Consider the following 115,343-nt stretch of genomic DNA (forward strand, 5'->3'; position numbering starts at 1 on the left):
GCAACCAGGCTTTCAATCGACTCATCGTGCAACTCCTTCTTGTTGTAGTGCGGCCAACGTCGGCCGGCGCACACGTCGTCTGCGCAGCGGACGTGCGACTGCGCACTATGCGAAGGGAAGCTGATAGAGTTTGGAGCTTTCACGCCATTCTTTTGATGATCCGCGCCACGGTGCGACCCGGGATCGCCGCCGGGCTCTGCTCTAGCGGCGCGGCTTGCAGGTCAGCGCGGTGCCGTACCAGTCCACCCGCGCTTCGCCCTGGTGCTCCCAGAACTGCATGCCGTCGCTGGCGTACTTGCTACCGCTGGCGGCCGGCTGGGCGATGCCGATGCTCTGGTCGTTGCCGTAGGTGATCACCACCGCGCGCGGCTCGAGCTGGTTGTAGAACGCGGCGCTGAACGGCTTGCTGTTGTCACCGCAGACGAACTCGACCGCTGTCGGCGCCTGCACCGAGCCAGACTGAATCTGCAACTCGATCAGGCGGACCTGATAGCTGTAGCGGATGCACTGGGCGACATCGGCTGCCTTCCAGCAGTCGTCGCGGCCTTTGATCCAGCCCCGCTGCGTGGCCTTGAGCGACTTCAGCCCGGCGGCATCGACCTGCTGGCCAGCCTTCGCGTAGAGCGCCGCCATCTGCCGATCCAGCGCACTCAATTCAGGGCTGCTGCAGACCTGTTGTTCGACCTGCCCTTGCGCCTTGGCGCAATCGAACGAGGGGCCGCTGGCCGCCTGTGCGGCGGCCGCACAAAAGGTCAACGTCAGGAGCATGGCGGGAGTGCGTAACGACATGGTGATCCTCAAAGGTGGACGTGAGATTGGCTTCCACAGCTTAGGTGCTGTTTCGGCTGCGCTGGGGCCGAACACGCGAAAGCCCGCATCAGCGGGCTTTCGGCAATGCGCGTCAGTCGCTAGTTGTTGCGACCGCCACTGGGGTGCTGACCACCCTTACGACCGGCCTCGGAGGCCCGTTCCCGATCGTTGGCGAAATTGCCGCCGCTGTTCTGGCCACCTTTACGGCCGGCTTCCGATGCACGTTCACGATCGTTGCTGAAGTTGCCTTTATTGGTGTTTGGCATGTTCTTTCTCCGGTTGGATTAAGAATTAGCAGAACACGTAATTGCCCTGCACTGATTCTGATGAATCTTCAGCGCGAGAGTTCTAACTTTATTTAAGTGGCAATCAATAGTTTCAATATCGCCAGCAGAACAATATCAACTCAAGATTACCGCGCCATCTTGATAGCGCTGCAATTGCACTTTGCTAGTGCTTGTGCTCGGTACGCCGACGTTCGACCAAAGTTTGCATGGCGCGCAGATAGATGGCCTGTCCGGTATAAGTTGGCAACTCGCTATCAATGGATGCGCTCTCCAGCGCATGCGCTTGCCAGTCGCCATTTTGCAGCTGCATTTCGCGACGCAGTTGTTTGATGAACTTGTCCGCTTCGCTTAGACACTCCAGCGTGCGCTTCTCGATGACCCGCAATGGACCGATCTCCGAGCCGCACAGTTCCAGCAGCGCTGAGCCGTCCGGGCGCGGACGCAGGATGGGTTGCTGATCGGCAAGTGAATCGAGAATGAATTGGGTGCTGTTGCTCATCGATATGCTCCTTTGCATAGAAGTCCCCGCCTTCTATCAAGCAGATTGCATACCGAACTGTGGAACTTAATAGTTCATTCGAGAATCAATGACTTACCGGCATATGCCAATAAAGTGCCAGCAGCAGATTGCATGACGGAGCTAAGCGCCATCATGCAATCTGCATGAAACAAGCATAGTTACCAGCGAGAATACAAGAAAGTGCGCGCCGCTCTGGCGCGCACTCTAGGCGCTTAACGGTTGGCGTTGGCGCTTTGTTGCATGAGCGGTGCTTCTTGCAACTTCGCATCATCCCAGCCGCCCCCCAAAGCAGCGATCAATTGCACGCTGGCGGTCAGACGACTGCCGCGCAGACCGAGCAGGGTCCGTTCGTTGGACAGCGCGCTGGTCTGCACATTGACCACGCTGTTGTAGTCGATGGTGCCGGCCTTGTACTGGTTTTCGATCAGGCGCAGCGACTCGCGCGCGGCGTCCAGCGCTTCCTGCTGAATGGCGCTTTCACGCTCGAACACGTCGAGCTGCACCAGGTAGTCCTCCACCTCGCGGAAGCCGTCGAGCACCGTCTGACGGTAATCGGCGACGGTCTGGTCGTAGCTGGCCTCGGCCTGCTCGACCCGCGAGCGGATGATGCCGCCGTCGAACAGGGTCATGGCGAACGACGGGCCGATCGACCAGAAGCGGTTCGGCGCGCTGATCCAGTCGTTGAGGCTGCCGCTGCGGTAGCCACCGGTGGCCGACAGGGTCAGGTCGGGGTAGTAGGCGGCCTTCTCGACACCGATATCCGCGTTGGCGGCGATGATCCGCCGTTCGGCGGCGGCGATGTCCGGGCGCCGTTCGAGCAGCGCCGACGGCACGCTGACCGGCACCTGCGGCAGCGCCGGCACCTGGTCGACTTCAGCCAGCTCGAAGTTGGCCGGCGGCACGCCCACCAGCACGGCAATCGCGTGCTCCAGCTGGGCGCGCTGGTACTCGAGGTCGACGGCCTGCGCCTGGGTGCTCTTCAGCTGGGTGCGCGCCTGAGTCACGTCGGACTTCGGCACGATGCCGGCGTTGTACTGGTTGTCCGTCAGTTTCAGGGCGCGCTGGTAGGCCACCACCGTGGCATCGAGCAGGCGCTTCTGCTCGTCGAGCACGCGCAACTGCAGGTAGTTCTGCACCAGTTCCGACTGCAGGCTCAGGCGCACACCGGCGAGATCGGCGGCGCTGGCATCCATGCTCGCGCTGTCAGCTTCCAGCTGGCGGCGCAGCTTGCCCCACAGGTCCAGCTCCCAGCTCACGCCGATGCTGGCGTCATAGCTCTTCGACACACTCGCCTGATTCGAGCCACTGACGCTGATGCCGTCGCCGGTGCTGATGGTGTTGCTACCACCACCCTGCCCCGCACGGGTGACGCCGACGTCGGCGCCGATGGTCGGGAAGAACGAGGCGCGTGCGCCACGAACCAGGGCGCGGGCCTGGCGGTACTGCGCCTCGGCGCTGGCCAGACTCTGGTTGTTGGCGTTGAGCCGCTCGATCAGCTGGTTCAGCTGCGCGTCGCCATACAGCTCCCACCAGGCGCCGCGCTGCAGCGCGTCGACCGGCGTGGCGGCCTTCCAGCCGGCGGCCTGCTTAAACGCCGCCGGGCTGTCCAGCTGCGGACGCTGGTAATCGGGGCCCACGGCGCAGGCGCTCAGGGTCAGCACGGCAAGGGCCAGGCACAGCGGGCGAATCGGCAATGCATTCATAGCGGCGTTTCCAGGGCGGCATCCGTTTTCACGCCGCGCCAGCGGTTGAAGCGATGGCGCAGGCGGTCGAGGTACAGGTAGACCACCGGGGTGGTGTAGAGGGTGAGAATCTGGCTGAGGATCAGGCCACCGACGATGGTGATACCCAGCGGCTGGCGCATCTCCGAACCTTCGGCGCCACCGATCAGCAGCGGCACGGCGCCGAGTATGGCGGCCAGGGTGGTCATCAGGATCGGCCGCAGGCGCAGCAGGCAGGCGCGGCGGATCGACTCGGCGGGCGGCAGGCCTTCCTCGCGCTCCAGCTGCAAGGCAAGGTCGATCATCAGAATGGCGTTCTTCTTCACCACGCCGATCAGCAGGAACAGGCCGAGCAGCGAGATCAGGCTGAACTGGCCACGCAGCAGGAGGATGGTCAGCAGCGCGCCGACCCCGGCCGACGGCAGCGTCGAGAGGATGGTCAGCGGGTGGATGTAGCTCTCGTAGAGGATGCCGAGCACCAGATAGACCACCACCAGCGCGGCGAGGATCATCCACGGCTGGTTCTTCTGGGTGCTCTGGAACGCATCGCCGGCGCCGCTCATGCGGCCGATCACGTCGGTCGGCAGGCCGATGGCGGCCACCGCGCGCTCAACCGCGCGGGTCGCCTGATCGAGGCTGACACCCTCGGCGAGGTCGAAGGAAATACTCTCCGCGGCGAACTGGCCCTCGTGGTTCACCCGGTCGTCTTCCAGGCTGTAGACGTACTTGGCGAAGGTCGACAGCGGCACGCGCTGCCCGTCTGCGGTGATCAGCTGCACCTGCTCGAGGGTACTGGGGTCCTGGGCGTACTTCGGATTGACCTCCATCACCACCTGGTACTGGTTGAGGGTGTCGTAGATCGTGGAAATCTGCCGCTGGCTGTAGGCGTTGTTCAGCACCGTGCTGACCATCTCCATGTCGACGCCGAGGCGCTTGGCTTGCGCGCGGTCGATCTGCAGGGTGACTTGCTGCGCGCCACGCCCCTCGCGGGCATCGATGGCGGTCAGCTCAGGCAGCGATTTCAGCGCGGTGGCGACCTTGGGCAGCCACTCACGCAGCTTGGCCAGCTCGTCGGTCTGCAGCAGGTACTGGTACTGCGAGGTGTCCTGCTCGCGCGAACCGCCGAACATCAGGTCCTGGTCGGCCATCAGCATCAAGCGGCCGCCGGGTACTTTCGGGGTGTTCTTGCGCAGCCGCTCGATGACCTTCTGCGCGTCGATGCCGCGCTCTTTCAGCGGCTTCAGGCGGACGATCATGAAGGCGTTGTTGATCCCGCCGTTGCCGCCGATGAAGCCGGCCACGCTTTCCACCGCCGGGTCCTTGAGCACCGCGCGGCGGAAGATTTCCATCTTCGGCTGCATGACACTGAACGACAGCCCGTCGTCGCCGCGGATGAAGCCGATCAACTGACCGGTGTCCTGGGTCGGCAGGAAGGTCTTCGGCACCACGATGTAGAGGAACACGTTGAGGCCGATGGTGGCGAACAGGCTGAGCAGGGTCAGCCGCGGATGGCGCAGCACCCAGCCGAGCGTGCGGTCGTAGAAGTCCACCAGGCGTTCGTGCACCCGCTGGCTCCAGCGCTGCAGGCCGGTTTCCTGCTCCGGCCGGTGCGGTTTGAGCCAGCGCGAGCAGAGCATCGGCGTCAGGGTCAGCGAGACCAGCAGCGACACCAGGATCGCCGCCGCCAGGGTGATGGCGAACTCCTTGAACAGCTGGCCGACGATGCCGCCCATGAACAGGATCGAGACGAACACCGCGACCAGCGAGAGGTTCATCGACAGCAGGGTGAAGCCGACTTCCTTGGTACCGAGCAGCGCCGCCTTGAACGGCTTCTCGCCGTTGTCGATGTGCCGGGCGATGTTCTCCAGCACCACGATGGCGTCGTCGACCACCAGGCCGGCGGCGAGGATCAGCGCCATCAGCGACAGCACGTTGAGCGAGAAGCCCGACAGGTACATCACCGCGAAGGTGCCGATCAGCGAAACCGGCACTGCCAGCGCGGGAATCAGCGAGGCGCGCAGGCTGCCGAGGGACAGGAAGACCACACCGATCACCAGTACCACGGCGATCAGCAGGGTGCGTTCGGCCTCGTGCAAGGTGGCGGTGATTACTGGTGAACGGTCCATGGCCAGGTCGAGCTTGACGCTGGCCGGCAGCACCGCCTGCAAGGCCGGCAGCTGCGCCTTGATGCTATTGATGGTCTCGATGATGTTGGCGCCGGACTGGCGGTTGATCACCAGCAGCACCGCACTGTGGTCGTTGAAGAAACCGCTGTTGTAGCGATCCTCGACCGCGTCGCGGACCCGCGCCACATCGGACAGGCGCAGCGCGGCGCCGTCCTGGTAATGGATGATCAGCGGCTGGTAGTCCTTGGCCCGCTCCAGCTGGTCATTGGCCTGAACCTGCCAGTGCCGCTCGCCATCTTCCACCGCGCCCTTGGGCCGTCGCACGTTGGCGTTGGCGATGGTCTGGCGCACCTGATCGAGGCTGATGCCGTACTGGTTGAGCAGCTGCGGTTCGAGCTCGACGCGCACCGCCGGCAGCGAACTGCCGCCGACCTGCACCTCGCCGACGCCGGTGACCTGCGACAGGCTCTGCGCCAGGATGGTCGACGCCAGGTCGTAGAGCTGGCCCTTCTCCAGCACGTCGGAAGTCAGCGACAGCACCATGATCGGCGCCTGCGACGGGTTGACCTTCTTGTAGGTCGGCATGCTGCGCATGCCACTGGGCAACAGGTTGCGCGAGGCGTTGATCGCCGCCTGCACGTCGCGCGCCGCCCCGTTGATGTCGCGGTTGGTCTCGAACTGCAGAATGATCCGCGTCGAACCCTGGCCAGTGCGGCTGCTCATCTGGGTGATGCCGGAGATGGTGCCGAGCGAGCGTTCCAGCGGCGTGGTCACGCTGGAAGCCATGATCTCCGGGCTGGCGCCGGCCAGGTTGGCCTGCACGGTGATCACCGGGAAATCCATCTGTGGCAGCGGCGATACCGGCAGCAGGCCGAAACTCAGTCCGCCGAGCAGCAGGATCGCCAGGCTCAGCAGCATGGTCGCCACCGGCCGGCGGATGAAGGGCGCTGAAAGATTCATGCAGACGCCCAGACCGTAGGAGCGAATTCATTCGCGATCGGAGTCTCAGCTATCGCGAATGAATTCGCTCCCACAGAGACCAGGCCGCGCGCGTCGCTGCTCATACCGGCACCTCTTCACCCTCTTCGTCCTGGCGCCCGAAGCGGCGCGCCAGGCGGTCGAAGTAGAGGTAGATCACTGGCGTGGTGAACAGCGTCAGCACCTGACTGACCAGCAGCCCGCCGACCATCACCAGACCCAGCGGCTGGCGCAGCTCGGCGCCGGAGCCGCTGGCGAGCATCAGCGGGATGGCGCCGAACAGCGCCGCCAGGGTGGTCATCAGGATCGGCCGGAAGCGCAGCAGCGCCGCCTGATAGATCGCATCGCGCGGGTTCAAGCCCTGATTGCGTTCGGCCTCGAGGGCGAAGTCGATCATCATGATGGCGTTCTTCTTGACGATGCCGATCAGCAGGATGATGCCGATGATGGCGATCAGGCCCAGGTCGTTGCCGGTCAAGAGCAGCGCGAGCAAGGCGCCCACGCCGGCCGAGGGCAGCGTGGAGAGGATGGTCACCGGGTGGATGTAGCTCTCGTAGAGCACGCCGAGCACGATGTACATGGTCACCACCGCGGCGAGGATCAGCAGCAAGGTGCTCGACAGCGACGCGCGGAACGCTTCGGCGGCGCCCTGGAAGCGGCTCTGCACGCCTTCCGGCATGCCGATGTCGCGCTGCGCCTGTTCGATGATCGCCACCGCCTCGCCGAGCGAAACGCCGTCGGCCAGGTTGAACGACAGGTTGACCGCCGGGAACTGGCCGATGTGGTTGATCACCAGGTCGGCATTGCGCTCCTCGATGCGCGCCAGGCTGGACAGCGGTACCTGGGTGCCGGCGCTGGTGGCGACGTGCAGCTGGCCGAGCGCCTGCGGGCCGCTCTGCTCGCCGCTCTGCGACTGCAGGACCACGCGGTACTGGCTGGCCTGGGTGAAGATGGTCGAGATCTGCCGCTGGCCGAACGCGTCATACAGCGCGTCGGTGATGCTCGACACGCTGACGCCGAGACGTCCGGCGAGGTCGCGGTCGATGTTCAGGTAGACCTGCAGGCCCTTGTCCTGCAGGTCGCTGGCCACGTCACGCAGCTCCGGGTGCTGGTGCAGCTCATCGACCAGCTTGTGGGTCCATTCGCGCAGCAGCTCGGCATCCGGCGACTCCAGGCTGAACTGGAACTGCGTACGACTGACCCGGTCCTCGATGGTCAGGTCCTGCACCGGCTGGAGGAACAGGCGGATGTCGCTAAGCTTGTCGACCTGCGGCTGCAGGCGGGCGATCACCTCGCTGGCGGTCAGGTCGCGCTCGGCGTGCGGCTTGAGGTTGATCAGCAGGCGGCCGCTGTTCAGCGTGGTGTTGTCGCCGTCGATGCCGATGTACGAGGTCAGGCTGGCCACCGCCGGGTCCTTGAGGATGGTGTCGGCCAGTTCCTGCTGACGACGGCTCATGGCGGCGAACGACACCGATTGCGGCGCCTCGGAAATGCCCTGGATCAGCCCGGTGTCCTGCACCGGAAAAAAGCCCTTGGGCACCGCAAGGTACAGCACCACGGTAAGCCCCAGGGTGGCGATGGCAACCAGCAGGGTCAGCGGCTGATGGCGCAGCACCCACTCCAGCCAGCGCCCGTAGGTGGCGATCATGCGGTCGATGACCGCGCCGCTGGCACGGTAGAAGCGGCCCTGTTCGTGCTCCTCGGGTTCGCGCTTGAGCAGCCGCGCGCACATCATCGGCGTCAGGGTCAGCGACACCACCAGCGAGATCAGGATCGCCACCGCCAGGGTGATGGCGAACTCGCGGAACAGCCGGCCGACCACGTCGGCCATGAACAGCAGCGGGATCAATACGGCGATCAGCGAGAAGGTCAGCGAGATCAGCGTGAAGCCGATCTGCCGCGCGCCCTTGAGCGCCGCCTGCAGCGGCGAGTCGCCCTCCTCGATGTGCCGGGCGATGTTCTCCAGCATGACGATCGCGTCATCGACCACGAAGCCGGTGGCGATGGTCAGCGCCATCAGGGTCAGGTTGTTGACCGAGAAGCCGGCCAGGTACATCACCGCAAAGGTGCCGACCAGCGACAGCGGTACGGCGATCGACGGGATGATGGTGGCCGACAGCCGGCGCAGGAACAGGAAGGTCACCATCACCACCAGGGCGACGGCGAGCAGCAGTTCGTACTGCACGTCGCGCACCGAGGCGCGGATGGTCTGGGTACGGTCGGTGAGTACCTTGACGTCGATGCCCGATGGCATGGTCGAGGTAATCGCCGGCAGCAGCTTCTGGATGCGATCCACCACCTCGATGACGTTGGCTCCCGGCTGGCGCTGGATGTTGATCAGCACCGCCTGGTTCTGGTCAGCCCAGGCGGCCAGCCGCTCGTCCTCGGCGCCGTAGACGATGTCGGCGACGTCCTTGAGGCGCAGCGCCGCACCGTTCTTGTAGGCGAGGATCAGCTCGGCGTATTCCTCCGGCGAGCGCAGCTGGTCGTTAGCGTCGAGCATCGACACACGGGTCGGGCCGTCGAAATTGCCCTTCGGCTGGTTGACGTTGGAGGCGCCGACCAGGCTGCGCACATCGGAAAGGTTGAGACCGTTGGCGGCCAGTGCTTCCGGATTGACGCGAATGCGCACGGCCTGGCGTTGCCCGCCGGCCAGGCTGACCATGCCGACCCCGCTGATCTGCGCGAGCTTCTGCGCCATGCGCGTATCGACCAGGTCATGCAGCTTGGGCAGCGGCAGGGTCTGCGAACTGATCGCCACGGTCAGCACCGGGGTGTCCGCCGGGTTGACCTTGTTGTACACCGGCGGTGCCGGCAGGTCCTTGGGCAGCAGGTTGGTGGCCGCGTTGATCGCCGCCTGGACTTCCTGTTCGGCGACGTCGAGGCCCATTTCCAGGCTGAAACGCAGGGTGATCACCGAGGCGCCGCCGGAGCTGGTCGACGACATCTGCGCCAGGCCCGGCATCTGGCCGAACTGGCGTTCCAACGGCGCGGTCACCGCGCTGTTCATCACTTCAGGGCTGGCGCCCGGGTACAGGGTCATCACCCGGATGGTCGGGTAATCCACCTGCGGCAGCGCCGACACCGGCAGCAACCGATAGGCAATCAGGCCGGCGAGTAGGATCGCCAGCATGCTCAGCGTGGTGGCGACCGGGCGGAGGATGAACAGCCGGGAGAGGTTCATACGCCAGTCTTGGTGCGGCTGGCGGGGGTCGACGCGGCGTTGCTCTGGTCACCGCCGCCTTTCAGCTGCTCGCTGGGCGAGGCCGGCACGGCGTCGCTGTCGTGCACGACTTCCACTTCGCTGCCATCGCGCAGGCGGTCGGTGCCTTCCAGCACCACTCTTTCGCCGGCCTTGAGGCCGCTGGTGATCACCGTCTCGTTGGCGTCGCTGGGGCCGAGCTTGAGCGCGCGGATGCGCACCTTCTTGTCGCCATCCAGCACATAGACGAAGGCGCCATCGGTGCCCTGCTGCACCGCCGCACTGGGCAGCAGCACCGCATCCTTCAGGGTCTGCGCGCGCAGGCGCACGTTGACGAACTGGTTGGGGAACAGGGTTTCCTTCTCGTTGGCGAAGCGTGCCTTGAGTTTCAGGGTGCCGGTGGTGGTGTCGATCTGGTTGTCGAGGCTCTGCAGCACGCCGCTAGCCAGCGGCTTGGTATCGCCGCGGTCCCAGGCCTCGACTTCCAGGGCTTGGCCGTCGCGGTAACGCTCGACCACCGCTGGCAGGTCGCGCTCGGGCAAGGTGAAGGCGACGCTGATCGGCTGGGTCTGGGTGATCACCACCAGCGGCGTGGCGTCGCTCGAGGTGATCAGGTTGCCAATGTCCACCTGGCGCAGGCCGAGACGCCCGGAAATCGGCGCCTTGACCTGGGTGAAGTCGAGATTCAGGCGCGCCTCGGCGACCGAGGCCTCGTTGCTCTTCAGCGTGCCGCGGTACTGGCTGACCAGCGCCGCCTGGGTGTCGAGGGTCTGCTTGGCGATGCTGTCCTCGGCGTACAGCCCTTGGTAGCGCTTGAGGTCCAGCTCGGCGTTGCGCAGTTGCGCCTGGTTCTGCGCCAGGGTGCCTTCGGCCTGCAGCAGCGCGACCTGATAGGGACGCGGATCGATCACCGCCAGCACGGCGCCGGCCTTGACGGTCTGGCCTTCCTCGAACGGCAGCTTGATCAGTTGGCCGTTGACCCGGCCGCGCACGTTCACGGTGTTGGTCGCGGTGACCGTGCCAAGCGCCTTGTAGTAGACCGAGAATTCACCTTGCCGCGCCGCGGCGACGCGCACCGGGGTCGGCCCGCCCATGAAGCCGCCACCGAAACCGCCGCCGCCACCCGGGCCGGGCGCCAGGCCCGGCGCACCGCCGCCGCGACGCCTGCCCGGCTGCGGCTGGGCACCCTGCTCCGCTGTGGCGCCAGGGCCTTCGGCGCTCTTCGACGCAGGCCACTGCCACCAGGCCAGTAGAGCGACTGCGAGGGCGCCCGCACCGAGGAGCAACCAGAAACGGGGGGAACGGGAACCAGCGGAATTCAGGGAGCGATCGGCCATGATGCACATCGATGTCTTCGGGAGACTGCACGATAAGCACCCGCACTCGACAAGCAAAGCCTCTTTACCGGCTTTTTACCTTCGCTTACACAGCTAAACCCATGACGCACAAATAAAAACGGCCTGCGAGGCAGGCCGTTCTCAATATTGCCGGGTATTACTTGGCGAGCGCTGCGGCGACGGCTGCGTAGTTCGGCTCGTCGGCGATCTCGCCAACCAGCTCGCTGTGCAGCACTTTGTCGTTCTCGTCGAGCACCACCACGGCACGCGCGGAAACACCGGTCAGCGGACCGCTGGCGATGGCCACGCCGTAGTTCTTGAGGAACTCGGCACCGCGCATGGTCGACAGGGTCATCACGTTGTTCAGGCCTTCCGCACCGCAGAAGCGCGCCTGGGCGAACGGCAGGTCGGCGGAGATGCACAGCACCACGGTGTTGGCCAGTTTGCTGGTCTCGGCGTTGAAGGTCCGCACGGAGGTGGCGCAGGTCGGGGTGTCGATGCTCGGGAAGATGTTCAGCACCTTGCGCTTGCCGGCGAGGCTGGCCAGGGTCACGTCAGCCAGGTCCTTGCTGACCAGGCTGAACGCCGGCGCTTGCTGGCCGGCTTGCGGCAGTTGACCAGCGACTTCGACCGGGTTGCCTTTGAGGGTCACTTGAGCCATGGGGAGGTTCCTTCTTGTGGGTGGATGAAGCAGGCGGAAAAGTTAACCACGCGGCGCCGCAAATGTCCTGACTTAATAGTCAGTTGTATACAATTTTCTGCTTACACGGGACCACGCAGCTTAGAAATCACGTTTGTAGAACAGGTCGAGCGAACTGGCCAGACCGCTGGCCGCCTCGAGATACAGGCGACGGCTCAGCTCGTAGCGCAACGCGATCGTGTTCGCCGGCTCGAACACGCCGACGCCATAGCGCAGGCTCAAGCGCTCGGACAGCTTGCCGCTGGCGACCACGCTGGTGCTCTGCCCGGAGCCGCTGGTATCCAGCTCGAAATCACGAATGCCGAGGCGCTGGGCGATGTCGCCGGTCATCGACGAGCTGCCGGCCAGGCCGAGGCCCAGCGCCGCCTCGGCGAGCACATTGTTGTCCTCGCCGGAACTGGCCAGCGGCCGGCCGAGGACCAGGTAGGACAGCGCCTGTTCCTCGCTCATCGCCGGCTCGGCGAACACCTGGGTGCGCGGCTGCGCGGCGCTGCCACTGACGCGCAGACCGGCGACCACCTCATCGACACGGCGGATCGCCTCGACATCCAGGTAAGGCTGATCGATCGGCCCGGTGAACAGCAGGCGCGCACGGCGAATGGTCAGGCGCTGGCCATAGGCACGGTAGCGGCCGTTGTTCAGCTGCAGTTCGCCACGGGTATCGAGGTTGTCGCCGATGTGCAGGCGCCCGGCCAGCTCGGCGTTGAGGCCGAAACCGGCGAAGGTCAGCTTGTCGCGGCCGACCTCGACGTCGACGTCCATGGCGATGCCCAGTGCCTGCCGCGCCCGCTGTTCGCGACCGACCACCCGGGCGTCCTCAGAAACGCGCACGGTCGACGGCGGCAACTCGCGAATCTCGATGGCGCCGCGCGGCACCAGCACTTGACCGGCCACGGCGAGCTGGTTGTCGGCCAGGCGCGCCACCAGGTTCGGCTCGACCTCCAGCTGCGCGTAAGGCTCGACGGTCACCGGCAGGCGTTCGCCACGTATCTGCAGGTCGCCCTCCAGAGTCGGCGCCCAACTCAACTGACCGTTCAGACTGCCCTGCCCTTGCGGTCCGCTGCGCCATTCACCGCGCAACTGCAGACGCTCGCCGGCGATCTGCGCCTGCAGCTGCAGTTGCTCGACCTGCAGCGGCAACTGCGGCCCACTGACCTCGCCACCGGTCAGGCGCAAGTTGCCGTCGACCCGCGGCGCCAACAGGCCTCCGCTCAGTTGGCCGCTGCCGTCGAGGCGCCCGGCCAGGTGTTCGACCATTGGCAGGAACGGCCGCGCCACCGAAACATCCACGCCGCTGAGCCGGAAATCACCGCTCAACGGCTTGCTCGCCGGACGCGGGTCGAGGCGCGCCTGCAAGGCGAACTCGCCGAGCGGGCCGCCCTGGAACTGCAGCTGGCTGTCGACCCGCTGCGGGCGCAGCGTGCTGTCCAGCGCCAGACGGCTGTAGGGGAAACTCAGCCAATGGCCGTCTTCGCGAATGCGCAGGGTGCCACCATCGGCGTTCAGGCGAATGACACCGTTCGGTCCGCTGCTCGGCAGGTCGAGCTGAATGTCGCCCGACAGCGCGCCGTCCCAGGCGAAGTCCTCAGGCAGCCAAGGCTGCAGGCTGGCCAGCGGAAAGCCGCGCAACCGAAAACGCAGGCGCGGTTCCGGCAACAGCCGGGCATCTTCGCCGCACAGGCTGGCGGCACCAGACAGCCAGCACTGCGCACCCAGCTCTACGCGCCCATCGGCCAGGCGCTGCAGCCGTGCCGGCTGCTGCAGCTGCCAATCCTGGCCGCCCGCCTTGACCTCGCCGCGCGCCAGGCGGCCGCGCCAGTTCCAACCGGCAGCGCCCTGCTCCAGTGTGCCGTCGAAACCGAGCTGACTGGCCAGCTGCGGCCCCTGCAGCTGCAGATCCAGGCGCTGGCGGCGGCGATCCCCGGCGGCCGTGGCGGTGAAGTTGCCGAGCTCGCTGTCGCCGAGACGAATCCCCGTGCCGCTTAGCGACAGGCGACCCTGCTGCGCGGCATCCAGTGTTCCGTCAACCTGCAGCTGCTGCACGCGGCGCTCCGTCAGCGCGAGGTCCTGGCCCTGCAGGCGCAGCTGGCCCTGTGGCGCCTGCAGGCTGCCCGCAAGGTTGAGGCGACCGTCCAGGCGGCCCTGCAGCCCTGGCCACAACTGGCCCAGGCGCGGCATGGCCAGTTGCAGTTCACCACGCAGGCGCTGATCGAGCGCGCCGCTGCCGTGCACGCGGTTGTCACCGAGGCGTAGGTCGAGATTGGCCAGGTTCCAGCGCTGCGTTTCGCCACTGCCCTGCAGCTGGAAGCGCGCCGGCTGGCCGCGCAGGCGTCCGTTCAAATCCAGGTCCGCCTGGCCGCGCCATTGCCCGGCGCTCCACTCGCCTTCGCTGCGCAAGCTGCCGGCCAGTGCGCCGGGCAGCTGTTCCAGCCAGTACGCCGGGTCGAGCTGGTTCAGGCTGAGATTGGCGTCCCACGCCAGCCCCTCGGCGAAGCGCAGGCCAAGACTGCCTTCCGCACGCCCTTGCCCGGCCTGCAGCTGCAGCGATGGCAGGTGCACCTGGCGCAGGTCACCGCTGACCGGGCTGGCCAGGCTGAAGGCGCCGGCCGGACCGTCGAGCTGGGCGGCAAAATTGCCCAGGTAGTTGCCGTCGCGGTAATGCGCTTCCGCCTGCAGTTCGCGCAGCGTGACCGGCGGCGGTTGATCCAGCGGGTACAAGCGCTGCCAGGGGAAATCCCGCCAGTGCAGCCGGGCGTCGACCGCCAGACCGTCCTGCCAGTCGATACGCCCATCGAGCAGCGCGTCCTGTTGATTGCCGGCATCCAGGCGCAGCGCGGCGATGTCGGCACCCTGTGCATCGACTCGGCCCTGTAGCTGCAGCGCCACCGCGCCGCCCTCGCCCGGCAGGCTGGCGTTGCCCTGCAGCTGATAACCGCTGGCCAGATCGCCCGTGGCGTTGAGCTGGATGTTCTGCAGACGCAGGGTCTCCGGCAGCGCGCTGCTGGCCTTGAAGGCCTCGGCGCTGAGCTGTGCGCTGGCCGGCAGGTGCTCGGCCAGCGGCTGCAGTTCGCCGCTGAGCTTGCCGAGCAGATAGCCGCTGCTGTCTGCCGTGACCTGCAGACGACGCTGCAGATCGCCCTGCACCTGCAGCTCGAGGCGCCAGGGTTGTTGCTCTGGCGCCGGCAGATCGAGCGTGCCCTGCACCTGCAACGGCCAGTCGCCGTCCGGGCGCAGCGTGCCGCTCAGCGACAAGGCCAGGTCCCCCTGGCGCAGGCTCAAGCGTTCGATTCGCAGGCCGTCGGCCGTCCAATGTGCAACCAGGCTCAGGTCACGGCTCATTCCGCTGTCGCCGACCAGCAGGCTGCCGAGCTGCACCTCGCGGAGCTCGATGGCCAGCGGCAAACGCAGGCTCGGCAGCTGCAATGGCGTATCGTCCGGCGCGTCGCTCGCCGGCAGCACGACCTGCACGCGTTCGGCGACAACCCGCTGCAGGCACAGGGTCAGCCGTAGCAGGCAGCTCGGCGCCCAATCGAAGCGTGGCGCCAGCACCTCGACGCGCTGCTCACCCTGCTGCCAGACCAGCCGCTCGGCCTGCCAGGCACCGCCGAGACGCCCCTGGAAACCCTCGACCTGCACGCCCGGCAGCCAGCCGAGCAGCGCGCGGCTGCCGGCCTGGCTGCCGAGCAACCCGGCGACGAGCAGCAACAGGCCGAGCACAACGCCCAGCGCAACCAGCGCCACCTTGCGCAGCGTCACAGCTCCGGCCCCATCGAGAAATGCAGGCGGAAGCCGCCGTCGCCATCCAACGCATGGGCCAGGTCGAGACGCAGCGGTCCGACCGGCGAGACCCAGCGGACGCCGAAGCCAACCCCGGTCTTCAGGGTCGGGATTTCCAGCGAGTCGAAGGCATTGCCCTGGTCGACGAAGCTCGCCAGGCGCCAGCGCTCGGCGACCGCGTATTGATACTCGAGGCTGCCCGCGACCAGGTAGCGCCCGCCGACGCGCTCGCCCTTGGCATTCTCCGGCGACAGACTCTGGTAGTCGTAGCCGCGCACGCTCTGGTCGCCACCGGCGTAGTAGCGCAGCGATGGCGGAATCGACGAGTAGTCGTTGGTTTCCGTGCCGCCGACCTGCACGCGACCGAGAAAGCGATGGCGCTCCCACAGCGTGGTCAGGCCCTTGAGCATGACGTTGCCGTGCACCACGTCGGCGTCCGACAGCAGCCCCTTCTTCGCCGCGGCCAAATCGAACTGCACGCGGTAGCCGTTATGCGGGTCGAGGCGGTTGTCGCTCTGCAGAAACGAATAGCTGGCGCCGGGCATCAGCAGGGTACTCAGTCCGGAATCGTCGCCCAGGCGGTACTCCTCGCGCTGCCACTTCAGCGACAGCACCTGCTGCCAGCCGCTGTCCAGGCGGTGGTGCCACTCAGGGCCGAGCTTGAGCAGCTTGCTCAGGCTGTCGGTGTCGGAAATCTCTTCCTTCTGGTAACCGCCGGCGAAGCGCAGCTTGTCGGTCTGCGGCGGATCGAGCGGCACGTCGTACCACAGCCCGACGTTCTGCCGCGGTTTCGACAGCTCGCTCTCGAAGCCGTAGCTGTGGCCCTGTGGATTGGCCCAGTGGCGCGTCCAGTTGAAGCGCCCACGCGGGCCGACGTCGGTGGAGAACCCGATGCCGACCCCGAAGGTGCGCGGTTTGCGCGTGGTGAGCTGGACCTCGACCGGAATCTGCTCGCCGCTCGCCTGCGCCGGCACCGCATCGACCCGCACGCCATCGAAGAAACCGCTGCCCTGCAGCGAGTCGTAGAGGTCGGCGATCAGCTCGGAGTCGTAGGGTGTGTCCGCGCGGAACGGCACCATGCGCTGCAGCAGCTCATCATCGAACGGCGCGTCGCCGGAGAACTTCACCGCGCCGAGGCGGTAGCGCGGGCCGCTGGCGTAGACCAGTTCGATGTCGGCGACCCCGGCGGGCGGATCGATGTCCAGGCGCTGGCTGGTGAACTGCCCGCGGAAGAAGCCATAGCGGGTGGCCTGGTTCTGGATCAGCCGCTTGGCGTCCTCGTAATGGCCATGATTGAGCTGGGCGCCGGGCTTGAGGTGGGAACTGCTGGGCAGGCGGAAGCCCTTGAGTTCGGTCATCGGCCCGTCGATTCGCACCGTCACCTGGCGCAGGCGGATCGGCTCACCCGGCTCGATGTTCAGCACCAGCCGTGCCGGCTGCTCTTCGCTGATCTGGCTGTCGATGTGCGCCTGGTAGTAGCCCAGCGCCTCCGCCGCTTGCCGCGCCTGCAACTCGGCACTGCGCCGCAGGCGTTGCAAAGCCGCCGCGTCGGACGCCTCGAGCTTGCCGACGTAGCCCTGCACGTTCTTTTTCAACGCGGCATTGGCCGGCTTGATGCGCACATCCAACTGGCTGGCGGCCCATGCCGTCGACGCCATCAGAAGCAGCATCAACGCCGTCGCGAACTTAACCGGGGAACTCATGACGGCGGATGCTAACACGGCAAAAGGTGCTGGCTAGACTGCTCCGCGCTGCCGCGACGGACGCCCTGCGCGCCCGTCGGCAACGATGCGGCGCTTGGCCGATCAGGCAGAGGCCAGGACCACCGGGCGTGGATTGGGATGGAAGAACACGTGCTCGCGGATCGGCCCGACCGCCACTTCGCCGATCTCCTCGTAACCTTGGCGGGCATAGAACTCCAGGTAGCGCGGGTTGCCGGTGTCGAGCACCACGCCCTGCGAACCGGTGTCCTCGGCGCACCAGTCATGCAGTGCAGTGAGCAGTCGCTCGCCGAGGTGGTGGCCCTGGAACTGCGGGTGCACGCCGAGCAGCGGCAACACGTGATAAGGCCCCGGCGGCAGGCAAGCGAGCACGGCGTCGTGGTACTCGAGGTAGCGCTTGGTGCAGCGAAAACCGGTGGTCAGCAGCATGCGCAGCCGCCAGGCCCAGCTCTCGGTGATATCCAGACGCCGCTGCGGCGGGGCGATCAGGGCGACACCGACCAGGCGATCGTCGAGCAACAGGCCAATGGCCGGCAGCTCCTCGGCAAAGTGCTGCTGCACCAGTTCGCGCACCGTGGCGCGCACGCGCTGGTCATAGCCGGGCCGCTCGGCTTCGAACAGGTAGGCGAAGGTGGGTTCGTGGCGATAGGCGTGGTACAGCAACGAGCGCGCCTCGCGTGCATAGCCGCCATCGAGCATGCGGATATCGAGCGCAGCGAGGGAAACCTGGGAGTTAGGCATTCACGGTGACCTCTTCATTATTGTTATGGGTATTTCCTGGCCCACAGCCAACTTAGCACTGCCCCCCAGGTGCCGCCAGACGGCTGGCCGCGCGCCCCGGCGATGGGCTAGCATCGGCCTTTTCCCAGGATGGCCTGCCATGAAGATCGTTTCTTTCAATATCAATGGTCTGCGCGCCCGCCCTCATCAGCTCGCGGCGCTGATCGAGAAGCATCAGCCGGACGTCATCGGTCTGCAGGAGACCAAGGTCAGCGACGACCAGTTCCCCGAAGCGGAAATCCGCCAGCTCGGCTATCACGTGCACTATCACGGCCAGAAAGGCCACTACGGCGTCGCGCTGCTCTCGCGCAACGAACCGCTGGTGCTCAACAAGGGCTTTCCGGGTGACGACGAGGAAGCGCAGCGGCGCTTCATCTGGGGCACCTACGCCGATGCGCACGGCAACCCGATCACCATCATGAACGGCTACTTCCCGCAGGGTGAAAGCCGCGACCACCCCACCAAGTTCCCCGCCAAGCAGCGCTTCTACGCCGACCTGCAGCAGTTGCTGATCAACCAGTTCCTGCCCAACCAGCCGCTGGTGGTGATGGGCGACATCAACATCTCGCCGGAAGACACTGACATCGGCATCGGCGAGGTGAATCGCCTGCGCTGGCTGAAGACCGGCAAGTGCAGCTTCCTGCCGGAAGAGCGCGAATGGCTGGCGACCCTGAAGAGCTGGGGCCTGGTCGACAGCTTCCGTCACCTCAACCCGACTGTCAGCGACCGCTTCAGCTGGTTCGACTACCGTAGCCGCGGCTTCGAGGACGAGCCCAAGCGCGGCCTGCGCATCGATGTGATCCTCGCCTCCGACCCGCTGCTCGGGCGCTTCAAGGACGCCGGCGTCGACTACGACCTGCGCAGCATGGAAAAGCCGTCCGACCATGCGCCGATCTGGCTCGAGCTGAGCTGAGCCGCTCTCGGTCACGTACCAAGCCCGGCGCCCATGCCGGGCTTTTTATTGCGCGCCTGCTAGTCGACAGCCCGTCCTAGAGCCGGCGCCGTCATCTGCCTGTCATCTTCGCTGCTTAGCCTGCCGGCCTCCGGATCACTCCAAGGACGCCTTCATGCTGCACCCCTCCTCGCGCCTGCCCGACTCCTGGCCTGCAACCATCTGCTGGCTGGTGCTCGGCTTCATCTGCTACGCCCTCCCCTGGTCGGTATTCGCCGCAACGCCGGCACCAAGCTCGGCGGTGCTGCGCATCCAGGGCTCCAACACCATCGGCGCGAAGCTCGGCCCGGCGCTGGTCAAAGGCCTGATGGAGCAGCAAGGCCTGCACGACATCCGCCTGCAGCAAGGCAGTGCCGAGAACGAGCAGCGGGTCGTCGGCTTGACCGCCGAGGGCCAGGAAGTGCGCATCGAGGTCGCAGCGCACGGTTCGGGCACCGGCTTTACCGCCCTGAAGGATGGCAGCGCCGAACTGGCCGCCTCGTCGCGGCCGATCAAGCCTGCCGAGCTCCAGCTGCTGGCCGGGCTCGGCGATCTCAAGGGTCACGATGCCGAGCAGATCATCGCCCTCGATGGACTGGCGATTATCCTCAATCCCAACAACCCACTGGCCAGCCTGACCACCGAGCAACTGGCGCGCATCTTCGCCGGCGAGGTGCGCACCTGGGAGGAACTGGGCGGCCGCGGTGGCGACATTCGCCTGTATGCGCGGGATGACAACTCCGGCACCTACGACACCTTCAAGGAGCTGGTGCTGGCTGCGCACGGCAAGGCGCTGGCGGCCAACGCCAAGCGTTTCGAGTCCAGCGAGCAACTGTCCGACGCGGTCAGCCAGGACGCCCACGGCATCGGCTTCATCGGCCTGCCCTACATCCGCCAGGCCAAGGCGGTGGCCATCGCCGATGGCAACTCGCAGGCGATGCCGCCGAGCACCACGCTGATCGCCACCGAGGACTACCCGCTGTCGCGCCGGCTGTTCTTCTACCTGCCGCCCACCGAGCAGAACCCCTGGGCCAAGGCCCTGGTGCAGTTCGCCCACAGCCCGCGCGGGCAGACGATCGTCGAGCAGACCGGGTTCATCGCCCAGACCGTGCGCGCCGTACAGGTCGCTCCGGGTGCCGGGATGCCCGATGACTACCGCGAGTTGGCCAGCGAAGCGCAGCGCCTGTCGGTGAACTTCCGCTTCCAGGAAGGCAGCGCGACGCTGGACAACAAGGCGCAACGCGACCTCGAGCGGGTGCTCGATTACCTGCAGCGCAACGACAAGCTGCATGGCGCAGTGGTGCTGGTCGGCTTCGGCGATCCCAAGGCCGATCCGGCGCGCGCCGCGCTGCTGTCCAAGCTGCGCGCCATGGCCGTGCGCCGCGAACTGGCGCGCCAGGGCGTGGGCTTCCGCGAAGTCGCCGGGCTCGGCGCTCAGCTGCCGGTCGCCGCCAACGACGGCGAGGACGGCCGCCTGAAGAATCGTCGCGTCGAAGTCTGGGTGTACTAGGCGCAGGCCGCGCCGCCGTGGCTGTGCAGCCGCGTTACGCACGGCCAGCGGCACATTTTCTCGCAATTCTTTCTTGCCACGTCCGCGTCCGGCCTCCTAGCCTGTTCAGTAGTGGCGCCGGGCCCCTCTGGCGGTGAGCTGTCTCACCGTGATGTCGGAGTCACTGTTGATTCGTCAACTTGTGACACTCACAGGAGGGGCTAATGGAAGCTCTGCTCACGTTCTTCATGTCCGACTTTCTCGGCAAGGCGACCTGGCTGTGGCTGGTGTTCCTGGCCATCATCATCGCCCTGCTGGTCCTCGACCTCGGCGTCCTGCACCGCGACCAGCACGAAATCGAAATGCGCGAAAGCCTGCTGCTGTACAGCGGCTACTTTGCCGTGGGCGTCGCCTTCGGCGGCTGGGTCTGGTACGAGCTTGGCGCGCACAGCGCGATGGAGTTCTACACCGGCTTCCTGATCGAACAGTCGCTGTCGATGGACAACGTGTTCGTCATGGCGATGATCCTCGGCTTCTTCGGCATTCCCCGCCGCTATCAGCACCGCGTGCTGTTCTGGGGCATCCTCGGGGTGATCATCCTGCGCGCGATCATGATCGGCCTGGGCACCGCGCTGGTGAAGGAGTTCGACTGGATTCTCTACGTGTTCGGCGCCTTCCTGCTGTTCACTGGGGTGAAGATGCTATTCGCCAAGGAGGAAGCGCATCCGGACCTGGCACAGAACCCGGTGCTGCGTTTCCTGCGCAAGCACCTGCGCATCACCGACGAGCTGCACGGCGCGCACTTCTTCGTCCGCCGCGCCGACGCCAGCGGCAAGCTGCTGCTGTATGGCACTCCGTTGTTCCTCGCCCTGGTGCTGATCGAACTGGCCGACCTGGTGTTCGCCGTGGACAGTGTGCCGGCGGTGTTCGCCATCACCCAGGACCCATACATCGTCTACACCTCGAACATCTTCGCGATTCTCGGCCTGCGCGCGCTGTACTTCGCCCTGGCCGCGCTGATCCACCGCTTCGTCTACCTCAAGTACGCGCTGGCGCTGGTGCTGATCTTCATCGGCGGGAAGATTTTCCTGCACGGCATCATCGGCAAGATTCCCCCGCTGCTGTCGCTTGGCGTAACCTTCGGCCTGCTGGCTGGTGGCGTTTTGCTTTCACTGCTCAAAACCCGAGATCCAGCCGAGCAGAAGTCCTAGCGGAGCGCGGTATGGAAGTACGCATCGAGACCCTCGAGCGGCGCGGCAAGCGCCTCTGGCAAGTGCGCCTGGGGCGGCGCGCGGTGACCTTTGAACACGAACAAGCCGCCCGCGCCTTTGCCGCCCAGCTGCACCTGCGGGTCAGTTGGCTGCGCGAGCAGGCGGAGAGTCTCGACAGCTGTCCCACCTGAGGGGGATTAGGTGCGCAGGCGGCTTCGACGCCCCGCGCCGTGCCGCCAAGTCCAATCCCTGAAAACGACAAGGCCCGCATCTGCGGGCCTTGTGCATTGCGAGCTGGGATCAGCGGCTGGCTTTCATTGCTTCACGCGGTACGTACTTGCCGATCTCGTACTTGCCGATCGCCGCGCGGTGCACTTCGTCCGGGCCGTCGGCCAGGCGCAGGGTGCGCTGCATGGCGTAGAAGTACGCCAGCGGCGTGTCGTTGGAGACACCGGCACCGCCGTGGATCTGGATGGCACGATCGATCACGCTGAGCGCGACGTTCGGGGCGACCACCTTGATCTGGGCGATCTCGCTCTGCGCGATCTTGTTGCCCACGGTGTCCATCATGTACGCGGCATTCAGGGTCAGCAGGCGCGCCTGGTTGATCTCGATGCGCGAGTTGGCGATGTGGTCGATGTTGCCACCCAGGCGAGCCAGCGGCTTGCCGAACGCCGTACGGCTGGCAGCGCGCTTGCACATCAGTTCCAGGGCGCGTTCGGCCATGCCGATGGAGCGCATGCAGTGGTGGATACGGCCTGGGCCAAGGCGACCCTGGGCGATCTCGAAGCCACGGCCCTCGCCGAGCAGCACGTTTTCATACGGCACGCGGACGTTCTCGAACACCACTTCGGCGTGGCCGTGCGGCGCGTCGTCGTAGCCGAACACCGGCAGCGGACGGAGGATTTTCACCCCGGGGGTGTCGGTCGGCACCAGGATCATCGAGTGCTGCTGGTGACGCGGGCCGTCCGGATTGGTCAGGCCCATGAAGATCATGATCTTGCAGCGCGGATCGCAGGCGCCGGAAGTCCACCATTTGCGGCCATTGATCACCCACTCGTCACCCTCGCGTACCGCGCGGGCTTCCATGTTGGTGGCGTCGGACGAGGCCACGCCCGGCTCGGTCATGGCGAAGGCGGAGCGGATTTCGCCACTCAGCAGCGGCTCCAGCCATTGCTTCTTCTGCGCTTCGGTGGCGTAGCGCACCAGGGTTTCCATGTTGCCGGTGTCTGGCGCCGAGCAGTTGAATGGCTCGGAGCCCATCAGCGAACGACCCATGATCTCGGCCAGCGGCGCGTATTCCATGTTGGTCAGGCCGGCACCGTAGTCGGACTCCGGCAGGAACAGGTTCCACAGGCCTTCGGCTTTAGCCTTGGCCTTGAGTTCTTCCATGATCGCGGTCGGCTGCCAGCGGTCGCCCTCGGCGACTTGCCGCTCGAACACTGCTTCGGCGGGATAGACGTAGGTGTCCATGAATGCAGTGACGCGTTCACGCAACTCTTGAACCTTTGGGGAATAGGCAAAATCCATCGGGCGCTACCTTTTGACGGGCTGTTGATGAGGTTGACGTTGATGCTAGAACAGCGGTTACGATTTATCTAACCTATTCTCGGCGTGTATAAACATTCATAACCGATATATGATCGGCCATCAGGGACCAGCTCAGGAGCGTGTACGGAATGAACCTCAACAAGGTCGACCTCAACCTCTTCATCGTTTTCGATGCCATCTATACCGAGGCCAACCTGACCCGTGCCGGGCAGATCGTCGGCATTACCCAGCCGGCTGTTTCCAACGCCCTCGCCCGCCTGCGCGAGACCTTCAACGACCCGTTGTTCGTGCGCACCGCGCAGGGCATGGTGCCGACGCCGATGGCGCAGAACATCATCGGCCCGGTGCGTAACGCCCTGCAGCAACTGCGCGTGTCGGTGCAGGAAAGCCGCATCTTCAACCCGGCGCAGGCGAACAAGACCTTCCGCATCAGCATGACCGACCTCAGCGAGGAGATCCTCCTGCCGTCGCTGTTCCAACGCCTGCGCCGTCAGGCCCCGGCGGTGCAGATCGAAAGCTTCCAGGCCAAGCGCCGCGAGACCACCAAGGAGCTCGCCGCCGGCCGCCTCGACTTCGCCGTCGATGCCCCGCTCAATACCGATCCGCAGGTGCGCCACGTCAAGCTGCTGCATGACCGCTACGTCTGCGCCATGCGCAAGGGACATCCGCTGGCCAAGGACAAGCTGACCCTCGAGGAATACCTGTCGCTGACCCACATCCAGATTTCCAGCCGGCGCAGTGGCCTCGGCTATGTCGACCTGGCCCTGGGCAAGATGGGCATCCAGCGCAAGATCGCTCTGCGCTCGCAGCACTACCTGATGTCGACGATGATCCTCCGCGAAACCGACATGGCCATGACCGTGCCGGAACGCTTCGCGCGCAGCCACGGCCTGCACTTCGTCAGCCTGCCGGTGGCCGACGTGCCGGCGCTGGAGACCCACCTGTACTGGCACGAAAGCACCGACCAGGACCCAGCCAACCGCTGGATGCGCGAGCAGATCATCGAGCTGTCGCAGCAGGTGCAGCAGTCCGAACCGAAGCCGGCGTGACGGTTGCCGGAAATCCACATGCGGACTAATATTCAAATTAAGTCCGCATATGGAGGCCCGCCATGGCTATCTCCGCTAGCAAGACCGAACTGGTCGTCGACCTCGATTCACCCAAGGCTGGGCAAGTCGCGCTGAAGTTCTTCTTCAACCTGATGGAGAAGTGGCACTGCTCGGTCGAGGAACAGATGGTCCTGCTCGGCTCGATCGGCCGCAGCACCCTGTACAAGTACCGCCAGCAGCCGGAAATCCGCCTGCCGCGCGACACCCTCGAGCGGGTCTCCTACCTGATGGGCATCCACAAGTCGCTGCGCATCCTGTTCGGCGACAAGCCCTCGACCTACGACTGGGTGCGCAAACCGAACAGCGAGGCTCCGTTCAACGGCAGCAGCGCGATGGGACTGATGCTCGCCGGCAGCGTGGTCGACCTCGCCGCCGTGCGCCGCTACCTCGATGGAGTGCGCGGTTGAGCCAGACCACCCTGCCGGACTGGGCCAAGGCGTACCGCATCGTCTCCAGCGCCTTTCCGCCGATTTCGGTGTTCGAGGACGTGCTCGACCCCGCCGACCTGGAACAGGCCTACCTGATCGAAGGGCTGACCAACGACCGCCTGCGCGAGGAAGCCGGCCTGCTCTCGCTGGTCGCCCCGGAAGACCGAGTCAGCGGCCCTGGCGCCTCGCCGCTGATGGCGGCCTTCACCCACATCGGCTGCGCCAGTCGCTTCACCGATGGACAGTACGGCGTCTATTACTGCGCCAGCAGCCTGAAGACGGCGATCGCCGAGACCCGCTACCACAAGGAGCGCTTCCTGCGCGCCACCCAGGAGCCGAGCCTGGAGCTGACCCTGCGCGTCTACGTGTGCAAGGTGGTCAAGCCGCTGCTGGACATCCGCCAGGGCCACGAGGAACTGCATGACCCGGACCCGGCCAGCTACCCGATCGCCCAGCGCTTCGCCGCCGAACAGCGCAAGCTGCACGTCTGGGGTCTGCTGTACCGCAGCGTGCGGCACGCCGAGGGCGAATGCGCCGCGCTGTTCCGCCCGCCGGCTGCCAGTCTGCCGACCCAGGGCGTGCACCTGCGCTACGTGTGGGATGAGAAGCTGCAGCAGATCGTCAACGTATTCGAGATCAAGCAGGTCGCCTGAGGCGACTGACAGGAGTCAGCGATGCTGAAGAAGAGTTTCCAATCCATCCTGACCACCTGGTTCGCCGGCCTGCTGGTGCTGCTGCCGCTGACCTTGACGCTGATCCTGCTCGGCTGGCTGCTCAGCCTGCTGAACAGCATGGTCGGCCCGGCGACGCTCACCGGCCGCCTGTTCGCCACGCTCGGCCAACCCTTCGCCAGCAACCCGTACCTGGCCTACCTGTTCGGCACCCTGCTGCTGGTGGCGGCGATCTACGCCCTCGGCCTGGCAGTCCAGCTGGGGCTTAAGCGCCCACTGGCGCGGCTGATGGATCTCACCCTTGGACGCATTCCTGTATTCAACAAGTTGTACAATCTGGCCGAGCGATTTGTCGCCTTGATCGATACGAAAGAAGGCGCCGATATCGAAGCCATGAGTCCAGTTTGGTGCTTCTTTGGCGGAAATGGTGCAGCCGTGCTGGCCTTGATGCCCAATCCGGAGCCATTGGAGATCGAGGGCCGCCGGTATTACGCGATCCTCGTGCCGACCGCGCCAATCCCGGTCGGCGGCGGCCTACTCTATGTACCCGTGGACTGGGTGCGCCCAGCGAACATGGGCGTCGACGCCTTCACCAGCGTCTATGTCTCGATGGGGATCACCCCACCCAGCGTGCCGGCAGTCCGTCCGGAGTAGTTGGGCACAATCGTTGCTTCCTCGCTGCGACAGTGAGTCGCATTGAAATTCCGGACACGCGGACAACTTTTTGTATACACGCTAGTAGTCAAAGTGCATTTTCTTTGTCTACAGTGTGCGCACAACGACAAAAAGCGAGCGCAACACCCATGAAAAATCCTTCAGTAGCAGCGTCATCGCATCAACGGCCCGAAGACGAAAACCTCGGCATCGGCGCCAACCTGGCCTACGGGCTGCAGCACGTACTCACCATGTACGGCGGCATTGTCGCGGTCCCCCTCATCCTCGGCCAAGCGGCCGGCCTATCTCCCGCCGAAATCGGCCTGCTGATCGCCGCCTCGCTGTTCGCCGGCGGTCTGGCCACGCTCCTGCAGACCCTTGGCCTGCCGTTCTTCGGTTGCCAACTGCCACTGGTGCAGGGCGTGTCGTTCGCCGGCGTGGCAACCATGATCGCGATTCTCGGCACCCAGGGCGGCGGTGGCTTGCCGGCGGTGCTCGGCGCAGTGATGGCGGCCTCCTTGATAGGGCTACTGATAACCCCGGTGTTCTCGCGAATTACCAAGTTCTTCCCGCCCATGGTCACCGGGGTGGTCATCACCACCATCGGCCTGACCCTGATGCCCGTCGCCGCGCGCTGGGCCATGGGCGGCAACAGCAACGCCCCGGACTTCGGCAGCATGGCCAACATCGGCCTCGCCGCGGTGACCCTGGTGATCGTGCTGGTGCTCAGCAAGCTCGGCAGCGCGACCATCTCCCGCCTGTCGATTCTCCTGGCCATGGTCATCGGTACCCTGATCGCCGTGTCCCTGGGCATGGCGGACTTCTCCAAGGTCAGCGAAGGTCCGATGGTCGCCCTGCCGTCGATCTTCCACTTCGGCATGCCGACCTTCCATGTCGCCGCGATCATCTCGATGTGCATCGTGATCATGGTGACCCTGGTGGAAACCTCGGCGGACATCCTCGCCGTCGGTGAAATCATCGAAACCAAGGTCGACTCCAAGCGCCTCGGCAACGGCCTGCGCGCCGACATGCTGTCCAGCGTGCTGGCGCCGATCTTCGGCTCCTTCACCCAGAGCGCCTTCGCCCAGAACGTCGGCCTGGTCGCCGTCACTGGAGTCAAGAGCCGCTACGTGGTGGCCACCGGCGGCCTGATCCTGGTGACCCTCGGCCTGCTGCCGGTGATGGGCCGCATCGTCGCCGCAGTACCGACCTCGGTGCTTGGCGGCGCCGGCATCGTGCTGTTCGGCACCGTCGCCGCCAGCGGTATCCGCACCCTGGCCAAGGTCGACTACCGCAACAACATGAACCTGATCATCGTCGCCACCTCGATCGGCTTCGGCATGCTGCCGATCGCCGCGCCGAGCTTCTACCACGCCTTCCCGAGCTGGTTCGCGACCATCTTCCACTCCGGCATCAGCTCGGCGGCGATCATGGCCATCGGCCTGAACCTGCTGTTCAACCACTTCAAGACCGGCAACTCCGATCAGCAGTCGGTGTTCGCCGCCGCCACCGAGCGCACCCTGCGTTATCAGGACATCGCCGCATTGAACGAAGGCGACTACTTCCAGGACGGCAAGCTGTTCGATGCCGAGGGCAACGAAGTGCCGGTGCTCGGCGATGACGACCACGGCCACGCCGCACCGTCGGCCAAGCCAGCGCGCAACGCCGCGAGCGAAGCCAGCACCCACCCCTCCAGCGCCTAAACGCCCCCGCGCTTGCGTTGCCCAGCCCCAGTGCCGGGCAACGTCCGTCCTACCCCTCCGTACCGCCCCGCCCGCCGCTCGTCCCTCCCGCTCCGCTGCCACGAATTCGTAATTGACAGTCCCTCGACGCAGGTTTACGTTAACGTAAAGGTAAACAAACTCGAGCCCCGTCATGCCGACCACCTACAGCATTTCCGATCTGGCCCGCGAACTGGACGTCACCACCCGCGCCATTCGTTTCTACGAAGAGCACGGCATGCTCAGCCCCGAGCGGCGTGGCCAGGAACGCATCTACAGCCCCAAGGACCTGGTCGCCCTGAAGCTGATCCTGCGCGGCAAGCGCATCGGCTTCTCGCTCGCCGAGTGCAAGGAGCTGATCGACCTCTACGATCCGAGCAGCGGCAACCGCAAGCAGCTGGAGACCTTCATGGCGAAGATCACCGACCGCCGCGCCCAGCTTGCCCAGCAAGTCCTCGACATCGAGCAGATGCAGCTGGAGCTGGATACCGCCGAAGAGCGCTGCCTGGCTGCCATGGCCGAAACCGTCGACTAACCCGAATTCCCGTTGCGCACGGCGCAGCCCACAAAAACAACAGGTGATCCCATGAGCTATCCGTCTCTCAACTTCGGTCTCGGCGAGACCATCGACATGCTGCGCGACTCGGTCTACCAGTTTGCCCAGGCCGAGCTGGCGCCCCGCGCGGCACAGATCGACCGCGACAACGAATTCCCCATGGACATGTGGCGCAAGTTCGGCGACATGGGCCTGCTCGGCATGACCGTGGAAGAGGAATACGGCGGCACCAACATGGGTTACCTCGCCCACGTGGTGGCCATGGAAGAAATCAGCCGCGCCTCGGCCTCGGTCGGCCTCTCCTACGGCGCGCATTCCAACCTGTGCCTCAACCAGATCCGCAAGAACGGCACCCACGAGCAGAAGGCCAAGTACCTGCCCAAGCTGTGCTCCGGCGAGCACGTGGGCGCCCTGGCCATGAGCGAGCCGAATGCCGGCTCCGACGTGGTGTCGATGAAGCTGCGCGCCGACAAGCGCGGCGACCGCTACGTGCTGAACGGAAACAAGATGTGGATCACCAACGGTCCGGACGCCAACACCTACGTGATCTACGCCAAGACCGACGTCAATGCCGGCTCCAAGGGCATGACCGCATTCATCGTGGAACGCGACTTCAAGGGTTTCTCCCGCCACCAGAAGCTCGACAAGTTCGGCATGCGCGGTTCGAACACCTGTGAGCTGGTGTTCGAGGACGTCGAAGTGCCGGAAGAAAACATCCTCGGCCAGGAAGGGCGCGGCGTGTCCGTGCTGATGAGCGGCCTGGACTACGAGCGCACCGTACTGTCCGGCGGCCCGACCGGGATCATGACCGCCTGCATGGATGTGGTCGTGCCCTACGTCCACGAACGCCGCCAGTTCGGTCAGTCGATCGGCGAGTTCCAGCTGATCCAGGGCAAGTTGGCCGATATGTATGCCGGCATGAACGCCTCCAAGTCCTACCTGTACAACGTCGCCAAGGCCTGCGACCGCGGCGAGGAATCGCGCAAGGACGCCGCCGCAGTGATCCTCTACACCGCGGAAATGGCCACCAAGATGGCCCTCGACACCATCCAGCTGCTCGGCGGCAACGGGTACACCAACGAGTACCCGGCCGGCCGCCTGCTGCGCGACGCCAAGCTCTACGAGATCGGCGCCGGCACCAGCGAAATCCGCCGCATGCTGATCGGCCGCGAGCTGTTCAACGAGACCAAATGACTGATCCTTCTCCCTCCGGGAGAAGGTGCCCGAAGGGCGGATGAGGGACGGCACCACGCCCCTCACCCCGGCCCTCTCCCAACGGGAGAGGGAGAACAGAACAAAGCCCGGAGCCAACTCGATGGCCATCCTGCACACCCAGATCAACCCGCGTTCGGCGGACTTCACCAGCAACTCCGCGGCCATGCTCGGGCAGGTCGACGACCTGCGCGCCCTGCTCGCCCGCGTCCACGAGGGCGGCGGCGCCAAGGCCCAGGAGCGCCACACCTCGCGCGGCAAGCTGCTGCCGCGTGAGCGCATCAACCGCCTGCTCGATCCCGGCTCGCCGTTCCTCGAAGTCGGCCAGCTCGCCGCCCACGAGGTGTACGGCGAAGACGTGCCGGCCGCCGGCGTGATCGCCGGCATCGGCCGCGTCGAAGGCGTCGAGTGCATGATCCTCGCCAACGACGCCACGGTGAAAGGCGGTAGCTACTACCCGCTGACCGTGAAGAAGCACATACGCGCGCAGACCATTGCCCAGCAGAACCGCCTGCCGTGCATCTACCTGGTCGACTCCGGCGGCGCCAATCTGCCGCGCCAGGACGAGGTGTTCCCCGACCGCGAGCACTTCGGCCGCATCTTCTTCAACCAGGCCAACATGAGCGCCCAGGGCATCCCGCAGATCGCCGTGGTGATGGGCTCCTGCACCGCCGGCGGCGCCTACGTGCCGGCGATGAGCGACGAGACCATCATGGTGCGCAACCAAGCAACCATCTTCCTCGCCGGCCCGCCGCTGGTGAAGGCCGCCACCGGTGAAGTGGTCAGCGCCGAGGACCTCGGCGGTGCCGACGTGCACTGCAAGACCTCCGGGGTCGCCGACTACTATGCCGAGGACGACGAGCACGCCCTCGCCCTGGCCCGCCGCTGCGTGAGCAACCTCAACTGGCGCAAGCTCGGCGAGCTGCAACGCCGCCAGCCGATCGCCCCGCGCTACGCCGCCGACGAGCTGTACGGAATCATCCCGGCCGACGCCAAGCAGCCGTTCGACGTGCGCGAAGTGATCGCGCGGATCGTCGACGACTCGTCCTTTGACGAGTTCAAAGCGCTGTTCGGCCCGACCCTGGTGTGCGGCTTCGCCCACCTGCACGGCTACCCCATCGCCATCCTCGCCAACAACGGGATTCTGTTCGCCGAATCGGCGCAGAAAGGCGCGCACTTCATCGAGCTGGCCTGCCAGCGCGGCATTCCGCTGCTGTTCCTGCAGAACATCACCGGCTTCATGGTCGGCCAGAAGTACGAGGCCGGCGGCATCGCCAAGCACGGCGCCAAACTGGTCACCGCGGTGGCCTGCGCCAAGGTGCCGAAGTTCACCGTGATCATCGGCGGCAGCTTTGGCGCCGGTAACTACGGCATGTGCGGCCGCGCCTACGACCCACGCTTCCTGTGGATGTGGCCGAACGCGCGGATCGGCGTGATGGGCGGCGAACAGGCCGCCGGCGTGCTCGCCCAGGTCAAGCGCGAGCAGGCCGAACGCTCGGGCCAGACGTTCTCCGCCGAGGAAGAGCGGCAGATCAAGCAGCCGATCCTCGACCAGTACGAACACCAGGGCCACCCCTATTACTCCAGCGCGCGACTGTGGGACGACGGCGTGATCGACCCGGCGCAGACCCGCGACGTGCTGGCCCTGGCGCTCTCGGCGACGCTCAATGCGCCGATCGAGCCGACCACCTTTGGCGTGTTCCGGATGTGATGCCATGACCAACTACAACACCATCGAACTGCACACCGACGCGCGCGGCATCGCCACCCTGTGGCTGAACCGTCCGGAAAAGAACAACGCCTTCAACGCCGAGACCATCCGCGAGCTGATCCTCGCCCTCGACGAAGTCGGCGCCGACAAGAACGTGCGCCTGCTGGTCCTGCGCGGTCGCGGCAAGCACTTCTGCGCCGGCGGTGACCTGAGCTGGATGCAGCAGGCCGCCGAGTTGGACTACAACGGCAACCTGGCTGATGCCCAGCAACTCGCCGAGCTGATGTACAACCTCTACCACCTGAAGAAGCCGACCCTGGCCGTGGTGCAAGGCGCAGCCTTCGCCGGCGGCCTGGGCCTGGTCAGCTGCTGCGACCTGGCCATCGGTGCCGACAACGCGCAGTTCAGCCTCTCCGAAGTGCGCATCGGCCTGATCCCGGCGACCATCGCCCCGTTCGTGGTCAAGGCCATCGGCCAGCGCGCGGCGACTCGCTTCTCGCTGACCGCCGAGCGCTTCGACGGCCAGCGCGCCGTGGCCCTCGGCCTGCTCGCCGAGAGCTTCCCGGCCGAAGAACTGGACGCCCAGGCCGACGCCTGGATCGCCAACCTGAGCCTCAACAGCCCGGCAGCGATGACCGCCTGCAAGGCGCTGTTCCATGAAGTGGCCGGCGGCGAACTGACCCCCGCGCTGCGCCGCTACACCGAAAGCGCCATCGCCCGTGTGCGCATGAGCGCCGAAGGTCAGGAAGGCCTGCGCGCCTTCCTCGACAAACGCAAACCCGCCTGGCAGGAGTCCCAAGCATGAGTGGCCCAACCATTACCACCCTGCTGGTGGCCAACCGCGGCGAGATCGCCTGCCGGGTGATGCGCACCGCCAAGGCCCTCGGCCTCAACACCGTGGCCGTGCATAGCGCCATCGACGCCAACGCCCGCCACGTGCGCGAGGCCGACCTGGCCGTCAACCTCGGCGGCGCCAAGCCGGCCGACAGCTACCTGCTGGTCGACAAGCTGATCGCTGCGGCCAAGGCCAGTGGCGCCCAGGCCATTCACCCCGGCTATGGCTTCCTCTCCGAGAACGCCGGCTTTGCCCGCGCCATCGAAGCCGCCGGGCTGATCTTCCTCGGCCCGCCCGCCTCGGCCATTGACGCCATGGGCAGCAAATCCGCCGCCAAGGCGCTGATGGAAGACGCCGGCGTGCCACTGGTGCCCGGCTACCACGGCGAAGCGCAGGACGTGGAAACCTTCCGCGCCGCATCCGAACGGATCGGCTACCCGGTGCTGCTCAAGGCCGCCGCCGGTGGTGGTGGCAAGGGCATGAAGGTGGTCGAGCGCGAAGCCGACCTCGCCGAAACCCTGGCCTCAGCCCAGCGCGAGGCGCAATCGGCGTTCGGCGACTCGCGCATGCTGGTCGAAAAGTACGTGCTCAAGCCGCGCCACGTGGAGATCCAGGTGTTCGCCGACCAGCACGGCAACTGCCTGTACCTCAACGAGCGCGACTGCTCGATCCAGCGCCGCCACCAGAAGGTGGTCGAAGAAGCGCCGGCACCGGGCCTCAGCGCCGAACTGCGCCAGGCCATGGGCGAAGCGGCGGTGAAGGCCGCGCAAGCCATCGGCTACGTCGGCGCCGGCACCGTGGAATTCCTCCTCGATGCGCGCGGCGACTTCTTCTTTATGGAGATGAATACGCGCCTCCAAGTAGAGCACCCGGTCACCGAAGCCATCACCGGACTCGACCTGGTCGCCTGGCAGATTCGCGTCGCGCGTGGCGAGGCGCTGCCGATCAGCCAGGCGCAGGTGCCGCTGATCGGCCATGCCATCGAAGTGCGTCTGTACGCCGAAGACCCGGACAACGATTTCCTGCCAGCCACCGGCACCCTCGCCCTGTACCGCGAGGCGGCCGCCGGCCCGGGCCGCCGCGTCGACAGCGGCGTGGCGCAAGGCGACGTGGTCTCGCCGTTCTACGACCCGATGCTCGGCAAGCTGATCGCCTGGGGCGAGAACCGCGAGGAAGCCCGCCAGCGCCTGCTGGCCATGCTCGACGAGACTCTGGTCGGCGGTGTGAAGACCAACCTGGCGTTCCTGCGTCGTGTGCTGGCCCATCCGGCCTTCGCCGCCGCCGAGCTGGACACCGGCTTCATCCCGCGCCACCAGGACGTGCTGCTGCCGCCACAGGGCGAGCTGCCGGAAGCCTTCTGGCAGGCTGCCGCCGATGCGTTCATCCAGAGCGAGGCGGCGCTGGTGCGCGACGACGATCCGCATTCGCCGTGGAGCGCACGCAGCGGCTGGCGCGCCGGGGTGGCGACGGAGACCGAGCTGCATCTGGTCAGCAATGGCTTCGGCCACAAGGTGCGCCCGCCACGCACTGCGCGCCTCGACGGCGCGCGCCTGGTGGTGCCCGGTGAGGTGCAACGCCGCCTGCACGCCATCCGCCAGGACGGTACGCTGTACCTGGAATGGGCCGGCGAACTGCACGCGCTCACCCGCTTCGACCCGATCGCCGAAGCCGAAGCCAGCCACGCCCACCACGGCGGCCTGACCGCGCCCATGAACGGCAGCATCGTCCGCGTGCTAGTCGAAGCCGGCCAGCCGGTGGAAGCCGGCACCGCCTTAGTGGTGCTGGAGGCGATGAAGATGGAGCACAGCATCCGTGCGCCGCACGCCGGCACGGTCAAAGCGCTGTACTGCGCCGAGGGCGACATGGTTAGCGAAGGCGCGGCGTTGGTGGAGCTAGAGGAAGCATCCGCCTAAGCGCGGACTGATCCCCTCTCCCTCCGGGAGAGGGCTAGGGTGAGGGGCTCTAGTTCGGGCGATACACTGCTCCCTCACCCAAACCCTGGCTACGCGCCCCGCTCCAAAGGGAGAGGGAGTCATCCCCACCGGCCGGAATCGATCAACTGGTGGAAAATGCTGAGGCGTTTTCCACCCTACGGAGACCCACGATGAACCTGCCCCAACTCGTCCGCCTGGTCGAAGTCGGCCCGCGTGACGGTCTGCAGAACGAGAAACAACCGATCAGCGTCGCCGACAAGGTGCGCCTGGTCGACGACCTGAGCGCCGCCGGCCTGAGCTATGTCGAAGTCGGCAGCTTTGTCTCGCCGAAGTGGGTGCCGCAGATGGCCGGCAGCGCCGAAGTCTTCGCGCAGATCCAGCGTAAACCGGGCGTCACCTACGCGGCGCTGGCGCCCAACCTGCGCGGCTTCGAGGCGGCGCTGGAGTCCCAGGTCGAGGAAGTCGCGGTGTTCGCCGCGGCCTCCGAAGCCTTCTCGCAGAAGAACATCAACTGCTCGATTGCCGAAAGCCTGGAGCGTTTCGTGCCGATCATGGACGCCGCCAAGCAGCATGGCGTGCGCGTGCGCGGCTACGTGTCCTGCGTGCTCGGCTGCCCCTACGACGGTGACATCGCCCCCGAGCAGGTCGCCTACGTAGCGCGCGAGCTTTATGCCATGGGCTGCTACGAGGTGTCGCTGGGTGACACCATCGGCGCCGGCAGCGCCGGAGCAACGCGACGGATGTTCGAAGTGGTCGGCCGTGACGTGCCACGCGAGCGTCTGGCCGGTCACTTCCATGACACCTACGGGCAGGCCGTGGCTAACATCTACGCCAGCCTGCTGGAAGGCATCAGCGTGTTCGACAGCTCGGTCGCCGGCCTCGGCGGCTGCCCCTACGCCAAGGGTGCGACCGGCAACGTCGCCAGCGAGGATGTGGTCTACCTGCTCAACGGCCTGGGCATCACCAGCGGCATCGACCTCGACAAGCTGATCGCTGCCGGCCAGCGCATCTGCCAGGTGCTCGACCGCGCCAACGGCTCGCGAGTGGCACGCGCGCAGCTGGCCAAGCAGGCATAAACTCCCCAGCGCTTGTAGGACTGGCCCACAGCCGCGAAGCTCCTGATCGCAGCCAAGAGCCGCTCCTACACTCTGTACGACGGGCCACGTCCCCAAGGAACGCAGCGGCAAGGAGATTGGCATGAACCTGCACGGCAAGACCGCCCTGGTCACTGGCTCCACCAGCGGCATCGGCCTGGGCATCGCTGAACGCCTCGCCGCCGCGGGCGCCCGGGTGCTGCTCAACGGTTTCGGTGATCCGGCCGCCGCGCTCGCTGCCGTCGGCCAGCATGGCGGCAAGGTCGCGCATCATCCGGCCGACCTGGCCAACCCCGACGAAATCGCCAAGCTGTTCACCTACGCCGAGCGCGAGTTCGCGGGCGTCGACATCCTGGTCAACAACGCCGGCATCCAGCATGTCGCGCCGACAGAGTCCTTCCCAGTCGAACGCTGGGACGCAATCATCGCCACCAACCTCTCCGCGGTGTTCCACACCACCCGCCTGGCCTTGCCGGGCATGCGCCAGCGCGGCTGGGGGCGAATCATCAACATTGCCTCGGTGCACGGCCTGGTCGGCTCGGCGCAGAAGGCCGCCTACGTCGCCGCCAAGCACGGCGTGCTCGGCCTGACCAAGGTGGTCGCCCTGGAGACCGCGCGCGAGCCGATCACCTGCAATGCCATCTGCCCCGGCTGGGTGCTCACGCCGCTGGTGCAGCAGCAGATCGACGCCCGCGCCGCGGCCGCCGGCAGCAGCGAGCAGGCCCGCCACGACCTGCTGGCCGAGAAGCAACCTTCGCTGGAATTCGTCACCCCGGAGCAACTAGGCGAGCTGACCCTGTTCCTCTGCAGCGACGCCGCCGTTCAAGTGCGCGGCGCCGCCTGGAACGTCGACGGCGGCTGGCTGGCGCAATAACCAGACTGGCGGGCACTGTGCCTTTTGCGGATGATCCTCGGCCCCGGCGCTCCTACAATCAGTCCAGCGCCCCGTCATTCAGGATTTCGTCATGCTCCAACCGCTCTGGACGCCATCCCCCGCACGTATCGCCGCCACCCGGATGGACGCCTTCCGCCGCTTCATCAACCAACGCCACAGCCTGACGCTGGCTGACTACCCCGCCCTGCACGCCTGGAGCGTGGCCGAGCGCGCCGCGTTCTGGCAGGCCATCGTCGACTTCTTCGAGATTGGTTTCCGCAACGCCCCCAGTGCCGTGCTCACCGAAGGTCCGGCAATGCCCAGCGCCCACTGGTTCCCCGGCGCCACGCTGAACTTCGCCGAACATCTGCTGCGCCGCCGCGACGACCACCCCGCGCTGGTTGCTGTCGGCGAGGACGGCAGCCGCGAGCAGCTGAGCTACGCCGAACTGGCCGCGCATGTCGCCGGCCTGCAGACTCGCCTGCAAACCGCCGGGGTCGGCGTGGGCGACCGCGTCGCCGCCTTCATGCCCAACACCTGGCAGACCGTGGTCGGCATGCTCGCCACCGCCAGCCTCGGCGCTACCTGGTCGAGCTGCTCGCCGGACTTTGGCACCCAGGGCGTGATTGACCGCTTCGGCCAGATCGAACCCAAGGTGCTGATCGCCGCCGCCGGTTACCGCTACGCCGGCAAGAATCTCGACCTGACCGACAAGCTCAACGAAATCCTCCAACGCCTGCCGTCACTGCAGCACCTGGTGGTAGTCCCCTATTCCCGGCCAGACGCCCAGCCCACCGACTACCGGTCAGTGGCACCCATCAGCCTGTGGAACGACTTCTACCAGCCCAACGGCGAACCACAGTTCGTCCCGGTGGCCTTTGAACAGCCGCTGTACATCCTCTACTCCAGCGGCACCACCGGCGTGCCCAAGTGCATCGTCCACGGCGTCGGCGGCACGCTGCTGCAGCACGTCAAGGAACACGGCCTGCACACCGACCTGCACGCCAGCGACACGCTGTTCTACTACACCACTTGCGGCTGGATGATGTGGAACTGGCTGGTCTCCGGCCTCGCCCTTGGCGCCACCCTGGTGCTGTTCGATGGCTCGCCGTTCCACCCCGGAGCGGAGCGGCTGATCGACCTGATCGACGCCGAGCGCATCAGCATCTTCGGCACCAGCGCCAAGTACCTCGCCGCCCTGGAGAAGGCCGGCGTGCAACCCAACCAGAGCCATCGCCTGGAGCAGCTGAAGGCTGTGCTTTCCACCGGCTCGCCGCTGGCCCACGAGAGCTTCGATTACGTCTATCGGACGTTCAAGGACGACCTGTGCCTGTCGTCGATCTCCGGCGGCACCGACATCGTTTCCTGCTTCGCGCTCGGCAACCCGGTGCTGCCAGTGTGGCGCGGTGAGCTGCAGTGCAGTGGCCTGGGCATGGACGTGCAGGTGTGGAACGACACCGGCCAGCCGGTCACCGGCGAGAAAGGCGAACTGGTCTGCGCTCAACATTTCCCGTCGATGCCGGTGGGCTTCTGGAACGACGCCGATGGCGAGAAGTTCCGCGCCGCCTACTTCGACAGTTTCCCCGGCGTCTGGGCTCACGGCGACTACGCGGAGCTCACCACCCACGGCGGTCTGGTCATCCACGGCCGCTCCGACGCCGTGCTCAATCCCGGCGGAGTACGCATCGGCACCGCGGAAATCTATCGCCAGGTGGAAAAGGTCGAGGAGGTGCTGGAGTCCATCGCCATCGGCCAGGACTGGCACGGCGACGTGCGCGTGGTGCTGTTCGTCCGTCTGCGCGACGGCGTGACGCTCAGCGACGCACTGCAGAAGCAGATCGGCGACGTGATCCGCGCCAACACCACACCGCGCCACGTGCCGGCGAAGATCATCGCTGTCGCCGACATCCCCCGCACCATCAGCGGCAAGATCGTCGAACTGGCGGTTCGCAACGTGGTGCATGGCAAGCCGGTGAAGAACACCGACGCCCTGGCCAACCCGCAGGCGCTGGAGTTGTATCGGGACTTACCGGAGCTGAGCCAGTAGAAGCACGTTCATTCGCGAAGGAAACCCACCGCGGCGCGAGTGATCGCGAATGAATTCGCTCCTGCAGGAGCGATGGTACGGAGCGCGCGGCGTTCTTACCCCAGGTAAGGCCGCACCACGCCCAGGGCGCGTTCGACGAAGGCCTCCTTCTCGCCCACCGGCGCCACATAGTGCAGTGCCTCGGCGCAGGCGCCCTCGCCGGCCAGCTTGGCAATCGCCCAGGCCGCCAGATACGGCGCTGCCAGGCAGCCGCCGGCGGTGGCTAGGTTGCCGCTGGCGTAGAACGGCTGATCGAGCACGCGCACACCGGCTTCGATGACCCACGGTTTGGTGGTCAGGTCCGTGCAGGCCGGTAGCTCGCCGAGCAGGCCGAGCTTGGCCATCAGCAGCGCGCCAGAGCACTGCGAGCCGATCAGCTGGCGCTGCGGATCGAGTTGCAGGCGCTCGAGAATGGCCGGCGACTGGGCGATTTCGCGGGTCTTGATGCCGCTGCCGAACAGCACCACATCGGCCTGGTTGGCGAACTCCAGCGCTTGCTGGGCCTGCACCACCACGCCATTCATCGACGTCACCTGCACCGTCGGGCAGGTGATTTCCGCGCGCCAACCCTGGCCGCGCAGGCGGTTGAGCAGGCCGGCGGCGACGAAGGAGTCGAGTTCGTTGAAACCATCGAAGGTCAGTACGGCGATACGCATGGCACGCTCCGGTTGGCTACCCAGTGCCTGCGACTGTAGACCGGAGCGTGGCTGCGCACCCGATACAGTGCGCAGCTGAGTCAGCGGTACAGCAGTCAGATGCCGCGGCGTCCCGGGTCTTCCGGTGGCTGCTCTTCCTCGATGTCCTCGAGCTTGAGCTCCATGCTCCAGTCGCCCGACTCGACTGCCTTGGCGGTGGCTGCGACCGGCGCGGTCGGCGCGACGGGCTGGGCGGCCGGCGCGGCGGGCGTTTCGCGATACAGCTTGAGCTTGAGGCGCACATTGTTCGCCGAGTCGGCGTTCTTCACCGCTTCGTCTTCTTCGATCGCGCCCTCGTTGACCAGGTCGATCAGCGCCTGGTCAAAGGTCTGCATGCCGAGGTTCTTCGACTTCTCCATGATCTCCTTGATCTCGGAAAACTCGTTTCGCTTGATCAGGTCGCGGATCGTCGGCGTACCGAGCAGCACCTCCACTGCCGCGCGGCGTTTGCCGTCGGTGGTCTTGACCAGACGTTGCGAGACGAACGCCTTGAGGTTGTTGCCGAGGTCGTTGAGCAGCTGCGGGCGGCGCTCCTCGGGGAAGAAGTTGATGATCCGGTCGAGCGCCTGGTTGGCGTTGTTGGCGTGCAGGGTGGAGATCGCCAGGTGCCCGGTATCGGCGAAGGCCAGCGCGTGCTCCATGGTCTCGCGGTCGCGAATTTCGCCGATCAGGATGACATCCGGCGCCTGGCGCAGGGTGTTCTTCAGCGCCGCGTGGAAGCTGCGGGTGTCCACGCCGACTTCGCGCTGGTTGATGATCGATTTCTTGTGTCGGTGCACGTACTCCACCGGGTCTTCGATGGTGATGATGTGCCCGCCGCTGTTGCGGTTGCGGTAATCGATCAGCGCCGCCAGCGAGGTCGACTTGCCCGAGCCGGTGCCGCCGACGAACAGCACCAGGCCGCGTTTCTCCATCACGGTCTTGAGCAGCACTTCGGGGAGCTTGAGGTCCTCGAACTTGGGGATGTCCAGCTTGATGTTGCGCGCGACGATGGACACTTCGTTGCGCTGCTTGAAGATGTTGATGCGGAAGCGCCCGACACCCGGCACCGAGGTGGCCAGGTTCATCTCCAGCTCACGCTCGAACTCGAGCTTCTGCTCGGCATCCATCACGCTCGCCGCAATCGCCGCCACCTCACCCGGCTTGAGCGGCTCGGCCGCCAGCGCACGCAGCACGCCGTTGAACTTCGCGCAGGGCGGCGCACCGGTGGACAGGTAGAGATCGGAGCCATCCTGACTGGACAGGATTTTGAGCATTGCAGAGAGGTCCATGACGGTGCGTCCGTAGCTATTTTTGTGGGATGCAGCGGTATCGGCGGCCAAGCAGCCTGGAATATGGCGTCATTCTGATGGCGCGATAAAAGCTGGCACAATACCGTCCGGAAAAATTTGAGGATAGCGTCATGGCAAAGGCAATGGCCCGCCACATCCTGGTCAAGACCGAGGCCGAAGCCGCGGCGCTGAAGAAGCGCATTGCCGCCGGCGAGGCGTTCGATGTTTTGGCCCGCAAGTACTCGACGTGCCCATCCGGTAAGAAAGGCGGCGACCTGGGTGAAGTGCGCCCGGGGCAGATGGTGCGCTCGATCGATCAGGTGATTTTCAAGAAGGCGCTGCGCGAAGTGCACGGTCCGGTGAAGAGCCAGTTCGGCTATCACCTGGTGCAGGTGTTCTACCGCGAGTGACGCCCGACTACCGGGTTTAGACCATCGGCAATCGACGGCCCAATCGCGAATGAATTCGCGCCTACCCTGCTGCCATGGCGCGCCGCCGCGTCAGCCAGCGCGCGACCAGCCAGAACAGCAGCACCAACAGAGCCAGGTTGAGTAGCGGCCATTCGATCTGCCGATAGCTGGCGCCCATCTGGTGCAGGCGCAGGAAACCCTCCACCCCCGGCGTGCTCGGCAATAGCCGCGACAGCCAAACCAAGGGCTCCGGCAGCATTTCCTTCGGCCAACTGAAGCCGGACAGGAACACCCCCGGCAGCGAGGTGAATAGCAGCACCTGGCCGACGGTGATCGAGCTGCGGAACAGGTTGCCCACTACCACGCCCAGCAGCGTGGTCGCCAGCAGGAACAGCGCCATGAACGGCACCAACTGCCAGCCGTCACCCTGGCTGGGCAGGTTGTACAGGCGGAAGATCACGCCGAAGAAGAACAGCGAGTTGATCGCGTAGATCAGCAGGTAAGGCACGCAGCGCCCCAGCACCCACATCCCCGGCGAACGCGCCGCCTGCGGTGGCATGGGCAGATGACGGGTGTCTGCCGAGAGCATGCCGATACCGATCAGCAGGGTCTGGTGGAGGATGATCACCAGCACCGCCGGCACCACGTAGCTGGCGTAGCCACCGGCCGGGTCGAAGAGGTTCTTGATGGTTACAGGCATCACCGCGCGGGCGACGCGGGCGTGTTCGGGCGGCACGCCCTTGGCCAGCAGCTGCTCGATCTGCACCTCGGCGCCGAGGGTCATCGCCACTTCGGTGAACGCGCCCGCCACCCGGCTGTAGGCCAGCAGATAGCCGGCATTGGCGTAGACGCCGATCACCGCCGGCTCGCCGCGCAGCACGCGGCGCTCGAACTCATGGGGAATCTCCACCACACCGAGCACCTCGGAGCGGTACAGCTGCTCGCGGGCCTGGCGCATGTCGCGCGCCAGTCCCTTCACCGCGACCATCTCACTGGCGTCGGCCATGCGCAGCAGCTGCCGGCTGAGCTCGCTGTTGTCGTGGTCTACCACCACCACCGGCACGTCGCGAAACACCTGGGCGCTGTAGGGTGTCGGGTAGAGCAGCCCGTAGAGCAGGATCGCGCCGATCAGGATGCCGAGCACGCCCTGGTTGCGGCGCACTGCGGCGAACTCTGAGCGCATGGCCAACAGGAAGGTCTCGATCATTCGCGCCCCCAGTAGCTCGGCGTGCGCAGCACCAAGCGCGCACGCCACAGGCCGATGGCCCAGAACGCCAGGGCCATGGCGGCCAGCGTCAGCAGGCGCGGGGCGGAGGCCGCCGCGGGGATCGAGCCGACCGCCTGTTCTACCTGCAGATGCAGGAAGTGCGTCAGCGGCAAGACTTCGGCCCAGATGCGCGGCCCGAGCGGCAGCGCTTCGAGTGGAAAGGTGATCCCGGAAAACGCCACCGCCGGCGAAGCGATCAGGCTGGCAATCGACACCGCTACCCGGTAGTTCGCCGTGGTCATCACCAACAGCAGGGCCAGGCCCTGATAGACCACCACCAACAGCAGCAGGCCAGCGAGCATCAGCGCGAAATGCTCGGGCAGCCCCATGCCCAGCCAACGGTAACTGCCAAACAGCAGCAAACCCCCGAACAGCAGCCACCAGGCGGTATAGGGCAGAGTCTTCTTCAGCACTGCGGCCAGCCAGCTGCCGCTCAAGGCGGTCCACTGCGGCACGCTTTGCTCGAGCAACTCGGTGCCGAGAAACTGCGCCGTGCTGATGAAGACGAACACGTGCAGCGTCGCGGTGATCAGCAGCAGCGCCAGGAACGGGGCGAAATCGAGGCCCGGGTTGAACAGCGGATGCAGCTCGGCCCGCAGCGGCTGGATGCTCACCACGCCGACGCCGCTCTGCACCTGACGGATCAACGACTGACGCGCCGACAGCGTGCCGACCACGGTCTGCACATCGACCGCGATCTTGCCCGCCGCGGTCATCAGCTGCTGGTTGAGGAACACCTGAATGGCTGCCGGGTCGCCACGCTGCAGGCGTTTGAACAGCTCGCGCGGCAGCACCACGGCGGCATAGATTTCGCCGCGCAGCATCAGGTCATGGGCCTCGGCCTCGCTGCTTGGCCGGAACGCCACGCGGATCGACGCGGAGGCATCCAGCAGGCGGCTGATCTCGCGACTCAGCGCGCTGTTGTCGGCGTCGACCACCGCCACCGGCAGGTCGTGCGGGGTGCGCGCGGAGAAGATCCACAGCAACAGCAGCGTGCCGATCAGCGGCAACAGGAACAGCAGCCAGATCGCCGAACGCTGCGCGCGGATGCGCTGCAGCTCGCGGCGCAGCAAGGCGTTCATGGCGATTCAGCCGGCATGCAGGTCGGATTCGGGAAGCACCACGCGCATGCCGGGGCGCAAGCCCTCCACCGTCTCGACCGGCCGCGCCCGCACCTCGAAAGTACGCAGGTCGAAGCTGCCGAGGTCGCGGGTCGAGCGCCAGGTGGCGAAATCGCCCAGCGGGGCGATCAGGCTGACCTTGAAGCGCACCTCGCGGTTGTCCAGCGCCGGCACTCGCGCGGTGAATTCCTGGCCGACCTGCAGGCCGTGGAGGAAGTCCTCGCGCAGGTTGAAGGTCACCCAGGACAGCTCGGTGCGGGTGATCACCAGCAGCGGGAAGCCGGCGCCGACCACCTCGCCCTCCTCGCCGATCCGTGTGCTGACCTCACCGGCGACCGGGGTTGTCAGCCGGGTTTCCGCGAGCACCGCCTCGACCTCGGCCTGCGCGCCCTGCGCCTGACCAAGCTGGGCGCTGGCCGCAGCCTTGTCTTCCTTGCGCGCGCCTTCCAACGCTTCGTCGTATTGCGCGCGGCTGGCCACCACCTTCTGCGCCATCGCTGCGGCGATGGTCTGCGCCTCGTCACGCCGCTGACGCGGGATCACGCCGTCCTGATGCAGGCGCTGCATGCGTTCGTAGGTGACCTGCGCCAGGCGCGCCTCCTCCACGGCCGCCTGCCAGCCGGCCTTGGCACGGGCGATGTCCTGGGTGCGCGCCCCGGCCTCGGCCTTGTCGCGCAGCGCCGTGGCGCCGCTGACCATGGCCTGCACCTGAGCCATCTTGGCGTCGGCTTCCGGGCTGTCGATCTCCACCAGCAACTGCCCCTGGGTCACCGTATCGCCTTCGCGGACGTGGAGTTGCTTGATCCGCCCGGGGTACTTGGAGGCGATGCTGACGCGATCGGCTTCGATCTGCCCTTCCAGATAGCGCGTCTGTGGCCAGAACACCCACACGGCCAGCGTCACCAGCACGCCGAGCACCGCGACGCCGGCCAGCAGCGGCGCAGCAGAAGAGCGCGCCTGGGTTGCTTCACTCATGGGCGACTCTCCTGTGTCTTGCGCAACCAATCCTCCAGCGCCGGTCCCTGGCCGGAGACCAGCATCAGTGCGGCGTAGTTGGTCAGTGCGGTGTAGCGCGCGCCGAGGTCGGCGAGCAGCACCTTGGAACGCATGTTCTGTGCGTCGACCACATCGAGCGACCGCGCCATGCCCTCGCTGAAGGCTTTCTGCTGCGCGCGCAGGCTCTCGTCGCTGAGTTCGCGGGTGCGCCGCAGGGTGCGAATCTGCTCCTGGGCGTTCTCCAGCTCGTGGTAGCGCTGCTCGACCAGCAGGTCCATGTCGCGCCGCGCCTGCTCGTAGGTCTGGCCGACCTGCTCCAGCCGAGCGTTGGCCTGGTGCAGCTTGCCGCGCCGCTCGCCGCCGTCGAACAGCGGCAGGCTGATGGTCGCGGCGACCGTCCATTCCGGCCAGACATCCACCAGGTTGTAGTTGGCCATGCTACGCACAGCGAGCAGATTGACTGCCGGCAGGTAGGCGCCCTTGACCGCGCCGACCGCCGACTCGGCCTGCTTGCGGGTCGCGGCGAGCTGCTTGAGCTGCGCGTTGTTGCCCTGCGTACCGCTGATGAAGCGGCGCAGCGGCGGCAGGCTGGCGATGTTGGGAATCTCGACCTGCGGCGGCGGCATGTCCTGGCCATCCAGCAGCGAGGCCAGGGCCTGCCGCGCCATGATCAGGTTGCGCTCGGCCACGCTGGCTTCTCGATCGGCCTCGGCCGCCGCGACTTCCGCGCTCAGCCGTTCGACGTTGGCGATCTGCCCTTCCTGCTCGAGCTTGCCGGCATTGCTCTGGTGCTGGCGCAACCCGGACGCCGCAGCTTGCTGCACGGCCAGCGCTTCCTCGGCCAGGCGCACGCCGTAGTAGCGCTGCACCAGCTCCAGCAGCAGTTCCTCGTAGGTGTGCTCACGCGCCTGGCGCGATGCCTCGATGGCCGAATCCGCCACCTCGACGCCGGCGCTGATGCGCCCGCCGGTGTACAGCGGGTACTTGAGCACCGCATCGAGGCTGCCGAAGTTGCGATCCTGCAGGGTTACGTCCTTGATGCGCGCCGCCGCAGCCGGGTCGATTCGCCCGACCGCATCGCGCACGCCGCTCAGGTCGACATCGATGTCCTTGTCGATCATGAAGTTGTTGCTGGCCACGGCGAGCTGCGGGTAGTGCTTGGCTTCGGCGGCTTCGCGCTTGCCCTCCGCGGCGTTGATCGCCGCCTCGCTGGCCTTGAGCTTGGGCGCGCTGCGCAGACGTTCCATGGCTTCGCCGATGCCGATCTCCTGCGCAGGAGATGCCGCCGCCGACGCCAGCCAGGATATGCCGCCCAGTAATGCCAATACGGCCCAGTGATATCTCCGCATCGGAATATCCACGTCCCTGGTAAATGCTCGAGAGGTCATCCGTCCATCGTCTGGCGCGACGGATCAGCCCTGAGGATAGCAGCGGCTCGCGCGGCCGAGCCGTTACTTCAGGCAGCGTGGAGATTATTCATCGGGCCAGGGACCTCAGGCGCAGCCGGGGCCGGCCTTGTTGTCGCGCCGCGTGTCCATCCAGCGGATCACCTGTTCGTGGAACTCCGCCGGCGCCTTGCGCGCAACGCGGCGCACCAGGTCCAGCACGGTCTGCTGGGCGAGCGCTTCTTCCATGCGTTTCTGCGCGGTGAGCATCACCGCGTGCACCGAGCAGGTGCCGCTCAGCGCCCAGTCCGGCGGCGAACCGTCGAACACCGCGCAACGACCGCGAATCTGCCGGCATTCGAATATCTCCTTGTTGCCGTCGATCGCTCGCACGATGTCCAGCACGCTGATCTCGTCGGCCGGCCGCGCCAGCTTGAAGCCGCCGCGCACGCCTTCGGTGGCGACTACCAGGTTGGCCTTGGCCAACTTGGTGAACACCTTGGCTAGCAGCTCCTGCGGCACGCCTTGCAGCTCGGCGAGCGCGCGCACGCTGGAGTCGCGGCTGTCGCCCTTCTCGTCGGCCAGCAAGAGCAGGCAGTGGATTCCATACTCCACGCCAGCGCTGTAAAGAGACATAGATAACTCCGACAGAATTAGTCGTATTAGTTTGCGGGCGAATCCGCGCAATCGCAAGGAATCGGTGCCCGGACCGACCAACGCTGCATGCCGCACATCTATAGACAGCCGTCGAGCTGGCCATTTCCAAATGCGCACCGACTGCCTCGACCACAGCATGGCGATGAACGGTGGCGTTCAAAAGCAGAAACGCCTTGCTCGAATTAACTGCGACTCTTATAGTCGTAGTTACGAGATGAGGCATGCAGACAACCACCCACTGTCATGCCCTGCCCCACAGCGGCGTCGATGTACTCGTTCAAGCCCTATTTTTCCTATAGAGAGACAAGAACATGAAACAACGCATTCTGATCGTCGGTGCCGGTTTTGCTGGTATGTGGAGCGCCCTGAGCGCGGCTCGCCTGCTCGACCTGCACGGCCACACCGCGACCGAGGTGGTGGTTCTCGCGCCGCAGGCCGAGCTGCGTATCCGTCCGCGCTTCTATGAGCCGAATGTGCACAAGATGACTGCCCCGCTGGACGACCTGTTCGCCGCGGTCGGCGTGACCTTCGTCAAAGGCATCGCCGAGCGTATCGACGTCGATGGCAAGCGCGTCGAGTACCGTGACGAACAGGGCCACAGCGCCGCGCTGGACTACGACCGCCTGATCCTCGCCAGCGGCAGCAGCGTGGTGCGCCCGAACCTGGCGGGCATCGAGCACGCCTTCGATGTCGACCACATCGACCAGGCCGTGCGTCTGGAACAGCACATTCAGAGTCTCGGCCAATTGCCGGCATCGCCTGCCCGCAACACCGTGGTGGTCGCCGGCGGCGGCTTCACCGGCATCGAGACCGCCACCGAAATGCCGGCCCGCCTGCGCGCCGCGCTGGGCGCCGACGCCGATGTACGGGTGATCGTGGTCGATCGCGGCAGCAAGATCGGCAAAGCGCTGGGCGATGGTCCGCACACCTTGATCGCCGAAGCGTCCGAGGAGCTGGGTGTCGAATGGCGCCTGAACAGCTCGGTGGCCGCAGTGGATGCCGATGGCGTGACGCTCGCCGACGGCCAACGGATCGAGGCGAAAACCGTGGTGTGGACGGTGGGTGTGCGCGCCAGCTCGCTGACCGAGCAGGTGCCGGCCGAACGCGATGCGCAGGGCCGCCTGCACGTCGACCGCAACCTCAAGGTACTCGGCCAGCCCGACATCTTCGCCACCGGCGATGTCGCCTACGCGGTGGTCGACGATGCCGGCAACTACGCACTGATGACCTGCCAGCACGCCATCGCCCTCGGCCGCTCGGCGGGCAACAACGCCGCCGCCAGCCTGCTCGACGTCGCGCCGATCGCCTACAGCCAACCCAAGTACGTGACCTGCCTGGACCTCGGCGCCTGGGGTGCGGTGTTTACCGAAGGCTGGCAGCGCGAGGTCAAGTTCGTCCGCGACGAAGGCAAGCGGATCAAGACCGAGATCAACGGCGTGTGGATCTACCCGCCGGCCGCCAACCGCGCCGAAGCGCTGGCCGCTGCCGACCCGCTGATCCCTGTGGTTGCTTGACCCAAGCGCACCACCCGGTGCGCTACCTCAATGCCCCGAGCGTCGTCTGACGCTCGGGGCATTTTTCTGTCCACCCGGCGGAGTTACAGGTTGCGGGCGATCACCAGGCGCTGCACATCGCTGGTGCCTTCGTAGATCTGGCAGACCCGCACGTCGCGGTAGATGCGCTCCACCGGGAAGTCCTTCAGATAGCCGTAGCCGCCGAGGGTCTGGATCGCCGCCGAGCAGACCCGCTCGGCCATTTCCGAGGCGAACAGCTTGGCCATCGAGGCTTCGGTCAGGCACGGCAGGCCGGCTTCGCGCAGCGCGGCGGCGTGGTGGACCATCTGCCGCGCCACGGCAATCTGCGTGGCCATGTCCGCCAGGCGGAACGCCACCGCCTGGTGTTCGATGATCGGCTTGCCGAAGGTCTGCCGTTCGTGGGCGTAGTCGCGCGCCGCCTCGAACGCTGCACGGGCCATGCCCACCGACTGCGCGGCGATGCCGATGCGCCCGCCTTCCAGGTTGCTCAGGGCGATACGGTAACCGGCGCCCTCTTCATCCAGGCGCAGCGCGGCCGGAATACGCACCTCGTCGAGCTGGATCTGACAGGTGTCCGAGGCGTGCTGACCGAGCTTGTCCTCGACCCGCACCACCTGATAACCGGGCGTGTCGGTGGGCACGATGAAGGCGCTGATACCCTTCTTGCCGGCCTGCGGATCGGTGACGGCGAAGACGATCACCATCCCGGCGTGGCTGCCGGAGGTGATGAACTGTTTGCTGCCGTTCAGCACGTAGTGGTCGCCGTCGCGGCGCGCACGGGTACGCAGGTCGCTGGCGTCGGAGCCGGCCTGCGGTTCGGTGAGGGCGAAGGCGCCGATCATCTCGCCGGCGGCCAGCGGACGCAGGAAGCGTTCCTTCTGCTCGTCGGTGCCGTACTTGTAGATCGGCATGCAGCCGACCGAGTTGTGCACGCTCATGATGGTCGAGCACGCGCCATCTCCAGCGGCGATCTCCTCCAGGGCCATGGCGTAGGCCAGGTGGCCGGTCTGCGCGCCGCCCCACTCCTCCGGCACCAGCATGCCGAGGAAGCCCAACTGGGCCATCTCGCGCAACGCGTCGGCGGGGAAACGATGCTCGCGGTCCCAGTCGGCGGCGAAGGGTTTCAGCCGCTCCTGGGCGAACTGGCGGGCGACGTCGCGGATCTGGATGTCCTGCTCGGACGGAATCATCGGTGCTTCTCCTTCAGTTCAGGCGTTCGATGGCCACGGCCGTAGCCTCGCCACCGCCAATGCACACCGACGCCACGCCACGGCGCAGGCCGTACTGGCCGAGCGCGTTGAGCAGCGTCACCAGCACCCGCGCGCCGGACGCGCCGATCGGGTGGCCGAGGGCACAGGCGCCGCCGTGCACGTTGAGTTTGTCGTGGCCGATGTCCAGTTCGCGCATGGCCACCATCGGCACCACCGCGAACGCCTCGTTGATCTCGAACAGGTCCACCTCGTTGAGCGCCCAGCCGGTGCGCGCCAGCAGGCGCTGGATCGAACCGACCGGTGCGGTGGTGAAGAGGTTCGGCGCCTGCGCGAACGACGCATGCCCGGCGATGCGCGCCAGCGGCGTCAGCCCACGCTTCTCAGCTTCGGACAGGCGCGTCAGCAGTAGTGCGGCGGCACCATCGGAAATCGAACTGGCGTTCGCCGCGGTGACGGTGCCGCCCTCGCGGAACGCCGGCTTCAGGGTCGGAATCTTCTCCGGACGCGCCTTAGGCGGCTGCTCGTCGCTGGCGATGCTGACCAGTTCGCGCCCGGCCTTGGCCTCCACCGCGACGATCTCATCGGTGAAACGCCCCTCGGCCATGGCCCGCTGCGCGCGGGTCAGCGAGGCGATGGCGAAGGCATCCTGCTGCTCGCGGGTGAAACCATAGGCCTGCGCGCAGTCTTCGGCGAAGGTGCCCATCAGGCGGCCCTTGTCGTAGGCGTCTTCCAGGCCGTCGAGGAACATGTGGTCGAGCACCTTGCCGTGGCCCATGCGGTAGCCGGAACGCGCACGCTCCAGCAGATAGGGGGCGTTGGACATACTTTCCATGCCGCCCGCCAGTACCACCTCGGCGCTGCCGGCGCTCAGCAGATCATGGGCGAGCATCACCGCCTTCATGCCCGAGCCGCACATCTTGTTCACCGTGGAGCACACCACGCCGGGGTCCAGGCCGGCGCCGAGCGCCGCCTGGCGCGCGGGCGCCTGGCCCTGGCCGGCCTGCAGCACGCAGCCCATGATCACTTCATCGACCGCATCGACCGCATCGACCTGCAGCTTGGCGCGCTGCAGCGCGGCGCGGTTGGCGGCGGCGCCCAGTTGCGCGGCGCTGACGTCTTTGAAGTCTCCAAGAAAGCCGCCCATCGGCGTGCGCACGGCACTGACGATGACGATCGGATCGGATTGGCTGTTCATCTCTACTCCTCCTATCGCCAGGGCGGCCGCACTGGCGATGCAATGCATAGAGCAAGCTGGGCTTGCCGATGTAACTGGTGCGGGTCGCACCCTCTGGATCCCCGCCTACGCGGGGATGACGGAGCCAGCGGACAGCTGCGCCTTTTTCCCGTCATTCCCGCGCAGGCGGGAATCCAATCAACCAACTCAAGGCCAAGTGGCCCCTACTTCGCCGCCATGCGGATGGCGCCGTCGAGGCGGATCACTTCGCCGTTGAGCATGCTGTTCTCGACGATGTGGCGCACCAGCGCGGCATATTCGGCGGGACGGCCGAGGCGCGGCGGGAACGGCACGGCCGCGCCCAGCGAATCGCGGACCTCCTGCGGCATGCCGGCCATCATCGGCGTCTCGAAGATGCCAGGGGCAATGCACATCACGCGGATGCCGTGGCGTGCCAGCTCGCGGGCGATTGGCAGGGTCATGCCGACCACCCCGCTCTTCGAAGCAGAATAGGCCGCCTGGCCGATCTGCCCGTCGAACGCCGCCACCGAGGCGGTGTTGATGATCACCCCTCGTTCGCCTTCGTCGTTCGGTGCGCCCTGGGCCATCGCTTCGGCGGCCAGGCGCAGCATGTTGAAGCTGCCGACCAGGTTGATGCTGATGGTCCGCGCGAAACTGTCCAGGCCATGCGCGCCATTGCGCCCCAGCACCTTCTCGGCCGGCGCCACGCCGGCGCAATTGACCAGACCGTGCAGGCCACCGAAGGCCTCCAGCGCGGCGGCCACGGCGGCGCGGCCATCCTCTTCGCGACTGATGTCGGCTTTGACGAAGCGCGCATTGGCGCCCAGCTCCGCGGCGCGGGCGGCGCCCGCTTCGGCATTGATATCCACCAGCACCACCTTGCCGCCCTGCCCCAGCAGCTCGCGGGCGGTGGCGAGGCCGAGACCGGAGCTGCCGCCGGTCACCAGGAATACGGAATTCTCGATACGCATGACGACTCCTTGGGATCAGTGAGCGGCGGCCGCCTGGGCCTTGGCGATTTCCTGGTTGCGCAGCAGGAAACGCTGAATCTTGCCGCTCGGGGTCTTGGGCAGTTCCGCGACGAACTCGATTTCGCGCGGATAGGCGTGGGCGGACAGGCGTCGGCGCACATGCTGCTGCAGCGCCTCGGCCAGACGGGCATCGGCACTGTAGCCGGCATGCAGGACGACGAAGGCTTTGACCAACTCGGTGCGCTCCGGATCGGGCTTGCCGATCACCGCCGCCTCGATCACCGCCGGGTGCTCGATCAGCGCGCTCTCCACGTCGAACGGGCCGATCCGGTAGCCGGAGGTGGTGATCACGTCATCGGCGCGGCCGACAAAGCTTATGCTGCCGTCGTCGTTCAGCTCGACGGTATCGCCGCTCAGGTAGTAGTCGCCGACGAACGCCTTGGTCGGCATACCCAGGTAGCCGGGGAACCAGAACATTGGCGAACGCGGCATGTCGAGGGCGAGGATGCCGGGCACGCCGGGTGGCAGCTCGCGCTGCTGCTCATCGAGCACCACCACGCGGTGGCCGGGCATGGCGAAGCCGGCGGCGCCGATGCGCACCGGATGCGCGAGGGCGTGGTGATTGCACAGCACCATGCCGGTTTCGGTCTGCCCGTAGTGGTCGTGGATGGTGCAGTCCAGTCCCTCGGCGAACCAGCGGATCACCTCCGGGGTCAGCGGTTCGCCGGCGCTGCTGACGGCGCGCAGCTGGCCACGTAATGCCGCCTGCACTTCGTCGCGGGCAGCTAGCAGCAGGCGATACGCGGTGGGCGAGCCGGCCAGGTTGGTGATGCCATAGTCGCGGATGATCCGACAGGTGCTTTCCACGCTGAACGCGCCTTCGTAGAAGGTCGTGGCGTGGCCCATGGCGAGCGGGCCGGTGACCGCGTAGTAGAGGCCGTAGGCCCAGCCCGGATCGGCGAGGTTCCAGAAGTTGTCTTCGGGGCGCAGGTCGATGGCGTCGCGCATGTAGCTGACGAACGCGACGATGGCCTTGAGCGGCACCGGCAGTGGCTTGGCCAGCCCGGTGGTGCCGGAGGTGAACATCATCAGGAACGGATCGTCGGCGCTGCGCAGCACCGGTTCGAAGGTGACCGGCTGGCGTTCCAGTTCGCGCCAGAAGTCGTCGCCAACGGTGAGCACCGCGGGCGCGCCCTCCACTTCTTCAAGCTTGGGTCGATTGGCGAGGTCGGTGACCACCAGCTTGGAGCCGGCGCCCGTGACCCGATGCTCGATGGCCTTGGGGCCGAACGCGGTGAACAGCGGCTGGTAGACCGCCCCGATGCGCCAGGTACCGAGGATGCTGATCAGCAGTTCCGGGGTACGCGGCAGCATGCCGGAAACACAGTCGCCGGGCCGCACGCCCTGGGCCTGCAGGTAGTTGGCGAAACGCGCCGCTGCGTCACGCAACTGGGCGAAGGTCCAGATCGCGCGCTCGCCGTCGCGGCCCTCCCAGTACAGGGCGATTCGCTCGCCGTCGGCATGCCGGTCGCAGCATTCGACGCAGGCGTTGAGCGCATCCAGTCCGCCGGCCAGGGTGGCGGCCGCGTTGCTGGCGTAATCGAACTCGCGGGCAGTGCTGAAGTAGTCACGCATCGGGTGGCCTCCGGGTTGTTCTTGTTGGAGTCCCCGGATGGTCGCGCCGCCGGGCGGGAGCGGCAATGTCGAAAGGTATCAACCTGTGTGAGCGGAATGGACAAGGGCGGGTGCGGACCTGCATTCGCGAATGAATTCGCTCCTACAGGGGGCCGGAAAGCTGGGAGGTGTCGGTGCACATCACCCCTCTCCCGCTTGCGGGAGAGGGGCTGGGGAGAGAGATCAGACGCGGAACTGCTGCATCAGCCCCTGCTGATGGTTGGCCAGCTTGTTCAGCGCCTGGCTGACCTGCGCCGACTCCTCGGCCTGGCCGGACAATGACTCGGTGACGTCGCGGATCGCCGCCACGTTGCGGTTGATCTCCTCGGCCACCGCGCTCTGCTCCTCGGCGGCGCTGGCGATCTGCAGGTTCATGTCGGTGATCACCGTCACCGCCTCGCCGATGCGCTGCAGGGCCACCACGGCCTGCTCGACCTGCTCGACGCTGCCCTGCGCCTGGCGGTGGCTGCTGTGCATCGAGCCGACCACTTCGCGAGTGCCATGCTGCAGGCCTTCGATCACCTGGCGAATCTCTTCCACCGAATCCTGGGTGCGCTTGGCCAGGTTGCGCACCTCGTCGGCGACCACCGCGAAGCCACGCCCGGCCTCGCCGGCACGCGCTGCCTCGATGGCGGCGTTGAGCGCCAGCAAGTTGGTCTGTTCGGCGATGGCACGGATCACCTCGAGCACCGAGCCGATCTGCTCGCTGCTGTTGGCCAGGCCCTGCACCTCCTCCATCGCCGCGCTCATCTCGCTGGCCAGCTGCTCGATGGCGCTGGTGGTACGGCCGATCACGCCCAGGCCCTCGCGGGTCGCATGATCGGCGCCGCGTGCGGCATCGGCGGCCTGGGCGGCGCTGCGCGCGACGTCCTGGGCGGTGGCACTCATCTCGTTGGAGGCAGTGGCGACCTGATCGACCTCGCGGTACTGCTGCTGCATGCCGGAACTGGTCTGGCTGGCGATCGCCGCGGACTGGTCGGCGGTGCTCCGCGCGTCCTGTACCGAGCGCTTCACGTCAGCGATCACCGGCTGCAGCTTGTCGAGGAAGCGGTTGAACCAGCCGGCCAGCTCGCCGAGTTCGTCGTGGCGCGCATAGTCGAGGCGCCGGGTCAGGTCGCCCTCGCCGCTGGCGATGTTCTTCAGCATGGCGGCCACGCCGAGGATCGGCCGGGTCACCCCGCGGGCGGTCAGCCACACCAGCAGCAGCCCGGCCACCGCGGCGGCGACGCCGAACAGCAGCTCCAGCCAGGTACCTTGGGCGTTGCGCGCATCCAGATCGGCCTGCAGTTCGAGCGCCGGTTTGAGCAGGGTCTGCATCGGCACATCGAGCAGCACCGCCCAGGATTTGCTGTCGGGAATCGGCTGCAGCGGCGCAAGCACCTGCAGGCGCTCGTTGGCCTGTTGCTCGTGAGCCTGGCCCTGGCGCTGCAAGCTCAGGAGCGCGGCCGCTTCGTCCGGGTAGACCTTAGCGAGAGTCTGGCCGAGCTGGCCGGCATCCTCGCTGTAGCCGGCGAGCAGGCCAGCCGGGCTGAGGATGCTGATCGCGCCCTGGTCCTGGTACAGGCTCTGGCTGCCGCTGGCCGCCAGTTGCTGCAGGTTGCTCAGGCTGATGTCCATGCCGACCACGGCGAGCAGACGACCGTCCTCGATCACCGGGAAGGTCAGCGTGGTGATCAGGGTCTTCTGCCCGGACGCGTCGTCGAAGTACGGGTCGAGCAGGCAGGGCTTGAGAGTCTGTTTCGGACAATTGAACCAAGTGTTGAACGGGCTGCCGTCGAGCATCGGCGTGGCGTCGCTGATCATCACCTCGGTCGGCGCCAGGCTGCTCAGGTTGCCGCCGCGCTGCGCCCAGTAGGTGGAAAAGCGCCCCACTTCGTTGCTGCCCAGTTCGGCGCGGTTGACGTACAGCGCATCGTTGCCATCCAGGGCGTTCGGTTCGAACACCAGGTACAGGCTGAGCAGCTGCGAGTTGGCCTGAAGCGCCTCCTTGACCTGCTCGTGCAGCTCCGCGCGCAACGCCTGGCCGTCGAGCTGCAGCTGCTGCGCCTGGCGGCGCTGCTGGAGCACCTGGCGGGAGAAGTTCAGGCCGTCCTGATAGGCCGCCATGAAGTAGCCCTGGATGGTCAGCGCCTGCACCTTGCCCTCGCCCTGCATGCGCTCACGGGCCGAGGCCTCAAGCATCTCCGCGCTGGTCGCCTTGACCAGCGCGGTGCCAGCGCCCATCCGGTATAGCGACATACCGATGAGCACGGCGACGATAGCCAGCAGGCAAAGGCCGGTCAGCAGGGTGATCTTCCACTGGATGGAAAGTCGGTTGAGGAGCATGGGCAAGGGTCCTGTACTTCGAATCGGCAATGGCGCGCGAATGTCTCGCGCGTGTGTATATAGCGGCCAGAAGCGCCTTCAACTTGAGTCGGGATGAAACAGCGCGCGGTACTGTCCCGGCGTTGCACCGGTCCACTTCTTGAACGCCTTGTAGAAAGCGCTGGTATCGGCAAAGCCCAGCTCGAAGGCCAGCTCGCTGAAATTGCCCTCGCCGGCGTCCAGGCGCGCCAGGGCCAGGTCGCGGCGCACCTGGTCCTTGAGGCCCTGGTAGGACTGGCCTTCCTGGGCCAGCTTGCGGCGCAGGGTCGACGACGCCATGTAGAAATGCCCGGACAACGCCTCGACATCCGGCCAGCGTTCCGGCTTGAGGCTGCGCAGGTAGGCCTTGATCCGCGCCGCCAGGCTCTGCGGGTCGCGGTAGCGCACCAGGATGTTCGCCGGCAGGCCGCCGAGGAAGCGCTTGAGGTCGCGCTCGCTGCGCCGCAGCGGCAGGTCCAGGCAATCGGCGTTGAACAGCAGGCGGCTCTGCGGCCGGGCGAAGCGCAGGTTGGTGGTGAACATCACCCGGTAATCCTCGGCGTACTCCGGTGCCGTGCAGCGCAGATCGACGGCGAGAATCGGAATACGCCGCCCGGCCAGCCAGCACAGCAGGCCGTGGACCATCAGCCACAGGGTGAAGTAGGCAAACGCGCGACACTGGCTGCCGGCCGGCTCGTCGAGGCTGATCTCGGCCAGCCCGCCGCGCCGCTGCAGGCGCGGCGCGAGGCCGTCGAAGATCAGCGCGAGGAAGCGCAGGCTGGCGTTCAACGCCGCGCCCACGGTGGCTTCCTTGACTGCCGCGCGGGCCATGAAGGCGTAGCTGCCGGACTTCATGCGCCGCACGTTCATGCCGAAGAATTCGTCGTCCATGGTCTCGGCGATCAGCAGCCAGAGTCGCGCATAGTGCTGCGAGGAAACCCGCGCAGCGGGCCGACTGAGCAGCTCGCTGGCGATGCCGGCCCGGCGCAACAAGGCGTCGGCGTCACGCCCACGCCGACGCAGCTCGACCAGGGCCTCGTTGACCAACTGGACGGAGATGGTGCCTTTCTCGCTACTGGGCTCGGTCATGCCAACGCACGGCTTCCTGGATCGTGATGGGCTGTCCCTCACCCTACGCGGGCCGCCCTAGCCCTCTCCCAAAGGGAGAGGGAACTGGTCGGCGTGCCCCCGATAGGCGTGCCCCCGATACATCGCAGCAGTCTCGGGCAACGCCCCCCTCTCCCTCCGGGAGAGGGCCGGGGTGAGGGAACGCGTTCAGCGTATCGCGGTGACATTGCCCGGGGGGGGAGTGAGTTCCTCGATGCTGATTTCGCGCATGCGGAATTTCTGGATCTTGCCGGTGACGGTCATCGGGAAGGCATCGACGAAGCGGAAGTAGCGCGGCACCTTGAAGTGCGCGATACGCTCCTTGGCCCAGGCGCGCAGTTCATCCTCGCTGGCGCTGTGGCCGGGGTGGAACTTGATCCAGGCCACCAGTTCCTCGCCGTACTTGCTGCACGGGATGCCGATCACCTGCACGTCGGCCACCGCCGGATGGGTGAAGAAGAACTCCTCCAGCTCGCGCGGATAGATGTTCTCGCCGCCGCGAATGATCATGTCCTTGCTGCGCCCGACGATGCACACGTAGCCGTTGTCATCCATCGAGGCGAGGTCGCCGGTGTGCATCCAGCGCCCGGCGTCGATGGCGTCGGCGGTCGCCTGTGGGTTGTTCCAGTAGCCGAGCATCACGCTGTAGCCACGGGTGCACAGCTCGCCGATCTGCCCGCGCGGCACCAGCTTGCCGTCGGCATCGACAATCTTGCTCTCCAGGTGCGGCTGGGTACGCCCGACGGTGGTCACGCGCAGCTCCAGCTCGTCGTCCGGCCCGGTCTGCAGCGACACCGGACTGGTCTCGGTCATGCCGTAGGCGATCTGCACCTCGCTCATGTGCATTTCGCTGATCACCCGGCGCATCACCTCGATCGGGCAGGTCGCGCCGGCCATGATCCCGGTACGCAGGCTCGACAGGTCGAAGCTGGCGCGCTGCGGATGGTCCAGTTCGGCGATGAACATGGTCGGCACGCCATACAGCGCGGTGGCCTTTTCCTCGGCCACGGCGGTCAGGGTGGCCAGCGGATCGAAGGCGTCGCCCGGGTAGATCATCGTCGCGCCGTGGGTCAGGCAGCCGAGGTTGCCCATCACCATGCCGAAGCAGTGGTACAGCGGCACCGGGATCACCACGCGATCGACCTCGGTCAGGCCGAGACTCTCGCCGACCATGTAGCCGTTGTTGAGGATGTTGTAGTGGCTGAGCGTGGCGCCCTTGGGGAAGCCGGTGGTGCCGGAGGTGTACTGGATGTTGATCGGGTCGTCGAACTGCAGGCTGGCCTGACGCTCGGCCAGGGCCTCATGGCTCACCGTGGCGGCGCGTTGCTGCAGGGCCGGCCAGGTCAGAAAGCCGGCCGGCGCGTTGGCCGCCAGGCTGACCACACCGCGCAGCTCCGGCAGGCGCTCGCAGCTCAGTTCGCCGGGCACGGTACTGGCGAGTTCCGGCAGCAGGCCGAGGAACATCGCGTGGTAGTCGGACGTCTTGAAGGCGTCGGCGCAGATCACCCAGCGGCAGCCGGATTGCTTCAGCGCGTACTCCAGTTCGCTGCTGCGGTAGGCCGGGTTGATGTTGACCAGGATGGCGCCGATCTTGGCGCTGGCGAACTGGGTGATGCACCACTCGGCACAGTTCGGCGCCCAGATGCCCAGGCGGTCGCCGCTGGCCAGCCCCAGGGCGAGCAAGGCGCGGGCATGCTGTTCGACCGCGTCGCCCAGCTCGGCCCAGCTGTAGCGCAGGTCCTGATGGCGTACCACCAGCGCCTCGCGCTCGGGGAACTGGGCGACCGTGGCGTCGAACGCCGCGCCAATGGTCATGGCGAGCAGGCTCTTGTCCTGCCGCCCCCGGGTGTAGCTCTGGTGATTCATGGCTGTCCCTTTTTGTCTTTGTACTGGGATCGACTCAGCACCGCGCACCCTCGCCATGGGGCGGGAGTCGGGTCACGTACTCGGTTTACTTACCTTTACGTTAACGTAAAGGTAAGTAAACCCTGCTGCTCTGTCTAATGACCAATTGGTCGTAGTGGCGGATTGCTTATTGCCGCCGTCCGCGGCGTGCCAGACGGCAAAAAAAGGGGCGAACGGGTCGCCCCTAAAGCATGGAGACGTCGGTTGCGCGGCCCTAGCGGATGAACACCTGGGTGGTGGTGATCGCCATGTCGCCGCCTGGCAGCTTGATGTTCTTCACCTTCTCCAGGCTGTCCGGATCGAACACCGCGATGTCGTTGAAAGTACCGGCCAGGTACAGCTTGCTGCCCTCGGTGTTGAAGGCGATGCAGTAGTAGGAGTGATCCAGATTGGCCGCCTTGAGCAGCTTCTGTTCCTTGATGTCGTACTTGGCTAGGCGGTTGAGCACGCCGAACATCTGGTTGGGGTCCTTCGGCGAGCGCAGGCCGGTGAAGTACAGCTCGGTCAGCGGGGCGAAATCCTGCACCGTGCTCTTGCCGGTCTTCAGGTCGATGCTCACGTAGCCGTAGATGTAATCGGCAGTGGCCAGGTCCTGCTTCTCATCCTTGAACTTGGCCGTGGTGTAGAGCATCGAGAACTCGTGGAACGGCGTCTGGTGCGGCCAGAAATACAGCACGTCCGGCGCGCTGTAGAGCGGCCGCTTCCAGTTGCGGCCCTGCACCGCGACCTCGTACTTGCCGGTCTTCACATCCATCTTGTAGATGTCCGGGCCAGCGATATACAGGGTGCCGTCGTCGCCGGTGCGCATCAGGTACAGCTGGCGCGGCACCGGGTAGCTGCGCACCGGTTTGGCGTCGAGTCCGGCGCTGGTGTCGTAGACCACCAGGCGCGGCTGTTGCACCACGTAGTGGTCGTTGAGCATCTGCGTGGGATTGACCGTGGTGTACAGCTCCTTGCCGTCCGGGCTGAGGGCGAAGGAGAACATCGAGCGCGCCTTCTCGCCTGGATTGACCGACAACTTGGCGTGGAACACCGTCTTGCAGTCGTCCAGGTCGACGCCGTACAGGTCGCCGAAGTGGTTGTTGAGCAGGAACGCGGTCTTGCGGTCCGGCGCCATCATCGCGGTGCCGGGACCGAAGGCGTCGGGCAGCTTGCAGGTCTTGTACAGGCTGTCGGTGGCCAGATCGACCACGTGCAGGTTGTTCGGATAGTTGGTGGCGATCAGGTACTCGTGACCGCTCTTGAGCGCCGGGCCGGCTTCCGCGGCGACCGCGCTCGGCGCGCCCAGCGCCAGGCCGATCGCGGTGGCGGCGCCAAGGATGGCCAGACCGATGCTGGTGGCAGCGAGACTGCCGGTGAACTGAAGCTTCATAGCGATACCCCTTTTATTCTCGTCGCCGGGTTATTTGTCTTTCGGGAACACGGTGCCGAGGTTGCGCCAGTCGTCCTGGGAGTTCTGCGCCTGGGCGTTCCAGTCGGGGTAGGTGCTCATCATGTCGGGCACCTGGGCGGGCCACCAGCATGGGTCGGAGCAGCCGTACAGGTCGGCCTCCATCGGCTGGCACAGCGAGGCGATGCCACCGAAGGCATCCACTTCCCAACCCGGGTCGGTGGTCGCGGTGCAACCGGCCACGGCACTCATGGCCAGAACTTCTTCGACGCGATCTTCGGCTGCGGCTTTATCGAGCATTTGTGCTTTGTTGTTGAGCGGCTTCAGATGTTTCATATCAGTGCGCCTTCCGCGGAGTGATGTAGCTGCTGATGAAGGCCGGATTGGCCGACAAGATCCGGCTGTAGACCTCGATGCCGAAGTCCACCCAGTCGCGCATCAGCTCGCAGTAGTGATAGGTCGGGTGAGTGGGATCGCCGTAGCGGGCGTAGCTCTCGTGGTAGCAGCCGCCAGAGCACAGGTTGCGAATCCGGCAGCTCTCGCAGCCGGTGTTGCTGCGATCCAGACGCTGCGAGAGGAAGTCGTTGAGCTCGACCTGCTTCACCCCGCTGTGCACGTTGCCGAAGGTCGGCAACGACGAGCCGGTGAAGCGGTGGCAGAGGTTCAATTCACCCTCGTGATCGACCGCCAGCATCTTCAGCCCGGCGCCGCACGGCAGGGCTTTCTTGTGCCCCTCGTGGATGTCGGTGATCAGCTGATGCAGGTTGGAGAAGCCTATATTGCGGTGCTCCAGCGCCGCTTCCAGGTACCGCCGGCCGAGCGCCTTCATGTTGGCGAACACCTGCACCAGCTCCTCGCCGGTCAGGTTGAAGCTGCTGATGTCACCCGAGGTGACCGGGGCGAAGCCGACTTCGGCGAAGCCCAGCTCGTTGAACAGGTGATCCCAGATCGTCTCGACGTCGGTGATCCCAGTGGTCAGGGTGACCCGCGCGCCGACCGGACGGCTGTTGTAGCGCTCCAGCAGCATCATCGCCTTGCGCCGGACCACGTCGTAGGTGCCCTGCCCGCCCACGGTGATGCGATTGCGATCGTGCACGGTCTTCGGTCCGTCGATGCTCACCGACAGACCGAAGCGATGCGCGTTGAGGTAATCGACGATTTCCTCGGTGAGCAGCGTGGCGTTGGTGGTCATCACGAACTCGACGAACTTGCCGGCCTCGGCGAAGCGCCGCTCGCAGTAGTCGACCATGTGCTCGATCAGCGGACGGTTGGAGAGCGGCTCGCCACCGAAGAACACCACGGTGTAGCGCTCCTCGTCCGGCGACTCCTTGAGCAGCATTTCCACCGAAGCCTCGGCGGTTTCCGCGCCCATCTTCTTGCCGGCCGAGGGTTTGGCCAGGTCTTCCTTGTAGCAGTAGGTGCAGCTCAGGTTGCAGCCGGTGTTGACGTTCAACACCACGGTGTTCAGCGCCGTGCGCTCGACGCGCTTGACGGCGATCTCCGGAGTCAGCGGCGAACCGTCGCTGACCAGCTCCAGCGCGATCAGCTCGCGCAGGGTTTCATTCACTTCATTGCCGGCGAACCGCCCGGCCAGCCGCTGCACCAGATCCTCCGAGGAGCAACCCTGCTGGCGCAGGGCGTCGATGATGCCGCCGGTGAGTTCATCGGAGGCGAACAGCGAACTGCTCGGGATGTGGAACAGCAGACGGTCGGCGTCGACCTGCACTTCATGCAGGTTGCGTTCGACCAGATTCAAGATAGCGCCCATGGCGTCCTCCCGGAATTGTGCCCAATCGTCGTTGCCCATCTGGGCGGCGCAGCGCCGCCCGTGCCCATGCGGCTATGGCAGCGGCGGGTTGTTCCAGCGTTGCACGGTGACGATCAGGTGACCTTCACCGGTCTGACCGCCCTCTTCGAGCTGGGCGATGACCTTGAGGTTGCCGGCGTTGTTGGTGCCCATCTTGCGTTCCGGATTCGGCCCGGCGCCGGCCGGTACGAAGATGCCGTCAGCCTGCATCTGCCCGGCGAACTTGACGTCCTCGTCCTCCTTGGCGCGCTCGTCGAACGGCTCGACCGACCACTTCGCCGGCAGGTAGCCGATCCGGTAGGCCTGGCCATCGGCACCCTTGCCCCAGGCCTCGGCCTCGAAGCGGCCCTGCACCTTGGGCGTGGAGCCGCCGTTCTCGCCGATGCGGGCGATGGAGAATTCCGGCACCACTTTGACTTCACTGACGGTTCGGTAGACCGCCAGTTCGACGCCTTTCAGGTCGCCCAGGCTCACCGCACGCGGACCGTTGGCGGCATCGGCGGCGGCCTTGACCTTGACCCGCACGCGCTCCGGAGTCTGCTCCAGCACCTGCAGCACCTCGACGCCGGCACCGAACGCCGGCTTGCCGGCCAGGCCACTGCCGACCAGGGTCAGCTCGGCTTCGCTGCCGGCCTTCAGGTGGCTCGGCTGCACGGCCAGCAATTTGGCGGTGCCGGCCTTGGCGGCGCTGAAGTCCAGGCCGCGCTCGTCGTGCTCGGCCTCGAACATGCGCCCTTGCATCTCGCCATTCAGCACGCTGAACACCTGACGCAGGTTCAGTTCACCGACCTTGACGTTGCCGCGCCATTCGTAGCCGTTGTAGAGGATCGCCGAGCCGCTGCCGTCGAACGGCGTGCCGTCGGCGTACTGGCCTTTGACGCTGACCTTGAAGGTATCGCCCGGCTCGGCGCTGACCGTCATCACCCCGCGCACGTCGCCCTTGGTGAGCATGTGGCCGCTGAAGCTCCACTGGCCTGGCAGCGCGGCGGCGTTCGGCTTGGCCTTCTGCCAGTCGGTCCAGGCCGCGTTGTCCAGCGGGAAGCGCTTGGCGAGGTCGGGGACCATTTCCTTGAGGGCGAGATCCAGCCAGTCGCGGTCGCGCGACTGCGCCTGGTACTCGAGGGACGGCCACTGGCCGAGGTGGAAGTTGACCAGGTGTTCCCATTCTTTGGCCGGGCGGCGCTGCAACGCGACCCGCGCACCGGAGTGGCAACGCCCGCACATCTGGCTGAGCTTGTCGTCGAACTTCTCCACCGTGTTCAGGCGGCGCTCCATGGCGTAGCGCACGCCTTCGGTCTCGCTCGGCGCCAGGCCCTGCTTGTCGGCCAGGTACTTGACCAGCGTGCGACGGTCGTCGTCGCTGATCTGCAGGCCGTGCATCACTTGCATGCGCGCAATGCTCATCAGCCAGCCTTCCGGCGTCTTGCGCTGGTGGCTGATGCGGCTGAACGAGTTGTTGCCTTCGGGGATGTGGCAACCCATGCATTTGGAGTTGAGGATGGCGGGCCCATCCTGGGCGGCGTGCGCCTGGGGCTGCAACAGCATGCCCATGGCCAGGGCCACGGTGCTGGTGCCCAGGAAATGCCGGAGTCGAGTCGTCTTCAAGGTCAGACCTCCACGGTGTTGTTCTTATGGTTTTGCAAGGTGCAGCTGCGACGGCAAATACACTTTGTGTGCCATGCGCTGAAAATCCCTTTCGCCACAACGTCTTAGGGCGAAAATCGGGGGATTTCGGGGGGCCCGGCAGGCGGCCCCGGCGTCTAATTTCGCGACAGACTGTTCCAGCCTGAGACAAGGCCCGTCTGCCACCAGATAAAGGTAGACCCTGCGACTGTTCCAGGGCCGTCTCAGCAAGTCTCAAACTGCAACAGCGCGGCTGATGGGCGAAGCCTCAGCGTCGATAAAAAACACTGTTCTTTCAGTCGTTTACCGCTGAAAAAGCGCCTTGGCATGGGGGTTGCGACAGCGCCGAACAACTCCAATGAACAGAGGCTCGACGTCCATGCTTGCTGACCTGCCCATCCTCCCGCAAACCCGCGCCTTCCTCAGCCGCAAACGGCAGATGCTGATTGGCGAGCAATGGCAGGATGCCGCGAGTGGCAACACCATGAGTTTCCGCAACCCCGCCACCGGCGAGGTGCTCGGTGACGTACCGTCGGCCGGTGCCGAAGATGTCGACCGCGCCGTGCAGGCCGCGCGCCAGGCGTTCGACGATTCGCCGTGGAGCCGCCTGCGCCCGCGCGAACGGCAGAACCTGCTGTGGAAACTCGCCGACCTGATGGAACGCGACGCCCAGGAACTCGCCGAGCTGGAATGCCTGAACAACGGCAAGAGCGCCGCCGTGGCCCAGGTCATGGACGTGCAGCTGGCCATCGACTTCTTCCGCTACATGGCCGGCTGGGCAACCAAGATCGAAGGCTGCACGGTGTCGCCGTCGTTGCCGCTGATGCCCGACGAGCAGTTCCACGGTTTCATCCGCCGCGAGGCGGTCGGTGTGGTCGGTGCCATCGTCGCCTGGAACTTCCCGCTGCTGCTGGCCTGCTGGAAGCTCGGCCCGGCGCTGGCGACCGGCTGCACCGTGGTGCTCAAGCCCGCCGACGAGACCCCGCTGACCGCCCTCAAGCTCGCCGAACTGGTCCTCGAGGCCGGCTACCCGGCTGGGGTGTTCAACGTCATCACCGGCACCGGCCTGAATGCCGGCGTCGCCCTGACCCGCCACCCGGGCGTCGACAAGCTGACCTTCACCGGCTCCACCGAAGTCGGCAAGCAGATCGGCAAGGCGGCGATGGACAACATGACCCGCGTGACCCTCGAGCTGGGCGGCAAGTCGCCGACCTTGGTGCTCGCCGACGCCGACCTGCAGCAGGCCGCCGCCGGCGCCGCCAACGCGATCTTCTTCAACCAGGGCCAGGTGTGCTGCGCCGGCTCGCGCCTGTACGTGCAGCGCAAGCATTTCGACAACGTGATCGCCGACATCGCCGGCATCGCCAACGGCATGAAGCTCGGCAACGGCCTTGACCCCAGCGTGGCGATGGGCCCGCTGATTTCCGCGCGCCAGCAGGAGCGCGTCAGCGGCTACATCGAACTCGGCCGCGAACTTGGCGCGACCATCGCCTGCGGCGGCGAGAGCTTCGGCCCCGGTTACTTCGTCAAGCCGACGGTAATCGTCGACGTCGACCAGAAGCACCGTCTGGTGCAGGAGGAAATCTTCGGCCCGGTGCTGGTCGCCATGCCGTTCGACGACCTCGACGAGGCGGTGCGCCTGGCCAACGACAACCCCTACGGCCTCGGCGCGAGCATCTGGTCCAACGACCTCGGCGCCGTGCACAAGATGATTCCGCGCATCAAGTCCGGCTCGGTATGGGTCAACTGCCACAGCGCACTGGACCCGGCGCTGCCGTTCGGTGGTTACAAGCTGTCCGGGGTCGGCCGTGAAATGGGCGCGGCCGCCATCGAGCATTACACCGAGCTGAAATCCGTGCTTATTCGCCTGTGACCTTGCCGGCGGGCGCGCCTGCGCCCGCCCCGCTGCACCCTCCAGAACAATAATGACAGGAGCAACGCAATGCCCACGACCCACCGCACCCCCGCGCCGCTGCGCACACCCCTCGCCCTGGCGCTGGCCACCGGCTGCGCCCTCGCCAGCCTGAGCAGCTCCGCCTATGAGCTGTACAACCAGGACGGCAGCGTGCTCAACGCCGACCTCGAGGCGGTATTCGGCATCATGCACAGCGACGAGAGCTACGCCATCGCCGGCACCCGCAGCCCCGGCAGCGTCGCTTGGCGCGAGGGCTACATCAAATACGGCCTGAGCGGCAGCCAGGCGCTGGCCGGCGCCGGCAGCCTGTACGGCGCCTTCAACCTGGTCAGCTCCGGTACCTGGGGCGACGGAGACGCCGCCGGCTTCACCCTCGGCAGCGAACGCCGCACCGCGGTGGAAGGCGCCTACCTCGGCTGGCGCTCCGGCGACCTGTTCCCGGCGCTTGGCGAGGACGGCGTGGACATCTCGGGCGGCCGCCAGGTGCTGAAGATCGGCGACGGTTTCCTGCTCAACGGTGACTCGGTGAACTTCGGCGATGCCGATCTCGGCGACGACTTCGACCGCGGCGGCGCCTACTACCTGGCCGCCCGCAAGGCCTTCGACCAGACTGGGGTGCTGCGCCTCGGCGGCGCCAAGGGCTGGCGCGGCGACCTGCTGTGGCTGCAGTCGGACAACCGCGCGCAAGCGGAAACCGAGCTGGCGGCACTCACCGTCGAGCACGTGGCGGACATCGGCACCCTCGGCGTCGACTGGATTCGCACCCTCGACGTCAACGAACGCTTCGCCAGCGAAGCGCAACTCGAGCGCAAGGACATGGACACGGTCAGCGTACGCGGCACCGGCGGCCTGGGCGTCGAGAACCTCAACCTGGCCTTCGAGTACGCCACCCAGGACCGCGACAGCGGGCGCGAGGACGCCTGGTTCCTGGAAGGCTCGTGGACCTTCGCCGACGTGGCCTGGAGCCCCACCGCGACCTACCGCTACAGCCGCTTCTCGGAGGCCTTCGACCCGCTGTTCTACGGCTTCAGCCGTGGCTATGGCACCTGGTACCAGGGCGAAGTGGCGGCCAACTATGCCGGCCCGTTCAACAGCAACACCGCGGTACAGCACGTCGGCCTGAAGGCCACTCCGCGCGAGAACGTCACCATAGGCGCGCTGTTCTTCGACTTCGACACCCTCGACCGCGACCTCGGCGATCTCAGCGGCCGCGAGCTGGACCTGTATGTCGAATGGGCGGTCAACGACCATCTGGTGGTCAGCCCGCTGGTGGGCTTCTACAAGCCGGAAAGCAGCGCCGACGAGGGCGGTGTGCAACTCGGCGGCGACGACCTCAACAGCTACCTACAGCTGACGGTGGCGACCTTCTTCTAGGGCCAAGCGGCGTCACGCAGCGGGAGCCTTCGGGCTCCCGCGCGCGTTTTAGGCACTGCCGTGGCGGTTGCGACTGGCCTGCACGATGCGCTGCGCCGGCACGCTCAGCTGCTGCAACAGGTACGCGGCGAACGCCGGGGCATAGCCCTGCAGCGCGATGGCCTGCGCCATGCAGTCCAGCCAGGCGGTGCTGTGGGTCTCGTCGATCGGCCATTGCGCGTGGAAGGACGGAATGGCGATCGAGCCGTACTTCTCGCTGAACAGCCGCGGCCCGCCGAGCCAGCCGCTGAGAAAGCAGGCCAGTTTGTCGCGCGACTGTTCCAGGCTCTCCGGGTGCAGGCGACGAACGCTGGCCGCCGCGCTGCTGCTGTCCATGATCCGGTAGAAGTCATCGACCAGCCGGCGGATGCCGTCGATGCCACCCGCCGCCTGGTAGGACGCGTCACCAACACCGAATGTCATAGGGGGCCTCTCAAGCTAAAGCGCGATTGTAGCGTCGCGGCGCGGCGTGCCTGTAGGAGCGAATTCATTCGCGATCCTGAGCGTGGCCGATCGCGAATGAATTCGCGCCTACTCGCGGTAGCCCTGGCTAACCAGCCAGGCGCGCAGCATGGCCTGCTGCGCGGGCGGCAGGTCGCGCAGTGCGCGGTCCAGCCCGGCCCCACCCTGCAGGGCGCGCACCAGCGGCGCCACCGCGACGCCCTGCACATGCCAGATGCCCAGCGGCTGATCGGCGGTGACCACCACCTCGGCCTCGTCGATCGCATCGCCACAGATCACCGGCGCGCGTACCACGTGCACCTGACTGAAGTCGGCAGCGGCGTGCATCGGCGCGCTGTCCGGCCAGTGCCGGCGCTCGCGCCAGAACGGCTGCTCGTTCCAGCGCTGTTCGAGGGCGTAGAAATCCCGACCGGTGCGGGCGAAGCGCAGGAACAGCTGCTCCACCCGCTGCTGATGAAAGTGGCGGGCCAACTCGCCGCGCTCGGGATGGCGCAGCAAGGTGTTGATCACCGCCGGCGCCTGCAGCGCTGAAGACAACGACTGGAAAATCCCGTTACCGGACAACGGGTCGACCGCCATCGCCGCGTCACCGACGCGCAGCCAGTTCGTCCCGCTGGCCTCATGAAAGAGAATCGCCGTGCTGCTGCGTGCATGCAGTTCGCTCGCTTGCAGCGCCGCCGCGCCGAAAAGCTCCTGCACCAGCGCCGACTGGCTACGCCGCTGCGCGCAATAGGCGGCCAACTGCTCCTTGCCCGGCAACTCGGCGTTGGCCGCATCCAGGGTCAGCTGCCAGTAGCAGCGGCCGTCGGCCAGGCGCGCCATCCACGCCCAGCCATCGACCAGGCTCTCCACCGCCGATGCCGCGGGCCCCGGCGCCTGCTGCCAGCGATTGAGCAGGCTCAGGGTTTCCGGGCCACGGCGCCGACCGCCGGCCAGCGGCGCCTGCCGGCCGCGCGCCTCGACCAGGAAATCCGCGGTCAGCGTCGCCCCCGATTCGAGGGCAACCCGATGGCCGTCGGCGCCGGAGTCGATCTGCCGCACCCGCGCCTCGATCAGCTCGACGCCCGCCGCGCGCAGGTCGTCGCGCAGCGCCGCGTCGAAGCGCGGGCGATCGAGGAGGAATTCCTGATTGAGCACCTGGCTTGCGCCGTTCCAGTCGACGCGGCGCGGCGATGGCGCGGCGGCACTCGCCAGCGCGCGCGTCAGCCCGGCATGGCGCAAGCCATCAAGGACTCGCTGCGAAACGCCCTCCAGCGCCGCGAAACGCCGCCACTCGCTGACCACGCAAACTTCGTAGCCCAGGCGGCGCAGCCCGAGGGCCACCGCCGCGCCGGCCGGTCCGGCGCCCAGCACGAGGATGCGCGGTTTAGGCATGTGCCGGCCCTCGCCGTTCCGGTCCGACAAAGGCCGCACCGGCGCGCAGCCAGGCCTGCACCACGGCGAGGTCGGCGCCGGGCTCGCGCTGCAGGAAGTCGACAATCAGCGCGCTGAGCGCTGCACAGGCGATGCTCGCACCGACCACGCCCTGCACCGCGGCGACCGGCGCGCCGAAGTCGGCCTGCGCGCTGTTCAGCCACGACCATTGCCCGGGCGCGCAGCGCGCATCGCCGGTGATGCGCAGCACCTCGGGGTAGCTGGCGGGAAACACCGGCTCGCCCTGGGCTGGGCTCGACGCGCAGAGCAGGATGCCGGCGTCGCGCGCCGCCGCACAGGCATCGCGCAGCACCGGCCGGTCGCTGCGCACGCCAAGGCTGAGGTTGATCAACGCCACACGCTGCTCGATCAGCCAATGCACCGCCGCAGCGATCTGCAACGGGCTGGTCTGCCAGCGTTCGGCGAATACCTGGGCGACGCAGAACGGCGCACGCGGCGCCGCGCCGGCCAGGGTATCGAGCACCGCCGTGCCGTGGCCGAGCGCATCGGCCTGCGCCTCTTCTTCGACCAACGCCTCGCCGTCCAGGCGGAAGCGCCGTGCGCTGTGCACCCAGGCGGCCTGCCGTGGCGCGTAGCCGCTGTCGACGATGCCGACGCGCAACTCAGTGGCCATGGTTCATCGCTTCACTGTCCAACTGGCGCAGCTGCCCCGCCTCGAGGCGGAAACTCAGCTCGGCTTGCGCCAGCGTCGAGGGTCGGTGGCTGATCAGGATGCGCGTGCGTTCGGCGAACAGCTGGTCGATGGCAAGGATCATCTCGCGCTCGGTGGCCTCGTCGACCTGCGACGTGGCCTCGTCGAGCACCAGAATCAGCGGGTCCTGCAGCAGCGCGCGGGCAATCGCGATGCGCTGCTTCTGGCCGCCGGACAACTGCTGACCGCGCTCGCCAAGCTGGCTGTCGAGCCCCTGTGGCAGCGACTCGATCAGACCATCCAGGCGCGCCAGCTGCGCCACACGCAGCAGCGCCTCGCGACTGGCCTCGGGGGCGCTGTAGGCCAGGTTGTCGGCCAGGCTGCCACGAAACAGCACGATGTCCTGACTGACCACGGCGATGCGCCGGCGCAGGGCGAACAGGTCCAGCTCGCGCAGATCGACGCCATCGAGCAGCACGCGGCCCTGTTCGGGGTCGTAGAAGCGTTGCAGCAGATCGATCAACGTCGATTTGCCGACTCCGGAAGCGCCACTGATGGCGACCTTGCGCCCGGCCGGAATCAGCGCGGAGACGCCGCGCAGGACCGCCTCGGCGCGCTGCTCATGGGCGAAATGCACGTCCTCGAAACGCAACTCGCCGCGTCCTTCCGGCAGCGCGCGCGGAGCCGCCGGCTGGCTGACCTGCACCGGTTCCTGCTGCAGCTCCATGACCCGGCCGAGGCTGACGGTCATGCGCTGCAGCGCGACATACAGGCCGAGTAGGCTCTGCACCGGGCCGACCGCCATGCCCAGGTAGGTGGAAAAAGCGATCAGCGCACCGAGCTGCCAAGTGCCCTGTACCACCCAGTAGCCGCCGATGAGGAAGGCGCAGGCGCGCGACAGCGAAGTCAGCGTGCCGGGCACCGCATGGGTGAAGAATTCGGTGACCTGCAGCTTCAGCAACTGGCTCATGTAACCCTGGCCGAGGTTTTCCAGGCGCCGTGCCTCACGCTGCTGCTGCCCGGCGGCCTGGATGAACTTCATCGCCGGCAGCGTCTCGACGAGAAACGACGACACGTCCGCCGAGCGCTCGCGCAGTTGTCGCACATCGCGCTCGACCTTGCGGCGCATCCAGCGCAGCCACACCACTTCGATGGGGATCAGCAGCGCCAGCAGCAGCGACAATTGCCAGGACAGCATCAGCATCAGGCCGATCGCCCCGAGCAGACCGATCACGCTGGATACCGCGGAGAACAGGGAGTCGACGGCGAAACGCTGGATCTCGGCGACGTCGCCGTCCAGCCGCGAGAGCAGATCGCCGATGCGCCGGCGGCCGAAGAAGGTCGGCGACAGCTGCTGCAGGTGGCGGTACAGGTCGTCGCGCAAGGCGAACAGGATGCGCCCGGACAGGCGCGTGTGCAGATAGCGGTTGAGGCCGGCGAGCAATGTGCCGAGGATGCCGACCAGGATCATCGCTACCGCGACCTTGACCAGCATCGGGAAGTCCTTGGCGAGCAGGCCGTCGTCGATCAGCGTCTTGGTCAGCCAGGGCTGCGCCAGCACCAGCAGCGAGGCGCACAGCGACAGGCCGAGCAGCGCGAGGATGGGCCGCCGCTGCGGACGGACGAAGCCGTACAGCCAGGACAGCGCGCGGCGCAGCAGTTCAGGGTCGTTGCTTTCGACCAGCTTGAGCAGAAATCGAATCATTGCGCCTCGCCGCCACCGCCCATCAGGCCCGCAGCTGCTTGAGCTTGCGGTACAAGGTGGCGCGGCTGATGCCCAGCGAATCGGCGGCGGCGGAGACGTTGCCTTCGTGGCGCGCCAGCGAATTGCGGATCAGCTCCAGCTCGCTCTCGCGAATGCTGCCCGACTGGCGGTGGCCGCTGCTCAGCTCCTCGAGCAGCGAATCGGTGAGGTGCTCGATGCTCAGCACTGTCTCGCCCGATTCGCGCATGGCCAGCGCGGCGCGCAGCACCATTTCCAGTTGCCGCAGGTTGCCCGGCCAGTCGTAGTGACTGAGCAGGTCGCCAAGTTCCTTGTCGACGCTGACCGGCTCGCCAGCCAGCTTGCGCAGCATGCTGGTGATCATCCCCGCCAGGTCTTCGCGCTCGCGCAGCGCCGGCAGGCGCAGGTTGATGCCGTTGATGCGGTAGTAGAGGTCTTCGCGGAAGCTCTTGTCCTGCACCAGGCGCTTGAGGTCACGGTGGGTGGCGCAGATCACCGCGATATCGATGTCCTGCTCCTCGCCGGCCCCGAGTGGCGCCACCTTGCGTTCCTGCAGCACGCGCAACAGGCGCGCCTGCATGCTCAGTGGCATGTCGCCGATTTCATCGAGGAACAGCGTGCCGCCATGGGCCTGCATCAGTCGGCCGACCACCCCGCCCTTGCGCGAGCCGGTGAAGGCGCCGTCGCGGTAGCCGAACAGTTCCGACTCGATCAGCCCCTCGGGAATCGCCGCGCAGTTGACCGCCACGAACGGTTTGTCGGCCCGCGCGCTGGCCTGGTGCAGGGCGCGCGCCACCACTTCCTTGCCGGTGCCGGTCTCGCCCAGCAGCAGCACCGGCAGGTGCCCGGCCAGGCCTTGCTGGGCCATGCGCAGCGAGCGCGCCAGGCGCGTGTCGGGCCCGGCCAGTTGCTCCAGGCTCTGCTGCTTCGGCACCGGCGCACGGGCCACGGCCACCGCGCCGGACAGATTGGCGCAACGCGGAATCTGCAGCGCCTTGAAGAAGAATTCGCCCTTGGCGGTCTGCTGGCTGCTCACCCCGCCCTGCAGCAGGCGCGCCATGAACTGCACGCTGCCGCTGCCCAGCAGGTCGGCGCTGCGGCGGCCGACCAGCGCCTCGCGACTCAGGTGCAGCAGGCCGCAGGCCTGTTCGTTGGCGGCCAGCACTTCGCCGTCCAGGCTCAACGCCAACAGGCCGTGCCAGGCCGAACCGAGGTATTGCTGACGGTTGTGGAAGGCCAGCACGATCTGCTCGGGATAGAAAGCGCCGAACAGCCGGCTTTCGATATTGCTGGCGGCCAGCACCAGGGTCGCCAGGCTGTCCTGCGGCTGCGCCATCTGGCCGTCGCGGGTCAAGTCGAGCACACCGATCACCCGGCCTTGCGGGTCCTTGATCGGCACCGAGGTGCAGGAGAAGCGGCTGAGGCGATCAAGGTAGTGCTCGCCGCGATTGATCAGCGTCGGCCGTGCTTCGACCAGCGCGGTGCCCAGCGCATTGGTGCCGCGCAGCGATTCGCTCCAGCAGGCACCGGGCTGCAGGTCGAGCAGGCCGAAGGTTTTCAGGTATTCGGTCTGGCCTTCGACGGCGAGCACCGTGGCGTCGGCATTGCCGAGGATGATCAGGCCGCCCTTGCCCTGCTGGCTGACCAAGTACTCGAGTTCCGGCGTCGCGGCGTCGATCAGCAGGCGGTTGTTGGCCAGCAGCACTTCGAGGTCATTGCTCTGCTGCCAACCCACGGCCTCCTGATCGATGCAGCTCAGCCCGTGGCCAATGCTGCGTCGCCACGAGGCGTCAATCTCCTCGCGCAACACGCCCTGGGGCAGCTGGCCGTCGCTGATCAGCTTCTCGCGGACTTGTCGCGCTTCCTGCAGGGGATCGTTCGCGGTTGTTGTTATCTGGGCCATCAGTCGCTCCGGCGGGGCTATCGGTCCGCAGTGCAGTCCGAGTGTCGGTGGCAATCACGTGTCCTGAATGTCTACACCCACCACCACGTGCCGTAAAGGGCGCTCCACGGCAAGCCGAACGGCGCGAGTGGGCAAAAATCAGCGCAGTAGCGGCCAACCGAGAGTCGCATAGGCTTACGTTAACGTAAAGGGCAGCGTGCTCTGCCGCGTTATGGGCGGATCGCAGCACTTCTGTTGGGGAAGCCTCCCGCCCGGCGGCACGCTCAAGAAGGCTGGTCTAGGCTCACCCCAAGGTTCAATCGCAAGGAAGCTGCCTGGAGAGTTGCATGCTCAGAAGTAGTCACCGGGAACAGTTCCACGCGCTGAGCGCTCGACCGCCACACCCTACCCCTCAACCTGTCTGCCCTCGCCCATCTGTTGAGCATCTCCATCAGATGCGGAATAGCGTGGCCACTGCTGGCGGCGCACCGTTGAGCGGCCGGTCGGCTTCACTCCGCTGCATACCACCAGGCCAGCACCAGCGGACGCCGAATCATCGGCAAGCGACGTGCCGTCCCCATTCACTGCTGATCCAGGCGCCGCAACCGCCGGGCGCGGCAAGTCCTGCTCCACAAACCACACGGCAGCACCGTCAGAAGGAGTAACACGATGCAATTGAAGTCGATGGCGATAGCGCTATGCCTGACATCCCTCGCGCTCACTGGCTGCTCGAGCAAATACATCGAGCCTGAGGAGTTCTCCGGGTTTCTGCAGAACTACAAGGCGCTGCAAGAAGAGAAATCGCCCACCGGAGCGCCGGTTATGCGCTGGATCAAGCCTGGCGTGGACGTCAGCCGCTTCACCAGTGTGTACATCGAGCCCAGCCAGCTTTATCCGCAGCCGCAGGCGACCGAGAAGATTCCGACGAGCACACTGCAAGGCATCACGACTTACTACGATCAAGTGCTGCAGACCCAGTTTGCCAAGGCCCTGCCGCTGGCGACCGGTCCCGGCCAAGACGTGCTGGTAGTACGCCCCGCAATCACTGCCGTCAGCGCCGAGACCAAGGGGCTGCAACCCTACGAAGTGATTCCCATCGCCTTGGTAGCAGCGGGCGTCAGTGCCGCCACGGGCATCCGTGATCAGGACACCAGCCTCGCCACCGAGGCCGCCTTCCTGGATGGAGGTAGCAACGAGGTCGTCGCCCAAGTCGTGCGCAAAGGCGCCGGCGCTGAGCTGGACAATTCCTCGCAGGTCATGAAGCCCCAGGACGCCCGTGCCGTGCTGGATGGCTGGGCGCAAGACATGGTCACGTCGTTCCAGGCATTGAAAGCCCAGTAGTCCAGCGCTCGGTGGCGCTCGATCGCGATGTGGCCAGCGGTTATAGCGCTACTGAGCTCGTTGGCACTTTGAATAAGTTCGCTTCCAAACCGCTGACAGTTGCGTGGAATGGCGCGACGCATCAAGCAAGAAGGCGCTTGTGATGAAATTGATCGTTCAACGCTTGACCTACGGCGGCAGCACGCCAACGGCCAGCATCTGGAAACTTCTGGTTCAACATCGTCACCCCCTGATGCTCCTCTGATGCCAGCTGGCATCTAGGGCAAGCCGCTGGCAAAGGCCGGCGGCTTGCCTTTTTTTGTGTATCTACGCAGCTGGCCTCGCATATCGCTCTTGAGCGAACCCGCCAGACGCTGCGCGCCGCCGTGACGAACATTGACCGCTATCAATACGCACCGCCGATCTCCGGCGGAGAATTGGCACGCCCTACTGAGGCCCGCGTACAACTGGCGGCGCAGCTATGCGACAATGCGCGCCAAATTCCGGTATGAACCCCGCCTCTATCTCTCAGCAGCTAGGCCCTAGTGCATAGATGTTGCTGTCCAATTTTGCCCGCTGGATCAGCTCACGCCCTGACCGGAGTGAGCTGGACGCGCTGAGTATTGGTCGCGAATCGGTCTCAACCGCCCCAGCCAGTCGCCCGTTATTGATAGGTAAGACCTTTGATTTCCACCGCTAATATCACCATGCAATTCGGCGCCAAGCCGCTGTTCGAGAATGTCTCGGTCAAGTTCGGCAACGGCAACCGCTACGGCCTGATCGGCGCCAACGGTTGCGGCAAGTCGACCTTCATGAAAATCCTCGGTGGCGATCTCGAGCCGAGCGGCGGCCAGGTGATGCTTGAGCCGAACGTGCGCCTCGGTAAGCTGCGCCAGGATCAGTTCGCCTACGAAGAATTCAACGTGATCGACACCGTGATCATGGGCCACGAGGAGCTGTGGAAGGTCAAGGCCGAGCGCGACCGTATCTACTCGCTGGCGGAAATGAGCGAAGAAGACGGTATGAAGGTGGGTGAACTCGAAGGCGAGTTTGCCGAGATGGACGGCTACACCGCCGAATCGCGCGCCGGCGAGCTGCTGCTCGGCCTGGGTATTCCGCTCGAACAGCATTTCGGCCCGATGAGCGAAGTCGCGCCGGGCTGGAAGCTGCGCGTGCTGCTGGCCCAGGCGCTGTTCTCCGATCCCGAAGTGCTGCTGCTCGACGAGCCGACCAACCACCTGGATATCAACACCATCCGCTGGCTGGAAAACATCCTCACGGCGCGTAATAGCACCATGATCATCATTTCCCACGATCGGCACTTCCTGAACTCGGTCTGCACCCACATGGCCGACCTGGACTACGGCGAGCTGCGCCTGTTCCCGGGCAACTACGACGAGTACATGACCGCTGCCACCCAGTCGCGCGAGCAGCTGCTGTCGGACAACGCCAAGAAGAAGGCGCAGATCGCCGAGCTGCAGACCTTCGTCAGCCGCTTCTCGGCCAACGCCTCCAAGGCTAAGCAGGCCACCAGCCGCGCCAAGCAGATCGACAAGATCCAGCTGGCCGAGGTCAAGCCATCCAGCCGCGTCAGCCCGTTCATTCGATTCGAACAAACCAAGAAGCTGCATCGCCAGGCCGTGACCCTCGAGAAGGTGTCCAAGGCCTTCGATGACAAGGTGCTGTTCAAGAACTTCAGCTTCACCGTCGAAGCCGGCGAGCGCGTGGCCATCATCGGCCCCAACGGCATCGGCAAGACCACCCTGCTGCGCACCCTGGTCGGCGAAATGACCCCGGACGCCGGCGCGGTGAAGTGGACCGAGAGCGCGGAAGTCGGCTACTACGCCCAGGACCATGCCCACGACTTCGAAGACGACGTCAGCCTGTTCGACTGGATGGGCCAGTGGACCCAGGGCGAGCAGACCATCCGTGGCACCCTTGGCCGCATGCTGTTCTCCAACGACGAGATCCTCAAGTCGGTCAAGGTCATCTCCGGTGGTGAGCAGGGCCGCATGCTGTTCGGCAAGCTGATCCTGCAGAAGCCCAACGTGCTGGTGATGGACGAACCGACCAACCACCTCGACATGGAATCCATCGAGGCGCTCAACCTGGCGCTGGAAAACTACCCGGGCACGCTGATCTTCGTCAGCCACGACCGCGAGTTCGTCGGCTCCCTGGCCACTCGCATCATCGAGCTGTCGGCCAGCGGCGTGGTCGACTTCAGCGGTACCTACGACGACTACCTGCGCAGCCAAGGCATCGTCTGATCGCCCCATTCGCCCTGATATCGCTGTGCGGCGCACGGCGATATCAGGGCGATGAATAAGTGCCGAGCTTATCGTTAGCTAGCTTTCTTTTATTTCGCGCAGCGGCGATGATTGAGCCAGTCCCCCGGCTCGCGTACCGCTCACGATGTCCAGTTCCAGCTCCACCCCCCCTTCGTCGATGGCGATCACCCTGCAGATCCTGGCCATTGTGTTCTTCTCGTTCGTCGGCTACCTGTGCTCCGGCATCCCCTTGGCGGTGCTGCCCGGCTTCGTGCACCAGCAGCTCGGCTTCAGCAGCACCGTGGCCGGCCTGGCCATCGGCTTGCAGTACTTCGCCACGCTGGTCGGCCGCCCGATGGCCGGGCGCCTGGTCGATACCTACGGACCCAAGCGGGGCATGCTCTACGGCCTGAGCGGTATTGGCATCAGTGGCCTGATCACCCTGCTGGCGACCTCCATCAGCCAACTGCCAATGGCCAGCCTGTTGATCCTGCTCGGCGGCCGCGTGCTGCTCGGCGCGGCGCTGAGTATCGTCGGCATCAGCGCGATCAGCTGGGGTATCGGCAAGCTCGGCGCGGAGTACACCGCGCGGGTGATTTCCTGGAACGGCATCGCCGCCTATGCCGCGATCGGTATCGGCGCGCCGCTGGGCGTGCTGATGACCGCCGACCTCGGCGTGTGGACCATCGGCGCCTCGCTGTCGCTGCTCGCCGGCCTGGCGCTCGTGCTGCTGTGGCCGAAACCGGCGGTACCGGTGATTCCCGGCGAGCGTCTGCCGTTCCTCGCCGTGCTCTGGCAGGTCAGCCCGTACGGCATGGGCCTGGCGCTCGGCTCGATCGGCTACGGCACGCTGACCACCTTCATCACCCTCTATTACGCCAGCCGCGGCTGGGATGGCGCGGCCTACTGCCTGACCGCCTTCGGCATCGCCTTCATCGTCGCGCGGCTGCTGTTCATCAACAGCATCAACCGCCTCGGCGGCTTCTCGGTGGCTATCGCCTGCCTGGCCATCGAGGCGCTCGGCCTGCTGTTGCTGTGGTGGACGCCGTCGCCAGTGCTCGCCCTGGTCGGTGCCGGCTTGGCCGGCTTCGGGTTGTCGCTGGTCTACCCGGCGCTGGGCATCGAAGTGATCGGGCGCATTCCCGCTAGCAGCCGCAGCGCGGGACTCGGCGCCTATGCGGTGTACTTCGATCTGGCACTGGGCATTGCCGGGCCGCTGATGGGCATGGTCGCCGGTCGCTACGGCTACCCGTCGATCTTCCTGGTGTCGGCGGCGCTATCGGCGCTCGGCATGCTGCTCGCGGTCGCCCTGGCCCTCAACAAGCGCGGAAGCGTCGACGCCTAGCGCCTCACGGAAGAATCGCGCGGCCTCGGCGTTCAGACGCCGATGCACGGCGGTACGGTCGACCCCGGCTGCGTCCTGACAGATCTCCGCCATCAACGCGGCCTGCTCCGGCGAGCACGGCGCCATGAACACGAAGTGCCCGGCACCGTCGAGCAGGCGGTACGCCACGGTCTGCGCCAGGTGCTGCGCCAGCGCATCGGCATTGTGCTTGCGCGGCACCAACTGGTCGTCCGCGCCGACATAGAGCAGCACCGGCACGCGGACGCCGACCAACTCCTCAGGCCCGAACAGCAGTCCAGCGGGCGCCAGCAACAACACGGCGCCGACGCGCGGGTCGGCGCGCGGCACCAGGTCGTCGCGATCCACCCGCAAGCCATCCGCCGCGCCGCACGCGTCCTGATCGTCGCGGTGCTGGGCGCAGTAGCGCTGCAGGCGCTGCGGACTCGGCTTGGCCCCGGCCAGGATCAACGCCGTCTCGCCGCCGGCGGAGTAACCGATCAGGCCGATGTGTTGATCGTCCAGCACGGGGCCCAGCAGACGATCATCGACTACCGCCTTGATCGCTTCGGCCGCCTGCATCGGCCGGCCATACAGGTTGCTCACCGTGCCCCGGCGGCTGTGGCCCTGGTCGTCGTCGCCGAGGTGCCACGGCGCTACGACTACGAAGCCTTGGCGGGCCAGATAGATCGCCAGATCGTGGTGCGCCAGCGGGCTGCCGCCATTGCCGTGGGAAAGTACCAGCAGCGGATAGCGCCCCTTGGCGGCCTTCGTGTCCTGCACCGCCTCCAGTCGGTAGGGGCCGATGCGACTGCGCCCTTCCGGAGACGATGAGGGATAGAAGGCGATCGCACTGAGCGGGCGCTGATCGAGCGGGTCGACCAGCTGTAGCTGGCGAAAGCCAACGCTTGGCGCGGCCAGCAGCGACCCGGCAAAACCCAATCCACAGATCAGCAGCAGCCAACCCCGCGCAAACATGGTGCTCACCTTCTTGGTCGCGCACTGCCGTGTTCCGCAAATGAACACGGGACTGGCCCGGCTGGGGCAGTCCCGTTAGGTATTGCATAAGGTGAGCCACTGCGCCCGTTTGGACGCGCCGGGGTCAGGCCAGCGCTGCCTCGAACAGCTCTTCGATACGCGCCTGAGCCTGCTCGATGGCCGGAGCCCGCACCGCGTCGCCCATGGCCAAACCGTGAGCGTGCACCACCTGCACGTCGTGGATACCGACGAAGCCGAGGACGAATTTCAGGTAGTCCTCGTGCGCCGCAGCGGTCGGTTGGCCAGCGTGCTGGCCGCCGGCCGTCGAGACGATGATCACCCGCTTGTCGCCAGCGATGCCTTCCGGCCCCTGCTCGGTGTAACGGAAGGTCTTGCCGGCGACGGTGATGCGGTCGATCCACGCTTTCAGTTGGCTGGGCAGCGCGAAGTTGTACATCGGCGCGCCGATCACCAACGCATCGGCGGCGAGGAACTCATTGAGGGCCTGCTCCGAGCGCTCCGCTTCGGCTTTCTGCAGCGCATCGCGCAGCTCCGCCGGGGTGCCGCCAGCCGCCAGGCTGAGGGCGGACAGGTGGCCGAGCTCGTCGGCGGCCAGGTCACGGTAGCTGATCTCGACACCCGGCTCGGCGGCCTGCCAGGCGGCAACCACGGCGGCGCTCAGTTGGCGGGACACGGACGAATCGCCGAGGATGCTGGAATCGATGTGCAGAAGTTTCATGGGCAAGGCTCCTAATTCTCGAATCGCCGGTTGGCGTTGGAGAAAGATGCTACCCATGCAGCCAATTCTTGATTAGCCTGCAAAATTGCGATGGATCGTCCCACTGATAGGACAGCAGTATGCAAGACCTCAACGACCTCCTCTACTTCGCCCGCGTCGTCGAAGCCGGCGGCTTCGCCCCGGCCGGCCGGTTGCTCGGCATTCCCAAGTCGCGCCTGTCGCGGCGCGTCGCCGAACTGGAACAGCGCCTCGGCGTGCGCCTGTTGCAACGCACCACGCGCAAGCTGGCGCTCACCGACGTTGGCGAGCGCTTCCTGCGCCATTGCCAGGCCATGCTGCTGGAGGCGGAACAGGCAGAGGAAACCGTCGCGACCCTGAGCGTCGAACCGCGCGGACGTCTGCGGGTGTCCTGTCCGCAAGTGGTCCCGCGCTTCGAGGAAATCCTGCTGGCGTTCACCGCCGCCCACCCGCAGGTGCAGATCGAGGTGATGATCACCAATCGGCGCATCGACCTGATCAACGAAGGCATCGACGTTGCCCTGCGGGTGCGGACCAGCGATGACGAGGACCCGTCGCTGATCACCCGCCGCCTGTATCGAGCGGAAAGCGTGCTGGTCGCCAGCCCGGCGCTGCTCGACGGCCGCACCATCCACGAACCGGAGGAACTGCTGGCGCTGCCAGCCCTCGGCGCGCTCGAAGCGGATCGCAAGATCCACTACCGGATGCTGGATGCGCAGGGCAATCGCCGCGACATCGCACTGGAGGCACGCCTGGCCATCGAGGACTTCTCGATCCGCCGCGCGGCCGCGCTGGCCGGGCTGGGCATGACCCTGCTGCCACGCATGTACTGCGCCGAGGAGATGGACGAGGGCCGGTTGATTCAACTGTTGCCCGACTGGAGCATTCCTGGAGGCTACCTGCAGGCGGTCTATCCGCACCGGCGCGGTATGCTGCCGGCGGTTCGCGCCTGGCTGGATCACCTCAGCCAGGCGTACCAGACGCCACTCCCCCACCCGGTTTGAGGACGCCACCGTGACCGCTGATGAGATTGCCGCGTTCTGCCTGCAACTGCCCGGCGCCCGGGAGGACCTCAAGTGGGGCAGCAATCGGGTCTTCTCGGTGGCAGGCAACAAGATGTTCGCGATCCTCGACTTTCTCGGCGATGGGCTGGCCTTCAAGATCGGCGCCGAGCTGTTCCTCGGCTACGTCGATCGCCCGGGCATCCGCCCGGCGCCGTATCTGGCGCGCGCTTACTGGATCAGCATGAGTGCGCCCTACCCCATGCCCGATCACGAGCTGCGCGAGCTGCTGACCCGCTCGCACCAGCAGGTGGTGCGCAAGCTGCCGAAAGTACGCCAGGTGGGTTTGCTGCTCGATCAGTGAGACCACAGGTCGAGCAGCAGGTGGCCAATCAGCCGGCCGCCGGCGAGCCAGTCGGCCCAGGCCAACTGATGCACCAGGACGATGCCCCAGAAGATCAGCTGGAACGGCAGTTTGCGGGTCTTGTGGCGGAACAGCTGCTGTGCGAGCAGCGCGCCGGGCCAGCCACCGAACAGTTCGCTGAGGTGCAGAGTGTTCTCCGGAATCCGCCAGCCCCCCTGCTGGGCGCGCGCCTTGTCATGCCAATACAGCACGAAACTGAGCAGGCTCATCACGCCATAGGCCAACGCCGGCCAGAGCACGCCCAGCTCTTGCAGCAGGCGCAGCGTACCCAGCGTCGGCAGGACACACAGGCCGAGCAAGACCAGCAGCTTGCCCCCGGCGCCCTGCACACCTGCGCTTGCTTGGCGCGATTGCGCTGCGCGTGGCATCGGGATCAGCCCTTGACGGCCGTCCAGTCGATCCAGCCGAGCTGCCAGGTCAGCAGGATCAGCACGCCAAAGCCGATGCGGTACCAGGCGAAGGCCGCGTAGCTGTGGCTGCCGATGAACTTGAGCAGGGCTCGCACGGCGATCATGGCGAAGACAAACGAAGTGACGAAGCCGATGGCGAACACCGGCAGGTCGCCGGACTGGAACAGGTCGCGGTACTTGTAGGCCGAGTAGACCGCCGCGCCGACCATGGTCGGCATGGCGAGGAAGAACGAGAACTCGGTGGCAGCCTTGCGCGACAGGCCGAACAGCAGGCCGCCGATGATGGTCGCACCGGAACGCGAGGTCCCCGGGATCATCGCCAGGCACTGGGCCAGGCCGATCTTCAGCGCCTCCTTCCAGGTCATGTCGTCGACCGTTTCGGTGCTGATGACATGCTGGCGGCGCTCCGCCCAGAGCATCACCAGGCCACCCACCAGCAGCGCAGCGGCCACGGTGATCGGGTTGAACAGGTACTCGTGGATCAGGTCGGCGAAGGCCACCCCGAGAATCACCGCGGGGAAGAAGGCAATCAGCAGGTTGGCGGTGAAGCGCTGAGCCTGACGCTCTTTGGGCAGGCCGACCACGATGTCGAAGATCTTGCGCCGGTACTCCCAGACCACCGCCAGGATCGCGCCGAGCTGGATGATGATGTTGAACGCCATGGCACGCTCACCACCGAAGCCGATCAAGTCGGCGACGATGATCTGGTGGCCGGTGCTGGAAATCGGCAGAAACTCCGTCAGGCCTTCGACAATACCCAGAATCAGCGCCTGCACGGCAACCCAAAGATCCATGAAACCCCCAGTTGAATGGCGCTCAAGGCACCGCGATCAAATTCGTTCGTTATTGCTTGGCAGGAAGGAACGCGTCTAGCGTCGCCATTCCCGAAGTGAAGCCGCAGCGCAGTACCAATCAGGCAGGCGCACCGATTTGCCGCTGGGGCGCGGAGATGCTATCAGAGCTGTAGGGCAAACACCGCATGGATAAGACATGGACGGCATGGAGCATCAGGCAGTCGATCTGCGTGCTGCGCAGAACCAGGACCTGGTCTGGGATCTGGCGAGCCTCGCCCGGCGGGAAATGGCCGAGCGTTTCATTCGCCTGTTCGAGAATCGGCTGTGCGTGTATTCCGAATCGGTTGAACAGCTCTACACCAATTACAGCCTGCACTTTCCCAGTGACCTCGGCCGCAAGATGGTGGTGCTGCCGAACGCCTACGCCTTCCACGACACCCTGCACAAGATCGAAGCCGTCGCCGTACGCAAGACCGACCTGTGCGTCGTGCCGGGCTCGCTGCTGCAACGCAAGGGCCTGCTGCTGGGGCGCCTTACGGTAGACGGCGTGCTCTCACCGAAAACCCTGCCGTTCAAGCAGGCCCTGGCGCAGATCATCACCAATCAGAAGAAGCTCGGTGATGCCTTCCTACCAATCATGATGAAGGGCGACCTGCGCGAGTTCGACCAGCGCATGCCCTACATCCATCTGCATCGCCTGCAGGTGCAGAAGCTCACGCGCATCTCGGCATTCGAGCGCGACGATATCCAGTCGAGCATCACCCGCAAGCTGCTCGAGCTTTATCGTTTATCGGATGGATTGGCCTGCTGAATATTCCATAGGCCTTTAGTCCCAGAAAAAATCGCATTTGTTAACGCCGTGATACAGCGTCACACGATCGCAATTTCTCCTTTTATTACCGCTACTTATCGCTGCTGCTGGTACAGACGTACCCGCAGGCGGCAAAATTTTGACAAATTCCCCGCTTATTGGCGGCAAAACAAGTCAGGGCGAGATCAATTTAATATCAAAACAACATTGCGCTGCCGCACCGTCAAGAATGCGTAAGTTCAAAAATGAAACACTTGCCGCTCACTTGGCCTGCAAACCACGCAGCACTAAGCCAACAGCCCAAACAGCGGGCCTTGGGCTTTCGCCGCAGCTGTTACCACCGCGATACACCCAGCTCCTCTCTTTCTCGAGAAGCCGCACCTAACGCGCTGATATCCAACCAATAAATGAAACCGGCATAACTTCTGCGTAGTGACCGCACCGCTGCTGGATGCAGTTTTTTCACAGAGAAGTTAACGCAATGGATCGTTTAACTTTGACCCGAAAAGGACTTTTGCCCTGGGCCCTGCTTTCGGTCCTCACAGCCGATCTTTCCGCAGTACAGGCCGCCGACGGGGACATCGTCCTCTTCCGAGAAGTCCAGCCGCGCACGGCAACGCGTCAGCCGCTGGTTCCCGATCCCAATCCCCGCGTGGTCAATCCCCAGACCATGACGGAGGGCCCTGTCAAACAAGGCACGCAGACGACGAACATCGTCACGCGCAGCATGGGCAATGAGCTGAGCGACAGCGACTTTGCCGATGTCAGCTCCGGCAGCGGCCTGGCGATCCAGCGCAGCACCGCCGGCCAGGCGGTAGGTAGCACGCTGCTGTCCACGCCCAATGCCCAGCAAGGCATGCCAACCAGCTCGGCGTCGCACCAAGGCGGCGGGGCCAACAACGCCATCGCCGGACAGGTCAATCGCAGCATCCAGCAAGGCATGCGCCCGCTGCAGATGCTCGGAGGGCAATGACCATGCGCAGCCTCCTGTTCATGTCGCTGGGCGCCCTGCTGATCGGCCCAGCGCTCGCCGACAACGCCACGCCGCAGATGAACGCCACGATCCAGGCGGCCGGTCAGGCATACCGCGGCAATCTGATGACCAACCAGGCCGCCGGTGATCAGCAGCAGCAAGTCAACGCCCGGGCAATCGGTGCCGGTGATCACTCGCAGACCGCCATCCGCGTCCAGCAAGCCAATACCGCCATCGGCAATCGAACTGTCGACGCCCGCGCCAGCATTGGCGGCGCGGCGTACAGCCAGGGCAGCGGCGTGGTGGGCGTCAACCAGGGCGCCGGGGTGGCCAATCAACAGATCAATGCCTTCCGCCTGGAGCTCAATGCTCCGCCGGAAAGCCTGGACGACAGCGCTCTCGCCCAGAACGCTGCGCCAGTAACCAACTCCGGAGTAGGAGTGCCGCAGAGCGGCGAACGAACCGTCGAGATGGATGACGGTGCATTCGCAGGTAGTCGTGGGGTGGTGCAACTAAACCAGAGCGCCGGGGTTGGCAACCGTACTGCCAACAACCTGAGCATCCGGGTCGTGGATTGACCCTTTGTTTGATTTAGCACACACAACGCAAGGAGATGTATCCCATGAAATGCCAAATGATCCTTAAACCAGTTGTTGTAGCAATGGCCCTGGCGCTGTCCGCCGGAGCGTATGCGACCGGTGGTGGGGCGAGTGCGTCCGGCTCTACGGCTGAAGTGAAGGATGTGCAAACCAACAAGAACAACGAAGTCACCAACCATGAAACCAAAAACACCGCGACGGTAGGCGGTGGTGGCGTCGACGTTCAAACCAACGGCAACGCCGGTGTGAACGTGGTGGCCGGTGACAACAACCAACAAGCCAACGCAGCAGCCATCGCCACCGCTGACTCGCTGTTCGTGTTCGGCCAGAGCTTCGGTGGCAGCGCCAACGCCACCATCGAAGTCACGCAAAAAGGTCAGGACAACTACGTCGAAAACATTGGCACCCAGAACAATGCCTCTGTTGACGCTGACCTCACTGCAAGCGGCAACCTCGGCCTGAACGCCGCGGCTGGCAACTTCAACCAACAGAAAAACGATGTAGCGATCGCCAATTCCGAGACTGCTTACACCGCGACTGCTTCGATCGATGTGGACCAGGATCTGAATGGCAACGAGACCGAGAACAAAATCGGGACCGTTTACCCAGTTGAGGAAGCTGCTGACCTGCTCTCGGTCAACTCCGGCTTCTTCCCCTGGCCGCCACATCAGAACGACGACCCGCAAACTCCTGTCGTGAACAACGCCACCCTGAATGGCGCCGTCACAGTGTCGGGTAATGCCGGGATCAACATCGCCGCTGGTGCGGGCAACCAGCAGGTCAACTCCCTGGCCATCGCCGCAGGCTGCTCGGCCTGCCCGACCGGGAACTAATCCGAAGACCGCTGTTGGCAGCCCCGGGACCTTTCCGGGGCTGTCCTCTCTTCTTCGGAGGTCGCCATGTTGCGCTCAATTGCCTGCCTCACTGCTGTCCTCGCGATCTCGCTTGGCGGTCTCGCCAGTGCTCAAGCCGAACAGCGCGCCAAGCCCTTCGCCGTGCTACCTGGCGGCGGCCTTGCCTACAAAGCCGTGGTCAGTATCCGCGAACGGCGCTTCTCCAACCTCGTGGAGCAGAAAACCGACTTCAGCTGCGGCGCCGCGGCAATCGCCACCGTCCTCAATGAAGCCTATGGCTGGCGGCTCGAGGAGGAAGACGTCATCAAGGGCATGCTGGTCAACGGCGACGCCGACCTCATCGCCACCCAGGGTTTCTCCATGCTCGACATGAAGCGCTACGCCGAATCGCTCGGCTTGCGCGCCCGCGGTTATCGCGTTGGCGCCGACAAGCTGGAGGCGATCAAGATTCCCACGATCGTCTTGCTGAATGTGCGCGGCTACAAACACTTCGTGGTACTGCAGCGCACCGCCGATGACTGGGCCTACATAGGCGACCCAGTGCTGGGTCACAAGAAGATGACACTCGAGGAATTCAAGAAGGGCTGGAACGGCATCGCCTTTGCCCTGATCGGGCCGGGCTACGACCGCGCCAATGCACTGATGAGCCCGCCGGAGCCACTCACCGCGCGGAACAAACTGGATCGATTCAGCCCGGTAAAAGATGCAGAGCTGATGGAGTTCGGCTTTATCCAGAGCGACTTTTTTTAGTTTGCTGCTAGGGGCATGGTCGCCCCGGGAGTTTTGATATGGGCATCAAATCCGTGCTGGTGAGTTGCGCTCTGCTCGCCAGCCTCCCCGCTCACGCAGGCGGGCTGTTCCAGCCTATCGAATTGACCGATCCCGAGTTGGCCCAGTTGCGCGGCCGCTACGTCCTGCCGGATCGCATCATCAGCTTCGGCGTGACCATGACCTCCATGTGGCAGAACAGCGCCGGTCAGGTCATCGGCGCGCAGGTCAACCTGAACGTCGACGGCCGCTCGCAGCCGAGTCTCACCGTCACCGCCATCGATCAGAACATCGGCACCGGCACCGTGGTTGCCGGCAACGGCAACATCAGTGGCGGCGCCGGTTTGAACACGGTGCAGGGCATCGTGCAGAGCGTCCGAACAGCCGGCGATCTCAACAGCGGGCTGAACGACCTGAGCATCAATATTACCCGCAACAGCGGCGGCACCGTGCCACAGACCGGTGCCCCTCTGAACGGCAGCTTCAGCCGCAGCAACGATGCCGGTGCGGTGAGCATTACCCCGGCGGGCGGTGGATTGCAGATGGCGATAACGCCAACTAACGGCCAAGGCTTCGCGCAACAACAAATTGGCGCCGGAAATATTACCCAGCAAGCCAATATCACTGGCTCCGTTAATAATGTTCAGAACTTGGCCGCGCTCAATGTCGCACTTCGCGACAATCCCGGACTGAATAACGCGGCGAACTGTGCATGGGAACAACTGCGCGCCTTGCGCAAATCCGGTTATTGAACAAGTCTGACTCGACCATGTATGAAAAGGATGTTCAGCCATGCACGCTGCACGCAACTTATTGCTCACCGCGATCGTAGCGGGAATAACGACATCGAGCTTTGCGGCAGAAAGCCCAGAGGTTCAAGCCCTCCTGAATGAACTTGGCGAACTCAAGAAGCGCTACGAGCAACAACAGCAAGCGCTGATGGTGCTCGAACAACGCTTGCGCCAAGTGGAAGCCCGGCCCGCCGGAGTAGCCCCACAGCAAGCGACGGCTGTGGCCAAGGGGCCCTCGACAATTCAAAGCCAGAACAGCGCTGGCAGCGGATATGGCACCGCGCTCAAGGAAGATGCCGAGCCGGCGCCCGCCGTGGAAAACATCTATCAGGAAGCCAGCGGCTTCTTCGGCGGCGGAACCTTCAGTTTTGAACCGGGAATTACTTACAGCCACTACGATTCCCGGCAATTATTCCTCAATGGTTTCCTGGCCCTTGATGCGATATTTCTCGGCAACCTCGGGATTGATGAAATCAATGCCGACACTATCACTGTGGATTTAACCGGCCGATATAACTTCCTACAAAGATGGCAACTTGATATCAACGCCCCGATTATTTATCGGGAAACCACTTATGAATCTGCCGGCGCGGGCGGTTCTACTTCGACTATCAGTGAAGAAACCGTCACCGGCGATCCGCGCCTGGGCGACGTCAATATGGGTATTTCCTACAAGTTCCTGGACGAAGGCCCGAATCGACCCGATGCCGTGTTTTCGCTGCGCGTCAAAGCCCCGACCGGTGACGACCCCTACGGCATCAAACTCAACCCGGTGCCCGGCAACGACAACCTCAACGTCCCCGAAGACCTGCCGACCGGAAATGGGGTCTGGTCGATCACCCCCGGCATTTCCCTGGTCAAGACCGTCGACCCGGCGGTGCTGTTCGGCAGCCTGTCGTACACCTACAACTTCGAAGACAGCTTCGACGACATCAGCACCCAGCGCGGCGTAAAAGTGCCGGGCAAGGTGGATCTGGGCGACTGGTTTCAAATCGGCCTGGGTACAGCCTTCGCACTTAACGAACGCATGAGTCTGTCGCTGTCGTTCTCCGAGCTGTTCAGCCAGAAGAGCAAGATCAAGGCGGATGGCCAGAGCTGGCAGACCATCATCGGCAGCGACGCCAACGCCGCCTACTTCAACGTCGGCATGACCTTCGCCGCCAGCGACAAGCTGACCATCGTGCCCAACCTGTCGATTGGCATGACCCCGGACGCACCGGACTTCAGCTTCAGTCTGAAATTCCCCTACTACTTCTAAGCGCAGCCCTCAACGCATGGAGTCCGCCTCAGCGGATTCCATGCTTGTGCAGCAGCCGGTAGAAGGTCGGGCGGGAGATGCCGAGCAGGCGCGCGGCCAGGCTCAGGTTGTCGGCATAGCGGGCCAGCGCTTCGCTCAGCGCCTGATACTCGGCACGCCGTTTGTACTCTTCGAGGGTGATCAGCGCCGGCGCGGTGGGTGCGCTGCGCGACAGACCGAGGTCTTCCAGTTCGATCTGGCGCCCATCGGCAAGCACCTGGCCACGACGCACCCGATTGGCCAGCTCGCGCACATTGCCCGGCCAGGGATGCGCCTTCATCGCGTCCATCGCGTCATCGCTGAAACGCCGCGGACGCCGGCCGATTTCCTGGCTGTAGAGCTGCGAGAAGTAGTCGGCGAGCAGCGGGATATCACCGGGTCGCTCGCGCAATGGCAAGGTTTCGACCTGCAGCACATTCAGTCGATAGAACAGGTCTTCGCGGAACCGTCCTTCGGCAATGGCTTTCTCCAGGTCCATGTGGGTGGCGGCGAGGACGCGGACGTCCACAGGGATGGCCTGCGTACCGCCGACCCGCTCGAGCTGTCTCTCCTGCAGGACGCGCAGCAGATTGGCCTGCAGATCGAGGGGCAGATCGGCGACTTCGTCGAGGAACAGCGTGCCACCGGCAGCGGCCTCGAAGCGGCCGATCTTGCGCTGGTGCGCCCCGGTGAACGAGCCCTTCTCGTGACCGAACAGCTCGGACTGAATCAGGTGCTCCGGAATCGCCCCGCAGTTGACCGCCACGAAGGGTCCGCGACTTCGCCGCGACTGGCGATGCAGAGTCCTCGCCACCAGCTCCTTGCCAGTCCCGCTTTCACCGTGGATCAGCACGGTCGAGTCGGTGGCGGCCAGCTTGGTGATCAGCTTGCGCAGCTCCTCCATGGCGTGGCTCTGGCCGAGCAGCTCGCTGCCCAGTTCCTCGTTGATCGCCCGCCCACGCCCACGCAAGCGCGCCATGCCGAAGGCGCGGCCCAAGGTGACCTGCACGCGTTCGACATCGAATGGCAAGGTGTGGAAATCGAAGAACCACTCGCTGATGAAATCGCCGACACCCTTGGTGCGCAGCGCATCCGGGCTGAGCACGGCGATCCATTCGGTGTTGCTGTGGCGGATCAATTCCTTGATCCGCTCGGGACGCGCCAGCTGCGCGGTCTGCAAACGCAACAAACCGACATCGCAAGGCGGCGGCGCCACGCTGTCCACAGCGCAACTGGAGACCTCCCAGCCCGCTGAACGCAGCTCCGGGAGAAGGGTGAGACAGTCAGCACAAGGGTCGACGACTAACAAACGTCGAGCCGAATCCACCACGTCGAACATTCTTTTTCCCTAGCGTCTAAGTAGCTCAATTCCATTAAAAACAGCCGCTTGTGTTGGCTTAATTGAGGCTAGCCTGTTTTTTGACGCGTCTAGGATGCTTTTCTCATAAAGCTAGATTGCTCATAACGAAGGAGAGGCTGGCCGCGTGCCATGCCGGCCAGTTGCCAATGTGCGGCGCTTCGCATAACGTCCGGGCGAATAAGAACGTGACAAGGAAGTACTCATGCGGATTCTCCGTCGCCCCGTGCCGCTGCTGATTGGCGCCCTGGTGATCGCCCTCGCCGTACCGGTCTACTACATCGCCCGCCCCAATCTGCCCACCTACAGCGCACCCAGCGAGCTGCGCCACCTTGATCAGTGGAGCGATGCGGCGCGCCAGACCTACTACTACACGCCGCAAGGTACCCAGGTGAAAGGTCTGCGCTACGACTGGTTCGTCGCCCTGGAACTGCCCTTCTCCCGCGATAAGTTCGCCACGCCGGATTACCTCGCGCGCTTCGGCTTCCTGATCGATCCGCAGCAACAGCCCAGCGATCTCAACCCCGGCAATCTGCCCGTGGGCTTCGCCCATCACACCGATATCGATTCCGGCGAGCAGTTCCTCGACATCACCTGCTCGGCCTGCCACACCGGCGAGTTGCGCTACCAGGGTAAGGCGATTCGCATCGATGGTGGCGCAGCGCTGCATTCGCTGGCCTCGACGGTGCCGACCCTGCGCGGCGGCGGCTTCGGCCAGGCGCTGGGCATGAGCATGGCGTTCACCTACTACAACCCGGTGAAGTTCAATCGCTTCGCCAAGCAGGTGCTAGGCGCCCGCTATGACGAGGAGCGCGGGCAACTGCGCCGCGACTTCAAGGCGGTACTCAACCGCCTGCTGGGCACCGCCTACAACGACTGGCACCGCGACCTGTATCCCACCGAAGAAGGCTTCGGCCGCACCGATGCCTTCGGGCGCATCGCCAACAGCGTGTTCGGCGAGGCCATCGACCCGCACAACTACCGGGTGGCCAATGCTCCAGTCAGCTACCCGCAGCTGTGGGACATCTGGAAGTTCGATTGGGTGCAGTGGAACGGCTCGGCCATGCAGCCGATGGCGCGCAACATCGGCGAGGCGCTCGGCGTCGGTGCGACCCTGCAGATGTTCGATGACAACGGTCAGGCCATGCCGGAAGCCGAGCGCTACGCCTCCAGCGTGCGACCGCGCGATCTGCACACCCTGGAAGAAACCCTCAAGCAGCTGAAACCGCCGGCCTGGCCGGAAGACGTGCTCGGGCGCATCGACCTGGAACTGGCCAGCCGCGGCCAGGCGCTATTCGCCGAGAACTGCGCCTACTGCCATGCGCCCGCGCCCAAGCCGCAGGACCAGCGCTACGCCGCGGATCGCGATCCGGAGTGGCGCATGCGAGTGGTGCCGATCAGCATCGTCGGCACCGACCCGACCGCCGCCAACAACATCGCCGATCACCGCTTCGACATCAGCAAGCTCGGCTGGACCCAGGACGAGTTGGGCAAGCTCGGCGTCAAGCTGTACGGCGCACCCACCGAGCCGCTCGATTTCGCCAGCATCTCCAGCGCCAAGGGCCTGGCCTACATCACCGCCTACGTGGAGAACCGCGCCTACCAGGACGCCGGTATTCCCGCCGCCGAGCGTCCCGTCATGGATGGTTTCGGCCTGCCGATCGGCGTGCAGGAGAAACGCGGCTACAAGGCGCGGCCACTGGACGGCATCTGGGCGACCCCGCCGTTCCTGCACAACGGCTCGGTGCCGACGCTGTTCCAGCTGCTCTCCCCGGTCCCTGAGCGGGCCAAAGAGTTCTGGGTCGGCAACCACGAGTACGACCCGAAATTCGCCGGCTACCAGGCGGAGCAGTTCACCGGCGGTTTCCGCTTCGACACCTCGATTACCGGCAACAGCAATGAAGGCCACGAGTTCCGCGATGGCTGCCGCAGCCAGGGCGTGATTGGCCGCGGCCTGCAGCCCAACGAGCGGCTGGCGCTGATCGAGTACTTGAAGGTACTGGGCAACAGCGCGCTGGAAGCCAAGCTCACCCCGGTCCAGCCCAAGCCCTGGACTCCCGGCCCCACTTGCCAAAGCGTCAGCACCTCGAGCTGAGCCCGGCCACACCTGCAGATAAGGAATTCTCATGCTTAAACGATTCTGGCTTTGGCTCGGCCGCCTGTTGGGCCGCCTGATCGCCACGCTGGCAGTCCTCGGCCTGCTGGGCTGGGGACTGGGCTCGCTGTATTACGCCTGGAAGTTTTCTGGCCCGGTGTCCACCGAGGAACAGATTCCGGCCGGTGAAGCCGAGCTGACCCGCTCGATCATCGAAGACGCGGTGCGTGTCGTCGAACAGCACCGCGACAACACCCGGGTGCTGCGCGATGCCCACGCCAAGGCGCACGGCTGCGTGCGCGCCGAGGTCAGCGTCGCCAGTGAGCTGCCGCAGACCCTGCGCCAGGGCGTGTTCCAGGAGCCCGGCAAGACCTGGCAGGCCTGGGTGCGCTTCTCCAACGGCAACGCCTACCCGCAATTCGACCGGGCGCGTGACGCACGCGGCATGGCAATCAAGCTGCTCGACGTACCCGGTCAGCCGCTGATGACCGGCCCAGGCGGGCAGAGCCAGCAAGACTTCGTGATGTTCAACAACACGGCGTTCTTCGTGCGCGACGTCGCCGAGTACAAGAGCAACTTCGCCGCCCAGGCCGACGGCAAGAAGGTGCTGGCGTTCTTCCCCAGCTGGGACCCGCGCACCTGGGAGGTCCGCCACCTGCTGATCGCCCTGCAGACCCTCAGCCCCGCCCCGGAAAGCCCGGTGCAGACCACTTACAACTCGATCGCGCCGTTCAAGTTCGGGCCGCACAACATCAAGTACCGGGTCATCCCAGCGACCGGCAGCTGCCCCGGCTACCAGGCTCAGGAACAGAACCGCGACCTGCCCAACTTCCTGCGCAACGCGTTGTACCAGCAGCTCTCGCTGGATCGCGTGCCAGCCTGCTTCGAGCTGCAGGTGCAGCGGCAGAACCCTGAGCATTACATGCCGATCGAAGACCCCAGCGTTGAGTGGGACGAGTCGATTTCACCCTTCGAAACGGTCGCCAGCATCAAGGTCGCCGCCCAGGACTTCGACTCGACCGAGCAGAACCGTTTCTGCGACGACCTGTCGTTCAACCCCTGGCACGCCTTGCCGGAGCACCGCCCCATCGGCGGCATCAACCGCCTGCGCAAAGCGGTCTACGAGGCGGTCAGCGCCTATCGCCACGAGCGCAACGCCGCACGCTAGAGCGGCCCAAACGGCGCTCAAGGTGTGAAACTCCTTGAGCGCCGTCACGTAACTGCGGCAAATACAACATTTTTCGCATTCTTATGTGACTCTTCAGTCAACTCCGATCATCCATTGAGTAACGGCCTAGCATCGATATGCGCTGCTAGTCGCCTACTGCCTTGGGTAATTTCGGAGAATCCGCATGAACGCCCCACTCCGTTTCAACGAAGCTCTGCTGATCGCCGGTCGTGCTTTCCAACCGTTCCAGTGCGTTGCCTGGTCCGCCCAGGACGGTACTGGCGAGCTCAGCCTGACAGTCATCGACCGCACCAGCACCCGCCTGCTCGGCCGCACCCAGCTGTCCAGCAGCATCTACAGCGATCCGGAACAACTGGCCCGTGAACTGAAAAAGTCGCGCGCCGAACTGTGCAGCCAAGGCTATGACCTCGCCCCCTGGGACATGCCTGAGTAAATCGATGCAGCAACAAGAACGGGTGGCCAGCGAGCCACCCGTTTTTGTTTGAACGAACCTCCGCCGCGCCTGCCCGTCTACTCAATAAGGACCCCGGACGGAGCACGCCCCATGAGCCAGCCCCTGAGCCTCGATGTCGCGATCGGCATCGTCGAGCACGCGTTTCTCCCCCAGCGCTGCGAAACCCGCCAGGACCGCGAAGACGCCAGCTTCTCGGTGCACGTCTTCGATGACCGCGGCGCCGAACTGCTCTCCCACACCCACGTCGCGCGCAGCCAATACAGCGATCCGATTCGCCTGGCCGCGCTGATCGAACTCTCGCGCCTGGAGCTGAGCAAGGACGGCTATCCGCTCACGCCCTGGTCGATGCCGGGCGGGCGCTGAGCATGCAGCCCTTCGATTGGCAGCGCATGCTGCTCGACCAATTCCCCGCGGCGTTTCTTGGCGAAGTGGCGTTCCGCGCACTGGTCGCCTACCTGCTGGTGTTCGCCTTCCTGAAGATCTCCGGGCGGCGCGGGGTTCGACAACTCTCGCTGTTCGAGCTGGTGGTGATCCTCACCCTCGGTTCCGCAGCCGGCGACGTGGCGTTCTACGACGACGTGCCGCTGCTGCCGATTGTCGTGGTGTTCATCACCCTGCTGCTGCTCTACCGCATCACTACCTTGCTGATGAAGATCAGCCCGCGCTTCGGCAACTGGGTCGAGGGCAAACCGCTGGTGATCATCCGCGACGGGCTGTACGAATTCGACGTGCTCGACCGGCAGAACATCTCCAGCGACGAGTTCTTCATGGAGCTGCGGCAGAGCGGCATCGAGCACCTCGGCCAGGTGCGTCTCGGCATCCTCGAGGAAGACGGCAGCGTCAGCCTCTACCAGTTTGTCGACGGCGACGTGCGCGCCGGCCTGTCGGTGATGCCCCCGGCCTTGCGGCCGCGCTTCGACAAGATTCCCCACGCCGCCCTGTATGCCTGCGATCACTGCGGGCACCCGCAGCGCCTGGCCACCGGCCCCGCCCCCAAGTGCCCACGCTGCGATCGCTGCCTATGGAGCGAAGCGATGGGATGCGCGCAATGAGCGAGCAGGTGCCGCCGCTCGCCCGCGGTCAGCGCCCGGTGCCGGACGACGAAAGCCAGGACACCGGCACCGTGCTCTGCCCCAGCCTGCCGGCCGACCTGCGCTACGTCGACGACCGCCAGCCGGGCCTGCGACGCCGCAAGCTGCGCGGCAAGTTCGTCTACTTCGACGCCAATGGCGAACGCATCCGCGACCCGGATGAAATCCGGCGCATCAACCAGCTAGCTATCCCTCCGGCCTACACCGAGGTGTGGATCTGCGCCGATCCCAACGGCCACCTGCAGGCGGTGGGCCGCGATGCCAGGGGACGCAAGCAGTACCGCTATCACCCGCGCTGGACCGAAGTGCGCGATGCCGACAAGTACGAACGGCTGCTGGACTTCGGGCGCGCCCTGCCCAAGCTGCGCCAGCAGGTCGACACCGATCTCGGCCTGGCCGGCCTCGGCCCGGAGAAGATCATGGCCACGGTGGTCGCCCTGCTCGACTCGACGCTGATCCGCATCGGCAACCAGCGCTACGCCGAGGAAAACAAGTCGTTCGGCCTGACCACCCTGCGCAACCGCCACGTCGAGGTGAAAGGCAGCGCCATCCAGTTCCACTTTCGCGGCAAGAGCGGCATCGAGCACAAGGTGCGCCTCAGCGACCCGCGCCTCGCCCGCATCGTACGGCGATGCCTGGAGCTGCCCGGCCAGCAGCTGTTCCAGTACCTCGACGACAACGACGAACGCCGCACCCTGACCTCCACCGAAATCAATGGCTACCTGCAAACCCACGCCGGCAGCGACTTCTCCGCCAAGGACTACCGCACCTGGGCCGGCAGCGCCGTGGCGCTCGAACGCCTGCGAGCGCTCGATCCGGAGGAAGGCGGCAAGCAGCAGGTGATCGAGGTGGTCAAGGACGTCGCGCGTTTGCTCGGCAACACCCCGGCGATCTGCCGCAAGTGCTACATCCATCCGGCCATCGTCGAGGCCTTTCTCGATGGCCGCCTCAAAGGCCTGCCGCTCGGCCGCGCACGCAAAGGGCTCCGCAGCGAGGAGAGCCTGCTGATGCGCTTTCTCGAGCAGCTCAACGGCAGCTGATGGCCAATTTGGCCATATTTGTGCGAAGGCTGACATTGTTGCCAGCAGCCACCGACGGCACACTGAGCGCATCACCGCCGGAGTGCCGCCATGGACGCTGTCCGCCAGATCGCCTGCCTGATCTTCCCCGATGTCATGAGCCTCGACGTGGTCGGGCCGTTGCAGGTGTTCGCCTCGGCTAACGCCGAGCGGCAGCGCCAGGGACTGCCGGCCGCCTACACCTTGCGCCTGCTCGCCGCCGAGGCCGGTCCGGTCGCCACCTCCGCCGGGCTGCGCCTGCATGCCGACCAGGCATGGCGCGAGGTGGATGCCCGCGAACTGGATACCTTGCTGATCCCAGGCGGCCTGGGCGTCGACGCTCAGCGTGCTGACCTGGCGTTGCTCGCCTGGCTGCACGGCGCGGAAACTCAGGTGCGGCGGCTCGGCTCGATCTGCTCCGGGGCGCTGATCCTTGCCGCCGCCGGCGTGCTCGACGGCCGCCCGGCGACCACCCACTGGGCCGACACCGATGAACTGCAGCGCTGCCACCCCGCCGTTGTGGTGCAAGGCAACCGGCTGCACACCTACGACCCGCGCAACCGCGACGGCGACGCCCATGTGTTCACCTCGGCGGGCGTCACCGCTGGCATTGACCTGGCGCTGGCGCTGGTCGAAGCCGACCTCGGTCGCGCCATCGCCCTGGCCGTGGCACGGCGCCTGGTGATGTTCCTACGACGCCCCGGCGGGCAGACCCAGTTCAGCACCCTGCTGGCCCCGGAAACCGCGCGCCTGCCGCGCCTCGGCGCGCTGCTCGACTGGTTGCCAGGCAACCTCGGTGGCGACCTGTCACTGCCCGCGCTGGCCGAGCGCGCCTGCCTGGCGCCGCGCACCCTGTCACGCCTGTTCGTGCAGGAGCTGGGCATGAGCCCGGGACGCTACGTCGAACGCCTGCGCGTCGAGGCGGCCCGCGCGCTGCTGCAGGACGCACAAATGTCGATTGCCACCATCGCGCGCCTGACGGGCTTCGGACACCCGGAGAACCTGCGGCGAACCTTTCACAAGCACCTGGCCGTCAGCCCCCAGGAATACGCCGAACGCTTCGGCTGATCAGGAGAACCCCATGCTGCAACTACGCCCGAACTGCGAATGCTGCGACCGCGACCTGCCCGGCGACAGCGAAGAAGCGCTGATCTGCTCGTTTGAATGCACCTTCTGCCCGACCTGCGCCGAACGCCTCGGCTTGCGCTGCCCCAACTGTGGCGGCCGTCTGCTGGCGCGACCGCCGCGCAGCGGGGCGGCACTGGAGCGCCACCCGGCCTCGACCGAGCGAGTGCTCAAGGCGGATGGCTGCGCCGCTGTACTGCAACCTTCCTGACGGAGCGACTCCCATGCTGCTTCTGCACAACTCGGCGATTCGCCTGCTGTTCGCCGGCCAGGCGCTGTACTGGTCCTGCGCGATCATCAACATCACCCTGGCGGCGCTGGTCGGCATTCAGCTCGCACCGGCCACGGCACTGACCACCCTGCCGCTGGCGCTGATGGTGCTCGGCAGCCTGTTCAGCGTGCAGCCGCTGTCCTCGTTCATGCAGCGCCACGGCCGCCGCCCGGGGCTGATGCTCGGCGCCAGCGCCGGGGTGTTGGCCGGCCTGCTCTGCGCGCTGGGCATCACGGTCGCCAGCTTCAGCCTGTTCTGCCTCGGTTGCCTGGCCCTGGGCGCCTATCAGGCGTCGATGATGTACTACCGCTTCGCCGCCCAGGAGGCGGTCAGCGACGCACACAAGGGCCGCGCCACGGCCTACGTGGTCGCCGGCGGCGTGCTGGCCGCGCTGCTCGCGCCGAGCCTGTTGCTCTGGTCGCGGGATGCGGTGGGCCTGCCCTTCGTCGGCGCCTACCTGGCTCTGGCAGCGCTCGCTGCGCTCGGCTTGGCGCTTATGGCCTGCCTGCGTGAAGGCGCCGCGCCAGTGCCAGGCAGCGCCGGGCTCGCGGTGATTCGCCAGCTGCTGGGTCGTCCGGCGGTGCGCGCGGCAATTGCCACTACCGCGGTCGGCCACGGGCTAATGATTCTGGTGATGAATGCCACCCCGCTGGCCATGCGCTTCTGCGGCTTTCCAGTGGAGGTCAGTGCGCAGGTCATTCAGTGGCACAGCCTGGGCATGTTCCTGCCCGCGTTCGTCGCCGGGCCGCTGGTCGACCGCTTCGGCAGCCGCCGCATTGCGGTGCTGGGTGCCGTCACCCTGCTGGTCAGCGCCGGCATCGCCATCAGCGGCGTGAGTCATGCGCAGTTTCTGCTCAGCTCGTTTTTGCTCGGCCTCGGCTGGAACCTGATGCTGGTCGCCGGCACCACCCTGCTCGGCGAAGGCCATAGCGCCAGCGAGCGGGGCCAGGCCCAGGGGCTGATGGAGCTGGGTAACGGCTCGGTCGCCGCCCTCGCCTCGCTGGCGTCCGGCGCGCTGGTCAACGGCATCGGCTGGGGTGCGGTGAACCTGGCCATCCTGCCGCTGGTCGCCATCGCCCTGCTGATGCTGCTGCCGGCCCGCCGCGCCGTGCTCGCCCAGCCCTGAAACGCAGAAGGCGGCCCGAGGGCCGCCTTCTGTTGCTGCACGATGCGCCTTAGTAGTAGGCGTTTTCGCGATTGCTGTGGTCGGTCACGTCACGCACGCCTTTCAGCTCGGGAATGCGCTCGATCAGGGTCTTCTCGACACCGTCCTTGAGGGTCAGGTCGACCTGGCCGCAGCCCTGGCAACCGCCACCGAATTGCAGCACGGCAATGCCGTCGTCGACCACTTCGACCAGCGATACCTGGCCGCCGTGGCTGGCCAGACCCGGGTTGATCTCGGTCTGCAGGTAGTAGTTGATGCGCTCGTTGAGCGGGCTGTCTTCGTTGACCATCGGCACCTTGGCGTTCGGCGCCTTGATGGTCAGCTGGCCGCCCATGCGATCGGTGGCGTAGTCGACGACCGCGTCTTCGAGGAACGGTTGGCTGATCGCGTCGATCCAAGCGGTGAAGCTCTTCAGCGCCAGCGGCGAATCGTCGTGCTTCTCTTCGCCGGGTTTGCAGTAGGCGATGCAGGTTTCGGCGTACTGGGTGCCGGGCTGGGTGATGAAGATACGAATGCCGATGCCCGTGGTGTTCTGCTTGCTCAGCAGATCGGCCAGGTAATCGTGGGCAGCGTCGGTAACAATAATGGCGCTCATGGCAACTCCTCGCGAACGTGCGCGCAGTTTACGCCAAACGGCCCGCGCGAAAAAGTCCTAGTGTTTTTGTCAAGAAATATTCGCAACTGCCGGCGCGTCGCCCCGCGCATCCCACCAGCCCTGCAGGCGCTGGTACAGCGACCGCTCGAGCCAGACATAGCTGAGCCAGGAACCGGCGAGGATCAACGGCACGCACAGCGCCACGGTGAGGTAGCTGTTGAGCTGGAAGCGCCGGCACAGGTACCAGCCAAGGCTGAGCACCAGCACATGCAGCAGGTACACCGAGTAGGACCAGTTGCCGAGCGCCTTGAGCACCCGACTGCGCTGCAGATACGGCTCCAGCGCCACGCAGGCGACCACGATCAGCGCACTGGGCAGCCCCCAGTGCAGCAGACGCTGCGAGCTGTCCAGGTGATAGAGCGCCAGCAGTGCGGCACCGAGGATCAGCAACGGCAGCCACAGGCCCTGGCCGATCCAGCCGCGCCGGTAGAGCATGCCGATGCCCAGGCCGAGCAGGAATTCGTAGACGATCTGGTTGTGGTAGAAGCCGCTCAGCACGCCGCTGCGCGTCAGCCCTTCGCACACCGCCACCAGGGCAGCCGCCACCAGCAGCAGGCGGAAGCGCTCCGGGACCAGGAACACCAGGGCGAACAGCAGGTAGAAGAGCATCTCGTAGTTCAGCGTCCAGCCCACGCCGAGGGTCGGGTACAGACCGTAGCCGGCGGGATTTTCCGCCGGGATGAACAGCAGCGAGCGCAGGAAGTGCGTCCAGTCGAACGTCTGCCCCGGCACCAGCGGCTGGGCGAACAGGATGATCAGCGCCATCGCCAGGCTGTACAGCCAGTAAGCCGGAACGATCCGCGCGGCGCGATTGAACAGGAAGCGGCCGACCGGCATGTCCTTGCCCTGGGTCGACAGGTAGATCACCAGACCGCTGATCACGAAAAAGATGTCGACGCCCACCGCGCCCTTATCGACGAACAGCTGGCCGGCAGTACTGCTGGCCTTGAAGTCGAAAAAAATCTGCATGACGTGGTGCATCACCACCATCCACGCCGCAATGGCCCTGAGTGCCTGCAAAGAAACCAGCATGCTGTCGACATCCTCCAACGGCTCTCGATGCGCAGCGGCATCGGGGTTTAGCGGCGTTGCGAGGGTGCGGTGCGCGCGGCCGGCCTTATTGGTCCGACCGCGGCACTCTGGAAAAGATCGATAAAAAACCGTGTGTTAGCGCGACGAACGAAACCGACAAGGGTGCCCTACCCTCGCCGCGTCCGGCGGCAAGGGCTGCACGGGAGTCAATCAGAGGTTGCCGTAGCGGTTCATGTCCAGCACCCCGGCTTCAACCGGATCGGTCTCCTGCAGGTAGGCGCTGAGGTCATTGAAGTAACGCCAGAACTGCGGGTTGGAGCGGCGAATGCCCCAGCGCTCGACCACCTTGTCCAGCGCCGGCTGGTCCTGCACCCGGGCCAGCGCATCGACGAACACCGGCACCTCGTCGGCGCGCAGGTTGAACAGGAAGTTCGGGTAGCTGGTCAGCACCCCGGGATACACCGTCAGGGTGTCCAGGCCGGGCTGGTAGCGCAGGTCCTCGCCGAGCATGAAGGCCACGTTGCTGTGCATGCGGTTGCGCAGCAGGCTGTAGATCTCGCGCTGCCCGTCGGCCAGCTCGACACGCAGCAGAGTGGCTTCCGGCAACTGATTGATCACCCGCAAGCCGGCGGCCGGCCGGCTGGCCAAGCGGCTCAGCGCCTGCTCGACCTGCTGCAGCGCCGCCGGTGCGCGCCCGCGATAGCAGTTGCCGTCGGTGCAGCGGTTGATCGGATCAGGTCGCGCGTTCAACCCGGCATAGCGCTGCAGCAACTGCTTGGCGAAGTCCTGCTGCGGCTGCTGAGCCGGCAGCGCCAGGCCACTCGGGCTGTTGTCATCGATGCTCTGGTAATCCAGCCACATCTTCAGTTTGCCGCTGTTCTGGTACCAATCCGACAGCAAGGCATCGCGCGACTCGGCCGGCATCAGGCGGAGGAAATTCACTTCCGCGCCGTTGCGGATCAGGTCGAAGTACAAGCGCGTCTGCGCCTGGTGCGAGACGTTGCCAAACACGTCGAAGTTGACCACCAACTGGTAGTAGGTGCGTTCGAGCAGCGGGTAGTCGAGCAGCCACATGGTCTGCGGAATCTCTCCGATCAGCCCCTTGCGCACCGAGGCGCTGTCGTACTGGCGGAAGATCGACAGCAAGGCATTGTCGTTGCCCGCCCAGATGTCTGCCCAGCCGGGCGGCGGCGCATCGGCGTAGGCGTCCTTGCGCAGCTCTTCATAGTCGTTGCGCTTGTCTCGGTAGGTCTTCCACAGCCCCAGCACGTCGCCGATGTCGTCGAACTGGCCGGGCATCGCCAGCAGCGGAGTGGCCTGCGCGCGGTAGTTCGGATCGGTGAGGTACAGGTCGTGCTGCGGGTCCTGGAACAGCGCCCAGAAGTTGTCACGGATCACGTCAGTGGCGATCTGCCCACGGCACACCGGACCGCGAATGAAGGTGCGCACGAAGTACTCGGCGTTATCCAGCATGAACTGGTAGCGCGCCTGGGCCGGAATCGCCTGGAAGGTCTCGAACGGATTGGCCCGGCGCTGCGCGCCGTAACCGGGAATGGCGTCCACAGTCCAGTCACCGCTGAAGAACAGCTGCTTGGTGCGCGCCAGCTTCCGTGGACTCAGCGGATAAGTGATGTGGGTCTTGTGTACGATCACGCCCTGGATCGGCCACAGGCGGTAATAGAACTGGCTGCCGGGGTCCTCATTCGGCCGCCGCGTGGCAATCGGGTCGATCGGCTGGCCGCTCGGTGTGCGCGAGCGCATCAGCTGGAAGAAGTGCCCGGCTTCGCCGCCTTCGAAGTACAGGTGGGCGAGGAACAGGTGCTCGAACAGCCAGCGGCCGACCAGCGTCTCGCGGGCGCCTGGCGCGTTGAGCAGGTTTTCCCATTCGGCGATCTGCTGCTGTTCGGCGGCGCTCGGCTGCAGCGCCTGCTCATCGACTGGCGCGCCCTGCTTCAGCCAGCGCTGCACGGTCGCGTATTCGGCATCGGTGAGGCCGGCCACGGCGAACGGCATGCCGGCGTGGGCGAACTTCTTCGCGTAGGCGTCGAACTCGCCCGGCAGCGGGCACTGGTTGCTGCGCTCGATGCGAATGTCCAGATCGCTCGGCAGCTTGGCATTCGGCGTCGGCGGGTTGGCGCGGCCCAGCTCGAGCATGCGCGCCATCAGCGCCGCCTGACCGCCCTGAGCGTCGAGCACCGACTCGAAGCCCTTCTGCCGCCAGGCTCGCTCGCCCTGCGCATCGAAATACAACCGCGTGGTCGGCTGCGCCTTGGTGCGCGCGCCGTCGTAGACCAGCGCCTTGCTGGCACCGCGCTGCACGCCTTCGCCACTGCCCAGGTTGAGCTGGCACGGCGCGTCATAGCAGGCATGGCAGGCCACGCACTTCTGCGTGAGGATCGGCTGCACCTCGCGGCTGTAGGAGACATCGGCGGCTTGCGCGGTGATCAGGACAGACAGCGACAACAACAGGGCGACAAGCGCGCGCAACAGCATGGACAGCTCCAGACAGACGATTCACACGGATTCTAGCGGGTGCGAGGGCCCTGACACGACCCAGGCTTTAGTCGTGAACATGAGCCGGATTCATGCAAATGGCGGACAAGCTCGAAATGGCTAAGGTTTTGTTATCATCCCGACCCTTTGTCATCGCCTCACTTAGGTAGTTCATTCCATGGTTCCCACCGATCGCAGCGCCCGCCTCCAAGCCCTTCAGCATGCCCTGAAGCAACGCATCCTGATCCTCGACGGCGGCATGGGCACCATGATCCAGAGCTACAAGCTCGAAGAAGAGGACTACCGCGGCACGCGCTTCGCCGACTGGCCAAGCGACGTGAAGGGCAACAACGACTTGCTGCTGCTGTCCCGCCCGGACGTCATCCAGGCCATCGAGAAGGCCTACCTGGACGCCGGCGCCGACATTCTCGAGACCAACACCTTCAACGCCACCAAGGTGTCCCAGGCCGACTACGGCATGGAAGAGCTGGTCTACGAACTGAACGTCGAAGGCGCGCGGCTGGCTCGCCAGGTGGCCGACGCCAAGACCCTGGAAACCCCGGATAAGCCGCGCTTCGTTGCCGGCGTGCTCGGCCCAACCAGCCGCACCTGCTCGATCTCGCCCGACGTCAACGACCCCGGCTACCGCAACGTCACCTTCGACGAACTGGTGGAGAACTACGTCGAGGCCACCCGTGGCCTGATCGAGGGCGGCGCCGACCTGATCCTGATCGAAACCATCTTCGACACCCTCAATGCCAAGGCGGCGATCTTCGCCGTGCAGCAGGTGTTCGAAGAGGACAATGTCGAACTGCCGATCATGATCTCCGGCACCATCACCGACGCGTCGGGGCGCACCCTGTCCGGGCAGACCACCGAAGCGTTCTGGAACTCGGTAGCGCACGCCAAGCCAATCTCCGTGGGCCTCAACTGCGCCCTCGGCGCCAAGGAATTGCGCCCGTACCTGGCCGAACTGTCCGCCAAGGCCGGCACCCATGTGTCCGCCCACCCCAACGCCGGCCTGCCCAACGCCTTCGGCGAATACGACGAAACCCCGGCGCAAATGGCCGAAGTTGTCGAAGAGTTTGCTGCCTCGGGCCTGCTGAACATCATCGGCGGCTGCTGCGGCACCACCCCGCCGCACATCCAGGCGATCGCCGAAGCCGTGGCCAAGTACTCGCCGCGCGTGATTCCGGACATCCCCAAGGCCTGCCGCCTGTCCGGCCTCGAGCCGTTCACCATCGACCGCAATTCGCTATTCGTGAACGTCGGCGAGCGCACCAACATCACCGGTTCGGCCAAGTTCGCCCGGCTGATCCGCGAGGAGAACTACACCGAAGCCCTGGAAGTCGCCCTGCAGCAGGTGGAAGCCGGCGCCCAGGTAATCGACATCAACATGGACGAAGGGATGCTCGATTCCCAGGCGGCCATGGTCAAGTTCCTCAACCTGATCGCCGGTGAGCCGGACATCTCGCGCGTCCCGATCATGATCGACTCCTCCAAGTGGGAAGTGATCGAAGCCGGCCTGAAGTGCATCCAGGGCAAGGGCATCGTCAACTCGATCTCCATGAAGGAAGGCGTCGAGCAGTTCAAGCACCACGCCAAGCTGTGCAAGCGCTACGGCGCTGCTGTGGTGGTGATGGCCTTCGACGAAGTCGGCCAGGCCGATACCGCCGCCCGCAAGCGCGAGATCTGCCAGCGCAGCTACGACATCCTGGTCAACGAAGTCGGCTTCCCGCCGGAAGACATCATCTTCGACCCGAACATCTTCGCCGTGGCCACCGGCATCGAGGAACACAACAACTACGCGGTCGACTTCATCGAGGCTTGCGCCTACATCCGCGATCATCTGCCGCACGCCCTGTCGAGCGGCGGCGTATCCAACGTGTCGTTCTCGTTCCGCGGCAACAACCCGGTGCGCGAGGCGATCCACTCGGTATTCCTCTACCACGCGATCCAGAACGGCCTGACCATGGGCATCGTCAACGCCGGCCAGCTGGAAATCTACGACGAGATTCCCAAGGAACTGCGCGAGAAGGTCGAGGACGTCATCCTCAACCGTCACGAAGGTGGCACCGAAGCCCTGCTGGCGATCGCCGACAACTACCGTGGCGACGGCAGCGTCAAGGAAGTCGAAGACGAAGCCTGGCGCGCCCTGCCGGTCGGCAAGCGCCTGGAGCACGCACTGGTCAAAGGCATCACCGCGTTCATCGTCGAAGACACCGAGGAGTGCCGCCAGCAGTGCGCGCGGCCGATCGAGGTCATCGAAGGCCCGTTGATGAGCGGCATGAACGTGGTCGGCGACCTGTTCGGCGCCGGCAAGATGTTCCTCCCGCAGGTGGTCAAGTCCGCCCGCGTGATGAAGCAAGCGGTAGCCCACCTGATCCCCTTCATCGAGGCGGAAAAAGGCGACAAGCCGGAAGCCAAGGGCAAGATCCTCATGGCCACGGTCAAGGGCGACGTGCACGACATCGGCAAGAACATCGTCGGCGTGGTGCTCGGCTGCAACGGCTACGACATCGTCGACCTCGGCGTGATGGTGCCGGCGGAGAAAATCCTGCAGACCGCCATCGCCGAGAAGTGCGACATCATTGGCCTGTCCGGGCTGATCACCCCGTCGCTGGACGAGATGGTCCACGTCGCCAAGGAAATGCAGCGCCAGGGCTTCAACCTGCCGCTGATGATCGGCGGGGCGACCACCTCGAAGGCGCACACCGCGGTGAAAATCGACCCGCAGTACAGCAACGACGCGGTGGTGTATGTCACCGACGCCTCGCGCGCGGTCGGCGTCGCCACCCAGCTGCTGTCGAAGGAACTCAAGGCCGGCTTCGTCGAGAAGACCCGCGCCGAATACGTCGAAGTGCGCGAGCGCACCGCCGCCCGTGCCTCGCGCACCGAGCGCCTGAGCTACGCCGACGCCCTGGCCAACAAGCCGGCGTTCGACTGGAACCTCTACAACGCGCCGAAGCCGAGCTTCACCGGCGTGCAGGTACTGGACGACATCGACCTGCGTGAACTGGCCAAGTACGTCGACTGGACACCGTTCTTCATCTCCTGGGACCTGGCCGGCAAGTACCCGCGCATCCTCACCGATGAGGTGGTCGGCGAAGCGGCGACCTCGCTGTTCAACGATGCCCAGGAAATGTTGACCAAGCTGATCGACGAGAAGCTGATCAAGGCCAAAGCGGTGTTCGGCTTCTGGCCGGCCAACCAGGTCAACCACGACGACATCGAAGTGCGTGACGATCACGGCAAGGTCATCGCCCGCCTGCACCACCTGCGCCAGCAGACCATCAAGCCGGACAGCAAGCCGAACCTGTCGCTGGCCGACTTCGTCGCGCCCAAGGAAAGCGGCATCACCGACTACGTCGGCGGCTTCATCACCACCGCCGGCATTGGCGCCGAGGAAGTGGCCAAGGCCTACGAGGCCAAGGGCGACGACTACAACGCGATCATGGTCAAGGCCCTCGCCGACCGTCTTGCCGAAGCCTGCGCCGAATGGCTGCACGAACGCGTGCGCAAGCAGTACTGGGGCTACGCCCGCGATGAGCGGCTCGACAACGAGGCGCTGATCAAGGAGCAGTACAAGGGCATCCGCCCTGCCCCCGGCTACCCGGCCTGCCCGGACCACACCGAGAAGGCGGCACTGTTCAAGCTGCTCGATCCGCAGGAAACCAGCGGCGTGACCCTCACCGAGCACTACGCCATGTTCCCCGCCGCCGCGGTCAGCGGCTGGTACTTCGCTCACCCCGAGGCGCAGTACTTCGCCGTCGGCAAGGTCGACAAGGATCAGGTGGAGAGCTACAGCAAACGCAAGGAACAGGACCTCGCCGTCAGCGAACGCTGGCTGGCGCCGAACCTGGGCTACGACTACTGAGTCCAAAGGCCAACGACGATGCCCGCCCCTGGCGGGCATCGTCGTTTTGGCCTTGACCGATTAGTCGCACACCGCCTAGACCTAGCCAGACCACCGCCCGCGCAGGAACGCCATGTCGCCCATCGCCTACGTCAAGGAACACCCCTCCGCCGGCCTGCTGTTCATTCAGCTGCTGGGCGTGCTGCTCTATCCGTGGATGGAAGGCACCGCGCTGGGGCGCGCGCTGTTCGGCGCCTTCGGCCTGGTGGTGCTGGGCCTGGCCCTGCATGTGGTCAAGCGCAGCCCGGGGCAATCCTGGGTCGGTGCGCTGCTGGCCGCCGCCGTACTGGTGCTGTCGCTGGTCGACATGCTGGTCACCAGTCGCTTGCTGGAAGCCTTCATCGCCATCGCCGAAGCGGCGTTCTACCTGTACGCGACCATGAGCCTGATCGCCTACATGAGCGCGGACGAGCGCGCCACCACCGACGAGCTGTACGCGGTCGGCGCGACCTTCACCGTGCTGGCCTGGGCCTTCGCCCACCTGTACAGCTTCTGCCAACTGATCAGCCCGGGCAGCTTCGGCGCCCAGCTCGATCCGGAAGCCGCGCGCAGCTGGATGGAGTTGCTGTTCCTCAGCTTCACCACGCTGTCCGGCGTCGGCCTCGGCGACATCGTGCCGCTGACGCCTTTCGCCCGCTCGCTGGTGATGATTGAGGAGTTCGCCGGGGTGATGTACCTGGCGCTGGTGGTCTCGCGGCTGATCGCGCTGACCGTCTCCAAGCGCTGACGCGGCCTAGCTCAAGCGCGGCGTCGAGCGACGGACGATCTTGATCGAGTAGGTCATGCTCGGTTTGCGCGTCACGCTGATCGCGCGGCGGGTCACGGTATCCAGGGTGATGTTCCAGAAGCCCGTGGAGGGCACGGTGAGCCGCGCCGGGAAGCGCTCGAACGCGCCGCCGTGGTAGGTGTGGCGCCCGCCGTTCTTGAAACTGCGGAAGTTCGCATCGTTCATCAGGCGAATATTGCAGGTCTGCGAGCACTGGATGACGACGAGGTCGCCTTCGTTGAGGTGTTCGCGCTGGTGTATGAATTTCATCGGTAGTCCAAACCACGTCCAAGCAAGGCGCCACCATACCACGCCAGCCGCGCCAGCTGGCCGAGCGGCGCTACGACTTGGCAGGCGGCGGTGGTAGCATGCGCGCCCCATGCGTATCCATGACATTCAACAACGCCTCGCCGAGGCAGGTGCCAAGCCACAGCACACCGGGCGGATCATCCGTGCCTGGGTGCAGGGCCGGTCGCTCGACCACGGCACGCGCCACCAGCCGAGCGAGAGTTTCCTGCCGCTCAGCGTGCGCGAGGCCCTGCCGCAGCTGAGTGCCGACCTGCAGAACCTCGCTCAGCTGCGTTCGGAACACCCCGGCGCAGACGGTTCGGCGCGCTTGCTGGTCGGTCTGGCCGACGGCCAGATGGTCGAAAGCGTGCTGCTGCCGCGCGACGGCCTGTGCGTGTCCAGCCAGGTTGGTTGTGCAGTTGGCTGCGTGTTCTGCATGACCGGCAAGAGCGGCCTGCTGCGCCAGGTCGGTAGCGCCGAAATCGTCGCCCAGGTCGCCCTGGCCCGACGTTTCCGCCCGGTCAAGAAAGTGGTGTTCATGGGCATGGGCGAGCCGGCGCACAACCTCGACAACGTGCTGGAAGCCATCGACCTACTCGGCACCGATGGCAACATCGGCCACAAGAACCTGGTGTTCTCCACTGTCGGCGACCTGCGCGCCTTCGAGCGCCTGCCGCAACAGCGGGTCAAGCCGGCGCTGGCGCTGTCCCTGCACACCAGTCGCGCCGATCTGCGCGCCGAGCTGCTGCCCAAGGCGCCGCGCATCACCCCGGACGAACTGGTCGAACTGGGTGAAACCTATGCGCGACAGACCGGCTACCCGATCCAGTATCAATGGACGCTGCTGGCCGGGATCAACGACAGTCAGGAAGAAATGGACGGCATCCTGCGCCTGCTCAAGGGCAAATACGCGGTGATGAACCTGATCCCCTACAACAGCCTGGAAGATGACGAGTACCAGCGCCCCGCCGGCGAGCGCATCGTCCAGATGGTCCGCTACCTGCACAGCCGTGGCGTGCTGACCAAGGTCCGCAATTCCGCCGGACAGGACGTCGAAGGCGGCTGCGGCCAGCTACGCGCGCGGGCCGTCGAGCTGGTCAACACCAAGCGCCTGCACCTGCGCCAGTCCTGACCTCGAGCGCAACCCTGCGAGCCCGCCTATCATGCCTAGAGCGGAACTCGGAGGAAGCATGTCCCAAGAACCCGACCACAAGCCCCTGACCTTCTGGCAGATGCTGCACAGCGTGCTGGCCGCCGCGTTCGGCGTGCAGAGCGGCAAGAACCGCGCGCGCGATTTCAGCCAGGGCAAGCCCAGTCACTTCATCCTGATGGGGCTGCTGTTCACCGGAGTGTTCGTGTTGCTGCTGTTCGGCCTGGTCAAACTGATCCTGCACCTGGCCGGCATCTAGTCCAGTAGCGGCTGCAGGGAGAACTGGTAATCCGTTGCGCCCTTGCGCCCGACCAGGCTGAAACGCCGGAAATCCAGGTCGTAGCCACGCTTCTGCACATGCTGCAGAAGCCGTTGCGCCTGCGCCTTGTCGAACAGCCTGAACAAGGGCTCGCGCCGATCGATGCCACCGTGCGCGGCAAAGTCAACGCCAGCATCGTAGTCGTGCAACAACACCATCGCCCAACCACCCAAGGTGAAGTGGCCGGCCACTAGCGCCGACACCCGGCCATCCATGCGCGCCTGCAGCACTTCGGCCGAACTGTTCAAGGCCGAGAACAGCACATCGCTGCCGGGTACGCCGCCACGCTCCTGAACCGCGCGCATAGCACCGAACGCCATCTCGTCATTGGCCGACCAGATCAGCCGCGTCTGCGGGTAGCGCGGCAGCAACTGCTGCGCCTGCTCGTAGGCGCGCTGACGGCTCCAGTCGCCCAGCACCATCTGCCGCAGCTTGACCTCTGGGTACGCAGCCAACGCCCTGCGCATGCCTTGCTCGCGCGCTTGGCTGACTGGCGTCAGGCGCATCCCGGCAAATGCCAGCAGGTCCACCGCGCCCTTCCCATGCCGGGCCTGATACTCGCGAATCAGCTGGTCCGCCATCAGGAAGCCGGCTTCCTCGTCGTTGGCAACCATGCTGCCGATCCAGTTCGCATACTTCTCGCGTGGCTGGCCAAGCAACTGCTGTTGATCGGCGGTGAGACTGTTGTGCAGCAGGAACAGCTTGACCCCGCTGCTCTTGGACAGCCGCAGAATCTCAGGGGCGGCATATTCTTCGTTGACGAACAGCAGGTAGTCGGGACGCTGCGCACCGCTCAGCAGTTGGCGCGCCTGGTCGACCATTCGATGGCGGTCACGCTCCGAGTAGTAGATGTCCAGCTGCATGCCGAGGTTGTTGGCAGCCGCCTGCATGAAGCGTGAATAGTCGCGCCAGAAGGGCTCGTCGGCACGACCGGGATTGAGGAATGCAACACTCGCGGCATGGACCGTCGCCACACCGAAAAGGCACCAGAGAAACGCACCAATCCTTAGTACCCGCTTCACATCAATTGCCCAGGACATAAATGAGAATCACATTATAACGATTCGCGTGATGGCAATCTGGCACCATCTGTCCGGGTGAATGAAAAACGCCCTGGCGGCCAAACTGGCCGCCAGGGCGTCGTCGGCGGCTTACTGGTGGCTGACCCAGTACACCGCGGTAGCTACCACGAGCAGAATCAGAACGAAGATCGCACGCGCATCGACCACGCTGTCGTTGTTCTGGCTGTCCGGCTCGGAATGATCGGTCATGGCTTCCCCCTTCTTGTGATTATTGGTGGCTTGCTCCTGCAGTTAAGACCAGGCCTGCACCGCGCTCAAGCGTCTGGACCCGGCTTATCACCATGAGTTTGATTCATATACTAAAACTTCACTTTTGCGCATATCCCTGATGCTGGTATCTTGCCCGGCTCCGCCAGGAGTGCGCGGCCGTGCGCGCGAAATAGCTGTAGCAGCCTGAGAATCGAGCCTTTATGTACGTATACGATGAGTACGATCAACGGATCGTCGAGGACCGCGTCAAGCAGTTCCGCGATCAGACCCGCCGCTATCTGGCAGGTGAACTGAGCGGCGAAGAGTTCCGCCCACTGCGCCTGCAGAACGGTCTCTACATCCAGCGCTTTGCACCCATGCTGCGCGTAGCCGTCCCTTACGGCCTGCTGTCGTCCACGCAGGTACGCATGATGGCCAAGATCGCTCGTGACTACGACAAAGGCTACGCGCATATCAGTACCCGCCAGAACGTGCAGTTCAACTGGCCGGACCTGGAAGACGTGCCGGACATTCTCGCCGAGCTGGCCACCGTGCAGATGCACGCGATCCAGACCAGCGGCAACTGCATCCGCAACACCACCACCGACCAGTTCGCTGGCGTGGCCCGTGACGAATTGGTCGATCCGCGCCCCTGGTGCGAGATCATCCGCCAGTGGTCGACGTTCCACCCGGAATTCACCCACCTGCCGCGCAAGTTCAAGATCGCCGTCAACGGTGCAGTGAGCGACCGTGCCGCCATCGAGGTGCATGACATCGGCCTGGAAGCGGTGCAGAACGCCGCCGGTGAACTGGGCTTCCGCGTTTCCGTAGGCGGCGGCCTGGGCCGTACCCCGATCGTCGGCAGCTTCATCAACGAATTCCTGCCGTGGCCGCACCTGCTCGGCTACCTCGACGCCATCCTGCGTGTGTACAACCGCTACGGCCGTCGCGACAACAAGTACAAGGCGCGCATCAAGATCCTGGTCAAGGCACTGACTCCGGAAGTCTTTGCCGAGAAGGTCAACGCCGAATTCGCGCATCTCAAGGATGGCCCGACCACCCTGACCGAAGCCGAAGTGCAGCGCGTCGCCCAACACTTCGTCGATCCGGCCTACCTGGCCCTGGGCGACCAGGACGCCGAACTGGCCGCACTGGACGTGCAGCACCCGGGCTTTGCGCGCTGGCGTCAACGCAATACCTTCGCGCACAAGAAGCCGGGCTACGTGGCTGTCACCCTGTCGCTGAAACCCACCGGTACCGCACCGGGCGACGTCACCGACAAGCAACTCAATGTGATCGCCGACCTGGCCGACCGCTACAGCTTCGGCGAAGTGCGCAACAGCCATAACCAGAACATCATTCTTGCCGACGTCGAGCAGGCGCAGCTGTTCACCCTGTGGGGTGAGCTGCGCGAAAACGGCTTCGCCACGCCGAACGTTGGCCTGCTGACGGACATCATCTGCTGCCCGGGCGGCGATTTCTGCTCGCTGGCCAACGCCAAGTCGATTCCGGTGGCCGAAGCCATCCAGCGTCGCTTCGACGACCTCGACTACCTGTTCGACATCGGCAATATCGACCTGAACATCTCCGGCTGCATGAACGCCTGTGGCCACCACCATGTCGGCCACATCGGCATTCTCGGCGTGGACAAGAAAGGCCAGGAGTTCTACCAAGTCTCCCTCGGCGGCAGCGGCGCTCGCGACGCCAGCCTGGCGCAGATCCTCGGCCCGTCCTTCGCCCAGGAAGACATGGCGGATGTCGTCGACAAACTGATCAAGGTGTACGTCGAGCAACGCACCGAAGAAGAAACCTTCCTCGATACCTTCCGCCGTATCGGTATCGATCCGTTCAAGGAGCGCGTGTATGCAGCGAATCATTAAAAACGGCCAGGTGCTCGACGAAACCTGGCACCTGCTGCCCAAGGACGCGAGCCTGGATGGTCTGCCCAACTGCGGCGACTACATCGTGCCGCTGGCCCTGTGGCGCGAACACAGCCATGCGCTCAAGGCCCGCGACGGCGGCCTGGGCGTCTGGCTGGACGCCGACGAGGAAATCGAAGAGATCGCCGACCACCTGGACGATTTCCAGGTCATCGCCCTGAACTTCCCCAGCTTCACCGACGGCCGCCACTGCTCCACCGCGTACCTGCTGCGCAACCGCTACGCCTACAAGGGCGAAGTGCGCGCCATCGGTGACGTGCTGCGCGACCAGCTGTTCTCCTACAAGCGCGTAGGCTTCGACGCATTCGCGCTGCGCGCCGACAAGGACGCCGAGGACGCCATCAAGGCCTTCGAGGAGTTCTCCGAGGTCTATCAGGCCTCCACCGACCAGCCGCTGCCGCTGTTCCGCCGCCGCGCCTGATCGCTGCAACAGCGAACTGAAAAGCCCCGCCGATGCGGGGCTTTTTATTGCCCGCGAGTCAGGCCCGCACGCTGTCCCAGGCGATCTTCGCGAGCAGGTCACGGCACTCGGCAAGCGGCGTGCGGCTGCGCCCGGCCAGCCAGTTGCGCGCATAGTCCTGGGTCGGTCCGATGATCACCGCGGTGAAGCAATCCAGCGGCATGGCTTTGAACAGTTGCTGGTCGAAATACCCCGCCAGCTTCTCGTGCAGCCGAGCCGCGTGCGCGTGGTTGGCCTCGCGCAACCGCTCGGCCAACTCACCAGCCTCGACCCGGCCACGGCCGTGTAAGAGAAAGCGCGCCCAGTCAGGGTTGGCCACCACCCAATCGATGTAGCTGGTCACCAGCAGCTTGATGCAACGCTCGGCGCTGTCAGCCTGGGCGAAGCCAGTCTCGAGCAACGCCGCGTACTCGGCCGTGCCGGCCAGGTAGAGCGCGCCGATGATGCGCTCCTTGTTGCCGAAGTGGTGGTACAGGCTGCCGATGCTGGCCCCGGAGCGATCACGAATCATCTCGATGGTGGTCGCCTCGACGCCGAACTCGGTAATGCAGCTGAGGGCCGCCTGAAGAATTTCGTCTTTGCGGGAGGAACGGGCCATTGGTTCTCCTTGGCGCCGAACTAGAATATTTTTCTAGAATTACTTTCTAGACTTCGTATACTGCCGCTGCGCGCACTGATCTTCAATCCCGATATCCGTTGGAGCCATCCATGAGTCAGATGATGCAGATGTACCAGCAAGCCGGCCCTGCCCAGTTCAGCGCCATGATCGGCCAGGTCGCGCCCTACTTCGCCAGCATCGCGCCGCAGTTCGTCGAGCTGCGCCCCGGCTACGCCGAAGTGACCTTCGCCAAGCGCCGCGAGGTGCTCAACCACCTAGGCACGGTGCACGCAATTGCCCTGTGCAACGCGGCGGAGCTGGCGGCCGGGACCATGACCGACGCGTCCATTCCCCGGGGTTGCCGCTGGATTCCGCGCGGCATGACCGTGGAATACCTCGCCAAGGCCGACGGCGACATTCGCGCGGTGGCCGACGGCAGCACCATCGACTGGAGCCAGATCGGTGACGTGAAGGTGCCGGTACTCGCCTATGTCGGCGACAAGCCGGTGTTTCGTGCCGAGATCACCATGTATGTGAGCACTGCCGCGTAAATGAAAAGGCCCGGCGCGTGCCGGGCCCTTTCACTGGTTTGCCAGTCAGTCCAGACGCACCAGCACCCGTCCAACCTGCTGGCCGGCCAGGATCCGCTCGATCGCCGCAGGCAGCCCTTCGAGCGGCAGCTCCTGAACCAGTTCGTCCAGCCCTTCCAGCTTCCACTGCAGCGACAGCCGATCCCACATCGCCGCCTTGACCATCAGCGGCAGCTCGACCGAATCGACCCCCAGCAGATTGACCCCGCGCAGAATGAACGGCATCACGTTGGCCGCGAAGCCCGTGCCGGCAGTCAGACCGCAGCAGGCCACACTGCCGCCGTAGCGCAGCGACTTGACCACGTTGAAGAGAATCTCGCCGCCGACGGTATCCACCGCACCGGCCCACTGCTCCTTGAGCATCGGACGCTCCAGACCCGCCTGCAGCGCAGCGCGCTCGACGATCTGGGTGGCGCCAAGGCGCTTGAGAAACTCGCCCTGTTCGGCCTTGCCGGTGGCCGCCGCGACTTCGTAGCCGAGGCGCGCGAGCAAGGACACCGCCACACTGCCGACGCCACCGGTGGCCCCGGTCACCAGCACCGGACCGGCCCCTGGCGTCAGCCCGGCCTGTTCCAGCTTGTCGACGCACAGCGCGGCGGTTAGCCCGGCAGTGCCCAGTACCATGGCTTCGCGCAGCGACAGCCCCTGCGGACGCTTGATCGCCCAGGCCGCCGGGATACGGATGTATTGACCGAAGCCGCCTGCAGTATTCATCCCCAGGTCGTAGCCCGTGACGATCACCTCATCGCCCGGGGCGAACTCCGCCACAGCCGACTCGACGATGGTGCCCGCCGCATCGATGCCGGGCGTGTGCGGATAGTTGCGCGTGACCCCGCGGTTGCCGCTGGCCGACAGCGCATCCTTGAAGTTCAGCGACGAATAGCGGACGCGGATCAGCAACTCGCCCGCCGGCAGCTCGGCGACATCCCGCTCGACCACCTGCCGAACGAATGTCGACTCCTCCTGACTGACCAACAGTGCCTTGAACTTACTCATCTTGATCCCCGTCGAGTTACCAGAAGCGTTGATTGAGGCGGCTCAGCCAGCTCAGCACGAAGCGATCCGCCGCGAAGCTCGCCGCCAGGCCGACGCGCTCTTGCAGGCTTTTCTTCTGCGCATAGTGCAGCTGGAACAGCTCCGCACTCTTGGCCTTTTCGGCCAGGTACTCGTCGCTGGTCTTCAGCTCATCGACCAGTTGCTTGCCTAGCGCCGCCTGGCCGAGCCAGACCTCGCCGGTGGCAATCTCGTCAATCGACAGCTGCGGCCGGTAGTGCGCTACGAAGTTCTTGAATAGCCGATGGGTGGTTTCCAGGTCGTCCTGAAACTTCTCCCGACCCTTCTCGGTGTTCTCGCCGAACACCGTCAAGGTGCGCTTGTACTCACCGGCGGTGAGCACCTCGAAGTCCACTTCGTGCTTCTTCAGCAGGCGATGCAGGTTCGGCAGCTGCGCCACCACGCCAATCGAACCGAGAATGGCAAATGGTGCCGACACCACGCGATCGCCCACGCAGGCCATCATGTAACCGCCGCTCGCCGCAACCTTGTCGATGCACACGGTCAGCGGCACGCCGGCCTGGCGAATCCGCGCCAGCTGCGAGGCCGCCAGGCCGTAGCTGTGGACCATGCCGCCGCCGCTTTCGAGGCGCAGCACCACTTCATCCTTCGGCGTCGCCAAGCTCAGCACCGCGGTGATTTCATGGCGCAAGTGCTCGGTCGCCGATGCCTTGATGTCGCCATCAAAGTCCAGGACGAACACGCGCGGCTTGTGCGCGCCGGCTTTCTTCGCCGCCTTGGCCGCCTTGGCCTCCTGCTTGTGCGCCTGCTTGAGCTGCGCCTTGTCCAGCACCGCGTGCTCGAGACGCTTGTGCAGGCCCTTGTAGAACTCGTTGAGCTTTTGCACTTCGAGGTGCCCGCTGCCCTTGCTGCGGCCTTTACTGCGCACGGCGGCGAAAGCGGCCAGGATCACCACAACCGCGACAACGACCGTTACGGTCTTGGCCAAGAAGCCTGCATAGTCGGCTAGAAACTCCACATTTTTCCCTCTCTCTCGGCGCCGCTCGCCGGCGCACTGGCGGCCTCCAGCATACGCACGCGACCTGGCTCCGGCCAGCATCGTTGAGCGCTGCTCGCCAGCTTCCGGCTGACATTCCCTGATTCAAACAAGCGTATGTTTTTTCGTTGACAGCCCGTACCTATCCTCATACGCTCGCGAAACTTTCACCTCTTCGGATGAGTCGAGTTTGGGCAGCATCTACCTGATTCGCCACGGCCAGGCCTCGTTCGGCGCCGAGGACTACGATGTCCTTTCGCCGATGGGAATTCGCCAGGCCGAAGTGTTGGGCAAGCACCTGGCGCAACTCGGCGTGACGTTCGACCGCTGCGTGAGTGGCGACCTGCGGCGCCAACAGCACACCGCGCAAACCGCGCTGGCGCAGTTCGGCGCGATTGGCCTGCCGGCGCCGGAGATCACCATTGATTCCGCGTTCAACGAATTCGATGCCGACGCCGTGATTCGCGCCATGCTGCCGACCCTGCAGGACGAAGAACCGGGCGCTCTGGAAGTGCTACGCAATGGCGCGCAGAACCGTGCCGAGTTTCAGCGCCTGTTCGCCCTGCTCATCGGCCGCTGGCTGACCGGCGCGCATG

General features: G+C 65.6%; 99 protein-coding genes (2 of these 99 running past the window's edge). 50 read left to right on the top strand and 49 right to left on the bottom strand.

Annotated features, from left to right (window positions below):
* The 12 genes from JQX08_RS14550 to JQX08_RS14605 form a co-directional block, all read right to left on the bottom strand.
* Positions 1-25 carry the beginning of an arylsulfatase gene (locus JQX08_RS14550; protein ID WP_205349119.1) on the bottom strand. It extends 1,529 nt beyond the left edge of the window, so only the first 25 of its 1,554 coding nucleotides appear in the window; its start codon is at positions 23-25; the stop codon falls past the left edge of the window.
* A 176-nt stretch (positions 26-201) separates the two neighbouring features.
* Positions 202-789 carry an MliC family protein gene (locus JQX08_RS14555; RefSeq protein ID WP_239482188.1) on the bottom strand — a complete coding sequence of 196 codons (588 nt, stop codon included), beginning with the start codon at positions 787-789 and terminating at the stop codon, positions 202-204.
* Between the two features lie 119 nt (positions 790-908).
* A complete protein-coding gene (locus JQX08_RS14560; RefSeq protein WP_205349120.1) occupies positions 909-1,076 on the bottom strand; it encodes a con-10 family general stress protein in 168 nt (55 codons plus the stop codon).
* 184 nt (positions 1,077-1,260) lie between these two features.
* A complete protein-coding gene (locus JQX08_RS14565; protein WP_205349121.1) occupies positions 1,261-1,596 on the bottom strand; it encodes a hypothetical protein in 336 nt (111 codons plus the stop codon).
* A 233-nt stretch (positions 1,597-1,829) separates the two neighbouring features.
* Positions 1,830-3,320: an efflux transporter outer membrane subunit gene (locus tag JQX08_RS14570; protein WP_205349122.1), complete on the bottom strand. Its 1,491-nt coding sequence runs from the start codon at positions 3,318-3,320 to the stop codon at positions 1,830-1,832.
* The gene (locus JQX08_RS14575; RefSeq protein ID WP_205349123.1) at positions 3,317-6,424 is read right to left on the bottom strand and encodes an efflux RND transporter permease subunit; all 3,108 of its coding nucleotides are present in this window, start codon (positions 6,422-6,424) and stop codon (positions 3,317-3,319) included. The genes JQX08_RS14570 and JQX08_RS14575 overlap by 4 nt, the downstream gene beginning before the upstream one ends.
* A gap of 100 nt (positions 6,425-6,524) precedes the next feature.
* Entirely contained in the window at positions 6,525-9,626 is a 3,102-nt protein-coding gene (locus JQX08_RS14580; protein ID WP_205349124.1) for an MdtB/MuxB family multidrug efflux RND transporter permease subunit, read from the bottom strand.
* Positions 9,623-10,981, bottom strand: coding sequence for an MdtA/MuxA family multidrug efflux RND transporter periplasmic adaptor subunit (locus tag JQX08_RS14585; protein WP_205349125.1), 1,359 nt, complete (start codon positions 10,979-10,981; stop codon positions 9,623-9,625). Before JQX08_RS14585 ends, JQX08_RS14580 begins: the two co-directional genes overlap by 4 nt.
* A 157-nt stretch (positions 10,982-11,138) precedes the next feature.
* Positions 11,139-11,642 carry a thiol peroxidase gene (gene tpx / locus JQX08_RS14590; RefSeq protein ID WP_205349126.1) on the bottom strand — a complete coding sequence of 168 codons (504 nt, stop codon included), beginning with the start codon at positions 11,640-11,642 and terminating at the stop codon, positions 11,139-11,141.
* A gap of 120 nt (positions 11,643-11,762) precedes the next feature.
* Entirely contained in the window at positions 11,763-15,437 is a 3,675-nt protein-coding gene (locus JQX08_RS14595; RefSeq protein WP_205349127.1) for a translocation/assembly module TamB domain-containing protein, read from the bottom strand.
* Positions 15,434-17,128 (bottom strand): autotransporter assembly complex protein TamA, encoded by a 1,695-nt coding sequence (locus JQX08_RS14600; RefSeq protein ID WP_430472536.1) that lies wholly within the window; start codon positions 17,126-17,128, stop codon positions 15,434-15,436. Before JQX08_RS14600 ends, JQX08_RS14595 begins: the two co-directional genes overlap by 4 nt.
* Positions 17,129-17,263: 135 nt before the next feature.
* On the bottom strand, positions 17,264-17,920 hold the full coding sequence (locus tag JQX08_RS14605) for a GNAT family N-acetyltransferase (RefSeq protein ID WP_205349129.1): 657 nt from the start codon (positions 17,918-17,920) through the stop codon (positions 17,264-17,266).
* A 139-nt stretch (positions 17,921-18,059) separates the two neighbouring features.
* Between JQX08_RS14605 and xthA the strand changes: the two genes are divergently transcribed.
* From xthA to JQX08_RS14625, 4 genes are all read left to right on the top strand, one after another.
* On the top strand, positions 18,060-18,872 hold the full coding sequence (gene xthA, locus JQX08_RS14610) for an exodeoxyribonuclease III (RefSeq protein ID WP_205349130.1): 813 nt from the start codon (positions 18,060-18,062) through the stop codon (positions 18,870-18,872).
* Between the two features lie 154 nt (positions 18,873-19,026).
* Positions 19,027-20,400, top strand: a complete 1,374-nt coding sequence (locus tag JQX08_RS14615; RefSeq protein ID WP_205349131.1) for a substrate-binding domain-containing protein — start codon at positions 19,027-19,029, stop codon at positions 20,398-20,400.
* A 203-nt stretch (positions 20,401-20,603) separates the two neighbouring features.
* Positions 20,604-21,590, top strand: coding sequence for a TerC family protein (locus tag JQX08_RS14620; RefSeq protein ID WP_205349132.1), 987 nt, complete (start codon positions 20,604-20,606; stop codon positions 21,588-21,590).
* Positions 21,591-21,601: 11 nt separating this feature from the next.
* Positions 21,602-21,781, top strand: coding sequence for a hypothetical protein (locus tag JQX08_RS14625; protein ID WP_205349133.1), 180 nt, complete (start codon positions 21,602-21,604; stop codon positions 21,779-21,781).
* Positions 21,782-21,890: 109 nt separating this feature from the next.
* Here the strand turns inward: JQX08_RS14625 and JQX08_RS14630 are convergent, their stop codons facing one another.
* Positions 21,891-23,120 carry an acyl-CoA dehydrogenase gene (locus tag JQX08_RS14630; RefSeq protein ID WP_205349134.1) on the bottom strand — a complete coding sequence of 410 codons (1,230 nt, stop codon included), beginning with the start codon at positions 23,118-23,120 and terminating at the stop codon, positions 21,891-21,893.
* A gap of 149 nt (positions 23,121-23,269) precedes the next feature.
* On the opposite strand from JQX08_RS14630, the gene JQX08_RS14635 reads away from it, so the two are divergent.
* From JQX08_RS14635 to JQX08_RS14695, 13 genes are all read left to right on the top strand, one after another.
* Positions 23,270-24,190, top strand: a complete 921-nt coding sequence (locus tag JQX08_RS14635) for a LysR family transcriptional regulator (protein ID WP_205349135.1) — start codon at positions 23,270-23,272, stop codon at positions 24,188-24,190.
* A gap of 62 nt (positions 24,191-24,252) precedes the next feature.
* Positions 24,253-24,657, top strand: a complete 405-nt coding sequence (locus tag JQX08_RS14640) for an MbcA/ParS/Xre antitoxin family protein (RefSeq protein WP_205349136.1) — start codon at positions 24,253-24,255, stop codon at positions 24,655-24,657.
* The gene (locus JQX08_RS14645) at positions 24,654-25,331 is read left to right on the top strand and encodes an RES family NAD+ phosphorylase (RefSeq protein WP_205349137.1); all 678 of its coding nucleotides are present in this window, start codon (positions 24,654-24,656) and stop codon (positions 25,329-25,331) included. The genes JQX08_RS14640 and JQX08_RS14645 overlap by 4 nt, the downstream gene beginning before the upstream one ends.
* Positions 25,332-25,352: 21 nt before the next feature.
* Entirely contained in the window at positions 25,353-26,003 is a 651-nt protein-coding gene (locus tag JQX08_RS14650) for a DUF502 domain-containing protein (RefSeq protein WP_205349138.1), read from the top strand.
* Positions 26,004-26,152: 149 nt separating this feature from the next.
* Positions 26,153-27,706 carry a nucleobase:cation symporter-2 family protein gene (locus JQX08_RS14655; RefSeq protein WP_205349139.1) on the top strand — a complete coding sequence of 518 codons (1,554 nt, stop codon included), beginning with the start codon at positions 26,153-26,155 and terminating at the stop codon, positions 27,704-27,706.
* A 172-nt stretch (positions 27,707-27,878) separates the two neighbouring features.
* Positions 27,879-28,259, top strand: a complete 381-nt coding sequence (locus JQX08_RS14660; protein ID WP_205349140.1) for a MerR family transcriptional regulator — start codon at positions 27,879-27,881, stop codon at positions 28,257-28,259.
* Between the two features lie 51 nt (positions 28,260-28,310).
* A complete protein-coding gene (locus tag JQX08_RS14665; RefSeq protein WP_205349141.1) occupies positions 28,311-29,474 on the top strand; it encodes an isovaleryl-CoA dehydrogenase in 1,164 nt (387 codons plus the stop codon).
* Positions 29,475-29,595: 121 nt separating this feature from the next.
* The gene (locus JQX08_RS14670) at positions 29,596-31,203 is read left to right on the top strand and encodes a carboxyl transferase domain-containing protein (RefSeq protein WP_205349142.1); all 1,608 of its coding nucleotides are present in this window, start codon (positions 29,596-29,598) and stop codon (positions 31,201-31,203) included.
* Positions 31,204-31,207: 4 nt separating this feature from the next.
* Positions 31,208-32,008, top strand: a complete 801-nt coding sequence (locus JQX08_RS14675) for a gamma-carboxygeranoyl-CoA hydratase (RefSeq protein ID WP_205349143.1) — start codon at positions 31,208-31,210, stop codon at positions 32,006-32,008.
* Positions 32,005-33,951: an acetyl/propionyl/methylcrotonyl-CoA carboxylase subunit alpha gene (locus JQX08_RS14680; protein WP_205349144.1), complete on the top strand. Its 1,947-nt coding sequence runs from the start codon at positions 32,005-32,007 to the stop codon at positions 33,949-33,951. Before JQX08_RS14675 ends, JQX08_RS14680 begins: the two co-directional genes overlap by 4 nt.
* Before the next feature lie 191 nt (positions 33,952-34,142).
* Positions 34,143-35,048 carry a hydroxymethylglutaryl-CoA lyase gene (locus JQX08_RS14685; RefSeq protein ID WP_205349145.1) on the top strand — a complete coding sequence of 302 codons (906 nt, stop codon included), beginning with the start codon at positions 34,143-34,145 and terminating at the stop codon, positions 35,046-35,048.
* 121 nt (positions 35,049-35,169) lie between these two features.
* Entirely contained in the window at positions 35,170-35,940 is a 771-nt protein-coding gene (locus JQX08_RS14690; protein ID WP_205349146.1) for a 3-hydroxybutyrate dehydrogenase, read from the top strand.
* 91 nt (positions 35,941-36,031) lie between these two features.
* Positions 36,032-37,987, top strand: a complete 1,956-nt coding sequence (locus tag JQX08_RS14695; RefSeq protein ID WP_205349147.1) for an acetoacetate--CoA ligase — start codon at positions 36,032-36,034, stop codon at positions 37,985-37,987.
* Positions 37,988-38,082: 95 nt separating this feature from the next.
* Here the strand turns inward: JQX08_RS14695 and JQX08_RS14700 are convergent, their stop codons facing one another.
* Together JQX08_RS14700 and JQX08_RS14705 are read right to left on the bottom strand one after the other, a co-directional pair.
* Positions 38,083-38,682: a DJ-1/PfpI family protein gene (locus tag JQX08_RS14700; protein WP_205349148.1), complete on the bottom strand. Its 600-nt coding sequence runs from the start codon at positions 38,680-38,682 to the stop codon at positions 38,083-38,085.
* Between the two features lie 95 nt (positions 38,683-38,777).
* Positions 38,778-39,992: a PilT/PilU family type 4a pilus ATPase gene (locus JQX08_RS14705; protein ID WP_205349149.1), complete on the bottom strand. Its 1,215-nt coding sequence runs from the start codon at positions 39,990-39,992 to the stop codon at positions 38,778-38,780.
* Between the two features lie 131 nt (positions 39,993-40,123).
* Here JQX08_RS14705 and JQX08_RS14710 point away from each other — a divergent pair, with 131 nt between their 5' ends.
* Positions 40,124-40,402 (top strand): peptidylprolyl isomerase, encoded by a 279-nt coding sequence (locus tag JQX08_RS14710; RefSeq protein ID WP_205349150.1) that lies wholly within the window; start codon positions 40,124-40,126, stop codon positions 40,400-40,402.
* Between the two features lie 61 nt (positions 40,403-40,463).
* Here the strand turns inward: JQX08_RS14710 and JQX08_RS14715 are convergent, their stop codons facing one another.
* The 5 genes from JQX08_RS14715 to JQX08_RS14735 form a co-directional block, all read right to left on the bottom strand.
* Positions 40,464-41,609, bottom strand: coding sequence for an ABC transporter permease (locus tag JQX08_RS14715; RefSeq protein ID WP_205349151.1), 1,146 nt, complete (start codon positions 41,607-41,609; stop codon positions 40,464-40,466).
* On the bottom strand, positions 41,606-42,751 hold the full coding sequence (locus JQX08_RS14720; RefSeq protein WP_205349152.1) for an ABC transporter permease: 1,146 nt from the start codon (positions 42,749-42,751) through the stop codon (positions 41,606-41,608). Before JQX08_RS14720 ends, JQX08_RS14715 begins: the two co-directional genes overlap by 4 nt.
* 6 nt (positions 42,752-42,757) lie before the next feature.
* Positions 42,758-43,765, bottom strand: coding sequence for an HlyD family secretion protein (locus tag JQX08_RS14725; protein WP_205349153.1), 1,008 nt, complete (start codon positions 43,763-43,765; stop codon positions 42,758-42,760).
* Positions 43,762-45,033, bottom strand: coding sequence for a TolC family protein (locus JQX08_RS14730; protein ID WP_205349154.1), 1,272 nt, complete (start codon positions 45,031-45,033; stop codon positions 43,762-43,764). The genes JQX08_RS14725 and JQX08_RS14730 overlap by 4 nt, the downstream gene beginning before the upstream one ends.
* A gap of 246 nt (positions 45,034-45,279) precedes the next feature.
* Complete coding sequence (locus JQX08_RS14735) at positions 45,280-45,807, bottom strand: RrF2 family transcriptional regulator (RefSeq protein WP_205349155.1); 528 nt, start codon at positions 45,805-45,807, stop codon at positions 45,280-45,282.
* A 332-nt stretch (positions 45,808-46,139) separates the two neighbouring features.
* Between JQX08_RS14735 and JQX08_RS14740 the strand changes: the two genes are divergently transcribed.
* Complete coding sequence (locus tag JQX08_RS14740) at positions 46,140-47,342, top strand: NAD(P)/FAD-dependent oxidoreductase (RefSeq protein WP_205349156.1); 1,203 nt, start codon at positions 46,140-46,142, stop codon at positions 47,340-47,342.
* Positions 47,343-47,425: 83 nt separating this feature from the next.
* Here the strand turns inward: JQX08_RS14740 and JQX08_RS14745 are convergent, their stop codons facing one another.
* The 11 genes from JQX08_RS14745 to peaA all read right to left on the bottom strand — a co-directional run bounded on the left by JQX08_RS14745 (position 47,426) and on the right by peaA (position 62,571).
* On the bottom strand, positions 47,426-48,553 hold the full coding sequence (locus JQX08_RS14745) for an acyl-CoA dehydrogenase family protein (RefSeq protein WP_205349157.1): 1,128 nt from the start codon (positions 48,551-48,553) through the stop codon (positions 47,426-47,428).
* A 13-nt stretch (positions 48,554-48,566) separates the two neighbouring features.
* The gene (locus JQX08_RS14750; RefSeq protein ID WP_205349158.1) at positions 48,567-49,769 is read right to left on the bottom strand and encodes an acetyl-CoA C-acyltransferase; all 1,203 of its coding nucleotides are present in this window, start codon (positions 49,767-49,769) and stop codon (positions 48,567-48,569) included.
* Between the two features lie 203 nt (positions 49,770-49,972).
* Entirely contained in the window at positions 49,973-50,740 is a 768-nt protein-coding gene (locus JQX08_RS14755; RefSeq protein WP_205349159.1) for a 3-hydroxyacyl-CoA dehydrogenase, read from the bottom strand.
* Between the two features lie 15 nt (positions 50,741-50,755).
* A complete protein-coding gene (locus JQX08_RS14760) occupies positions 50,756-52,375 on the bottom strand; it encodes an acyl-CoA synthetase (RefSeq protein ID WP_205349160.1) in 1,620 nt (539 codons plus the stop codon).
* Between the two features lie 222 nt (positions 52,376-52,597).
* Positions 52,598-54,739, bottom strand: coding sequence for a methyl-accepting chemotaxis protein (locus tag JQX08_RS14765; RefSeq protein WP_205349161.1), 2,142 nt, complete (start codon positions 54,737-54,739; stop codon positions 52,598-52,600).
* A 78-nt stretch (positions 54,740-54,817) separates the two neighbouring features.
* Complete coding sequence (locus tag JQX08_RS14770; protein ID WP_205349162.1) at positions 54,818-55,846, bottom strand: AraC family transcriptional regulator; 1,029 nt, start codon at positions 55,844-55,846, stop codon at positions 54,818-54,820.
* Positions 55,847-56,032: 186 nt separating this feature from the next.
* Entirely contained in the window at positions 56,033-57,730 is a 1,698-nt protein-coding gene (locus JQX08_RS14775; protein WP_205349163.1) for an AMP-binding protein, read from the bottom strand.
* A 253-nt stretch (positions 57,731-57,983) separates the two neighbouring features.
* On the bottom strand, positions 57,984-59,141 hold the full coding sequence (gene peaD, locus JQX08_RS14780) for a quinohemoprotein amine dehydrogenase subunit beta (RefSeq protein WP_239482189.1): 1,158 nt from the start codon (positions 59,139-59,141) through the stop codon (positions 57,984-57,986).
* 30 nt (positions 59,142-59,171) lie between these two features.
* Positions 59,172-59,495 carry a quinohemoprotein amine dehydrogenase subunit gamma gene (gene qhpC, locus JQX08_RS14785; protein ID WP_205349164.1) on the bottom strand — a complete coding sequence of 108 codons (324 nt, stop codon included), beginning with the start codon at positions 59,493-59,495 and terminating at the stop codon, positions 59,172-59,174.
* Position 59,496: 1 nt separating this feature from the next.
* The gene (gene peaB / locus JQX08_RS14790) at positions 59,497-60,927 is read right to left on the bottom strand and encodes a quinohemoprotein amine dehydrogenase maturation protein (protein WP_205349165.1); all 1,431 of its coding nucleotides are present in this window, start codon (positions 60,925-60,927) and stop codon (positions 59,497-59,499) included.
* A gap of 72 nt (positions 60,928-60,999) precedes the next feature.
* On the bottom strand, positions 61,000-62,571 hold the full coding sequence (peaA, locus tag JQX08_RS14795; protein ID WP_205349166.1) for a quinohemoprotein amine dehydrogenase subunit alpha: 1,572 nt from the start codon (positions 62,569-62,571) through the stop codon (positions 61,000-61,002).
* A gap of 397 nt (positions 62,572-62,968) precedes the next feature.
* On the opposite strand from peaA, the gene JQX08_RS14800 reads away from it, so the two are divergent.
* Complete coding sequence (locus tag JQX08_RS14800; protein ID WP_205349167.1) at positions 62,969-64,462, top strand: aldehyde dehydrogenase family protein; 1,494 nt, start codon at positions 62,969-62,971, stop codon at positions 64,460-64,462.
* A gap of 99 nt (positions 64,463-64,561) precedes the next feature.
* Positions 64,562-65,878 (top strand): alginate export family protein, encoded by a 1,317-nt coding sequence (locus tag JQX08_RS14805; protein ID WP_430472540.1) that lies wholly within the window; start codon positions 64,562-64,564, stop codon positions 65,876-65,878.
* Positions 65,879-65,926: 48 nt separating this feature from the next.
* Here JQX08_RS14805 and JQX08_RS14810 read toward each other — a convergent pair whose 3' ends face one another.
* The 5 genes from JQX08_RS14810 to JQX08_RS14830 form a co-directional block, all read right to left on the bottom strand.
* Entirely contained in the window at positions 65,927-66,340 is a 414-nt protein-coding gene (locus tag JQX08_RS14810) for a group II truncated hemoglobin (RefSeq protein ID WP_205349168.1), read from the bottom strand.
* Between the two features lie 108 nt (positions 66,341-66,448).
* Positions 66,449-67,753, bottom strand: coding sequence for a flavin-dependent monooxygenase QhpG (gene qhpG / locus JQX08_RS14815; RefSeq protein ID WP_205349169.1), 1,305 nt, complete (start codon positions 67,751-67,753; stop codon positions 66,449-66,451).
* Positions 67,746-68,426 (bottom strand): subtilisin-like serine protease QhpE, encoded by a 681-nt coding sequence (gene qhpE / locus JQX08_RS14820; RefSeq protein WP_205349170.1) that lies wholly within the window; start codon positions 68,424-68,426, stop codon positions 67,746-67,748. Before qhpE ends, qhpG begins: the two co-directional genes overlap by 8 nt.
* Positions 68,416-70,149, bottom strand: coding sequence for an ABC transporter ATP-binding protein (locus JQX08_RS14825; RefSeq protein WP_205349171.1), 1,734 nt, complete (start codon positions 70,147-70,149; stop codon positions 68,416-68,418). Before JQX08_RS14825 ends, qhpE begins: the two co-directional genes overlap by 11 nt.
* 22 nt (positions 70,150-70,171) lie before the next feature.
* Positions 70,172-72,070 carry a sigma-54-dependent Fis family transcriptional regulator gene (locus JQX08_RS14830; protein ID WP_430472537.1) on the bottom strand — a complete coding sequence of 633 codons (1,899 nt, stop codon included), beginning with the start codon at positions 72,068-72,070 and terminating at the stop codon, positions 70,172-70,174.
* A gap of 648 nt (positions 72,071-72,718) precedes the next feature.
* On the opposite strand from JQX08_RS14830, the gene JQX08_RS14835 reads away from it, so the two are divergent.
* The 3 genes from JQX08_RS14835 (at position 72,719) to JQX08_RS14845 (ending at position 76,981) form a co-directional block, all read left to right on the top strand.
* Complete coding sequence (locus JQX08_RS14835) at positions 72,719-73,390, top strand: DUF3313 domain-containing protein (protein WP_205349172.1); 672 nt, start codon at positions 72,719-72,721, stop codon at positions 73,388-73,390.
* 662 nt (positions 73,391-74,052) lie between these two features.
* Positions 74,053-75,636 (top strand): ABC-F family ATPase, encoded by a 1,584-nt coding sequence (locus JQX08_RS14840; RefSeq protein WP_205349173.1) that lies wholly within the window; start codon positions 74,053-74,055, stop codon positions 75,634-75,636.
* A 145-nt stretch (positions 75,637-75,781) separates the two neighbouring features.
* On the top strand, positions 75,782-76,981 hold the full coding sequence (locus JQX08_RS14845) for an MFS transporter (protein WP_205349174.1): 1,200 nt from the start codon (positions 75,782-75,784) through the stop codon (positions 76,979-76,981).
* Here JQX08_RS14845 and JQX08_RS14850 read toward each other — a convergent pair.
* Both JQX08_RS14850 and JQX08_RS14855 read right to left on the bottom strand, forming a co-directional pair.
* Entirely contained in the window at positions 76,913-77,956 is a 1,044-nt protein-coding gene (locus JQX08_RS14850; protein WP_205349175.1) for an alpha/beta hydrolase family protein, read from the bottom strand. The genes JQX08_RS14845 and JQX08_RS14850 overlap by 69 nt on opposite strands.
* A gap of 124 nt (positions 77,957-78,080) precedes the next feature.
* Complete coding sequence (locus tag JQX08_RS14855) at positions 78,081-78,695, bottom strand: NAD(P)H-dependent oxidoreductase (protein WP_205349176.1); 615 nt, start codon at positions 78,693-78,695, stop codon at positions 78,081-78,083.
* 119 nt (positions 78,696-78,814) lie between these two features.
* Between JQX08_RS14855 and JQX08_RS14860 the strand changes: the two genes are divergently transcribed.
* Both JQX08_RS14860 and JQX08_RS14865 read left to right on the top strand, forming a co-directional pair.
* Entirely contained in the window at positions 78,815-79,717 is a 903-nt protein-coding gene (locus JQX08_RS14860) for a LysR substrate-binding domain-containing protein (protein WP_205349177.1), read from the top strand.
* 10 nt (positions 79,718-79,727) lie between these two features.
* Positions 79,728-80,078, top strand: coding sequence for an MmcQ/YjbR family DNA-binding protein (locus JQX08_RS14865; RefSeq protein WP_205349178.1), 351 nt, complete (start codon positions 79,728-79,730; stop codon positions 80,076-80,078).
* Here the strand turns inward: JQX08_RS14865 and JQX08_RS22255 are convergent.
* Positions 80,072-80,467 (bottom strand): DUF1294 domain-containing protein, encoded by a 396-nt coding sequence (locus JQX08_RS22255; protein ID WP_346727598.1) that lies wholly within the window; start codon positions 80,465-80,467, stop codon positions 80,072-80,074. The genes JQX08_RS14865 and JQX08_RS22255 overlap by 7 nt on opposite strands.
* A gap of 44 nt (positions 80,468-80,511) precedes the next feature.
* Positions 80,512-81,342, bottom strand: coding sequence for an undecaprenyl-diphosphate phosphatase (locus tag JQX08_RS14875; protein WP_205349180.1), 831 nt, complete (start codon positions 81,340-81,342; stop codon positions 80,512-80,514).
* 196 nt (positions 81,343-81,538) lie between these two features.
* Here JQX08_RS14875 and JQX08_RS14880 point away from each other — a divergent pair, with 196 nt between their 5' ends.
* The 7 genes from JQX08_RS14880 (at position 81,539) to JQX08_RS14910 (ending at position 87,396) form a co-directional block, all read left to right on the top strand.
* Complete coding sequence (locus tag JQX08_RS14880) at positions 81,539-82,153, top strand: hypothetical protein (protein WP_205349181.1); 615 nt, start codon at positions 81,539-81,541, stop codon at positions 82,151-82,153.
* A 481-nt stretch (positions 82,154-82,634) separates the two neighbouring features.
* A complete protein-coding gene (locus JQX08_RS14885) occupies positions 82,635-83,126 on the top strand; it encodes a hypothetical protein (protein WP_239482191.1) in 492 nt (163 codons plus the stop codon).
* 2 nt (positions 83,127-83,128) lie between these two features.
* Positions 83,129-83,704 carry an adhesin gene (locus JQX08_RS14890; protein ID WP_205349182.1) on the top strand — a complete coding sequence of 192 codons (576 nt, stop codon included), beginning with the start codon at positions 83,129-83,131 and terminating at the stop codon, positions 83,702-83,704.
* Between the two features lie 44 nt (positions 83,705-83,748).
* A complete protein-coding gene (locus tag JQX08_RS14895) occupies positions 83,749-84,558 on the top strand; it encodes a heme utilization protein (RefSeq protein ID WP_205349183.1) in 810 nt (269 codons plus the stop codon).
* Between the two features lie 66 nt (positions 84,559-84,624).
* Positions 84,625-85,329 (top strand): C39 family peptidase, encoded by a 705-nt coding sequence (locus JQX08_RS14900; protein ID WP_205349184.1) that lies wholly within the window; start codon positions 84,625-84,627, stop codon positions 85,327-85,329.
* 38 nt (positions 85,330-85,367) lie between these two features.
* A complete protein-coding gene (locus JQX08_RS14905; protein WP_205349185.1) occupies positions 85,368-86,099 on the top strand; it encodes a hypothetical protein in 732 nt (243 codons plus the stop codon).
* 40 nt (positions 86,100-86,139) lie between these two features.
* Positions 86,140-87,396 carry a hypothetical protein gene (locus JQX08_RS14910; RefSeq protein ID WP_205349186.1) on the top strand — a complete coding sequence of 419 codons (1,257 nt, stop codon included), beginning with the start codon at positions 86,140-86,142 and terminating at the stop codon, positions 87,394-87,396.
* A gap of 28 nt (positions 87,397-87,424) precedes the next feature.
* Here JQX08_RS14910 and JQX08_RS14915 read toward each other — a convergent pair whose 3' ends face one another.
* Positions 87,425-88,753 carry a sigma-54 dependent transcriptional regulator gene (locus tag JQX08_RS14915; protein ID WP_205349187.1) on the bottom strand — a complete coding sequence of 443 codons (1,329 nt, stop codon included), beginning with the start codon at positions 88,751-88,753 and terminating at the stop codon, positions 87,425-87,427.
* 223 nt (positions 88,754-88,976) lie between these two features.
* Here JQX08_RS14915 and JQX08_RS14920 point away from each other — a divergent pair, with 223 nt between their 5' ends.
* The 9 genes from JQX08_RS14920 to JQX08_RS14960 all read left to right on the top strand — a co-directional run bounded on the left by JQX08_RS14920 (position 88,977) and on the right by JQX08_RS14960 (position 97,180).
* A complete protein-coding gene (locus tag JQX08_RS14920) occupies positions 88,977-90,866 on the top strand; it encodes a di-heme-cytochrome C peroxidase (RefSeq protein WP_205349188.1) in 1,890 nt (629 codons plus the stop codon).
* 31 nt (positions 90,867-90,897) lie between these two features.
* Positions 90,898-92,034, top strand: a complete 1,137-nt coding sequence (locus tag JQX08_RS14925) for a catalase family protein (RefSeq protein ID WP_205349189.1) — start codon at positions 90,898-90,900, stop codon at positions 92,032-92,034.
* A 184-nt stretch (positions 92,035-92,218) separates the two neighbouring features.
* Entirely contained in the window at positions 92,219-92,488 is a 270-nt protein-coding gene (locus tag JQX08_RS14930; RefSeq protein WP_205349190.1) for a hypothetical protein, read from the top strand.
* Positions 92,489-92,599: 111 nt separating this feature from the next.
* Positions 92,600-92,872 carry a DUF1652 domain-containing protein gene (locus JQX08_RS14935; RefSeq protein ID WP_205349191.1) on the top strand — a complete coding sequence of 91 codons (273 nt, stop codon included), beginning with the start codon at positions 92,600-92,602 and terminating at the stop codon, positions 92,870-92,872.
* Positions 92,873-92,874: 2 nt separating this feature from the next.
* Complete coding sequence (locus JQX08_RS14940; RefSeq protein WP_205349192.1) at positions 92,875-93,561, top strand: YetF domain-containing protein; 687 nt, start codon at positions 92,875-92,877, stop codon at positions 93,559-93,561.
* Positions 93,558-94,640, top strand: a complete 1,083-nt coding sequence (locus tag JQX08_RS14945) for a DNA topoisomerase IB (protein WP_205349193.1) — start codon at positions 93,558-93,560, stop codon at positions 94,638-94,640. The genes JQX08_RS14940 and JQX08_RS14945 overlap by 4 nt, the downstream gene beginning before the upstream one ends.
* A 90-nt stretch (positions 94,641-94,730) precedes the next feature.
* Positions 94,731-95,726, top strand: a complete 996-nt coding sequence (locus JQX08_RS14950) for a GlxA family transcriptional regulator (protein WP_205349194.1) — start codon at positions 94,731-94,733, stop codon at positions 95,724-95,726.
* Positions 95,727-95,739: 13 nt separating this feature from the next.
* Positions 95,740-95,994: a DUF1272 domain-containing protein gene (locus JQX08_RS14955; RefSeq protein WP_205349195.1), complete on the top strand. Its 255-nt coding sequence runs from the start codon at positions 95,740-95,742 to the stop codon at positions 95,992-95,994.
* Positions 95,995-96,010: 16 nt separating this feature from the next.
* A complete protein-coding gene (locus tag JQX08_RS14960) occupies positions 96,011-97,180 on the top strand; it encodes an MFS transporter (RefSeq protein ID WP_239482202.1) in 1,170 nt (389 codons plus the stop codon).
* A gap of 49 nt (positions 97,181-97,229) precedes the next feature.
* Here the strand turns inward: JQX08_RS14960 and nfuA are convergent, their stop codons facing one another.
* The 3 genes from nfuA to JQX08_RS14975 form a co-directional block, all read right to left on the bottom strand.
* A complete protein-coding gene (gene nfuA / locus JQX08_RS14965) occupies positions 97,230-97,814 on the bottom strand; it encodes a Fe-S biogenesis protein NfuA (protein ID WP_205349197.1) in 585 nt (194 codons plus the stop codon).
* Between the two features lie 69 nt (positions 97,815-97,883).
* Positions 97,884-98,906, bottom strand: a complete 1,023-nt coding sequence (locus tag JQX08_RS14970; protein WP_205349198.1) for an acyltransferase family protein — start codon at positions 98,904-98,906, stop codon at positions 97,884-97,886.
* Positions 98,907-99,116: 210 nt separating this feature from the next.
* Complete coding sequence (locus tag JQX08_RS14975) at positions 99,117-101,399, bottom strand: fatty acid cis/trans isomerase (RefSeq protein WP_205349199.1); 2,283 nt, start codon at positions 101,397-101,399, stop codon at positions 99,117-99,119.
* Positions 101,400-101,577: 178 nt separating this feature from the next.
* Between JQX08_RS14975 and metH the strand changes: the two genes are divergently transcribed.
* Both metH and JQX08_RS14985 read left to right on the top strand, forming a co-directional pair.
* Positions 101,578-105,276: a methionine synthase gene (gene metH / locus JQX08_RS14980; protein WP_205349200.1), complete on the top strand. Its 3,699-nt coding sequence runs from the start codon at positions 101,578-101,580 to the stop codon at positions 105,274-105,276.
* A gap of 112 nt (positions 105,277-105,388) precedes the next feature.
* Complete coding sequence (locus tag JQX08_RS14985; RefSeq protein ID WP_205349201.1) at positions 105,389-106,042, top strand: potassium channel family protein; 654 nt, start codon at positions 105,389-105,391, stop codon at positions 106,040-106,042.
* Between the two features lie 6 nt (positions 106,043-106,048).
* Here the strand turns inward: JQX08_RS14985 and JQX08_RS14990 are convergent, their stop codons facing one another.
* Complete coding sequence (locus JQX08_RS14990) at positions 106,049-106,351, bottom strand: DUF1883 domain-containing protein (RefSeq protein ID WP_205349202.1); 303 nt, start codon at positions 106,349-106,351, stop codon at positions 106,049-106,051.
* A gap of 109 nt (positions 106,352-106,460) precedes the next feature.
* Between JQX08_RS14990 and JQX08_RS14995 the strand changes: the two genes are divergently transcribed.
* Positions 106,461-107,501: an RNA methyltransferase gene (locus JQX08_RS14995; protein WP_205349203.1), complete on the top strand. Its 1,041-nt coding sequence runs from the start codon at positions 106,461-106,463 to the stop codon at positions 107,499-107,501.
* A gap of 58 nt (positions 107,502-107,559) precedes the next feature.
* A complete protein-coding gene (locus JQX08_RS15000; RefSeq protein WP_205349204.1) occupies positions 107,560-107,778 on the top strand; it encodes a DUF2970 domain-containing protein in 219 nt (72 codons plus the stop codon).
* Here the strand turns inward: JQX08_RS15000 and JQX08_RS15005 are convergent.
* The gene (locus JQX08_RS15005) at positions 107,775-108,878 is read right to left on the bottom strand and encodes an ABC transporter substrate-binding protein (RefSeq protein WP_205349205.1); all 1,104 of its coding nucleotides are present in this window, start codon (positions 108,876-108,878) and stop codon (positions 107,775-107,777) included. The genes JQX08_RS15000 and JQX08_RS15005 overlap by 4 nt on opposite strands.
* A gap of 452 nt (positions 108,879-109,330) precedes the next feature.
* Between JQX08_RS15005 and JQX08_RS15010 the strand changes: the two genes are divergently transcribed.
* Positions 109,331-110,989: a nitrite/sulfite reductase gene (locus tag JQX08_RS15010; protein ID WP_205349206.1), complete on the top strand. Its 1,659-nt coding sequence runs from the start codon at positions 109,331-109,333 to the stop codon at positions 110,987-110,989.
* Entirely contained in the window at positions 110,973-111,470 is a 498-nt protein-coding gene (locus JQX08_RS15015; protein WP_205349207.1) for a DUF934 domain-containing protein, read from the top strand. Before JQX08_RS15010 ends, JQX08_RS15015 begins: the two co-directional genes overlap by 17 nt.
* Before the next feature lie 58 nt (positions 111,471-111,528).
* Here JQX08_RS15015 and JQX08_RS15020 read toward each other — a convergent pair whose 3' ends face one another.
* Positions 111,529-112,107, bottom strand: coding sequence for a TetR/AcrR family transcriptional regulator (locus JQX08_RS15020; protein WP_205349208.1), 579 nt, complete (start codon positions 112,105-112,107; stop codon positions 111,529-111,531).
* 110 nt (positions 112,108-112,217) lie between these two features.
* Here JQX08_RS15020 and JQX08_RS15025 point away from each other — a divergent pair, with 110 nt between their 5' ends.
* The gene (locus JQX08_RS15025; RefSeq protein ID WP_205349209.1) at positions 112,218-112,658 is read left to right on the top strand and encodes a hotdog fold domain-containing protein; all 441 of its coding nucleotides are present in this window, start codon (positions 112,218-112,220) and stop codon (positions 112,656-112,658) included.
* A 45-nt stretch (positions 112,659-112,703) separates the two neighbouring features.
* Here JQX08_RS15025 and JQX08_RS15030 read toward each other — a convergent pair whose 3' ends face one another.
* A complete protein-coding gene (locus JQX08_RS15030) occupies positions 112,704-113,693 on the bottom strand; it encodes a YhdH/YhfP family quinone oxidoreductase (RefSeq protein ID WP_205349210.1) in 990 nt (329 codons plus the stop codon).
* A gap of 16 nt (positions 113,694-113,709) precedes the next feature.
* A complete protein-coding gene (gene sohB / locus JQX08_RS15035) occupies positions 113,710-114,729 on the bottom strand; it encodes a protease SohB (protein ID WP_205349211.1) in 1,020 nt (339 codons plus the stop codon).
* 208 nt (positions 114,730-114,937) lie between these two features.
* On the opposite strand from sohB, the gene JQX08_RS15040 reads away from it, so the two are divergent.
* A protein-coding gene (locus tag JQX08_RS15040; RefSeq protein WP_205349212.1) for a histidine phosphatase family protein crosses the window boundary here: on the top strand, positions 114,938-115,343 show its 5' portion. It continues 302 nt past the right edge of the window; 406 of the gene's 708 nt are visible here — the first part of the coding sequence; it begins with the start codon at positions 114,938-114,940; the stop codon falls past the right edge of the window.

The sequence above is a fragment of the Zestomonas insulae genome (assembly GCF_016901015.1).
Classification (GTDB): Bacteria; Pseudomonadota; Gammaproteobacteria; order Pseudomonadales; family Pseudomonadaceae; genus Aquipseudomonas; species Aquipseudomonas insulae.

Excerpts from the sequence above, each read along its gene's own strand:
- JQX08_RS14935 (WP_205349191.1), top strand. The coding sequence starts at position 92,600 with ATGAGCCAGCCCCTGAGCCTCGATGTCGCGATCGGCATCGTCGAGCAC.
- JQX08_RS14665 (WP_205349141.1), top strand. The coding sequence starts at position 28,311 with ATGAGCTATCCGTCTCTCAACTTCGGTCTCGGCGAGACCATCGACATG.
- xthA (WP_205349130.1), top strand. The coding sequence starts at position 18,060 with ATGAAGATCGTTTCTTTCAATATCAATGGTCTGCGCGCCCGCCCTCAT.
- JQX08_RS14850 (WP_205349175.1), bottom strand. The coding sequence starts at position 77,956 with ATGTTTGCGCGGGGTTGGCTGCTGCTGATCTGTGGATTGGGTTTTGCC.
- JQX08_RS14745 (WP_205349157.1), bottom strand. The coding sequence starts at position 48,553 with ATGATTCCGTCCGAGCAGGACATCCAGATCCGCGACGTCGCCCGCCAG.
- JQX08_RS14755 (WP_205349159.1), bottom strand. The coding sequence starts at position 50,740 with ATGCGTATCGAGAATTCCGTATTCCTGGTGACCGGCGGCAGCTCCGGT.
- peaB (WP_205349165.1), bottom strand. The coding sequence starts at position 60,927 with ATGGGCGCTATCTTGAATCTGGTCGAACGCAACCTGCATGAAGTGCAG.
- qhpC (WP_205349164.1), bottom strand. The coding sequence starts at position 59,495 with ATGAAACATCTGAAGCCGCTCAACAACAAAGCACAAATGCTCGATAAA.
- JQX08_RS14760 (WP_205349160.1), bottom strand. The coding sequence starts at position 52,375 with ATGCGTGACTACTTCAGCACTGCCCGCGAGTTCGATTACGCCAGCAAC.
- JQX08_RS14650 (WP_205349138.1), top strand. The coding sequence starts at position 25,353 with ATGCTGAAGAAGAGTTTCCAATCCATCCTGACCACCTGGTTCGCCGGC.
- JQX08_RS14600 (WP_430472536.1), bottom strand. The coding sequence starts at position 17,128 with ATGCTGCTTCTGATGGCGTCGACGGCATGGGCCGCCAGCCAGTTGGAT.
- JQX08_RS14655 (WP_205349139.1), top strand. The coding sequence starts at position 26,153 with ATGAAAAATCCTTCAGTAGCAGCGTCATCGCATCAACGGCCCGAAGAC.
- JQX08_RS14895 (WP_205349183.1), top strand. The coding sequence starts at position 83,749 with ATGAAATGCCAAATGATCCTTAAACCAGTTGTTGTAGCAATGGCCCTG.
- JQX08_RS15015 (WP_205349207.1), top strand. The coding sequence starts at position 110,973 with ATGCAGCGAATCATTAAAAACGGCCAGGTGCTCGACGAAACCTGGCAC.
- JQX08_RS15010 (WP_205349206.1), top strand. The coding sequence starts at position 109,331 with ATGTACGTATACGATGAGTACGATCAACGGATCGTCGAGGACCGCGTC.
- JQX08_RS14715 (WP_205349151.1), bottom strand. The coding sequence starts at position 41,609 with ATGATCGAGACCTTCCTGTTGGCCATGCGCTCAGAGTTCGCCGCAGTG.
- JQX08_RS14670 (WP_205349142.1), top strand. The coding sequence starts at position 29,596 with ATGGCCATCCTGCACACCCAGATCAACCCGCGTTCGGCGGACTTCACC.
- JQX08_RS14565 (WP_205349121.1), bottom strand. The coding sequence starts at position 1,596 with ATGAGCAACAGCACCCAATTCATTCTCGATTCACTTGCCGATCAGCAA.
- JQX08_RS14845 (WP_205349174.1), top strand. The coding sequence starts at position 75,782 with ATGTCCAGTTCCAGCTCCACCCCCCCTTCGTCGATGGCGATCACCCTG.
- JQX08_RS14950 (WP_205349194.1), top strand. The coding sequence starts at position 94,731 with ATGGACGCTGTCCGCCAGATCGCCTGCCTGATCTTCCCCGATGTCATG.
- JQX08_RS15000 (WP_205349204.1), top strand. The coding sequence starts at position 107,560 with ATGTCCCAAGAACCCGACCACAAGCCCCTGACCTTCTGGCAGATGCTG.
- JQX08_RS14700 (WP_205349148.1), bottom strand. The coding sequence starts at position 38,682 with ATGCGTATCGCCGTACTGACCTTCGATGGTTTCAACGAACTCGACTCC.
- JQX08_RS14955 (WP_205349195.1), top strand. The coding sequence starts at position 95,740 with ATGCTGCAACTACGCCCGAACTGCGAATGCTGCGACCGCGACCTGCCC.
- JQX08_RS14585 (WP_205349125.1), bottom strand. The coding sequence starts at position 10,981 with ATGGCCGATCGCTCCCTGAATTCCGCTGGTTCCCGTTCCCCCCGTTTC.
- JQX08_RS14925 (WP_205349189.1), top strand. The coding sequence starts at position 90,898 with ATGCTTAAACGATTCTGGCTTTGGCTCGGCCGCCTGTTGGGCCGCCTG.
- JQX08_RS15020 (WP_205349208.1), bottom strand. The coding sequence starts at position 112,107 with ATGGCCCGTTCCTCCCGCAAAGACGAAATTCTTCAGGCGGCCCTCAGC.
- JQX08_RS14580 (WP_205349124.1), bottom strand. The coding sequence starts at position 9,626 with ATGAACCTCTCCCGGCTGTTCATCCTCCGCCCGGTCGCCACCACGCTG.
- JQX08_RS14975 (WP_205349199.1), bottom strand. The coding sequence starts at position 101,399 with ATGCTGTTGCGCGCGCTTGTCGCCCTGTTGTTGTCGCTGTCTGTCCTG.
- JQX08_RS14635 (WP_205349135.1), top strand. The coding sequence starts at position 23,270 with ATGAACCTCAACAAGGTCGACCTCAACCTCTTCATCGTTTTCGATGCC.
- JQX08_RS14730 (WP_205349154.1), bottom strand. The coding sequence starts at position 45,033 with ATGGAACGTCTGCGCAGCGCGCCCAAGCTCAAGGCCAGCGAGGCGGCG.
- JQX08_RS14855 (WP_205349176.1), bottom strand. The coding sequence starts at position 78,695 with ATGAAACTTCTGCACATCGATTCCAGCATCCTCGGCGATTCGTCCGTG.
- JQX08_RS14995 (WP_205349203.1), top strand. The coding sequence starts at position 106,461 with ATGCGTATCCATGACATTCAACAACGCCTCGCCGAGGCAGGTGCCAAG.
- JQX08_RS14985 (WP_205349201.1), top strand. The coding sequence starts at position 105,389 with ATGTCGCCCATCGCCTACGTCAAGGAACACCCCTCCGCCGGCCTGCTG.
- JQX08_RS14750 (WP_205349158.1), bottom strand. The coding sequence starts at position 49,769 with ATGAACAGCCAATCCGATCCGATCGTCATCGTCAGTGCCGTGCGCACG.
- JQX08_RS14810 (WP_205349168.1), bottom strand. The coding sequence starts at position 66,340 with ATGACATTCGGTGTTGGTGACGCGTCCTACCAGGCGGCGGGTGGCATC.
- nfuA (WP_205349197.1), bottom strand. The coding sequence starts at position 97,814 with ATGAGCGCCATTATTGTTACCGACGCTGCCCACGATTACCTGGCCGAT.
- JQX08_RS14685 (WP_205349145.1), top strand. The coding sequence starts at position 34,143 with ATGAACCTGCCCCAACTCGTCCGCCTGGTCGAAGTCGGCCCGCGTGAC.
- JQX08_RS14900 (WP_205349184.1), top strand. The coding sequence starts at position 84,625 with ATGTTGCGCTCAATTGCCTGCCTCACTGCTGTCCTCGCGATCTCGCTT.
- JQX08_RS14720 (WP_205349152.1), bottom strand. The coding sequence starts at position 42,751 with ATGAACGCCTTGCTGCGCCGCGAGCTGCAGCGCATCCGCGCGCAGCGT.
- JQX08_RS14835 (WP_205349172.1), top strand. The coding sequence starts at position 72,719 with ATGCAATTGAAGTCGATGGCGATAGCGCTATGCCTGACATCCCTCGCG.
- JQX08_RS14620 (WP_205349132.1), top strand. The coding sequence starts at position 20,604 with ATGGAAGCTCTGCTCACGTTCTTCATGTCCGACTTTCTCGGCAAGGCG.
- JQX08_RS15025 (WP_205349209.1), top strand. The coding sequence starts at position 112,218 with ATGAGTCAGATGATGCAGATGTACCAGCAAGCCGGCCCTGCCCAGTTC.
- peaD (WP_239482189.1), bottom strand. The coding sequence starts at position 59,141 with ATGAAGCTTCAGTTCACCGGCAGTCTCGCTGCCACCAGCATCGGTCTG.
- JQX08_RS14875 (WP_205349180.1), bottom strand. The coding sequence starts at position 81,342 with ATGGATCTTTGGGTTGCCGTGCAGGCGCTGATTCTGGGTATTGTCGAA.
- JQX08_RS14605 (WP_205349129.1), bottom strand. The coding sequence starts at position 17,920 with ATGCCTAACTCCCAGGTTTCCCTCGCTGCGCTCGATATCCGCATGCTC.
- JQX08_RS14945 (WP_205349193.1), top strand. The coding sequence starts at position 93,558 with ATGAGCGAGCAGGTGCCGCCGCTCGCCCGCGGTCAGCGCCCGGTGCCG.
- metH (WP_205349200.1), top strand. The coding sequence starts at position 101,578 with ATGGTTCCCACCGATCGCAGCGCCCGCCTCCAAGCCCTTCAGCATGCC.
- JQX08_RS14825 (WP_205349171.1), bottom strand. The coding sequence starts at position 70,149 with ATGATTCGATTTCTGCTCAAGCTGGTCGAAAGCAACGACCCTGAACTG.
- JQX08_RS14905 (WP_205349185.1), top strand. The coding sequence starts at position 85,368 with ATGGGCATCAAATCCGTGCTGGTGAGTTGCGCTCTGCTCGCCAGCCTC.
- JQX08_RS14930 (WP_205349190.1), top strand. The coding sequence starts at position 92,219 with ATGAACGCCCCACTCCGTTTCAACGAAGCTCTGCTGATCGCCGGTCGT.
- JQX08_RS14940 (WP_205349192.1), top strand. The coding sequence starts at position 92,875 with ATGCAGCCCTTCGATTGGCAGCGCATGCTGCTCGACCAATTCCCCGCG.
- JQX08_RS14710 (WP_205349150.1), top strand. The coding sequence starts at position 40,124 with ATGGCAAAGGCAATGGCCCGCCACATCCTGGTCAAGACCGAGGCCGAA.
- tpx (WP_205349126.1), bottom strand. The coding sequence starts at position 11,642 with ATGGCTCAAGTGACCCTCAAAGGCAACCCGGTCGAAGTCGCTGGTCAA.
- JQX08_RS14560 (WP_205349120.1), bottom strand. The coding sequence starts at position 1,076 with ATGCCAAACACCAATAAAGGCAACTTCAGCAACGATCGTGAACGTGCA.
- JQX08_RS14705 (WP_205349149.1), bottom strand. The coding sequence starts at position 39,992 with ATGGACCTCTCTGCAATGCTCAAAATCCTGTCCAGTCAGGATGGCTCC.
- JQX08_RS14990 (WP_205349202.1), bottom strand. The coding sequence starts at position 106,351 with ATGAAATTCATACACCAGCGCGAACACCTCAACGAAGGCGACCTCGTC.
- JQX08_RS14910 (WP_205349186.1), top strand. The coding sequence starts at position 86,140 with ATGCACGCTGCACGCAACTTATTGCTCACCGCGATCGTAGCGGGAATA.
- JQX08_RS14680 (WP_205349144.1), top strand. The coding sequence starts at position 32,005 with ATGAGTGGCCCAACCATTACCACCCTGCTGGTGGCCAACCGCGGCGAG.
- JQX08_RS14800 (WP_205349167.1), top strand. The coding sequence starts at position 62,969 with ATGCTTGCTGACCTGCCCATCCTCCCGCAAACCCGCGCCTTCCTCAGC.
- JQX08_RS14740 (WP_205349156.1), top strand. The coding sequence starts at position 46,140 with ATGAAACAACGCATTCTGATCGTCGGTGCCGGTTTTGCTGGTATGTGG.
- JQX08_RS14570 (WP_205349122.1), bottom strand. The coding sequence starts at position 3,320 with ATGAATGCATTGCCGATTCGCCCGCTGTGCCTGGCCCTTGCCGTGCTG.
- JQX08_RS14770 (WP_205349162.1), bottom strand. The coding sequence starts at position 55,846 with ATGACCGAGCCCAGTAGCGAGAAAGGCACCATCTCCGTCCAGTTGGTC.
- JQX08_RS14830 (WP_430472537.1), bottom strand. The coding sequence starts at position 72,070 with ATGGCCCAGATAACAACAACCGCGAACGATCCCCTGCAGGAAGCGCGA.
- JQX08_RS14690 (WP_205349146.1), top strand. The coding sequence starts at position 35,170 with ATGAACCTGCACGGCAAGACCGCCCTGGTCACTGGCTCCACCAGCGGC.
- JQX08_RS14880 (WP_205349181.1), top strand. The coding sequence starts at position 81,539 with ATGGACGGCATGGAGCATCAGGCAGTCGATCTGCGTGCTGCGCAGAAC.
- JQX08_RS14640 (WP_205349136.1), top strand. The coding sequence starts at position 24,253 with ATGGCTATCTCCGCTAGCAAGACCGAACTGGTCGTCGACCTCGATTCA.
- JQX08_RS14630 (WP_205349134.1), bottom strand. The coding sequence starts at position 23,120 with ATGGATTTTGCCTATTCCCCAAAGGTTCAAGAGTTGCGTGAACGCGTC.
- JQX08_RS14765 (WP_205349161.1), bottom strand. The coding sequence starts at position 54,739 with ATGCTCCTCAACCGACTTTCCATCCAGTGGAAGATCACCCTGCTGACC.
- JQX08_RS15030 (WP_205349210.1), bottom strand. The coding sequence starts at position 113,693 with ATGAGTAAGTTCAAGGCACTGTTGGTCAGTCAGGAGGAGTCGACATTC.
- JQX08_RS14675 (WP_205349143.1), top strand. The coding sequence starts at position 31,208 with ATGACCAACTACAACACCATCGAACTGCACACCGACGCGCGCGGCATC.
- JQX08_RS14625 (WP_205349133.1), top strand. The coding sequence starts at position 21,602 with ATGGAAGTACGCATCGAGACCCTCGAGCGGCGCGGCAAGCGCCTCTGG.
- qhpG (WP_205349169.1), bottom strand. The coding sequence starts at position 67,753 with ATGCCTAAACCGCGCATCCTCGTGCTGGGCGCCGGACCGGCCGGCGCG.
- JQX08_RS14775 (WP_205349163.1), bottom strand. The coding sequence starts at position 57,730 with ATGAATCACCAGAGCTACACCCGGGGGCGGCAGGACAAGAGCCTGCTC.
- JQX08_RS15005 (WP_205349205.1), bottom strand. The coding sequence starts at position 108,878 with ATGTCCTGGGCAATTGATGTGAAGCGGGTACTAAGGATTGGTGCGTTT.
- JQX08_RS14920 (WP_205349188.1), top strand. The coding sequence starts at position 88,977 with ATGCGGATTCTCCGTCGCCCCGTGCCGCTGCTGATTGGCGCCCTGGTG.
- JQX08_RS14660 (WP_205349140.1), top strand. The coding sequence starts at position 27,879 with ATGCCGACCACCTACAGCATTTCCGATCTGGCCCGCGAACTGGACGTC.
- JQX08_RS14575 (WP_205349123.1), bottom strand. The coding sequence starts at position 6,424 with ATGAATCTTTCAGCGCCCTTCATCCGCCGGCCGGTGGCGACCATGCTG.
- JQX08_RS14695 (WP_205349147.1), top strand. The coding sequence starts at position 36,032 with ATGCTCCAACCGCTCTGGACGCCATCCCCCGCACGTATCGCCGCCACC.
- JQX08_RS14725 (WP_205349153.1), bottom strand. The coding sequence starts at position 43,765 with ATGAGTGAAGCAACCCAGGCGCGCTCTTCTGCTGCGCCGCTGCTGGCC.
- JQX08_RS14885 (WP_239482191.1), top strand. The coding sequence starts at position 82,635 with ATGGATCGTTTAACTTTGACCCGAAAAGGACTTTTGCCCTGGGCCCTG.
- JQX08_RS14860 (WP_205349177.1), top strand. The coding sequence starts at position 78,815 with ATGCAAGACCTCAACGACCTCCTCTACTTCGCCCGCGTCGTCGAAGCC.
- JQX08_RS14735 (WP_205349155.1), bottom strand. The coding sequence starts at position 45,807 with ATGTCTCTTTACAGCGCTGGCGTGGAGTATGGAATCCACTGCCTGCTC.
- JQX08_RS14890 (WP_205349182.1), top strand. The coding sequence starts at position 83,129 with ATGCGCAGCCTCCTGTTCATGTCGCTGGGCGCCCTGCTGATCGGCCCA.
- JQX08_RS14970 (WP_205349198.1), bottom strand. The coding sequence starts at position 98,906 with ATGCTGGTTTCTTTGCAGGCACTCAGGGCCATTGCGGCGTGGATGGTG.
- qhpE (WP_205349170.1), bottom strand. The coding sequence starts at position 68,426 with ATGGCCACTGAGTTGCGCGTCGGCATCGTCGACAGCGGCTACGCGCCA.
- JQX08_RS14615 (WP_205349131.1), top strand. The coding sequence starts at position 19,027 with ATGCTGCACCCCTCCTCGCGCCTGCCCGACTCCTGGCCTGCAACCATC.
- JQX08_RS14555 (WP_239482188.1), bottom strand. The coding sequence starts at position 789 with ATGTCGTTACGCACTCCCGCCATGCTCCTGACGTTGACCTTTTGTGCG.
- JQX08_RS14915 (WP_205349187.1), bottom strand. The coding sequence starts at position 88,753 with ATGTTCGACGTGGTGGATTCGGCTCGACGTTTGTTAGTCGTCGACCCT.